Consider the following 115,343-nt stretch of genomic DNA (forward strand, 5'->3'; position numbering starts at 1 on the left):
GAAAACACATCTGAAACCTGTAAATTGGTCAGAAGATGAACCGTTTGCCGAGTAAAAATAAAATAGTCCCGATACAACTGCATCGTATCCACCTATTATTGATTTAAATCCACCACGCGAAACATAAACAGATCCAGAGGCAATTGAAAATGTTCCAACTCCATAAATTTTATCATATGTTCCATTATAAGTATTAAATTCGTTATCTGCAACATCAGCGCAGCTTACACTAGGTAAATCCATTAAACTCATACTGCATGTTGTACTTATTCCCGATAGAGCTCCACCTAAAGTCCAATCTACATATTCTCTTTTATTTCCAGTAAGGTCCCAAATTTCAGAGCCATTACTTAATGTGAGTATTCTTTTAGGATGAGTTGCATCTGAGCCTGTTGTCCCGCAAGAATTGTCTTCATAGGTACGACCTTTAAAAAGACAACCTGACCCAACATTTCCTCCTGTCCAATTTACATCCTGTTGTTCAGCATTCCTAGCAATGGCCATAAATTCTGGATTTGAAAGTAAGTCATAATTTGCTCCGAGAGAGGTGCAATAAGTTTTTGCTGAAGAAATAGTTAAGCCTGTCGTTGTAGCGTAAGATTGCACTGAAGTAGCAACTCCTCCTGTAACAGTCGCTTCATACTTCATAACACAAAAATCACTTGCAGCTCCTACAGTTGCATCACCAGGAACAAGAACATAATCTGTTGGGCAAGATGGAGATGTGAGGGCATAATCAGCTTTAACACTACTTCAGCTTGATTCATTTCCACCTGAGTTTGTTGCACTTGCATAAAACGAGTAATTTCCATCAGAAAGAGAGCTTGAACTGGTTATGTCAACAGTAGAACCACTTGAAGTGGCAGAACCAATGAGAGTTGAACAAGTATTATCACTATAAAGCTTGATTGTATCACCACTTTTAACTCCGCCAACACGTACGGTGGGAGTATCGTCACTACCGCTTGAAGCTAAAGGGTCTTGCATCGAAACACTAATTGGTATATCAGGAGCTAAGTTGGTAGTGAAAGATACATCGTTGGTGTTTGAGTCGAAATTTCCGTCATTATCCATTACTCTTACTCTGTAAGTATATGAAGTGTTATTTGAAAGTCCTGTTAAGCTGTAGCTTGTTGAACCACTCGTAGTAGAAGCTACAAAAGTTGCACTTCCTGAACTTATACTAAAGATGTTATACTGAGCTGCCCCACTATAAGCACTCCAATTGATGGTAGCGCTAACGTCGTCTATTGAATTGATAGTGCTGATACCAGAAAAGCTTAGACTGCCACCACTTGAGCCAGAGCTTCCAGAGCTTCCAGAGCTTCCACTGCTTCCATTTGAGGTGCTGCTACTATTACCGCCAGAAACTTCAGGAGCATTAAAAGATGCAGTACCTGAACCATTGCAGCTTGTGATTAAAATCATAAATATGTAATTTAAAACTAGTCCTTTCAAGTTTCAAACCTCTTAACTGTTTCATTCTTGAAACTAGGATAGGTCATCTTCATAAAATGTCATAAATACGTTCCAAATTATTGAATATACAAACATGAAATTTTGAATGAATTATAAAAAGTGCCAATTTTTGGAGACATGGGGGAGATTTGCAACTAGTTGATTATTAATTGAAGAGACCTAATATTAAGAAATCTCATGAAATGCTGATAAAATAGGGCAAGAGGGGAGAACAGTCAAAATTTGCCGTTAAATGATTTAGTTTCAAATATCTAGAGTTTCTTGTCGAAAAGAAGACTGAAAATCTCCAAAGGATTAGTTGTGAATTTATTTTTGAGAAGAATAATATCTTTCATCATAGCTTTAACATTTTATCAACTCATAATCTTTGAGGCATATGGACGGGATTTAACTCAAGTGGAGATGGTAGAAAAAGAAGCAAAAATCTCTGACTGTGATACTAATGAGCCTGCTTGTACTGATTCAACTGATTTAACTTGTGAAGTGAGACGTGGAATAGCTGTGCAAACATGTCAGCAGGAAGTTGAGGGGCAGTATAATGTCTATCAATCTACAGGTGTATCAGTTGAAAATGAAATCGCGTCCCTCATAGACCCTTCATCATCAGGTAAAGAAGCAAATAATAAAATATGGGCTTTTATCTTGCAAACATTATATATGATGGTAATTGGTGTATCAGGGGCAATAATTGTAGCTGAATGCCAAGGAAATTTCTTGAGTTATTCTGGAGTTATCTATGGATTAGCGGCAACATATTTTCTGATTGATATGCTCGTCAATTGGGGGAAGTATGACAAGAAATCAAGAGCACAACTTCAAGTTACTTTAGGGGATCAACTTGAAAAACAAATTGGGGATTTAAAGGGAGCAAAAATTCAGGCAGAATCAGCAAAAGGAGACGCTGAAGACCGAGCTAAATTATACAATAACTTGGGGTGGGCGTTTACAACAGCGATGGGGGTAGCTATTGCTGAATCTACTGCAGTTGCAGCAAGTTTGGGTATTAGTGAAGGTCTTAGTCTCTGCGTGCCAGCTGCTCAAAATAATCCAAATAAAAATAGTGATCCAATAAATCAGTTAGAGCTTCAATTACTTGCAATTAATTCGGTATTGAATGAACCAAATGCAAATTTTGAAATGTATTTGGAAAAGCTAATGTTTTATTCTGGAAAAAGTTATTCTTCAGTGAGAAATAATGAAAAACAAGAAGGATATAAACTTGCAAAAATGCTTTTTAATAAATTGTTTACTCCTGTCTATGCAAATGACGAAGCAACAGGCAATTTATTGGGAGCTGGGACGATTGCGACAGGTGTTTTTACTGCTGGTTATTCGAACGCTATAGCTGCTATATTAGGTAAATTTCTAAAGCCGGTTTTTGAAAAAGTGGGTATTAGCTTCTTGGGAGATGGAAAAGCGATTATTACACCCCAAGCAAGAGCAGTGTTATTTGCAACTACTGCAGGTATCTCTTTTTTAATTGAAAACGAACACAACAAGATTGTAAAAGAGTACAAAAAAAGAATTAATGACTATGACACTTTGACTTCTGATCTCGATAAAATCAAGCAAGGTGCACCAAGCACCCAAACTGAAGATGATGGGACCGACCCTCGAATTAACCCAAATGAAGGAATTGATCTACCTGATACAACTATTGTCTCTGCAGTACCAGGATCAGTTTATACTAATCTTAATGTCACTCAAGATTGTTATACTGGAACTGGAAATAATATAAAAATTGACCCCAAATGTACTAACCCATATAAAAATACCTATACAACTCATGATGAGACAAAAGATATACTCGGTAAAGATGTCGCTGGAGTTGGAACGACTTGGGCAGAAATGCTTAACTCTGATACTACAAATCTCGCCGGAAATAGACCAACAACTCCAGAGGTTGATGTTGAAGCAGCTAAACAAAGTGCCGCAAAGCTTAAGAAATTAAGCGACAAAATGAAAGAAGATATTATTAAAGACAAACCTAATAGTGATGCTGCAAAATCTTTTGCCAATGAGAAAGCACAAGGAGTGAAGTTGTCTGAAGATTTTAGGAAAGCAGCTTTAAGTAGTATAGGCAAACTTTCCCCCAAAGATAGAGCTCAACTTGCTTCGGTATTGAAAAATGCATCTGGTATAACTGATAGCAAAATAGAAGATAAACTCGATAAAATATCTAAAGATGCGAAAGAAAAACTCGGCTATACTTCAGGAGGACTCAAACAAGGAGCTGGAAATGGAAAAATTTCATTCGGGAAAAATAAAAAATACGATTTCAACTCCATTAAATCCGCTTCAAAATCAACCACTCCAATCAATGATAAATTTAAAGATGAAAACGATTATGTCGTTAACGATATCAATGACGATAAATTAAAACCCATCTGGGAAATTGTCTCAGGCAGGTATTGGCGCTCTGTGATTCCGATTGTTTTAGAGAAAGAAGAATAAAAAACTAATATTTTCTAAACAGTTATGATTCCAAGAGTTTATGTCAAAAAAAGTAATGACTTGTTATGTTTCGGTGCACTGTTAAAGAGATTGTATTTGACACGACAGTATAGACAACCTATGTTCACTAAACATTTTTTCTAAAGTTTAAAAAGGTGTTTTAATCGTGAACCGATCTTTATTTTATGGAATTTTATTTTTTTGTGTATTCAATATCACATTCGCCGAAAATAACCATGAGCATCTCACCCCATCAATATCAAAATTATGTGAAAATAAATTATCCTTTTCAAGTAAAGATCTTCTATTAGATCTGACCAAAAAAGATGAGCACGGTCTAGGAAAAGGGGCAAAATACGCAATTAAGGCATTTGATAAATGGAGTGGTATTTCAGAGGTAAACAAAATACTTTCCTATTACAGAGAAAATCAATTAATTAGACCAGACAACTTCTGGGAAATGGCTCTTGTTGCCAATAAAGTTTCACCAGAAGTTTTTGAAATACCTGAGATCTATGGGCCAAATGTCCGCCCAAAAGAGTTCCAAGAAAATAGACTCACTAATATCCCTCAAGAAGGGCCTGCGATTTTAGACGGAAATCACATAAGTGGATTTAGAGAGGCCATTGTAACGGCCTACGCCGCCGTCTATGGGGCCGGTAGAAAAGATCTTAAAATTCTTGGTAATGAAATTCTTCATTACATCTTCCCTGAAATTAAAGACCAAGTCCTGGCCCTAAAAATAATCGGCCCTTCAAACGCTGAAACAAGAGCGCATAATGCCCATATAATGGAAGAGGCAAAACAATGGCTCAAAGATGGCCATGTCATTATGAGATATAGTGCCGGAACCGTTTCAAGGCTTACTTCAAACTTATCTCCTAGAGACTCCAAGGGAAACCTTTTAGAAATCGATACCCATGGTAGAATTATTGAAAAAAATGTTTCTATCTTAAAAAAAATAAATCATCTCGGAATCTTTGATCCTGAATGGAATGCTAGGCAAGGACAACTTATTTTAGACGCTCCAGAAGAAACTAAAATCATTCCCATTTATTCCCTTGGTAGAAATTCTAATGCTTTTTATTCTTATGGTATTTTGAATCCATTACTTAGAAAACTCCATCTTCCTGAAAATCTACTTGGGCTGGCCAGTCTTCCTAAGGAGTATTTAAAAAAAAGAAATACGACAGTTTCTCTTATATTAGGTACTCCAATTTCGGCCAAAAAATTTAAAGGAATGGGCCCACAGAAAGTTATTAACTATCTTTATACCAAAACATACCTGCATGCTCCTCAGAAAAAATTTGATTTAAATACGCAAAGAATGAAGAATCCATTCAAAAAATGGTCGACTCAACTCAAACAAAGAAAAAGAATTCTTCCTCCTTTAGACCATAATGTTTTAAGTAGTGAGTTTGATAGACTAATGGATATGAACGTCAAAATTTATGCTCAAAAAAAAGGGTTTGTTTCAACTATTGTTAGAGGAAAAGATCTTACGCCTGAATTCATGTATCAATTGGGACTTTTTAGAAATCATGCATTTCAAACAGTCAATGAGGGGAGTAAGAACGTCTCAGATATTGATGAGTTCGATCAAGAATATTTCCAACAAATTATTTGGGACATTGAAAAAAAACAACCAGCAGCAGTTTCAAGGTTAGTTAATACAAGTGAGTTTATTGAAAGAGGCGAACAGTACTATACCATGAAACTCTTTGGAATTGATCCCAAACTTCATGAATATTTACCAGGAGATGTTCTTGACGTCGGCCGTACTGCCATTGGGATAGAGTACAGAAATGGAAAATCTTCGGTAGGTCTTTTAGATCTTAATTTTAAATCGATCGCTGCATTTTTATATGAAAATCCAAGTATTATTCACGCGGTTGGATGTGTTAGTTTTAGTAGCTCTTATTCACCTGTTGCCTTACAGATTTCAGAAAAGTTTTTAACCAGAGAGTTTGGGCCAAAAGATGTAAAAATAAAAAGCTTTGTTCACCCTCCTAACCCTTATACAAAAACTTTTAAGTATCTCTCTTCAGAAGTCATTAACGAATATATTGATGGAGAGATAAACGGTCTTTCTGAAAAGTTAGAAAAGCTTCATCCCTATTCAGATACAATCAAACACATCCAATTGACCCAACCAAATATTAAACCTGAACTTGTTTATCCACCTTCTTTAGTTAGGCCATATATTGTTAAATTTAATACAGATATTGTAGCTGCAAGCATGGATAAAAGTTTTGGTTCGCTTGATTTTCTGGTTTTAACTGATCTTCGAACTTTTACTGATAAAGATTGGAAAAAGCTTTTTGGCCCAGATAAAAGTGTTGATGATTATAGAATTTGGCAAAAGTCATATCTAAGTAATTAAGTAAAGAATATTAACTTTGTACTTTAATGAAAATCTGTATTTGCTCATAGAAATACTGAATAATTTTCAAACTGTTTTGGGTTTATGTTTGGATGATTATGGTCTTGTTAGAAAATTGTTTTTATTTAGAGATGTCGTTTAAAATCATCTGAAATATATTTTTTAAATATTAGACTCATGAAAACTTTAAAAAGGGAGTTTTCATGAAGTTATTATTTATTTTAGTTTTAAATTTAGTTTTTCCAGACGGATTTGCACAAATTTCTCCACTTAGTGATCAACAGATGAATGAAGTTTTTGGGCAGGCCATCCCTGAAGAAGCTTTCAAATTATTTGAAGATCTCATCGACTACGTTAATCAAGCTGATAGTAATGATGAAGTCGATCCAATTGAGCTAAGTTTAGTTGATTTTAATTTATTAGAACCTCTTTTTGGTGAGCTTCTCGAGTATAGTTACAATATTGAGGGAATTCATTTCAGTGAAAATAGTAATACAAGTGTATCCATTAATGGTGTAGAGATACCTTTCATTCGCATTGCTGATCGGATCGATCGTATAGAATACAGAAACATTAGGCCCTATGGGGCACAAGAGAGCTTTGGAAGCTTATACATTTCAGATATACAATTAAAAAGTTTTCAGATCAATTTTTGGACAAGAGATTAGGCATTTCCAAATTCTTCTAAAAACCTCTCTGCCTTAATCGCTGCCTGGCAACCAGATCCTGCTGCTGTTATGGCCTGACGATAATAGGGGTCCTGAACATCTCCACATGCGAAGACCCCACTCACACTTGTTTCTGGGCCATTTGATGTTACGATGAACCCGTGTTCATCCGTTTTAAGTTGAGCGTTTAAAAACTTAGTATTTGGGGTATGGCCAATTCCCATAAAAAGTCCATCGGCCTTAACGATTGTGTTCTCTTTTGTAAGATTGTTGAAAATATTAAGTGAGTTCACACCTTGTTCATCGGCGATGATTTCTTGAACTTCACTATTCCAAAGAACTTTAATTTTATCATTACTTAGGGCCCTGTCTTGCATAGGTTTTGAAGCTCTAAAAGAGTCTCTTCTATGTACAATCGTGACAGAATTGGCAAATTTCGTTAAAAATGTTGCTTCTTCCATAGCTGTGTCGCCACCCCCGACAACAAAGACTTCCTTACCTCTATAGAAAAAACCATCGCATGTTGCACAACCACTTACTCCTCTACCAATAAGTTCTTTTTCATTGGGAAGGCCTAAGTATTTTGCTGATGCACCAGTAGAGATGATCAATGTTTGAGCTTTATATTCATTGCCATTTTCACAAATAACATGAAATGGTCTTTTTGAGAGATCGACATTTTTTACAATTGTTTGGATAAATTCTGTGCCAAATCTTTGAGATTGTTTTTTCATATTGGTCATCAAGTCTGGCCCCATTATTCCTTCGGGGAAACCTGGAAAATTGTCAACCTCAGTAGTTGTAGTTAACTGGCCACCAGGTTCGTGCCCTTCGATAACGAGAGGACTTAAGTTTGCTCTTGAAGTATATAATGCGGCCGTGTATCCAGCAGGCCCTGAACCAATGATGATGACTTCTCTTGTTTCCATGATCAACCTCTTTTCAATTTGTAAAAATGAATGTTTTAGTCTTCTAGTTCTTCTTCTGCTTCTTCTTCAATAGGTTCAGGCTCTACATATGCCTGAGATTTTTTGACGGCCTCTGGACGATCATCCTCTTCAGGATTCATTTCATAAAAGGCCTTAACCGACAAAAGTTCTTCAGCATGGGGTGCTTCTCTTGTCGTTTTGAATTTTTCTCCAGTGATGGAGCACTCATAGAAATAAAATTGCTTTTTTTCTCTTCTTTTTGCCACGTGTACCTCAAAAATGATTTTTATCTTTTTACACGGCTTTTTGTATAGATTCAACCTTTTCCGCTTTGTGCTAAAGTAAAAGCAATAATTTCCCATTCAAAATGCTCAAACATCAATAAATGCTATGTGTTATAATTGAGTAATGAGAGAATTCTACTCAAAAGGATTTGTATTGAGTTTTGCAAAAGCAAATATGTTTTGCTTTTTAATCTTTTTTAATTTCTCAACTGTCTTTGCAAAAACATTAAATGGGAAGATTTCAGATATTAGTTCAAGCCGTCAGACAATGATTCTTGAATTAGGTAGGGTTGATGGGATTCAAAAAGGAGAGTATGGAAAATTTTATAAGATGTTAAGAATAAAACTATCTCCAAATTCTAAGACATTGAGTGGATCAGGAAAAAGTTCTTTAACTGATGATGAAGATTTTGATACAGATTCGCCAGTAGAAATAACTAAGGATTACAGAATTTATAATAAGGATCCAAAGCGTTGGACAAATCATCCTTATATTAAAAATGCCATGATCGCTGAGTGTGTTAAAGTTTTTGATAAGACTTCAATTTGGCGAGTTGCTAATGATAATGTGATACCAGATGACATAAGAAAGGGTGAAATTCTTCAAATTTTTGAGAGGGGAACGAACTTGGCCGGTAGAGATAAATATCGAAAAAGGCACCGTAAAATTTATCAAAGAAATAAGACCGATTTAGGGGATATACTGATTGAAAAAGAAATTGGAATGCCTGAAGATATGATTGTTAGAAAAAATAATTTAATAGCAACAGATGAAGTCTCCCCAGAAAATTACAACCAATATAGAGATATTGAAGTAACTGAAGTACAAGAACTTAAGGAACAAAATATTTCAGGGATAGATGATTATGGGGAGATTGACAAGGATGGATTAGGCAAAGAAGTTAGCAGAAATGATCTTTTTGTAGATGATGAACTGAGTGATGTTGATGATAAGCAACTGGATTCAGAGTATAATCAACGACTATTTGAAAAACAAATCGAAGGACAAGAGAATAAAATTAATGGTCTCGAATATGGCCTTATTGGTCTATATGAAGAAGAAAGACGTGATGAAAATATTAAAGAACTTAAAAAAAATCTCTCAGCTATGACAACATTTGACCAATATGTTGCCTATAAGAAAAAAAAGATCACAGTTGATCCTCAGGCAATTGCAAAAGTTAAAAATGATCCAGAGCTTTGGTCTTCTGAGTTTAATGATTATGAACTTAGAAAATATTTTGTACGTACCGGGATATTAAATGAAATTAAAAGAAGACAATTTGCCTTACAAAATAGAATGTCTAATGAGTTCTTTTTCCGACTAGGTAGAAACATTGCACCAAATTCACCAACTTCTGAGGAAGTTGATGCTGGTTTTGGAACAGCCTTTATGGCCGGTTATGAGTTCCACCTTATGAGGGCCACTCGTTCAATGGATAAATGGACACTACAATTTTCTTTAGAATCAGCAGTTAATTATTATTTGCTAGATGTTGTAAATGTACAATCCAATGAGTTTTTATTATCTGCTTTTGTAAACTATTATTTTTGGAATTTACCTTCTGCTGTTGACGAAATGGCCTGGTTTGTTGGTCTTGGAATTAAAAATGGAAACTCAACAGTGAGTGGACAGGAATTAAGTGCCGATTACAGCTTTCTTGTTCTTACTATCCCAAGTGCTCAAATTGGCGTGAAATTTCGTTTTAAGGGCGGGGATGAGCTAGATGAGCTCTTTAAATTTGGTTTTGGCCTCCATTTGATGGCCAGTTATGATGTGGTAGAAATGCGCGCTAATGAAGTAATGGCAGAAAATATTGAAAACTCAACTCGAGTTGCCGATACTAAAGTACATGTTGGGTTTAGTGTATATTTTTAAAAGCTTAAGATTAGCAAAAAGGAACTAGGGATGGACAGGCCTGCTAATGAAAAAAAACAAAACACAGTAATTCTAAATGGATTATTATATGCTGTACTAAGTAGTTTAATACTCTATCTTTTACCACAAATTAGTTTTTCGCTCGAACTTGATGAAAAGCTAACAGTTAGATTTTTGGATATTTCAGAATCTAAAAAGACTGTTTTACTTAATAGAGGAATTGAAGATGGACTGGTTGAAGGTGACCATGCCAAATTCTTTTTGACAACAGGAATATTGGCCAGAGGTGTAGTGGTAAAAGTTTCACCCTCAAGATCAATTTGGTCACTTTATAGGGTTGTGGATCCTAATGAAATTTCTCAAGAAAAAGTTGTCAATATCAAAATAACTTCACCTGTTAAAATTACTGAAGATCCTACTAAAACACTCAACAAGGATGCAAATCCACTTGGAGAATCCTTACCAGGAATGTCTAAGGAAGAAGTTGCTGCTATGATGAATGATGGTGCTCCAATTGTTATGAGTAGTGGAATGATGACTGATGCCTCTTTAGAGATCTATGGCCATTTGGGACTCCAGTTTTTTGGAGCTGAATCTGATTATGATAATTTTTCTAGAGCAGATGGTGAAAGTGGTAGTTTGACATTTGTAAATTTAACAGGTGGTATTGAAAAATATTTTGAAACCAAAGATTTTTATCGTTCTATTTCCATAGATCTATACTTCCAAAAAACTATTCAAGAGATGTATTTTTTTGAAGGGGATAAGATTAATATATCTACACTCGAATTAGGAGCTGGTCTAAGTTACCATTTTTTTAATGATGCGTTTTCTTTCGGTAGACCAATCCTTTATTTTAGAGGCTCTGTAGGTAGAGGAAATGGTGATGAAACCTTTTCTTCTTCACTTAATAATATCGAAAGGGATGCCAATTACCCTGAAGATTACTTAGCACTAAGTTTTGGAATAGGGGCAAAATATTATCTAGCAAGCGGTTGGGGCGCTCGTGCTTTTTTTGATTATTATAGGAGAGGAGAGGCCATTGATGATTCAGTCGAGGAATATACCTACGAAAAGTATGTACAAGGATTTAGATGGCAAATCGGAGTATCTTATAGGTTTTAATTTTATTCGCATTTAAAAATTTTTTCTCATATCATCACCTCCATCTCTCCAACCTGGCCAACCATAGCAAACATATCCATTGTTTGTACAAGAGCTTCCGACTGTAGGTTCACTCCCGCATGAAGGAACAGGCCAGCGAATTCCATAGGACTGTTGTAAATCAAGTTGGCCTTGTTGAATGTTTAGTGTTGTAATATATTTCCATTTTGGACATGGATCTCCATATCTAATTCCACCAATTTTTTCATGCCAATGCATTGCTTGACATGTCCATGTGGAATTTGTTGGATTTTTTAAACTAGCTGTTCCAGGTATAGTCATAAGTGCATTGTTTAGCCAAGTATCGTCTATAAATGGCAGATTTTCTATTCGAAGTGAAGATGCAATATTTGTACAATTTGGACCACCATAAAAATTTATATTCACTGGAAGATCATCAAATGAGATGGAAGTGTTAAATTCAACTTTCTTACAACCATAATAAGCAATATTGCATCTTTCAGTACACTGACTATCACATGCTGGAACGCAAGTTGGAGTGCAATCAACTGGGCCAGTACAGTTTGCACCAGTCATACTATGAGAAAAATCGCCCGAATTATGTCCAAAAGAGTCAAAGGACAATAGTATTATGACAAATACTAGAGTAAAACAAATGCTCAAATTTGATTTATTTAGATTCAATTTTATTAAGTCTCCATTGGATTTCATCAATCTTTCTGGAATTATCATCAATTTGCTTTTGCTGCTCTTTAATTGCTTCAACTAATGCGCCTATAAGTCCTAAGTAATTTACTGTTAGTACACCTTTTTCATTTTCAATAACTAACTCTGGATAAACTTTTCTTACTTCCTGTGCGATTACTCCCATACTAGGTTCATCACCATCTTTCCAATTGAATTTTACTCCCCTGATTTTCATCAAGGCCTCAACTGCATTTTTTATAGGTCTGATATCAGTTTTTAAACTTTCATCAGATGTTGCTTGTATTAAACGACCAGTAATGATTCCAAGTGAAGGAGCAGAACCAGTTACGCTAATATTTCCGTTAGTTACACTTAAACTATTGTTATTAATACCTACAGCTCCATCGATAGAGACATTTCCACCAGATATGAACACGCTATCATTTACTGTTAATGTTTTATTAACCGTGAGCGTTTTTTCGATGGTGGCGTCTTTGTTTACCAGTAGACTTGCAGTTACAGCAAACTTTTCGGTATCGACATCTTGAAAGTTTGTCGTAATATTTCCGGCATCTAGATATAAACCGTATACGAAAGAAGAATACTTACTCCCTCCAGCAGAAAGGTCAGCTAGATTTCCTCCAATTCCGAAGCTACTGCTTGCATCGTTAAATGCATAAATTGATCCACTTGCACCTAGGTGGGCATTTACACCATTTGTTCCGTAAATGTAGAAACTATCTCCACCAGGTATCATTGCTCCGATCTGGGTAGTTCCCCCACAATTAGTAGCTGAACACCATCCGATTCCTACAACAGCGTTTGCTGGCACACCCCAAGCATTTCCATCCTCAAGCATTTTTCCATATTCACCAAAACCTATCATCATTGAAGGATCAAAATTAGTATAAAGATTTCCAGAAGCTGAAAGGCCAACAGGCGTACCATTGCTCCCATAAAGATTAAATACTCGCCCAGCACCACCTGGCATAGCAACACCAAAGTGAGTTGTAGATCCAGGAGCAGAACACCATCCAGTTGAACCTGTGTCACACCACCCTATGGCAAAAATATCTTCTAGAGGCATACCTTTTTTTGTTGCATAGGCAATCATATCGGAATATTCACCTATTCCAATAGTGATATCATTTCCTGTTCCTGTTGTATGGCTTCCTCCTCCCGCATATAAGTTACCAGCACTAGTGAGTTGAGGAGCAGTTAACGAGTTTACAGTCACCATGGTAACATCTAACATCTCAATACCACCCAATTTGAAGCTAAGATTAGGTATGATGCTGTTTCCTTCAGAGATTGATTCTATGGCCCAAACTCCCGTTGCAGCTCGATCAAAATTACCTGTACTAGCATAATCCGAGGCAAGATATAATCCTGCGTTTGCTTGGCCACTAGATGACTCACCATTTCGGGAAATCACCAAAGTGGCCGTGTCACTTTCTTTGTGGACATGCAGTGATTCATTTTGCCCAGGTTTGGCAGTTCCAATTCCAATAACTCCACCCTGGTAATACGCACCCAAGTATCCATTTGTATATTGAAATACACTATTAGAACTTATCGCACTGGCGACACATGTTGATATATTGTTACTTGAGTCTAGCCTGGCCGTTAGCGTGATGAATTTGTAAAATTCCTTTGTTCCAAATGATTGCGCAGTTCTTTCTAACTGCAAATAATACTTAAGATGCACCAAAGAATCAGTTGATCCTGTGTTATTAAAAAGTACATGCTTCTTAACCATTCCCATTTTTTTTAAAATAAATTTTGAAGTTTTAAATTCTTGTCCAGAATAATATCTTGGGGGACTTGTGTTTAGAAGAACTGGGGTACCTGAACTATTGTCAACCTTATATAAGGCACTAACTTCGGCCAGACTTGAGGTATCCTCAAGCTCATCCATACTATCGGTAGGACCTAGTTGACTTGACTGAAGAGAAATAACACTTAGATTACTACTGCATACATCTTCATCTGAAAGAAAGCTAATTACTTCCCCGATAAGACCTGCTGCTTCTGTATTTTGCACAACACTATTGCTTGATTTTTGGGCCTGATTAACTACTGATGTAACTATCATACCAATTGAAGTGGCAATGCCCATCGCAATCATAACCTCAACGAGGCTAAAGCCTTTTTTATTTTTAGGAATCAATTGCTGTTTTTGTTTTTCCATATCAATTATTATAACCTAGAGCAGTACGCAGCCAATCTCATTTTTTCGAAACAATGCAGTACTTTTGGAGATAATTCCTAAATAACTAATAGTTATGGAATTATCCTTAAGATTCATTTTTCTCAAAATGGAGAAGTCTTCTTTGTATTTTTGTTGGCAGTATTTTAAGTCGTTTTTTTCAACAAAATAACAGGAACAAACTTCTTTTGCGATAAAAGAAGTTGAGACAGTTAGGATGCCATTTTTGTTATAGTTTAATGAATATGAATTTTGCGAAAATAACAAAAAAATTAAGAGTAACTTTTTGTTCATTTTATTTCCCTCGCAAAATTCACAACAGAACGAGTAAAGTGATTTAAATCGATAGACTGATTGCGATCGTTTCCAAAACGAACTATGACCATTGATTGAGTTGGATCAATGATGAGAAGTTGACCCCAATGACCTCTGGCCGCAATGGTTTTTGATGACAAGGCCGGCCAAGGTTTAGGAATATTTTTTTCTCTAATTTCTTGATTCAGCCACCAATGATGACCTGGAATGTCATTAATATCTTGTCTCTCAGGATTTTCTTTAAAAGCTGAGACGATTTGAGTTGAAAATTTGATCCATTCATTTGAAACAATTTGTTGGTTTTCATACTGTCCATTATTTAAGAAGAGTAAACCTATTTTGGCCAAGTCTCTTGCTGTCATATATAAGTATGATGAACCGATATAAACCCCATTGCGATCAGTTTCAAATGTGACATTTGTAATACCCATAGGTTTAAAGAGCAAATCAAATGGATAGAGTGGTTTGTCATAATAGACTTTAGATAGAACAGCTGAAAGTAAATTAGTATCTCCACTAGAGTAGTACCAACGAGTACCAGGATTGGAAATGACAGGGTGTGAGAGAATAAAAGGTGTCACGCCACTTTTATTTTCTGTGTAAAGCATCGCAATAACAGAAGATTCTTTTATAGAATTTTCATAGGTTTCAGACCAATTTAGTCCAGAAGTCCATTCCAATAGATGCTTTACCTTAATATTACACTTTCTAGTATCTATGTTTGTGAAATAATTGCAAAGACTATCTGACAAGGATACTCGGCGTTCATCGATTGCAATTCCTAGTAAAATTTGAAGTATACTTTTTGATACTGACCATAAGAGATGCTTTTTAGATTGATTAAACGGGGAGTTGTAATGCTCAAAAATTATTTTATTATTCTTAATAATCAGTAGTGCATCTGATTGAAATTTTCCCCCCGAGATGTAATTGCTTAAGGGATCACTTTTTGCAAAAAGGAGATGAGGCAATATTAAAATAATAAAGAATAGTTTTTTCATTCTAAAATTCTAATAAAAAATCTTTTATGTTGCCAAATCTTTGTTATCATATACCTATGATTATTTTATGGAAACGTAGGAAATTATCCAAAGGTTATTCTGTAGCGGAAGTTTCAGTCGCCCTTGCTGTTGTAGCAGCAGTTGCTATCGCTGCAATCAAGATTGTCGGAGAAAAATACACAGGTAAGACCGGTCGTGCCGACAAGATTATCACAACGACGGTCAGGTATATGAGAGATCAATTGCAGCATCCACAGTCATGTAAAATTACTTTTGGTGGAGTAAAAATCAAGGGAAGCACCAAAAGTTTCGAAGCAATTATGACCCAAAATGGTGTTGCCCAGTTTCGAGCTGGTAATAAAATTTCAAATAACCATAGGCTTGAATATATTCAATTGCGATATATCGATACTTTATTAGATGGAAGAGAAGCCTATATGCTTAAAATACTTTTTAAATATACAAAAAAAGTTAATTCAGACTTAGATTTTGTTTACAGAACTATAGTTTATGCTCAAACAGACAATCAGGGAAAAGTTAGTGCTTGTAATTTAGGACAAGCAATGGCGATTTGAGGAGTATATGGAAAATAATCAACATCATCCTAGGAAGGTATTATTAATCAATCCAAAATTTCAATATAGTATAATTAGATTTATGTTTATTCTTATGATTTTGGTCATCATCATTTTCACTCTCATAGGAACTTGGCAATTTCGTCCACTTCTTACTGAACTACAAAACCTAGACTTAGATCAAACTCACCCTATATCAACTGCCTTAGAGAGATTTTATTTTATGATTGGTCTTTCTTTTGGACTGGGAACCCTGGCCTTTAGTTGTATCTTTTTCGTCGCCGGCCTTATTATTTCACATAAGATTGCAGGCCCTCTGTTTAATCTTAAGCGTCATTTGAAAGAAATTCGCGAGAGTGGTGAGTATAAAGAAGTTAAGTTTAGGAAAAAAGACTATTTTCATGACCTTCAGGACGAGATAAACGAATTTATTTCGCATATAAAAAAATAATCCTCTACTTCAAATAATAATTTCATCTCCTTATATTGACTTGACCCAGAAATTGAACTAGAAAGTGAGAATTCAATTTTTAAATATGAGGAGAATAGTCCATGATTAAAATTAGGCTAGCACGCGGAGGAAGAATCCATAAACCTATTTATACTATCGTTGCTGCAGATGCTAGATCGCCAAGAGATGGGAAATTTCTTGAGAGACTAGGTCAATATAATCCTAATAGTGAAAACGCACTTGTAGATATTAAGGTTGACAAGATTAAAGCATGGGTTGAAAAAGGTGCTGTCCTTTCAAGTACAGTAAATTCATTGTTCAAAAAAAATGATATTCAACTTTCATAATTGAGCAAATCCAACTATACTAATTTTTAGATAATGTTTATTTTTGAATAGCAAGTGAGAGAGGTTGAAGAGATGAGCGAACTACAGGATTTGATTAAATATGTAAGTAAAGCACTTGTTGATATGCCTGAAGAGGTTGAGGTGCGTGAAGTTAACGGTGAACAAACTACTGTCATCGAACTTAAGGTTGATAAGTCTGATCTAGGTAAAGTAATTGGGAAACAAGGACGAACTGCTCGCGCTCTTCGTACAATTCTAAATGCCGCGTCTACAAAATTGAAAAAGAGATCAGTCCTAGAGATTATTGAGTAATTCTATTTCGATTTATTTTCAGATAGATAAAAAAGGATCCTAAAGAGGATCCTTTTTTTTTATTTCTCATTATTTCTTGAGAAATTGTCACTAACCTATTAATATTATAAATATATGCTGATCAGTAATCAAACGTGTTTGTTGTATCTAGCATAAAAAAACTTTATAATAAATTTAATTTATCTTGTTATAAGAGGGCATATGGATTGTTCAAAGTATAAAATACTCATCGTAGATGACGAAGTTGATCTGGGCGAACTCTGTGTGGATTCATTTGAAATGGAAGGTTTTCAAGTAAAATACTTCTCTTCAAGTGTTGAGGCCATGGAGCATTTGAATAGTAATAATGAAGTTTATGATGTCATTATTAGTGATGAAAATATGCCAGAGGTTAGTGGCCGAGACCTCTTGAAAGAGCTAGCTCAAAAAAATAAATTACAAAACACACTTTTCTATCTATCCACTGGAGACATCGAACTCAAAGAAGAAGAAATTGATGGACTCGGCGGAGCTGGACTTCTCGTCAAACCTTATGACCTTGATGAAACCGTTGAAAAAATAAAAACTGGCCTTTTAAACAAAGTGGGCCAAATTTAGTTTTCTTTTTCATCCTTATGTTCAATTTGGTCTTCCCTAAGTCCCTTTTTGAAATTTGTAAGAGACTTACCTAGAGCACTACCTAACTCTGGTAGTCTTTTTCCTCCAAAAACTAAAATTACGATGGCCAGCAATACAATTGCCTCTCCCATTCCAAGTCCAAACATCGATCCCTCCACTTAAAATAAAAAAACAACTCTAATATATTCTCTGTAAGGGCATTGTGTATTTACCCGGTGCATATTCAGTAAAACGCTGCATTTTAAGCTCGCTATATTTTTTGCTACTTATAGATCTACTTGCAAAGGGATAAATAGATATCCCACCTCTGGGAGTAAATTCTCCAATAACTTCAAGATATTTTGGTTTCATTAATTTAAATAGGTCATCACATATCTTTTGGACACAGTCTTCATGGAAATCTCCATGATTTCTGAAACTGAACAAATAAAGCTTTAATGATTTAGATTCAACCATTTTTTTATCTGCAATATAATTAATATAAATTCGAGCAAAATCAGGTTGATTCGTCTTTGGACATAATGAAGTAAACTCACTACATAAAAAACTTGTCCAGGCATCAACCCCCGGGTTCTTATTATCAAAGGCCTCTAATAAATCAGGAGAGTAGTTGGTTGGATAAATTGTAGAGTGCTTACCAAGTGAGAAATTAACCAACTCCTTTTTCGATCTACCACTTTTTGTCTTAGATTTTTTACTTACCATTTGTTTTTAACCCTTGTATAAAGTTTGTTGTTAGATCCATTTGAGCAACAATATAAACGCATTGCACCCATAAAACAAGGGCCTAGGATAGACTTATGCATCCAGAAATTCTAAAAGTTGTACTCATCCAATTAGGTTCTCCCAAAGATCCAAGTATTTCATCTGTTAGACATTATTTAAAAGAGTTTTTAGGTGATCCTAGAGTTGTCGATATAAATCCATTGGCCTGGAAAATCATATTAAATTTATTTGTATTGCCCTTTCGACCAAAACGATCTGCCGCTCTTTATGCAAATATTTGGAAAAACAATAGCTTTCCCCTTATCGAGTATACAAAAGATTTTTCTTCAAAACTAAGAAAAGAATTTGAAAAAACAAATATTGAAATCGATTACTGTTTCGCTCTTTCAAATCCTCGTCCTGAAGAAATTTTTGAAAATTGGGAAAAAGATAGACAGGCCGGTAAAAATGTTGCCCAAAAAGTTATTTTCATACCCATGTTTCCACAATACTCTGAAAGTACAATCGGTAGTGTGATTGACTTCATTGGAAACGTTTTTCGCAAAATGGTGACAATCCCTAGGTATGAAGTCATAGATCATTTTCACAATTCTAAGGCCTTTATTGATGGATCAATTAGACAAATCGAACAATATATTCAAGGCGCAACCTTGGAAGGGAAAAATATTGATCATCTCATCATCTCTTTTCATGGAATTCCAAAACGCAGAGTTGTCATAAAAAAAGATCCATATTACAAACATTGTTTTGAAACATTTTGGCTTATAAAAAATAAAATAGTTCAACTTCCCCAAGATAAAATTACAATGACATTCCAGTCACGTTTCGGCAGTGAAGAATGGTTAACTCCCTATACCGAAAACAAAGTCATTGAAATTATAAAACAAGGTGATAAAAATATTGCAGTTTATTGCCCAAGCTTTGTTGCCGATTGCTTAGAGACGATTGATGAAATAGGAAGAGAACTTAACGAAGAAGCAAATCATCATGGAGGAAATATATTTCCCATTCCATGTCTCAACGATGATGACTTATGGGCCAAAGATTTTGCTGAATATATTAAAGCAAATATTAGTAATAAACCAATTCAAGATTATAACTATTTTCTAACACAAGAGAAGGCAAATACAATGAAAGAACCAAAACTAGAAAAAATTCCCCTTTCTAACGAAGCAAAATCAACTTTCAAAATTATATTTCTAACTTTATTTTTAGATTTAGTTGGATTTTCAATAATCTTTCCACTATTTCCGGCGTTAGCAAAATATTATCTAGAAAATGATGGGGAAAACTTCTTTTTAAATTTTATATTTAATACAATCACATCATTTACTTCGAATGGGGGAGCGATGAATGTCAATTCAATTGTCCTTTTTGGAGGAGCTCTTGGTGCAATTTATTCATTTCTACAATTCATAGCGGCCCCAATTTGGGGAACTATTTCAGATAGAATTGGTCGTAGACCTGTTCTGATTATTTCTGTGGCCGGTTTGGCCCTAAGTTATCTCCTTTGGTTTTTTTCAGGATCATTCACTCTTTTAATCTTGGCCAGATTTATTGGTGGAATTATGGGCGGAAATATTTCCACGGCCACTGCAGTTGTGGCCGACGTTACAGATAACTCAAATCGTTCTAAAGGAATGGCCATTATAGGTATTTCATTTGCACTTGGCTTTATTATTGGGCCGGCCATGGGGGGAATTTTCTCTTTAATTGATTTAACAAAACATTTACCTAGCTTTAGTCATTGGGGAGTTAATCCATTTTCAATGCCAGCTTTAATTGCTTTTTTACTTTCAGCATTCAATGTTATTTATATTTTAAAAAAATTCAAAGAAACTTTACCTGCAGATAAAAGAGGTAACAGTGAGGCCCAACGAAGTATTAACCCAATTAAGCTTTTTGCCCCTCTACCTTATCAGGGTGTGAACATTACGAACATTTCATATTTTCTTTTTTTAATGGCCTTTTCTGGAATGGAGTTCACTTTAACTTTTCTTGCAGTTGAAAGACTAAGTTACACATCAATGGAAAATGCATACATGTTCATTTTCATTGGTGTAATCATTGCACTAGTTCAAGGTGGATTTGTTAGAAGAAAAGCAAATGACATTGGGGAAAAGAAAGTTTCAATTATGGGACTATTTCTCCTGATACCAGGATTGATATTAATTGCTTTCGCACACAATTCATTTCTTTTATATTCAGGGCTCTTTTTTCTAGCGATTGGTTCATCAATGGCCATCCCTTGTCTTACTTCACTTGTATCAATGTATACCCCGGCCATTGAACAAGGAAAAAGCATTGGTATATTTCGCTCCCTAGGCGCACTATCAAGAGTTTTTGGTCCTATAATAGCATCACTTGTATACTGGAATTTTGGAGGACATGCTCCCTACATTTATGGGGCCATTTTTTTAATTATCCCAATCTTAATGCTGTCTAGACTTCCTAAAGTAAATTCAGCAGCATAGGATTCCAGGCCTAAAAAATATTTGGACATTTTCTGTTTGTTTTTCTCAATTTTTTTTTTGATTTAACCGATTAGTCCGGTATGGAAATGGAAAAATTTGAGAAGACAGTTCAAAAAGGAGCAAGTCTATTTAATAGATTGACCTACTTGCAAACTTTTCATCTTATGGGTGCATGTGGGTATTTGTCCTGGCATTGGGTGTATCAAGGGCTTCTTGAAAGTGATTATGACTATTTATGGTTTCGTGTTGCGATTTTCTTGCTGATGTGGGGACTTGTTATCTCTAGCTTAATTTTTAAAAAAATGAATGAGTTTCTAGAGTTGACGATGTTTCTTATTCTCTGTGCCGTGTTTGCTATTGATTTATTAGTAATGTGTAGACTTAATCCAGGCTCTGTCTACCAGACATTTGGTATGTATATTCTGTTAAGTATTATGATTATCTCTGTAAAAAGAAATTCCTATATATATTCTTTTGCAGTTTTTTCTCTTCTACTTGTACTTCTTTCTCAATTACACGAACCATATCTTGCTGGAAATGTTTATTTCCATATGGTTGGACTAGGAACAATTATATTTTTTGGAGTTTTTTTCCAGCTAGAGAAAAACCGATACTATGAAAAAGCAAAGAAAGAAAGATATATGTATATGCAAGTTGAAAACGTATCTCATATTGGAGGATGGCATTTAGACTTTGAAAGTGGAAAATTTTGGCCAAGTTATCAATTACAAAAAATACTTAGATTAAAATCGAAAGAAGAAGCATTCAGCCTAATTGATTTAAAACCAATTCTTGGAGAATCAAATTACAACGATTTGGTTAAAAACATAAAAAAACTTAGAGATGAACTCAAAACTTTTGAAGACGAAATTCAGGTTAAAAATTCAAATGGTTTGATTGATTATTATAAAATTGTAGCTAGGCCTTTTAAAGTTGAAGAATTAAAAGCTGAAAGTGCAATAGGTACTTTCCAAGATGTAACAGTTCTAAAGCAATTAGAAAATGAGTTGAATGAAGAAAAGGAAAAAGCTCTACTTCACTCAAAACTTTCTTCAGTAGGGAGACTCGCTTCAGGTATGGCCCATGAGATTAATAATCCTCTGACAGTGATCAAAAATCTCTCAAGAAGACTCCTAAGAGAAGAGACGGATTCAAGAAAGGTAACTCTCTTAGAAAAAAATATTCGATCTGTTGACCGGGTTGCAGAAATTGTTCAAAAACTTAAGAGTATTTCTTCTACAGATTTAAAAGAAGGATTTGTAGCAACTGACATATGTGAATTACTAGAAAATACACTTGTAGTGTTTAATTCAAATTTAAAAAAATATAATATAGAGCTGAACTATAACTTTCAAGAGATGAAATGTATTGTCAATACAAACGTTCCTTATATATCTCAAGTCATTGCAGGTCTTATAGAAAACTCCATTGAGGCCATAAAGGGCCTTGAAGAAAAATGGATACGAATTGAAATCACTGAAAGTACACATGACTATCATATTCTTTTTGTGGATAGTGGAAAAGGAATTAAAAAAGACATCCATGAATCTATAATGGAACCGTTTTTTTCAACTAAGAAAAGTGGTCATGGAACAGGTCTAGGTCTAAGTTCATCTCTGTCAATTGTTAAAGAGCATGGTGGAGATCTTTATTTAGATTCTGCACATGAAAATACTACTTTTGTACTTGTCCTGCCAAAATTGAATTTGGTATAATCTTCTCGATGCTAAAATGTATTTTTTTTATCTATTCAATTATTTTGCAAACATCTTTTATGGCGCAAGAAAAGATTTTTGATCATGAACATTTAAAGTTTCAAGAATTACTAGATAAATCAGTAGTAATAAAAGATAATCAATCCTATGTAAACTATGACACTATTAATATCAAAATGCTTGAAGATTATTTAAATGATTTAAAGACCGTTTCAAAACAAGATTTTGAAAATTGGGAAAAAAACAAAAAATTGGCCTATCTAATAAATTTATATAATGCTTCTACAATATATTTGGTAACAAAAGAAAAACCGAAGAATTCAATCAAAGAAATAGGTGGTTTTTTTTCAGGCCCTTGGAAGCTAAAATTTATTAGACTTTTCAATGAAGATGTCAATCTAGATTATATTGAGCATGAGTTAATTCGTAAAAACTTTAATGACCACAGAGTGCATTTTGTTCTAAACTGTGCTTCAATCAGTTGTCCCTCTCTGCTTAAGAAGGTTTTAACATTCTCAACTTTGAATATACAATTGGATCATGCCAAAAAACATTTTTTTTCAAACGAAAAGAAAAATTATGTCGATCTTAAAAATAAAAAAGTTTATGTTTCAAAAATATTTAAATGGTACAGAGAAGATTTTGCAAAAAATGAAGCAGAACTTCTTTCTTATTTTCAAAAAAACCTCGATCAGAAAATTCTGCCAACATTTGAAATAAAGTTTTTAGAGTATAATTGGACTCTAAATAAGATTATGAATTAGAAGACATCTCAATTTGAGACTGCATGTAATTTTGTTCGCCAACTTTATCAAGTAATCCTAATTGTGTTTCTAACCAGTCTACATGATGTTCTTCACTTTTAAGAATATCTAAAAAAAGTGATCGCGTTGCGTAATCAGCTTCATCCTCAGCTAATTTGATATACTGTTTTAAAGCTGGAACGGCCTCCATTTCAACTTCAAGATCAGACTCAATAATTTCTCTAATATTTTGTCCAATTCTGACTCGCCCCATACGTTGTACATTAGGCAATCCTTCAAGAAATAGTATTCTTTTTATTAATTCATCAGCATGCTTCATTTCGTCAATTGAGGCCTCATATTCAAGTCTACCAAGTTTGCTTAAACCCCAGTCTTGGAGCATTCTTGCATGTAAAAAATATTGATTGATTGCTGTAAGTTCCCTTGTTAACACATCATTTAAAGCATCTATTATTTTTTGATTTCCCTTCATTTCAACTCCTTTATTTGGCCGGTTATAACATAATTTATCAAAACATCAAAAAGACATTTTAAAAAAATCTACTCATTGTGGCGGGCCAAGTAGAATTGTGATATAAGTCCCCATGGCCAAAAAATTAGAAAATAAGAAAGTTGAAATTCTATCCAAAGAAGATTTAAAGAAAGGTGATTCAACTCAAAAGTCAAAAGATATTGATGCAAGATTTAAAGAAGTCGCTATTGATGGCCAGGCCATTGATCAAGAAACTCTTCAACAAGAGAAATTATCAAATGATCTGGAGATTCTGAGCTCAAAAGACCTGGCCATATACAAACCTAAAGATCTTAAAGATCCTCTCTATCAGTATTTAGAAGAAGTCTCCAAATATAAATTATTAACAATTGAGGAAGAAAAAGAACTACTTGAAAAATTAAAAAACACCGGGGACATTGAAACTGCTAAAAAATTAGTGACTGCCAACCTACGTCTTGTCGTTAAGATTGCTATGGAATATCGAAACGCTTACCAAAATGTCATGGATCTCATACAAGAAGGAAATATAGGACTCATGAAGGCCGTCTCAAAATATGACTCTTCCAAAGGGGCCAAACTTTCATATTACGCAAGCTGGTGGATTAGATCATATATACTTAAATTTATCCTCGACAATTTTAGATTAATTAAAATTGGAACTACCAACGAACAAAAAAAATTATTTTATAATTTACTTCGAGAAAAAGAACGCCTCATTGCGAGAGGGCTTGCTCCTGACACGAAGTTGATCTCTGATAGTCTTGGTGTTTCTCAGAAGGCCGTTGATCAAATGGATCAACGACTTGGTAGCTCTGGGATTGAACTAAGCATTGATACTCCTCTTAAAAATGAATCAACTTCTACAATCGGTGACATGATTCAATCAGACGAAATAGCACTTGAAGACAAAGTATCTCAGAGTCAGGATTTAAGACTTTTTAATTCTCATCTTCAAGATTTTATTGGAAAACTTAAAAAACGTGATAAAGAAATATTTGCTAAACGTTTATTGTCGGATGATCCACCTTCTCTTCAGTCTATTGCAGATAGTTATGGAATTACACGTGAGCGCGTAAGACAGATAGAGTCAAGGCTGATCCAGTCTTTAAAGAGCTATATGTCCCAGTTTTTGCGATAAATATGAGATTTTTTCATAGTGCAACACCTTGAAATCTTAAATTTATTCAAAAACACTGCTGTGCATTTGATTTGGATTCATTCTTGCATTATATCTACCGTGGAGTAAATTTTTTTATGTGTAAGTTTTTAAAATCCTTTAATTTTCACCTACACTTGTTTATAGGGTATCTATTATATTATACCCCCTTTGCTTATTCAGACATTTGGAAGGGTGAAAATGTTGAAAATATAAACAATCGTCGACAAAAAGTTTTACAATTTGACCACAAAATTCGTTTTGAAACTCAAATGTACGGTCTCAATGTAAATTCACCCATGAATGAAACGCAGGCCATGGGTGTAGCTTTTTTAGGTGGAGTCCATGCAGAATTCTCAAAACAATTACAGTTTATTTTCCAAGGTGGACTTTACTTAGAAACTGGTGCTCAGAAATCAACTCTACTCAACGAATATGCACCTGAAAAAGATTTACTACTCTATGAAGCAAGAGGAATTTTTCGACCTTTTAAATCACTTACGCTTGAGGGAGGTGCGATAAATCAAAGCTATTTGGATAGCCCCTTATTTTTAGACAAACTCGCTTTTCTTGGGACAAGGCAGAAATTAGAATTCAATTTATGGGCCAACTCAAATGTTGTACTAGACTTCACCCAACTAGTTCCTGATAACAAAACAATGGTAAATCGCATTGGAAGTATCAAAGAAGGTACTCCAAAACTTTTTATTGAAAGAATAGCACTTTCTCAAAAAATATATAAATCTCAATTAGAATTTTATGGACTCTATTTTTCATATAGAGACGTTTCTGAAGGAATTGCTGAGCAATCCAGACTTATGGGAAATACCGTTAAAGGAATAGGTGAAGATTCCTACTTCTCATATCAATATGAGGGAATAGGTTTAGGTACAAGAATTAAACAGGAATTTGGAAACTGGAGTGGGGTACTAGGGCTCGATTATATCAGAAATAATTATGCTCCTATTAATCGAGACGAATCCATTCGAACTTTTATTGGGGCCTCGTATAAACATATCGTTTTGCAAGTAGGTACCTTCAGAAATGAATCCGATGCCTCTATCGCTTATTATAATGACAAAGATTACGGGCATAGTGGAATGAAAGGAAAGTTTGGAACCTTAAGTTATCTTATTCCCTATTCTGAATTAAGTCTCAAACTTGACTATTATACAGCAACACCACTTGAAAATGCATTAGAGCGATCTAAGCAGGATGTTACGTTTATTTCAATATCGAGGAAATATGAACTTTAATGGACTATTTATCATTACATTAATTATGTTTTTAGCAGGATGTTCTAAAAACGTAGAGGATGTATCTTTCCAAAATGATAGCTCAAGCTTTACTGTCGTAAAATCTCTAAAAGCAATATCAGTTGAAACAAATATCAAGAAAGCTGATTTAAAAAATCCAAACCTTCTCACTAAAACTGTTGTTATGCTAGCATGTATGACAGATACAACTGTCAATCAAAATATTATTAAAAATCACGAGTTTTCAGTGGAGGACGAAACTGGAAAAACTTTAATCTGGGATAGAACAAATTCAGATGGATGCCTTCAATGGCAAGAAGATCACTTATTTGATTCATCCATAAAAAAATCCTATGACATTTTAGCACAAAGAATCATCACCGGGCGAGGAGCTTATAAGGGAAGTAAAACAATTGAATTGGCCTTGAACTTTGGAAAAGATGATGCAGCTCTGGCCGTAAAAGATTTAAGAGTATTCAATAAAGGTGAACTTGATTTCAGAACCAAACAAGAATTATCATCTCTAAGCACTCACAACGATTATGGACAATATAATGTAAATGATGCTTCTCTCGTGATTAGCGAAGAAGAATATTCTACGAATCGAACTGTCTTTAAACTTGATACTTTTTTTACTCTTAGTAAGACCCTTGTTGATAGCAACGGATCTAGCAAAGAAGTTAAACTCAGTGAAGGCGACTTCACTGTAGATGCTTATCTTATCGAAAAAAACCGAACATCTAATAAAGTCCGCTCAATTGCAATTGACGTAAACAAAAATGGAACTTGGCAAAATGGGATCTACTCTGTTCCATTTGTGTTCGATTTTACGAAAACATTTTCCCCTTCTAATTCTTATCGACAATTTGTTTTTAGAATCAGAAGTGGTGATCAGGAATTGGCCTCAATAAGATATTCTGCTGATAAAATTGAAAACGATATTCTTAGTGGTTCAATCGCTCGATTACCACTTGGCATGAGCGTCGATCAGTATTTAGGATCTACATACGAGGCAGCTTCATTTGGGCGAAATGCTGGTCACGGATTTTACATTTCCGATATTAATGTGGCAAAAGGACGTGATCTGTCAAAGGCCAGAGACAATGAACGCGTTCTAAACGTAGTATTTGATATATGTTTAAATAATACCCTGCGCAATGTTCCGGTTAGAGAAGGTCTAGGCTTCACCATAAATTTTGGGCCTACGCTGACAATTAATAGGCCAAGACAACAAATCGTTCACACCGATACTAAAGGATGCTTTCAAGCTGAGGCCCCGGTTTATTACTCTAGGAGTTCTCAAGGTAATTGGAAAAACTATATCCTAAAAATTACTTCAAAAGATAAAAAGCTATATAAAGGTATAACCATTAAGAAAAATTTATGCTTTAACCCCAATAGTGGGAATAAAGATTTCGCAATTGCTAAAAGACCATGCGAAACTGAAAAAATTGATAATACTCCTATAATAGTCATTAATGAAATTAAATATCAATTTAGAGGAAGTGACCAAACTAGAAACCGTGTGAATCACTATTTAAATTATGAAAGTGGCAAAAGATATCTCTTCGCAATTGACGCCCAGTATGTAACTCCTTACGACTTCAGTGGCGATGATGGCATTTCACCGATACCTGACGGTAAATATAAATTAAGGTTAGTCGTTGCTCACCCAAAATCTGTTAGCAATGTTTATCTCTCAATGAATATGATTGAACTTGAAAATATTGAAAAGGTGATTAAATCACAATACGACCCTTATTTTTCTTTTTATGACATTTTCTCTGATAAAAAGTTTAAAGACTCCTTTCAATTTGAACAACTATCTGACTATGATGCTTTTGTTCTTTTCGGTGCCAATAATGGAAGAGAAAGAACATCAAAAATTAAAGAAAAATTAGAACTAGGTGCAAGAAGACATAAACTTCTAAACAAAGAAGAAAAAGTAAACTTAGAAAAAGATTATGAATTCCTAAGTGCATTTGAGGGCGTTGTATCTGCTCATGACGGTAAAATTTATATAGATTCTGAAAACGGAAATGAAAAAATTGTTCTTCCGTACTTTTTCTCTGATCTTACAAAACTTCTTCATCGAAATGAGCTTATACTTGAATTAGAAAAAGATGATGGTGACAAGAAAATTAAATCCCTCATGGCCAGAATTCCTTTTGAAGGACTTGATGAGGGATCAATTAAAATTAACACTGAGCAAATATATGAACAAATTGAAAATCCAAATATATTGTACTCCGGTGATAATTTGATCGTAGAGCGTTCTTTAGAAGAACTTGTTAAAAACATTATAGACCAACGAGAAGCTGACTTTAATGTTGATAATAAAAACTCTAATTACAATTCTTTAACATTTTTCAGACGAGAAATGAAAAAATTAGACGAAAAATTCTATCAAATGAGACTGATTGAAGAAAGGCCTAGACATCTAAATTGGTCAATTAAACAACTTAATGACAAAATACTAAACAAACGATTATATCCAGACGTTTCTCAACTTAAAAAGTTTCGAATGGCCATGGCCGGTGTTCAGATTTTTGAAGATGCCGGACAGAAATTTCTCTACTCTGATGACATCGAAAATTATGAAAACGAAAAGAAAGCTTACATTGAACATCTAGGCCTAAGTGATTATTCAGAATTGCAAGAAAAGGAAATCGAAACTTTTATCCATTTTCATGATGAATCTTTTTTTGAACAAACATCTAGAAATTTGATTGAAACTTATCAAAACAATGATACACAAAAAAATGATTTAACCCAGTTATTAAAATCCTCAGCTCTTGAGGCCATGCAAAAATTATGCTTGATTTTCTTTGACCCTATAGAACAGAGTTCTTTCTCTGCAGGGTTCAAAAATATTGTAGGTCGAAATTACAAAGAATGTATAAAAAATCCGAAAGAATATATTATTTTCAGCCCATCTATTCATATTAGTGAAGTAAAACAAGATGCTCCGGTCAATGTTGTTCATCAAGATATATTAACTTTATCTGAGGGAGAGTCCTTCTTTAATGCTCATGGCGTGCGCGAGGCCAACAACACTGGTTCTCGAAGAAGTGTATACAACTTTACTGGAATTGCTGGAACAGCAACGATGGACCTCAATTTATGGACAAAATCAATCAACGAATTGAAAACAATTTTTAAGTCTGACAGTATACCCATGCATCGGGCCACAGTTGGAATTGATGGTAAGGCCGGGGTAAACTGGGAAGGCGTTAACTATACCACAAATGAAAGTGGTAAATACATGATGAGTATGGAAAGACTATTTGTACAAGAAGTAACTGAGTATTTGTTCAGCCACGCTCGATTACAATTTCAGGTGAAAGCCAGAAACTGTGTACTCATTACTGCTCGTGAAGAAATCAGACCTGGACCAAATATTAGAGAGGCCATTTTTGAAACGTTAAACCTTTCTGATGATAATCCTCTGGTTAAATTTTTTGGCAAAAATGGTTCAGACTGCTTTGAGTGCACAAAAAATCAATTGAAAAAATACCGCTCCAGTCCTATTAGAATTCACCTCTGTACAGAAGAAGAAAATAATCGTTTTGTCCAAGAAGACTGGTTTTTCTTAACCAATAAAAATGGTAATGAAGAAACTGGTCTGATCGACTATGATAAGAGAAATATCGCTTTGGCCGTAAGAGGAAGTTATAATTTCTATAATTTTTGGGAAAATCTAAAAGGAAAGAAAATGTCCGAAGTTATTCAAAGAGCAAATGATCATGGACTCGGTGATATTGGCGTGCATTCCCTGAATGAATTAAATAGAAGAAATTTTCCTGTCCCCTTCAAAGGTTCTACAAGAGGGGCCATTCCTGGCGTTATTTTACCAAACCCATGGGAAACCTACATTATGGGTAATGGGTTTAAGAGGTAAATAAAGATGCTTTTTCAAGTGTGGGTTTACATCCCTAAAGAAAATAAGGAAGAAGTAAAAAGTGCTGTTTTCCAAAAAGGTGGCGGAAAAATTGGCAATTATGACTCATGTTGTTTTGAAATAGAAGGCACAGGCCAGTATCGTCCCTTAGATGGTGCAAACCCCCATATTGGTTTAATCAATCAAGTTGAACATGTACAAGAGGTAAAGGTGGAGTTTATCTGTCATGAAGATGATCTTCAAAAAGTAATTCATTCTATGAAAAAAGCACACCCCTATGAGGAAGTTGCCTATGGAGTGGTTCAACTCTATAATTGATCTCTCTATAAATTCAAGCGGCACAAGGAGTGCGCCAAATGGTAAAAATAATTGTAGCTTTTTTTATTCTATTTAAAAGTAGTATCGCCCAAGTTAAGTACAAGAAATCAAGATGGGAAGAAAAAACACTATCTCATAAGGACCAATTATTAAAATTTTCAATGCGAAATAGAAAATACGAAGTACATTTTAAAGATGGATACGTTACTTATGGAACAAGGTCGACTTTTATAGTAGAAACAACTGACGAAATTGCACTTCCTCAGTATGCAATTAGACAATATGTTAAAGGTGAAGTCTATTCGAGTGAAATCGTAAACGGTAGACTAGAAAAGTATTATAATTACAAAATAAAATCAAAAGGAAAACTTCTAACTTTCAAATTAAAGGACTTCGTTGTTGAAGGTCAATTTGACAGTGAAATCTTAGGACATGTAGAAAAAAATACTACTCCTAATTTTTACTATAAAGTACCTTTTTCACCTTTTGACATCGATAGTGAACGTTATGATTATTTAGGAGCACTTAAAGAGTATGAACTTCGATCATTTTTTTACCTTAATTTTTGGTCTCCGCAATTTTATAAGTCAAATGGTTTTGCAAAAAATGTAGACGTAGAATATAAAACATGCCTTGTCTATCTACCTGATTTGTCCAACGATTTGGCCTGTTTTGAATGGAATGAAAAAGGAATCTATGATCTCAAATACATTTTAGATCCTAACAAAATCTAACACCTTTCATTTTATTCTAATTTGGCCTCCAAATATTTTTAATTTACTGCAGGATTTCGTATAATTCAACCTAGACTGGAGGGCAAAAAATGCTAGGTTATGCTATTTTATTTTTTTTTCTTTGCTTTAATCAAATTTCTCTTGCTGAGGTTTCTTCTCCTCTTAAAAGTTGCGAACAAAGTTCTACCCATTCTAGTCTACAGTCACAAGTGATCGACGATGAAGATAATATTTCATTTTCAATTTCTACTGCCCCAAACTCTTTTGGCCCTATCGGAAATATGGCACTAGACTTTACGCTTCCCAGAATTCAAAAATACTTACTCAATATGGATCACCAAGAATTTGGTCTCACACAGTCAGAATTTGAGGCCTGTGAAGACTTTTCAGATAAATGCTCAAAAAAAATATCACACAAATGTAATACAGAAAATATTTCAAAACTTGATATCAATAATGCTTGGAAATTTTGTCCTGGTATTCCAAGTGCATTTATCCCTGTTGACAAGAGAGAAGGTGTTAGTGCATTCAAACCGTTTCCTTCTCACGTTTTAATAAAAAATATGAAAGTTAGCGGATTCAATATAAATCAAAAGAGATTTTTCTGCAATGATCAACGTTGTCAACTTGACCTTAGTATCGGTGAGTTTCAAATAGATTTCGATTTTGAAATAAAAGCAAAAATTGAAATAGAAGAATTTATAAAAATCAGAAATATTAGGCTCAAAATCCAACCGAGTCAGAATGTGTTTCCAAAACTCATTTTAGGAGGAAGATTTGAGTATGCAAAAAATCTTGACCGCGTGATTGTATTTGATCCTGAACTTTCAGGATTTGACTTCCCTCCAGATTCAATAAAACTCAGAGTATCAGATCCCGAAAATGATTTTGAAAATGCATTATCAAAATCACTATTTAATGGATTAACAAATGGACTTTCAAGATTAAATAAAAATTCTAAATCATTTCATTTCTTTACGATGATGCTTGAAGATCTCATTATACCGCAAATTCATAAAAACATTCAAACAGCAATTAATGAAGTTCCTATTTTTCAAAAACCTCTAAGTGCAAATATTCCATTAATAAATTTTCAAGAACTCATAGATATTCAAAAAATCGAAAATGTCTTCTACAAACAAATAAAAGTTTTTAATAAATTTATTAAAAAACTTGATCAAGTTGATGATTTTGTTAAATTACAAAAATGGGCATGGTTAAATCCTTCTTTTTCAACTAGAACAGAAAAATTTTTAAAACTTGTTAAAACTCTTAGTACTATTGAGCCCTTGCTTGTCAATCAAGATTCCAATCCCCAATTTGAAGGTAAAAACTTAATTGAAATATATGCAAATGTTCTTATTCATTATAGGGATAAACTCTCTGAAAAGTTGGATGATTTGGCCTATGAATTCGAAAGAGAACTTGATAAGAAAATACCAGTAATAGTTCAGCGACATGAATTAAATAGAAAAACGACTCCTCGAAGAATCTTAAATAGCTACGATAGAAAATTGCAAACTGTTGAAAAAAATATTAATAAATTAAAAGAAATTGAAAAATCATTGGAAACAAGCACACAGACAAAATACCTGAAAACTGAAATCATTGGAAAATGTAATGGTCGTATAAACAAAAATGATCCTTTCAATATAGGTCTAGAAGTTTTATCAAGAGATAGTAAACATCATATCAAGGGTACTGCTTGGAAAGATATTCCCAAAATTCATCCTGCAGAAAGTGATCTGGTCGTTCAGTTCTCGTTGAATATGATTAATAGTTATCTTGAAGCTATGACCAAAGAAGATCTTTTTAATATATGTACGACTGCTCAGAAAAATGAAACCTGTTCTTCATCTGAACGGATTACCTCAATTGCTTTAATCACTTTGCTATGGCCATTTGATAAATATGGAAATCAACTTGTTTTTAGAAAGGCCCCACGAATTGAATATAGTGAAGTTAAAAAACTATTTTTTATAAAATATGAATTTCAACAAGATTTTTTTGTTTTACACCCTGAATTCATGAAAATTCCGGGAATAACTTCAATTCTTAGATCTTTTCCCAAAGGGAAACTCTGGTTTAAGTTCAAAATTGAAAATAATCTCATTCAATTTGAACCACAAGAAATTGACAATAAATTCTCAATCAAAGAACTAGATATCTTAAACATACTTTTTATGCCTGTTCAAATTACCACTTTGATTATAAAAAATTTAATTGTTTATTCATTTGAAAAAATACTAACAAAAATGTTTGAAACTAATTTCGAAACGGGAAAATATTTTACAATTGAAGAAATTGATGGATCAAATTCAACACTATATCTCAAATTAAAACTCATCAAAAAATAGGTATAATATGTATCGAATATTTTTTGCCATTACTTTGATTCTATTGCAAAATTCAACGTTTTGCCAAAAATATCTTAATGAAGAAGAAAAAGTTAAGTTGCTTAAAGAAATTGCAAATGAATTTATATCAACAGCTCAGACCCTTATACTCTCTCTTCCCAATCAAGAATTCTTATGGGAGCAGGATCAGTCAATTTGTCCAATGGATGAGTTCTTAGAGATGGGCATAATTGATAAGTATTCAAATTGCTACCCCTATATTCCAATGATGATTTCACCTAAAAGTTTAAATGGGAATATATTTAATTTTTATAAAATAGATCCTGTAAATGTTTTGCTCAAAAAGCTAGAAGTCGTTGAATTTGAAATCGATGAAATTACCTATGAAAAAGAATTTGAAAATTACTATATTGTCATCCCCCTGAAAAAAATTAAATTAAAGGGAGAAGTTAAAATACACTCAATCATTTCAAATAAAATTTTGATGCACTCAGATTCAATAGGCCTTGAAATTAACAGTACCCAAGCAAAAAAACTAAGATTTTACCTTGGAACTCATTTTGTAGATAACACTCCAGTTTTCAATCTCAGTCTTTCAAAACTTTTTATCCCTGACGGAATAGGTGCTTTATCCCTAGAATTAAATGAATTAGAGATCTTAAAATTAAATGAAAAAATTGCTACAGATTTGACCGAAAAACTATATGACCGATATAAAGGAAAAAAAATAGGCCCAAAAGGTCGTAGCGTTAGCGTCACATCAAAAGAACAATTATATGAGCTGTTTCTCAATCGGCTGAAAAACAAAGATGATCATTTTTTTCAAAAATCTAGAATATTAAAAAAAGAACTTAAAAAATCAAAACTTCTTGTCTATTCAAAGTTTTTTTCAGGTGATGTTCACGGTTATAAGTTATTTAAATTTTTAAATAAAGCATTTGCAAAATTATCCGGAAATCAAAGATTTATGAATTATGTATCAAGACAAATCACACGACTTATTCAGGAGGAGTAGAGTCAATTATTCTGATATACTTTATAAAATAGAAACAAATATTCTTGTATTTATCTCCAAAAATTCACCAAAAAAGATAAACAAAAATTAATATTTCGCAAATTTTCTCATTTATGTTAGTTTGGCCTTATCTGAAGGTATTTATGAAACATGTTTATTTAATTTTCTTCCTTTTCACTTCCAACACATTTCTCTATTCTTCTACAAATGATTTAAATCTCAAAAAAGAAATCTATTCTTTAAATATGAAAAATCCAATGGCATCTCTTCCTCTGGCCAGCAATATAAAATCTTTCTCAAGACAAATTGATAAATCTCAACTCAATAATGCGACAAAACAATTTTTTATATATTTAGGTACAAATAAGGATGAAGAGTTTAATAAATCTAAAAGATTAATTGATCAACTACTTGATGAAGGTGCAAAAGTTCGGATGTCAGATATTCAAAATCTTCTTCAAACTGCAACTCGAGTTAAAGATGATCATCTTTCAATCTATAAAGAAGTACTTAGCGATTTAATACATCATCATTCAGTTACCCCAGACATGTTGATTTCTGATAAGTATTCTGTTTTTGAGTTTATGCTTGAAAACACTGTTCTCAAAGAGGCCTACGAGGTTATCTCTCAAAGAAATGATATTGACGTCAATTTTGAAGGAGGTAGAACCAAAAATATACTGTACTACTGCTCTTCCAATATAAAAAAATGTAAGTTTATCAGGCAATTTTTCAAATATTTCTCTGAAAGAATAGATATAAATTTTAAATCAAAACATTCAACTAGGCCCAATATACTGTTTGAAATTGCTGACCAAATACAACAAGACAAGTCTAGATTCAATCCTCAAATGAATTATACTGAGTTTGTTCACTCTATTTTTACATATTTTTATCAAGAACCTTCAAGTTCTAATGGAAAAATAGACGTCAATACCTTACATGATGAATTGAGAGTTCCTTTTACTTTTATCTATAAGGTTCATGGATACAATTTTCTTGTAAATATGATTGAAAAGAAATTTTCTATCCATATAGATGAAAAGGCTTTCATAAGATGGAATTATGAGAGGGAAATTAAAGTTCTTACAGATTTTTGGAACGACCTCTTTTAGGCCAGTATTTTCAAGACCTTATTTAAACTCAAGTAATTCACTCTGAATTCCGATAACTTATTAAAGGAGTCTGATATGTCCTTTGGATGTTATGGGAAACATATTCTAAAACTAAGTTTTTTTGTGGCCCTTTGCTGTCAATTATTAGCAGATGATCAGGCAAAAAAGATTGTCTCTTCAAAACATTTTTCTCACCCTAAAAGAGAGGTTTCCGTCATCATAGGCCCTGAGAGCTATTATCCAAATAAATTTTTATTTTATAAAAATGAAGAAGTTACTTTTTATTTTACTAGCATAAACAGTATTGCTTCTTGTGTATTATTTCCTAAATACCAGCTGTATTTGGGTGTTAAAAAAAATGAAATTATCGAACAGAAAATTGTTTTTGATGAGGAAGGAATAATCGAATTTTATTGCCCAACTGGTAATATAAAATCTCAAATTACTGTAATCGAACATCCTGAATTAACCAGAGAAAGAGAACGAAAAAGAGAACTGGCCGGCCAGAAAAAGAAAGTATGGATGCCAGAGTAAGAGGAGAATAAATGAGCTCAATTGCTCAAGACGCGATTCATAATTTTTTAAAACCAATTCGTGATCTTTTGGAAGATGATAAAATATCAGAAGTCATGATTAATGGTGCTCATGAAATATTCATTGAAAAAGGTGGACTTGTTTTTAAGGCAAAAAATACTTTTCCTGGAGAGGAAGAACTATTTTCGGCCATGAGATCAATTGCTCAAAGTGTAGGACGCGTACTCGATAATGATAATCCAAGACTTGATGCAAGACTACCAGATGGATCACGGATTCACGTCGTTCTACCTCCGATGGCAAAAAATGGGATAACAGTAGCTATTAGGAAGTTTTCAAAAGATGATTTAACCATAAAAGATCTCGTAAATTTTGGATCTTTATCCCCTGAAGGTGCACGTTTTTTAGACATTTGTGTCAACCTTGGTAAAAATATTATCGTCTCAGGTGGAACTGGTTCAGGTAAAACAACGATGCTCAATGTCCTTGGAGGAAGAGTTCCCAAAACTCAACGCTTGATCATTATCGAGGATGCATCAGAGTTAAAAGTAAACTCTGAACATGTCGTACAATTTGAAACGCGAAAACCTGATCCGGCCCAGGGGATTTCTGAAGTAAGCATTAGAGATCTGGTACTTTCCTCTATGAGACTTAGGCCAGATAGAATAATAGTGGGGGAGGTGCGTGGACCTGAGGCCCTAGACTTAGTTCAAGTAATGAATACCGGCCATGATGGAAGTATGGGGACAGTCCACGCGAACAATCCAACAGACGCTTGTACAAGGCTTGAAACTCTATGTTTAATGGGAGAAACAAAAATTCCACCTGATGCCATTCGAAAGATGATTGGATCCGCACTCCAAATAATTGTTCAATGTTCAAGATATCATGATGGTGGCAGACGTACATCTCATATTTCAGAAGTCCTTGGTGTTGACCAGTTTGGTCGATACATAACTAGAGATATTTTTAGATGGCTACAAACAGGCAAAGATCCTAAGACCGGAAAATACCAAGGGGAGATGGTTCCTTGCAATTATGTTCCAACTTTTTTTGAAGATATTATTGTTAACAAACTTCCCTTTGAAAAGGCAGGATTTATCTCTCCCGGTTGGGCCCAAAAAATTCTAAAAAAAGCAGCGTAATACAAATTGGAAAAAATATTAATCAATTGAATCCCAATCAATATTTTTACTTAATGTAACTCCTGAGACTGTCTTTTTTTCTTCATTCTTAATGAAAGGAAAAACCACTTGAGTAAAATCATCTCTTTGCTCTTCTCCACCAATAAAGATTACATTCGGAACGAAATCGGTGAGTGAGTTTATATAATAATCTTTTGGTAGCCCCTGCATAATAAAATTGGGGTCATCTGAAGGGTCATCAAATCCAGCATTTGTCTCTAAATTTGCGAGTGAAATCGAAAGGTGATCCATTGGCCTATCGGAAAGGTTTTTTACAATCAAAGCTGCTTTTATTTTATCATGCGGCAAATCTTTAGTTAAATTCCATGTCCCTATATGGAAGAAATCTAGATAAAAAGTTGCATTATGATATTTAAGTTTTCTAGGCAAAAGAAGCGCTTGGATAAATTTTCTAGTAGATGGATCTTTTGATTTTCGAGCAAGTTTTTCGGCCAGCATACTATCTTCAATTCGAATAATGTAGTTTCCAGGTTCTTTGGTCGCAGTATAAAGTGTATATTGGAAGGCTATGCTGAATAGCGTATACAGCTTGTGTTGTGGAAGTGAAATTTTACTATTTTTTTCTTCCAAAAGCGTTTTAACAGACTGATACAAAAGAGTTTTTTCTAGATCCCTACTCATTAAAATTCCCGAATTGTAAATTGATCATATATAAATAATGTTATGCAGTGGGCATCTTAAATAAGTGATTTTTATGAGGCCGTCAATAGGTTAGCTCCAAACGATAAATTTTTGCTGTACATCTGAAAAAAATATTAAAATTTATTTAGCGAAAACCACTCATCTCTATTATCAATTCTACAGTTGACTCATCCCACTATTTTCATTAATATCCTGACTTTATTTAGCTAGAATTATTTGTTATTAAACCTGAGGTTAAAACCCTTACTTTGGAGAAAGCTCATGAAAATAATGGCCAAGACGAGAAATATTGGTATTTCGGCCCACATCGATTCCGGTAAAACGACACTTACTGAACGTATCCTCTTCTACTGTGGTGAAATTCACAAAATTGAAGATGTTCGTGGTGGTGGCGATGGTGCAAAAATGGACCACATGGAACTGGAAAAAGAAAAAGGGATTACTATTACTTCTGCGGCCACTACTGTATTCTGGAGAGGTTTAAAAGGCGAAGGAACTACTTTTGCAGATGGAGTTGAAAAAGAAACACGTATCAACATTATAGATACTCCGGGACACGTCGATTTTACTGTTGAAGTTGAGAGATCTCTACGTGTTCTTGATGGAGCTATTCTTGTTCTTTGTTCTGTTGCTGGTGTTCAGTCTCAGTCAATTACAGTTGATAGACAAATGAAACGCTATAAAGTTCCAAGACTTTGTTTTATTAATAAAATGGATAGAATGGGGGCGAACCCTTGGAATGGTGTTGCTGCACTCAGAGAAAAATTAGGTCATAATGCTATTCTTATGCAGATTCCAATTGGCTCAGAGGAAAATTTTGAAGGTGTTGTCGACCTCGTCACTAGAAAAGCATATTACAATGACGGCGATAATGGAGAAATCGTAAGAGTTGAAGATTGTCCTGCTGATTTAGTAGATAAAATGGAAGAACATAGAGATGCTATGCTTGATGTTGTATCTGAATACGACGATGAAGTTATGGAAAAATATCTTGAAGGTGAAGAACTCTCGGAAGAAGAAATTCACAAATGTATTAAGGCCGGAACTCAGTCTTTAGTTCTTACTCCTGTTTACATGGGTTCTGCTTTCAAAAATAAAGGTGTTCAACCTTTACTAGACGCTGTTGCAAGATATCTACCTTCTCCACTTACATGTGCAAAACCAACAGTTGTAGATGAAGATGATAAACAAATTGAAATTGAACCGTCAAAAGATGCTGATCTTATTGCAATGGCCTTTAAAATAACTGACGAACAATTTGGACAGTTAACTTACACTAGAATTTATAGAGGGACTCTAAATAAAGGGGACACTGTTTATAACTCTAGAACAAAGAAAAAAGTTAGAATTGGTAGAATGGTACGAATGAATTCTAATGATAGAGAAAACATCGATTCTGCATGGGCCGGTGATATTATTGCCCTCGTTGGTGTTGATTGTGCTTCAGGGGACACTTTCGTAGGATCTGATTCTCAAATCGGTATCTCATGTGAAGGTATCCACGTTCCAATTCCAGTTATCGAACTTTCAATTTCTGTTAAAGATAAAAATGAACAGGCCAGAATGGCAAAGGGCCTTCAAAAATTTCTTAAAGAAGATCCTACTTTTCATGTGTATACAGATGAAGAGTCTGGGGAAACAAGAATCGCAGGAATGGGGGAACTCCATCTTGAAATTTATGTTGAAAGACTCAAAAGAGAATTCAATGCAAACGTACAAGTTGGTGCTCCTCAAGTTAACTACAGAGAAACGATCAGAAGTGAGACTAAATTTGATTATACACATAAAAAACAAACTGGTGGTGCCGGACAATTCGGTCAAGTTGTTGGTGTGTTAAGACCTCTCGCTGAAGCAGATAAGGATTCTGAAGATCAAGTCTTCAAATTTAATAATGAAATTAAAGGTGGATCAATTCCTTCAGAATATATTGGAGCCTGTGAAAAAGGTTTCCAAGATGTTATGGACAAAGGTCCTTTGGCCGCATTCCCTATGATAAATTGTGAAGTTTTCTTACAAGATGGTCGATACCATGACGTTGACTCTTCCGATATGGCCTTTAGAATCGCTTCTAGACAGGCCATGAGACAAGGGATTAAAAATGCAAGTCCTGCGCTTTTAGAACCTATTATGGGTGTTGAAGTAACAACCCCAGATGAGTATCAAGGTTCTGTCATTGGGGATCTTTCTTCTAGAAGAGGGATAATTCAAGGTTCAGAGACTGATCCAACTGGAGAAGTTATTATTAGAGCTGAAGTTCCGCTTTCTGAAATGTTCGGCTACTCTTCAGACCTAAGATCGATGTCAGCTGGTAAGGCCTCATATACGATGGAGTTTTCAAGATATTCTGAGTGTCCAAACAATATCGCTGAAGAGGTTATTAAGGCCAGAATCGAAAAACTTGCAAATGATGATTAATGTGATTTAATAAATTTTGAATTTTTTATCCGGGCCCTTTTAAAAAGGGCCCTTTTTTTTCTACAAGTGAATATTTTCTATAGAATAACATATTGAAATAATTGAATTTTAAGTAAACCTAAAGATTCATGTATTACTAAAATTTTTAGACAAAAAGGCCGAAAAGCATTCATGCAAAAACTGCATCGAAAAAGCATTACAGAAACTTTTCTCATTATCTCTGTGATAATGACTCTCTTTGTTGTTCTCTTTATTGGAGGATCAAATATCTATTCCGTATATAGTATCTATAGAGACGATACAAATATGTTTGAAGAAGAGTATCTCGAACAACATAAAAAAACTCTTAAATTAGAAGTTGAACAAACAGAATTAAATATCGAAAAGGAACTTGGTCAACTGGAAAAACGATTAAAATTACAAATCAGCAGTCGAGTAAATGAAGGACTAAATGTAGCTAAGAACCTATTTGAAAAATATCAAAATGAAATGCCTAAAAAAGATATTATTAATCTAATCAGAGAGTCTCTTCGATCAATACGTTTTAACAAGGGGAGGGGATATTATTTCATGATGAATACTGAAGGCGTAGAAATATTATTTGCTGATAAACCTGAACTTGAAGGTAAAAACCTAATCAAAATGAAATCAACAGATGGTATTTTTGTTGTTAAAGAAATGCTCAAAATAGCAAAAAATAATGGCGAAGGATTCATTAATTATGAATGGAGCAAACCAAACGAAACTGAAAAAAATTTCTCAAAAATTTCGTATGTTAAATATTTCAAAGAACTAGATTTAATTATCGGCACAGGTGAATATCTTGATGATGTTGAATCTGATTTAAAAGAAGAAATCCTATCTCGTTTAGAAAGAACAATTAGTAAAAACTTGGATTACTTTTGGGCATTGCGCTCAGATGGAACCTTATTGGCCCATCCATTCCTCACAGAGTTAAAAGGTAGAAAAATTTTACATTTAGTTGATGAAAATGGAGTAAATATTATCAAAGAGGCCATTAATGTCGCTAAAAATGGAGGTGGTTTTGTTCGCTATAAGTGGAATAGACCAATCAAAAATAATACTTCTAGTAAATTAACATATGTCTATCCCTTCAAAAGATGGGGCTGGATTATCGCAACTGGTGCCTATTTAGATGACTTGGAAGTTTGGACACAAACGAGAAAGGATCAACTTCAGGCACGACTAATTGATCAGATACTAATTACAATACTTGTTATGGGACTTTCTTTCGTTCTTTCTACAATCGTTTTTAGAAGGGCAACTTCAAGAATAAATAAAGGATTTAAAATATTTCAAAATCTATTTGAACACCCAGATTCAAAATTGACTGAAGGACAAGAGAAGGAATTTCAATTCAAAGAATTTCAGATTCTTTCAAATTCATCAAAAATTCTAGAAAAATATTATCAACAAATCAATGAAGAAAAAATAAGAGCAGAAAATGCACTTCGTGCTAGGACTGAATTCTTAAATAATATGAGTCATGAAATCCGTACGCCCATGAATGTTATTGTAGGAATGGCAGACTTGATTGATGAATCAAAAATGAATGAAGAACAAAAAATGTTTCTAGGATCTTTTCAAGATGCATGTAAAACATTATTAACAATTATCAACGACATTCTAGATCTCTCAAAATTAGAGGCCGGAAAACTAGATCTCGATTTTAACTTCTTTGATCTTGAATTAAAATTGAAAAAAATTGTACAGTTATTTAAAAATGAAGTTGAAAAGAAAGGACTCAAAATATCTTACAATATCGATGAGGGTATCGCCAATTTTATTGAAACGGATGAAATTCGATTGTCACAAGTATTATCTAATCTTATAGGAAATTCCCTCAAATTCACTCAAAGCGGTGAAATTGATATAAATGTAAAACTTGTTGAGGATTACTCGAAAAATCAAAGAATTCGGTTTGAAGTATATGATACTGGAATTGGAATTTCTAAAGAGAATATAAAAACTATCTTTGATGAATTTAATCAAGGAGATGCGTCAATTACCAAAAAATTTGGTGGTACTGGGCTAGGCCTTTCGATTTCATCAAAATTAGTTCGTCTCTTGGGTGGGAAACTAAAAGTTCAAAGCGAGTTTGGAGCTTATACTAGATTCTATTTTGAGCTCGATTTAGTGGTGAATAAAACAATGGAATCACCAAAAACACTAGAAGTAATAGTCAATCAAAAGACGCCAATAAAAAAATATTCTGAAGCTCATTTCAATAAACTTAAAATACTGGCCGTTGATGATACTAAAGACAATCTCGTCATTATCCAAAAATTTTTAAAACATCCAGATATTGAACTTGATACCGTCATGAGTGGGCGTGATGGACTTAAAGCAATTAATGAAAAAGAATACGATCTCATATTTATGGATATTCAAATGCCAGAAATGGATGGATATGAAACGACCAAAAAAGTAAGAGAAATTGAAAGGAAATTAGGACGTCCCAAAACCCTAATTTATGCTCTTACAGCTTATGCCATGCAGGAAAATATTCAGAGATCCCTTGCTGCCGGATGTGACGGACATATTACTAAACCAATAAGAAAAGGTGAAATGCAAAAATTCATTCTTGAATTGGTTCATAATAAATTAGCAAGCTAAATGTATTTATATTGCTTTTGTCTGGTCTTTTAGCTAGAGCATATATGAGGTGATTTATGATTGAAACGTCTCAATTACAAACATTAGTTGCTGTTGCTCAGTCTCAAAGTTTTTCACGAGCAGCTGAGCAACTTGGTGTCACTCAATCGGCAATTAGTCAAAGTATTAAAAACCTTGAGAGCAAATTAAAAACACCTTTGTTTAAGCGCTCTGGCAAGAAAGTTGTCCTCACTCAGGAGGGAGAAAAACTCTTTGAGATGGCAGAACATTTTCTTTCAAGTATGGAAGAAACACTTGAGCAAATAAAATACGCTCCTGAACAGATGCAAGGGAAAATTAGAATTGGTACATTAAATGGGGTAGGAAAATCTTGGCTGGCACCAGAGATATTTCAGTTTGCTAAACATTATCCTGATCTAAAAATATTTATTAAAATGGGGCTACAAAAAGATCTCGTTGCTGAATTTGAGGAGTTAAAACTCGATATCTTGATTTTACCGACAGAATATCTTCCAAATGTTGGGAAAAAAGTTTTCTTAAGTGACGAACGCTCTACATTAGTATTTCCAAAAAATCACCCAGCTTTTAAAATTTCTAAAGATATAACCCCATTAGAGTTACAGAAATTTCCAACGATCATGTTTGAAAAAAATGATCACCTTTATTACACATGGTTCAAAACGAAGTTTCAAATCTATCCAAAAAACATTAATATACGCTATTCAATCAACTCACATGGCCATATATTACATGCTGTTAGAGATGGGATGGGTGTAGCAGTTGTACCTACTCATGTATTAAATCGCTCAATTCTTAAAAATGATGTAGATACATTAGGAACAGATTTCGAAGTGGTAAACTATAGAATGTATATGGCCTATCATAAAGAAAGTGAACATCTTTTGAGAATTCAAAGGGTTCTAGAACATTTACTGAAAAGACCTTCACCACTCATATAAAAAAGGTATTTTTATGAGTATTGCTATCCCTGAACTTCCAATAGAAATAAGAGATATAGTCGATTTCCTTTTTTCAAATGGTTACTATCTAACGGCCGTTGGTGGATGCGTTAGAGACCTGCTTTTTTTTGATAAAATATCCTTAGATTGGGATTTTGAAATTAGATCAATTAACAATCACAAATTGCAAGAAGAAGAATTAAAAAAAGTGTTTGAAAATATATCTAAAAATTTTCAACTTCAAATTATTGAACTTCCGTATTGTATATTTAAGTTCAATATCAATCATTATGAATTTGAAATTTCATGTCCAAGAAGAGAAATCTATACCGATAATGAAGTCGGTCATAAAAACTTTGAGGCCATTTTAGACTCTTCAATGAATTACATTGAATCTTTCAAAAGACGAGATTTAACAATTAATGCTCTAGGAGTAGAGTATATTGGTCCCCAATCTATTCTTATTGATCCATATAGTGGATTGCAAGATGGAAGAAACGCTATCTTAAAACATATCTCCTCAGATTTTTCTAGAGATCCTGTGAGGCTACTTAGACTTATTCGTTTTTGTAAAACCAGCAATTTTAAAATATCAGAACAAACCAAATTATTAATTAATAAATTTGATCTCAGTAAGTTGAGTTGGCACTATATTGTTAAAGAATCAAAAGATATTGGACTTTCTTTTCTATTATTAAAAATCAAAAAAATTTCCATTGAGAATAATATTAAAATTCATAGATCTTTAAAATTTTTATATGAGAAAATGAGTACAATTGAAGAAACTAATGAGATCGAGGATATATTTCTTAGACAACTTGACAGTTTCGAATTACGAGATTTTGAAGAGCTTGAATATTTTAATTTGTCTAAAAGCTTTATTTTAAAGGCAAAGAATATAAAAGATACTCTTTTAGAATTTAAGAACAATAGTGTTTTAACAAAATTGTTAAAACACTGTGAGAAGAATTCATTTGAAGAACTTTTAAACAAAGAACAAAATAAAAAATTACTCAAATCCATTAAAATATTAACAAAGAAATACTTATCTCATAAAAGTTTAGTTTTAAAAATTGCTGACATTTATGATATAAATTTAAATCAGTTTGAAAATTATATATTGTCATCTGATTTGGTAATATCTGCCGATAAACTCGATCAAATAAGTCCAGCGTTAAGACAAGATTTTGTTATCTATAAAAAATTAAGAAAAGATTAGGCCTTAAATCGTCAGTTCCTGTTTCAGATTATTTTATTTTATTTCTATTTGTGTTATAATTTACTGTGTGTGGGCACACGGGAGGTTTGAAATGGATGAATTACAAACCATATTGGCCGAGCATCAAACTAAAAAAAATAATGGTATTGAGACTAATCATCATAAGAATCGTCCAATAGCTTCATCTTCCGAAATTCCTGATCTTTTTTTCGATGACGTTCTAGTCAAATTCAAATTAAATAGAATAGAAATCCTTGTTATTATGTATCTTTACAGATGTGTTTGGTGTAGACCCAATTTGTATAAAGTTCATGGAATTTCACAAATTTTATCTCATACAGAAATGGCCAACAAACTAGGCCTAAGCATCGATGAAATTTATCAGGCCCTTAAAAAGCTTGAAGACCTAGGGTTTATATCAACTATACGTTCAGGTCAGTATTTTGTTCGGAAATACTTCACTAAACAAAATGATGAATTTTTTGCCCATACATATAACGAATTTGAAATTTAAAATATTTTGATTTTGTTTCAAGTCTCAGGCCTTAGACCCGATAAGAGTGAGGGAAGGTAAATTTAATGAAGGCCAAAAAAATTGCTTATATTGGAAAAGATAAGAGTTATTGGACAACGATTCAACATCGTTTTTCTGAAAGCTATAAGCAATTTGAGTTTGAGTTTGTTCAACTTGTAGGAAAAGACCCAAAATTTTATCAAGATATTTTTCTTAAAATTTTTGCTTTCAAACCAGATATCATTTTTTTAGATTTATCTGAAAATACAAATTATCAAAAAAAATTGGCAACAATGATTTCAACCGAAAATTCTATGAAACATGTTTCAACAGTTGGATTGGTTGATACAAAAGAAGCAGCAGATGAAATCGGTTTAACTGGTCTGCAGTTCATTCATGTTAAATGTGGAGAGTACCATGATGTTGTCTATGATCCATTTATTTTCCGATGGCCAAAGGCCGCAAAAAAAACTGAATTTGCCAGAGCAAGATTTCAACATCAAGTCAATCTTATTGAACGATTGAGAATTGGTTATATTACTAAAGAATGTGTACATATTGAAACTAATCTCGATTTAGAGATAGGTGATACCGTTGTACTTGAAACAAAGATCCCTGAAAAAATAAACAAATCGAAATACTTCAAAGTAAAAAAGAAATCAATTGAGAATTTATATTATAATTTCAAATATAATTATGACTTGGAATTAACATTTTTAGATCGCCCTGATGTTGAGAAAAAAGACGAAAGCGGTATAAGAATATATGGAGAAAAAGAGGCCAAGCATATTCTCAATGAATATGAAAATGAACTACCCATCTATAAAAAAAGAATGAAGGATTGGGTTCAAGATAATTTAGATGACAGAAATGAAAAATCCATGAAAATTTTGATCATCGATAAAGAATTAAAATTCATGGAAGGACAAGAAAAACCACTTGACGAATTTTCTTTTACAATAAGATTTCAGTCTTTCTTATCTCAAGAGCTTTATGAAATTGAACAAATTAGACCAAATATTTTAGCAATTGAGTTTTGGGAAACCAATGAAGAAGAATCACAAGATGATGACAAAAAAAATATGGCCCAAGCACCTCGAAAATTAGATAAAGAAGAAATTCCTGGTGATGATAGATCTCCTGTCGATCTACTTTCCCAAATCATAAGTAAAGTTAAATCTATGCAAGACTACAGGCCATTTGTAATTCTTTTCAATTGTAAAAGATTCAGTTCTGCCTCATTTCAAGATAGTTATAGATATCCTTTCATTATGGCCAATCAAAAACCTATGACTCTAGGTCTTGTTACAGATATGTCTGAATTATATAGAACCAAACAAGATGCAAAAGAAAAAACTTTAATCCAGCAGAAAATTCAGCTTCTAAAGAAAACTGATCCCCAAAAATATAGAAATATTACCGCAAATGATTTTAAAGAAGATAGATTCTATATAAAAAAATCTTTACCTCTTTCTATCTGTAAATTCAGTCATACCATAACAATTAATTCTCTGACTGAAACTGAATTGGTGTTCACTTCAAAAGTCGTTCTTCAATCCACTCGGTTTGAAATGCGTTTTCCAATAGACATGTTTATATGTACCATTCCCATAGAAGGGCAGCCATACAAAAAAGAATCCGGTGGTTTCATGTATCGGGCACTGATCTATGGAGTTGATGAGACCGCAAAAAAGAAGTTGAGACAGTATGTAAATGAAATTTTCTTTAGCTCTTTGAATGAAGAAAGACAGAAAGAACAAAAAGCATTCGAAGATTTAAATCGTCAAGCTATGGAAAATATAAAGCAATCAGGTCAATCTGATGATGATCCAGAAAAAGAATCCGCTTAATTTTTAACTCTGTACTGACAATTACAAATATTATTTGCTATAAATAGTCTTATGGAACTATTTTTTGATAAACAAATTGAAACTAAAATTAATAACCTCTCAATTCATAGACTGAGTAAATATCTCACCAGTATAGAAAATTTAAGAATTTTCATGGAGATACATGTTTTTGCTGTCTACGACTTTATGTCACTCCTGAAATCCCTACAAAGAGAAATCACTTGCGTTAATATTCCTTGGGCCCCATCGAAATATAGTAAAAATTCAGTTCGCTTTATCAATGAAATTGTTGTGGGCGAAGAAAGTGACCTGGATCTAGATGGAAACTTTAATGACCATTTTACCATGTATTTAGAGGCCATGGAGGAAATTGGTGCGAACACAACTGAAATTAAAAATTTTATCGAAAAAAAAGATCTTGCTATTATCAAAGACGAGGTTATACGAGATTTTTTACTTTTTAATTTCGATATAGCTCTAACAAAACCTCCCTACATTATTGCCAGTGTCTTTCTTTTTGGAAGAGAAGATATCATTCCCAAAATATTTTCACCCATTGTTGAAATCTTAAGAAAGAATTCCCTTCACTGTCCCAAATTACTCTACTATCTTGATAGACATATAGAACTAGATGGCAATCAACATAGTGTTTTAGCAAAAGCTCTCCTTGAAGAACTTTGTGAAGGAAAAAGTACAAAAATAATTCAGGCAAAGGAATTCGCACTAAGTGCTTTGTCATTAAGAGAAAAACTTTGGGATTTTACTATAGAGAAATTCAAATGACAGGTGAGTACGTTGCACTTTTTTTTTCTACTTTTCTATCTGCAACTCTCATTCCGATTGGATCAGCTCCTGTTGTTGCTTTGATGATCCAACAAGGTTATAACGTTCAAACCTGTCTTATTGTTGCCACTTTAGGCAATACCCTTGGTGGAATGACAAACTATGTAATTGGCCTGATGGGAAAACTTGAATGGGCCGAAAAATACTTGAAAATTAAACGTGAAAAAATTTACAAATTTCAATATAAGGTTCAAAAATATGGCCATCTTATTTCATTATTTACCTGGTTACCTGTCATTGGTGATCCTCTGTCTTTAGCTCTAGGCTACTTTAGAATACCTTGGTTTCTGGTTTTTGTTTTTATGCTCATTGGAAAATACCTTAGATATCTCGTCTGGGCACTGGTTACATTAGAAGTAATCAAGTCGGGTATCTTTTAGTTCAGATTAATTCAATCAACTAAAGAATTCTAACATCTCATAACTACATTGGCCGTCTATCTATCACAGTACTAAAATATAAACATTTGATTGTAAATCAAACTCATACACAACAAACCGATACATGTATAAAGGAGTATTCATGAAAAGTTTATTGTTAATAGCATTATTTAGCAGTGCAAGTCTATTTGCAAATTCTGCTTTTGAAAAACGCTTTGAAGTCTCATACAAAGATAACAATGCAGTCCAAATTTCTATCAGAGGAGCACAAGGATTTCATTTCTCATTGCAACCGTATCTTTCACTTATAAAAAAAATTCTCATCGAAGAACAAAATCAAATTAATACACTTGGATATGCCGATGAAATTCATGAACTTTTAGGTGAAGAATTTATTGATCTATCAAATCCCGCCACTTTGCAAGGAGGACAAATGAATCGTTCTCGTGCAAATTCTATGAAAACAAGAGATATTAAAAACATTGTTGATGCATTGAGAGAATTATCAAAGTACGATTTTAATGAAATCTTTTCAGATCCAAAGTTCATTGATACTTTAAGTCAATTAGAAGTGCGTATGAATAAAGCTCTTTCCTATATCAATCCAAATGTTCTGGCCCGCATGGATGATTCTCGCTTCTTTTACAAAAAAAACGTAATTGAAAAAGTATCGAAATGGGGACTTAATTTAGCAAAAAATCAACTTAGTGTTGTACCTGTTCTCAATACAGCTCTCTACGTAATTGATAAAATTAGTAGAATGCTTCAAGAAAGAAGATTATTTATGCAAAATATGCTTCTGCACTATCTACAAAACTCTAAACCCGAAGAACTTGGTATGAATATCTCAAATGTCAGACATGCTCTTTCATCTATTTATGAATCCCAAATTCCTTGGTTTATGTTTTGGGAATCTAATAAGGCAAAAAAAGACTGGGACGGATATGGTGCAAAAAACTTCTCTGCAAGTATGAGAGGTGCAAATAGAACTCTTGTCTCAAACTTTCATAGGTATGAATCAGTTGATAATCGTATCAATTTTGCTTTTCAAGATGTTTATATAAATGATGAATTAGGTAAGGCCATAATCAACTTATTTGATTCAGAAGCAATGTTTACTAGTAAACCCGCCGTAGCTTATTACTATGACAAACCTGGAAAAGTTAAACGAAAAAGAGTACTTCTTCAATTAGCTGAACTAGGACTTAGCTTTCTGACAATTCCAAACTTTTTGAAATCGCAAATTTCTAAATACATTGGTTCTTTTTATTACAGACAAGTGATAACAGAAGGATCCCTAGTCGGATACTTCGAAGATAATGGAAGAGAAAAAATGCGAGACATGATTTTGTCTCAAACGGTGAATCCTTATTTGAAAAGCGAATAAATTCTATTCATGGCCTGGTCACGCAACTCATCTTTTTCTTGAAGAAGATTGTGACCAGACCTTTCTATATCTATGAGTTGACACTTTTGAACTCTTTCACAAACTTCTTTTTGAATTGGTACTTTAACTGTTTCATCCGCTAATGATCTAAAAATTGTTATCGGGGTTTCTATCGTTTCAAGATCTCTTTCTAGAAAGGAATCCATGGATTTTATAGATTCATAAACCCATCTCGCAGTAGGTCCTCCAATTTTTAACATCGGAAAATTCTCTAAATAGTCATCATAGTTTTTTAATCTTTTAATAGATCCTCTCATTCCTGAATGATACTCACTAGGCCTTAAGTAAGGACCTCTTCCTGGTGCATAGAAACTTCCCACACCTGTATACACAAGTGCTTTCGCAATTGCTCTGGCCTGCCACTTGCTATAAGGATCTGTCTGTATATCAAACATCGGAGCAAACAAAACAGCTTCACTAAAAAAATGAGGTTTTTCCAAAAGCAATTTGAATCCCAAAAAGGCCCCCATTGAATGTCCAATTAACTCATAGCTTTGATAATTTTGATAATGTGAAAGTAGTTCTCTAATAGAGGAAGTGTACTTGTCAAAATCTGTTATATGACCTTTTTGAATATCCTCTACATAACGCTGAGATAAACCTTGTCCAAGATGGTCAATAACAAGGATATCTGTTGGTTGATCTTTTAAGTCGTAAGCTAACTCGTAATACCTCTCTTTGGATTCAGCTCTTCCCGGAAGTACAACTGTTAGTACATTATGGCCTTTATTGAAGTATCTATATGAAAGCATTTCACCCTTATTCATTAAAAATTTTAACTTGATAAATTTTTGAGCGGAATTTTTTTCTACATAAGGAATAACTTTTTCTTTAAAATCTAATTCAAAGTTTTTTTCTGAAATTGCAAAAAGATTAAAACTCATAAGGAGCAAGAATAGAAATGCTTTCATCAATTCCCCTGGTTAATCATTGACCTTTATGTATTTATTTTATATTCGTCTTATCAATTATTTTATTAAAGTTTGTTTAAGAATAAAAAGACAGGGAAAGTAATTCCATGACAAAGATCATTTTGGCCACTGAATCAAAGTATAAAAAAGCGTTATTTAACAGGTTAGGGTACGATTTTATATGCGAAGATTCCAAACTAGACGAGTCTATTATAAAAAAAGAAGACATCTCACCTAGGGAAATGTCTAGAAAGCTGGCCATGCTTAAAGCGAAAGCTTTAAGGACAAAATATTTGAACGATATTATTGTGGCCTCTGATCAGATATGTTTACTTGATGATCAAATACTTAATAAACCAGGTAATATTTCTAATGCAAAAAATCAATTGTCAAAAATGCAAGGGAAGTTTCATTCTCTACTGACAAGTGTCTGCGTGATATATAAGGACCAAGAATTTATTGAAACAGTGCCCACAAAATTAGAAATGCATGCTTTAAATGATGAACAAATCGAACATTATCTCAAAAAAGATGAACCTTTTGACTGTGCTGGTTCATATAAGATAGAAAGCCATGGCATTTCACTATTTAAATCAATTAAGACTGATGATTTTACTTCAATAGAAGGACTGCCTCTTTTGAAGCTCAATCAAATCTTATATCAAATATTTTCTGCTTGAGTTTTCTGTATAAAAAAATTTAGTTGGGTAAAAGCGAGGACAATAATCTGTACAATAAAAAACACTGATAAGAAAATGGCCCCACCTTGGCTAAATCCATATGAGTGTAAACCCGTGGCCAGAATATAATTAACTCCAAACCAGGCCATCATAACTGACAAAAATGCAACGGCAACTAATGGAATGAATTTACTTTTTGAAATCCATGTCGTGTATTTTCCATGTAAGATGGCCATATAGAGACATAAAACAATTAAAGACCATGTTTCTTTAGGGTCCCATCCCCAGAATCGTCCCCAAGAATAATCGGCCCAAACTCCACCTAAAATAATTCCCGCTGCCAATAGGATTGTTCCGAACTTAAGGCATGTATATATTAACTCCGCATAGTATGATTCTTCAGCACTAGTCATAGAAGTCAATTTTTTTCGGATCATTGTTGCATTTGCTAGTATCCAACTTAATGCAAGAGCACCATAAGATAGAATAATTGTTGTGACGTGAGTTGAAAGCCAAAAATTATCTCTAAGAACCGGAACAAGTGGGTTAATTCCAGGGTCTAGCATACCATGAGCAAAATTAATCATAAATAGCGTACAGGTATTATAGGCCAGTCCAACAAAAACAAATACTTTCTCTTTTTTGAAATGACCAATACCCATTGCGAGAATCAATCCACCAAGCCCAGAGAAGAGAACTGTTTCATACATATTTGTAATCGGTGCACGCCCAGAGATATAGATCCGAAATGATAAATAGACAATTTGAACCATCATTGTGGAGGTCGATATGACAAGTGTAATCGGAAACTTTTTAAAAAGAACTCCACTGGCCAATGATAGCAGTGTCAAAATGAGGGCAATCAGAGGAAGGTGCATCTTTGCAAACAAGAGTTCTATGAGATATTTTTTTTCTTTCGTATTGTTGTCGAAGTTCACTTTAGATTGGTTAATAATTGATTGAAAAGGATGAGCAGAATTTGCTTTGACCGAAATAATTTTGTCTTCTGTAAGGTAGGTTAAGAAATTTTGCCAAATAATTTGATTATTACTATCAAGGGCAGCAAACTGCCAATTTTGACCTGAAGAGATGCTTTGATATAATGTGATTTGGTTGAGTAACTTATCCAAGGATTTTTTATAAGAACCTTTGTCTTTTTGCCTAAATGATTCCATTCGGATTGACTGAAATTGTGAAGTCAGATCTTCATAGCGAATTGATGAAGTCCCTTTTGCTAAATTAAAATATTTCTTTAACTTTTCGTGTTCAATTGGGGCCATCAATTCAAGATTTATTTTCATTCCAGTGGATCTTAAGGAAGTTAAGCAAAAGGCAATTGTGGAGGATATGCCATTTATAGTGGTTTTTCCCGTTAGCATTTTTATCACTTCTTGCGAGTGAACATATAAAGGTTTGACTCTACCTCTTTGAAGTGTAGGTAAATTTTGAAAATCATCCGTACAGAAATAGGTGTCTACTGCACTTATGTGAAAAGATAAAAATACTGTTAAAATAAAATATAAATAATTCATGAAAAACTCTCTTTTCTAATTTTTCTACGATTTAACAAATAATGCCAAATAGAACCTATAACAAGTAGAACTGAACCAAAGTATTTTAAAAAGCGACCTGGGTCATAATTTGCACTCAATACACTTCCATATTTACCTTCGTTAGTTTGAAAATAGGAAGCTTGATAGAAAGTAAATCCACGAAACTTTAAAGGATTGTTCATAAATATGTGGTGACTTGTTACTCCATTGGCCTCATACAATCTTACAAAACTCTCATAACTTGCAGGAGTTTTAGTCCCAGGATCTACATCCATTTTAAATTTTTCTAAAGCAAACTCAAAAGGCAATTTTATAGTTTTTTTATCAACGAGAAACCTTACTTTTTTCCCCTCGATAAGTAAGGTTAATGCTCTTTTACTTGTGGCCCAATAATTTCTACCTGCAACTGATATTTGTACGGCCTTTTGATCACCCTTAACCAAATTCCCATTGGACTGAATTGGCATTGTAAAATTGGGAATATACCGTGGGACTGCTGTTTCTTCATGTCTAAGTAGCTGCAGCTTCGATCCCATCCAAGGCAGACCTACTGGAGTAGATAAATTGAGGTCTTTGACTTGCCATTTTGCAGATTCTCCAATTTCTTGAAAAAAAGCAATTTTCTTACCAAAGATGAAAAGGTTAGGAGAGTTTTTAAAAACACCTTTTGAAAAGATTCTTAAATTCCCCAGTTTGTTTTGTTGTAGTTTTATATCCATAGGCCAGGGTGAATGATCTGGAAAAAATGAATAGATGGTTCCTTCGTAATTAAACGCCAAAAACCTGGTACCTTCAGATGTTTTTTGAACATGAACATTCAGAGATTCAGGAGTAAAGCAAGTGTTTTTCTTTGCATCCCAGAGGATAAGTTCACTTTCATTTTGCTTATCAAAACACTCGCTGAAAGCAGAAGGCATATAATGAATTTGCAAAGGTCCTAGCTTTAAACTATTTTGAAAACCTTGGGCCTCGGGATGAAGAGATAGTGTGAAATCCTGAGCGGCCATTGGATTAATCAGAACAAACTGGCCAGAATGGCGCGAATGAGTTCCATAGGCCGGCATTTCTTCATTGACCCAATCGATACTATCATCACTAAAAGGAAGAAATTGCTTAATTTCAATGTTTTGATATTTCGCAGCGATTTCTTGAGAAAAGGCCCCATCGGGAAGTTTGTAAGTTACTTCTTCTCCACTATCCAGAAATTGAATTCTGAGTACATCTTCATTTAGGATAATTTCTCTTGAGCTACTTTGTGGTTCCAAAGTGATGCTCCCATCAACTCCAGCGAAATAGGTGACAAATGATCCACAACAGATGATAATTAGTCCGGAGTGAATAACATAAAAACCATACAGTCTTTTTTTAGGAGGAAGGCGAAGTAAAGCCGCCATAAATATGCTCAAAAACAATAAAAATTGTAAGAACATAAAAAAAGAAGACTTGTATATAAATCGATTGGCAAACTCAGTACCGTAATAACTTTCACAAAATGTTCCTAAAATCATTGATATAGAAAATAAAATGATTAGGATGACAGCAAACTTTAATCCTCCAACCGTCTTTTCAAGAGCATACCAATTTTGCAAACGAAATATATTTTTCAATTATTATCCTTAGTAAATAGCTCTTTCTCTTAACAAATAAAGAAGATTTTGGCCAAAAAAACAGACCTATCAATGAGTGAGTTTATGAAAAAGATAGACAAAACTATAAAGAATAGGTTGATGAAGTAAATAAATTTTTAAAGCATGTTTACCTGGAATGATAATAAAATTGGCCCACTGGCCCTTGGGAAAGGGTAGTTTATGTAAATTCTTATGAAAACAGAATATTCCGAGTAAAATAACAAATATCCAGGGTATGGAAGGGATATAATCCATAGAATAATGAGAAAGCTTAATCCAAGGGAATTCTACTTTGAATCCTATCCAACTTATTCCCAATATGAGTGATATAAGGAGAGAAAGATTGGGGTACCTGAGAAAAGGTAGTGCTAATAGTGAACAGACAGCAATACAATGTAATGTTCCAAAGTATATCCAATTCTTAGGAAAGGCAAAAAAAGTAAAAATTGAAATACAAACTGCACTAAGTGCAATCTTTGCAAAGCGTTGCCAAAAGACTTTCCATCTTACATGGGGTAAGTGAACGATACATAAAGAAAAACCGACGCAAAGCAGGAAAAGAAAGACGATGATCCTAGGGAGAAACCACCAAAAAAAATCCCTATGAAAATCAATTTGATTATAACCAAAAGCACGCAAATCATAAAAAAAATGAAAGAAGACCATTAAATAAATGGCCACACCTCTAATAAAGTCCACAATTAAACAACGAGATTTAATTATTTTTTCATTCGTCATACCTAAGTGATTGTACCATAATAATTATAATGATTGAGTTGTTAAAAAAACATCCTATTGAAATATTTTTTGGTTTGTGCTTTTCATTTTTCACTTGCTTCGGTCAAACTTTCTTAATCGCTCAATTTCTTCCTTCCCTTAGGGAGTTAGCTTCATTAACTGTTAGTGAAATGAGCTTTACCTACTCTTTGGCCACTTTTCTCACTTCATTTGGTTTAAGTCGAATTGGGCGATTAATTGACACTTTTGATATAAAAAAACTTTCTTTGTGCATTCTCTTAGGTCTTGCAAGTGGACTGATCATCTTAAACTTTTCATATCATTATCTTATTCTTGGATTGTCATTTTTTTTAATTCGCTTCTTTGGTCAGATTTCCTTAGGACTCATTTCCCAAGCATCGCTTTCAAAAATATTTGGACGAGTAAGAGGCAAAGTATTGGCACTGACTGGACTTGGAAGATCTATTGGCGAGGGTCTATTACCTCCAGTAATCATTTATATTATCGTAAATTTCCAATGGCGCTATGCAATTTTTTCAGAATTACTTCTCATGATCTTGGTGCTACTACCAGTGATTATTTTGTGTATACCAAAAATTTCTAAAACTCCACTTTATGAGGAAAATCAATTAATTCACTCTAAATTAGCTGATTCTGAAAAATTGACAGAGGGTACGTGGCAAGAATTTTTCAAATCACCTCGTTTATTTATTTTATGTTTATTCAATTCCTACTTGCCTTTCACAGTCACTGGATTATTTTTCCAACAAGAATTTTTAGGTGAATGGAAGGACTGGGCCCCACAGCTATTTGGCAACGGTTTTGTGTTTTATTCTTTTTTTTACGTCAGCGGTAACTTCATATGGGGTCATCTTATAGACAAATATACGTCTTCAAAAATGCATTTTTTTATGTTTTATCCTTTTATTATAACTATGGGTTTTCTCCTTTTTGGGAGCGGTAAAATTGCCTGCTTTGCCTATATGGGAAGTCTAGGATTCTCAGTAAGTACAATGGCCATGATGCGCCAAACCTATTGGGCAGAAAATTTTTCTTATTCAATTCTAGGTTCACTAAAGAGCAAAGATGCAACCGTAACGGTTGTTGGCACCTCGATATCTCCAATAATTTTTAGTTCAGTAACCTCTATGAATATTCCGATTTCATATACAATTAGCATTTTATTTGGAGTGAGTATTTTGATTAGTTTTTTGTTTTTACTTCATCATATACTCTACAACATTGCTAGATAGTACTTGCCTATAGGATGATCTTTAAGTTAGTATTGTCCTAGGTGCTTAGTATAGGGGAAATAATGTTAAAGAATTTGTTCATGTTGTGTTTGCTTGTGTTGACTATGAGTTCTACAATGGCCGCTGATGCTAATAAGGGCAAGGCTCTCTATAATTCTAAATGTGTTCAGTGCCATGGAGAGAACGCCTTAGGTAATGTTGAGAAGAAGGCCCCAAAACTAGCGGGGCAATATGATTGGTATATTGATACTCAATTAGGAAATTTTAAGAAAAAAATAAGAAATAATGTTGATATGGATCCTATTATTGCTGATCTAACAGATGCAGACTTTAAGGATATATCACTTTATATTTCACAAATAAAAAAATAGGTTTAATAATGTCATTAAAGTTTATTCCGGCCGAAACTGATCAAGACTTACAATTAATCTATGATCATAATATCGATGCCTTTACTGACACTCCTGATTTTGACTGGAGCCTAAAGGATATCAAAAATGAAATCAAAGATGGCTGGTCTCTTTTTTCTGTAATCGAGGGCGAGGAAATTATTGCAGCTGTTTTCTACAAAAAAGACGGGAAAAAACTCCTCACAAAAAATACTTCTATTAAGTCTAATCACCAAGGGAGTGGACACTCTCATAGTATAAAAGAGTTTTTCGAGACAAAAGCGAGTGAATTAAATCTTCCAACCGTAATTCACTACTGTAGAATTGACAATTTCAGAATGTGCTCTTTAAATGAAAGACATGGATATAGTAAGCAACCTATTAAGTCTGGTCATAATAAAATGATTATAGAATGGGTTAAGGATTTGACGAAAGAAAATACAAGTTTAAGAAAGAAATAAGACAATACAGTCTGAGTTGTATTAAAGCTTTGTTCAAGGAGAATGAAATGGCAAAAACAACGAAAAAAGTTGCTAAAAAAGCAACAAAAAAAGTAGCTAAAAAAGCTACAAAAAAAGTAGCTAAAAAAGCTACAAAAAAAGTAGCTAAAAAAGCTACGAAAAAAGTAGCTAAAAAAGCTACAAAAAAAGTAGCTAAAAAAGCTACGAAAAAAGTAGCTAAAAAAGCTACTAAAAAAGTAGCTAAAAAAGCTACTAAAAAGGCAAAAAGAAAGCCAAATGCTGCTTTCATGAGACCTTTGCAACCATCTGATGCTTTAGCTGCTGTCGTTGGTTCTAAACCAATTCCAAGAACTGAAATCATTAAAAAGATTTGGGATTACATCAAGAAGCACAATCTTCAAGATCCAAAAAACAAAAGAAATATTCTTGCTGATGATAAACTCAAAGCTGTCTTTGGTGGTAAGAAATCAGTTTCTATGTTCGAACTAGCAAAAATTGTAGGTTCAAACGTTAAGTAATTTGACTCTAATTTCAATTTACATTCAAGGGCCCTTTTTTAAGGGCCCTTTTTTATTTTAAGTATCGTCATGATGATTCTTTAAGAGTTATATTAATTTCGTTTTGTATTTTGTAATCTTTACTCTTTAGATGACAAATAAATCAATTCAATTTGAAATACAATACATTGAATTATAAAGATTCACCTGGGTATAGGTGATTTATGTATAAACTTTGTTTTCTGTTTTTGTTAGCAACTCAACTCTTTGCTGCTCCCGATAACTTCTTTCCGTTAACAAAGGTAACAGTTTGTCAGTCTTTGATGATGACAACACTTTTAAGAAATCGTGGACTAACCAATAAAGAAGTAACCAATAGAGCTTTGCAAGACCTTAAGGCATTCCAAAGAAATATTCTCCAAGGTAATCAAATTAACCCACAGACTCCTCCTAAACGCTTTGATGAGTTGCAAATATCTAGTAATGATTCTTCGCAGGTTATCCAAAAGGTCAATGAACAAATTCAAGGACTACTGAGTGGTAGTAACAAAATTAAAGATAATGAACAGCTAAGGACTTTTGCTGTTACAGTTCGTGAAAGTGAGATTCATGAATTATTTGATCAAATAAATAATAGAATGAGAGTTCCACACAATGATTATATAAATTCGTATCATCAGACGTTGGATATCGTTTTCAATATTGTCTTCCCTCTGAACTTACCAATAATACTTTTGAATCCCGTAAATGACCCAACATATATTTTATTCGATTTGATTTATTTTACTATAATTCATCAAGGTTTGAATGGGTTTTCTTTACCTAAAGATTGGCTTATCCACCGAGATCGTTTCTACCATAAAGCTCTTGAACAATTACAAGATAAAGAAAATGAGTGGATGTATATTTCAAAAAAGTATATTGTGAGTAAACAGTTTGTCGCATCAGCATTACTCACCTTAAATTCGGATGATTTAATTAATGATAAATTTAGAGGTTCAGTCTATTTTAATAATAACAAAAAAAGGAGTTCATTTTTAAGAAATCTAATTCATGAAATAACCCAAAGAAAGAATTTTTCTGAACAATTCTGGAAACTATTGAAAGAAAAACAAACTGTCTCTTTTGATATCCTTATGAACAGGGCCAACGGACTTGATGAGCTAACATTTGTCTTTAGAGTAATGGAAGAAAGCAAACCGAAAATCGTAAAAAAGGCGAAGAATTTTAGAAAAGATAAAGGATTCGATTTTTTACCAGGAGGTGTCCCTGTTAGATAAAGATCACTGTAACCATTTGAATCTTCATGAGACTAACTTTCTCATTGTATCGATACTCCCATAAAAAACTTTACGGCCGTCAATATTCTGAATAAAAGATTGAACTTGTAACTAATTAATATCACATAAAATCTTCTGGCATAGTTTGTGCAGAAGAATTAAGCGATGAAGCTAAATGGAAAACTCTCTATAATTTTACTCGAAATACTCCTTTTTCTAGTTGGTGGAGGGTTATACTTTTCTATGAAGAACAATCACGAACCCGTAGAACTGGCGACATTTGCGAGTGAATATGACAAAGTATATGGCATGATTTCACACTATAAACTAAGTAAAAGGGCCCTGAAATTTCGAAATGATAAAGATATTTTAATGAATTTTGAATACATAAACGATGAAAATATACAAATCGACAGAGGACAATTTATATTTATTAGGATGAATTATGGTAATACTTATCACAGTGTAAATACTGTTTCTTCAAATTACACTTTAACTGAAAATACTTTTTTAATAAATGATGATCAGAAGGAATTAAAAGAAATATTTCTTAAAGAATTTCTTACAAAGACAAAATCATACTTAGATAAATTTGATTATAAGCTATTTCTACAACATGCCTTTTTAAGTCCTATGGAGTGCAATAAAGATTATAAAAATATGAGATGCGAACTAAAAATTTACATTCCCAAATTTTTTTAATTGATTTAAAAAAAATTTTCTCAAACGCCTTTAAAAAAGATCAATTTATGAATCACTATCAAAAAATAAGAATTAATGTCTCCTAAGAAATCTATGTTTGAAGGACTAATCACAAGGTCAAGCAATAGTTAAAATTCATTCAATGATACGTATATTCTCTTCATGAAAATAGACATTATTTATTAAGTTTAAGTTTTTCTAAATGATGAGGCCTGACGTATTGAAAACCATTCAATATAAGAGTCCTCTAATATTAAATATTAGAAAAACTTAAATTCTTTGGTTTTTATGAGAACTGCTCGGGCCATAACTTTTATTGTTTTTCTGCTGTCGATTCATTGTTCGAAGGGATACGCTCAATCTCGTCTCAGGAGATGTAAACGGGCCATAAAATCCCTCTTAGAATTCAAAATCTCCAGACCTGTCGTCGTAACAGACGAATATTTTGATATCACCCTAACACCACAAGAGACATGGACTGAGGACGCAATACGTAGAACCTTATACAGATCAACCCAAAAAACCTATGATTTTCATAAAAGACAGTTGAATTTTATGGAAAGATTTTTGGCTGATAAGGGGGTGAAATTTGATATGGAGGATTCTTCTCTCTACAGATTGCTTGAAAAACAACTCTACAAACTTGAAGGACGCTCTGATATCACCCCTTACACTATGAAATCTTATCTTAAATTTGTGAGAAACCTACCTGCACGCCATCGCCATAGGGCCATAAGAGAATTGGATCATTTGGCAGATCACACTGGTAAGTATATCTATAATGATTTCACCAACCTCATCTTAGATATGATGGAATTCTTTACCCCTTCTCATAGTTCTAAACATATCAGACATTTTCATAGTATACAAAATCGACTTAGAACATATCAATATAAAGAATTCAGCAGACTTGAGCGTAAATATCTCAGAAAAGGTATGAACCTTTTGGAGGCCAGGGAAAAAGCAGCTAAAAACTCTTTCCAAATTCGTAAGGCCTACGAAAGAAATATCCATCAATGTAGGGCCCCAAAACACAATGAATCTCATCAGAATGCTAAGAACAAACACCGCTGGGTAGCCATTTCCTCTGGCGCTGCTTTTACTGGCATGGCCTATGCTTGGGCCCACAGAAATGATGAGTCATCTTCACAAAGATGGTGGTCTTTATTTAGTTATGAAGTCAGTGCCAAAATCGCTGCTCAATTTATAATGTCTAGTATTATGTCCAATCCTACAGGCTCACTGTTTGCAAAAAGCGTAAAAAAATATTTCGCTTCAAGAGGTGTTGGGGCAGTTGAGACACTTACATATAACAATTTTATGGCCGATAAAAGTAAATTTGATACTCAATTAAAAGAGCTATTAGCAGATGAAGATCGAGTTGATCAGATTAAGGAAATGGCCAAGGAATTTAGTCCAGACAGAGAGGGTCGAAGTATCCAAGAGTTTAAAGAAAAAACTGGATTTGGATATATTTCTCCAGATATGAGGGAAGATTATCGAAGTGAAACTGAAATATATCGTGAAATAATCAGCGAAATTGAGACCAGGTATGGGGAAGATGCCATGAAAAAATTTAATGATTTTTATCATGATAAACATGGAGCAAGTACAGCAAGAATGAGACTTATTAAAGATCAATCTAAGGACGTCCCAATGGCCACAAATGTTCAATGGGACAATTTGACTGATGAAGATCTTAAAGAGCCATTTGTACAGGCCATTGTAGGTTCATTATTAATTAATAAAATGTATGAGCAAGAAAAAGGAAAAATAGAAAGCTTGTCCATGGGAGATAAAGGAGTCGATCGGTTCATATTTTTTGCTGTCGCAGATGCTCTACAAATATTTAAAGATCCTCTCATTGATAATTATATGTACATGACCGTTTGCATGGCCGGACAATTTGAACCAGCAGTTGCTAAATTAAAGGCAAGAATGGCCTATTTTGGAAATAAAATTGCAACAGAGTTCCTCTTTTACTCAATAAGAAAACATGCAATCAATATGTAAATAAATCTAATTTTACATTACTTTTTTTTAAGAGATAGAGTTAATTGAAGTTTCGCCATAACTTCATCTCCACATTTCTTAGGACAATACACATTCACTCGAACAGTCAGATTCTTTCTATCATCTGAATTTTCAACTTCTTTCACTAATTTGGAAATCGCCTCTCCTTCTTCACAAACAAAAATCGCATCATCTTCTGGCCTCTTTAAAAACTCCGCATGAAAATCTTTAAAAACTAAAGAAATTTTTTCTTTACTCTTATGAATAAGATACATTGCATGAATTCCACAAGCGATATCACCACCAGCAGCAATCGCAGCGAAATACATAGAGTTCAGATGATTTTTACTTCTACGGGTTAGAGGTATTTTGACCACACATTTTTTATCATTTAACTCTTCTACAATTGGACGTAACCAAAAGATCATGGGAACTTTGGTAAAACCAAAATATCGTACATAAGATGTATGCTTTAATTTTGAGGGAACTTTATCAAGAACTTGATCGGCAAGCTTTTGAATATTCATACTAGTCCTTTTTTTGGGCAATTTCTTTACCTCTTAGTATTGCAGCGTCAATTCCTTTATCTATAGATTCTGGCCAGTATTGATTAAAAATCTTCAGGGCCTCATATGTCACACCTTTTTTCGATGTTACATTATTTCTTAACGTTTCTGGATTATCTGTTGATGTTTTCATCATAAGTGCACTGCCGTAAATTGTTTCAACAATGGCCTTGTAAGCTATTTCTTTTTCAATTCCTAAACTTCTGGCCTTTTCGCTCAAAAGATTGGCCAACTCAAAAATAAAAGCTGGCCCTGATCCTGAGAAAGGGGTGATTAAATCAAGTTGATTTTCCTCAGAAAATTCATGAACGACACTAGCATGAGAGAAGATCTCCAAAATATTATCTCTCTTGCTCTTGGCGATATTCTTTGAAAAATAAAAGGCCGTAAAGCCAGCTCCAACGAGTATGGGAGTATTGGGCATCGTCCTCACAATATTTGAGCTCTCAAATAATTCTGATAAATAATCAGTACTTGTAGCAGCCAGAAGTGAAAGTATAATTGATTCTTTTGGAATATAATTTTTTGCTTCCTCAGCAAGTGTGACAATTTGCTGTGGTTTACAACCCAATACATACAAATCACTTCCTGGTATCTGGGAAATACTTTTATAGGCCTTTCCACTAACTTCGTTGGCCAACGATTCGGCCCTTAGATAACTTGGAGTGTAAGTGTAAATATTCAGATCTTTTCTATTATGATAGATTCCCTTTGCAATGGCCTGGGCCATATTTCCACATCCGAAAAAACTTAGAGAGTTTATCCCCATTAATTTAACTCCAGTTCGAGTGGGGCACCATGCCTCATGGTATTAATAGCAAAACTACGCTCATAAAGAAATGGCCGAATATAATATTCATAATCAAATCTATTGGGAAGATCTAACGGAGATAGAATTCTGAGCATTTCTGAGTGATTTGTCTCAAAATAATATTCCCAAAATTTACTTTGTTTTGCTGCATCTAAGTCTGTTACGATAGTTCTAAAATCCTGTTTTTTTATCGTATTGGCCATGGCCAATTCACTTGAGCGAAAAACATCGACATGTGTTAATCCACCATAGAAACATTCGTTTCTTAGTCTATCCCAACATTGATAGGATTTATCATTTACAGCAATTATACTCACACCCCCAACACATAAGGCCATTAGGAAATATCTAAAAATATCAGGATCAACTTTTTCACTTCCCATAATAAATAAACCTTTATGTTCACCCATACTCAGATCTAATAGTGAAATTTGTCCAGGTATTGGCCTATTTGGTAATCCATTTGAGAGAATTTTTTCTAAATCACTTAGAATCCAACTTATAAAAGATTCCTCTTCGATAAGATCTTTTGAGTCTAGGTATTTGAGCTGAGAATTTGAGGAGTGAATGATTTTTTTTCCTAAATTGTAGATCAAGTTAATATTTGTATATTTTTGAGAAGTCACAAGATCAAATTCATAATCACTAGCTTTTTGAAAATCACAAATTTCAGAAGGAACAGTCTCTTTTTGAATAAAATGATGAAAATTTCTCAAATAATCTCTATGTCCAGCTTTTGGACCTGTCCCACTCATTTTGTGTCCTCCAAAAGGTTCAATCGCAACTCTTGCTCCTGTAATTGTTCTGTTGACATAGATATTTCCTGCATTCATATTCTTCAGCAGATAATCGATTTCATCTTGTGATTGTGAAAAGCATCCGCCTGTTAGTGCATATTCTGTGGAATTAAAAATATGAATTGCTTCTCCTAAAGTCTTAAAGGGGATTATATGGGCAATTGGCCCAAAAATTTCTTTTTGTGACCATTGAGACGAGTCATATGAATCTTGTGTGCCAATTTCAAAAAGGGCCGGATTGACAGTATTAATATTCTCTACACTTTCTTTGTTGGCAATAATTGTTTTCATCCGAGGATTTGCAATTTCATCCTCTATGATTTTAATCAACCTTAGTTTTTCATTTTGAGTAATAACTGGATTAATAAATGTCGATGGGTCCCAGGATTTTCCGACTCTCAAATCTTTCACAGCAAGTTTAAGCCTCTTAATTAGAGTGTCTTTAATAGATTCATGTACGATTATTCTAGATGCAGCTGAACATTTCTGACCAGAATGGGCATAGGTTGATTTCAATATACACAAAACTGTTTCATCTAATTCAGCTGTGGCCGTCACAATAATGGCATTTTTCCCACCCATTTCAGCAATTAGCTTCACCGGGTATATTTTTTTAGTCACTGGATCACTAAACATTCTCGAAGAGACAGTTTTTTGGATATGCAATCCAACTTCTTTTGAACCAGTAAAAACATAACTGGCAATTTTTTGATTTTGGAGGAGAAGATTGCCCACTTGGGCACCAGGCCCTGGTAGATGTATGAGTGCATTTATGGGTACTCCACTAGAGTAAAAAATATCACACATTACTTTTGTGATTAAAGCAGTTGAATTGGCAGGTTTTAAAATCACAGGGTTTCCTGCAATTAGTGGAGCAACAGTCATTCCACAGGGAATGGCCAATGGAAAGTTCCAAGGAGATATGACAACAGTAGGGCCCCTAGGTTGGATGTGTTCATTTTTCTGAATCAATTTTTCTTCGGTTCTAATATAAAATTGGATAAAATCAATGGCCTCATCCACATCAGCGTATGCCTCTAAAACAGATTTTCCAGCTTCAGCGCAAATGACACTTGATAATTCATCTCTTCTTGCTAACATGATCTGAGCAGCTCTTGTAAAGATAATCTTTTTTTGACTCCAAGAAATATCTTGCCACTCTCTTTGTTGATGACAATTGTGAACCAAATCAATTGCTTTCAATGCATCTTCTTCATTTGCTTGAGAATGTTCTCCAAAATTTATTCCAACATCACTTGGACAATTTATTTTTATTTTGTTCCCACTAAGCGGGAATCGTTCTTTTTTATCCATTTGAGAAATATTTTCTATCAAGTTTTTGAAAGTATTTTCACTTATTTCCCTATCTTTTTTGATATATTCTCTAAAAGGAGTCGTATTTACAAAATCTGGTGAATACATAACTCTCACATTATCAAAAAAAAGATGATTGCTCTTTTTCTTTTCTAAGTAATTTTCAACCGGATCATACAATTGTTCTGTTAGATTATGTGAACGAATATTTGCTAAGATTCCAACTTGAGAAGAGTTCTCCATAATTCTTCTCACAAGATAAGACATACCAACCAGCAAAGGCCCTATAGGGACATAATTTCTTGTGGCCCATCCCATTTTCGCACATGAGAATGAAAGGGCCTCATATGTCATATGCAAACACTGATGTTCAATACCTGGTGCATCTGGATATTGAAATTTTCTAACCGTCTCACAATAAAGATGATCATGAAAATTATGTGAGGCAAGAGTTAATTGTAAATCATCTCCATTTTTAAGTATTTCATGAATTAATTGACGGTAATTTATATCCGTTTCTTCTTTATTTAAATATTGAGGAGACCTAAAATCATGCGCTAATGCCTCGATTGTTTCAGCGTCCCAATAGGCACCTTTTACTAATCGAATGGGCATTCTAAGGTTTCTCTTTTTTGCTAAAGAAAGTATGTCTTGAAAATGCTTACCACTATCCCTTAAATAGGCCTGTAGAACAATACCGGTTTGGTTGTACTTGCCAAATTCTTTGTTTTCTAAAAGAACTTTTTCGTAAATGGATAATACTAAATCTCTGTACTGAAAATGTTCAGCGTCAATATTTATAAAAACTTCATGATCCATTGCAGATTTTAATATCTTAAATAATCTAGGAGCAACTTCCTGGTAAGTATACTCAAAGGCCAGAGGTTTGAAATCATGACATAAAGCTGATACTTTTATCGAAACATGTGACTTTAAAATTCCAACACTGTTCTTAGAACCCTTCTGATGATACTGTCCAAGTCCCTCTATGAGCTTGATGATATTATCCATATATTCATCTGCTTCTTTTCGGCCAACAACAAGTTCTCCTAATTGATCTAAAGTGACGTCACGATTAGACTTAAATACTTTCTCGAATGATTTGGCAGCATCATCAATATCAACTCCAGCAATGAATCTTTTGGCCATATATTTTGTAGAACTACGCAAAATTTTTGCAAGCAATAGAGATGGAATGACTTCTCCTAAAAATAAGAGAATCCGAAAACAATTTATATATAAATTTGGTAAGCAATTTATATTCTTAGGCCTTTTAGATTTCATGGTTGTTGAATCACGAATTAATCTACCTAAAGCTTCTAAGAAAACATTTTTAACAATTTTTCCCTTTTTATCATGATCAAGAGTGGAGAGGATCGCCAAAAATTTGAGGAGGTGAATTCTTATAACATCATATTTTGCTGTCAGTGTAAGAGTAAAATCAGAAATCTTCTCTAGAATGTCCGACTTATATTCCTTCATATATTTTTTCAAAACTTCAGTTTTGTCTTCGAGTTCGTTCTTAAATTCACCACTTTGACTATTAATGTTAATATTTTCGATATGTGCTAAATTATACAAATTTGTAGTGTTCTCAATGTCAGTACTGTGATTCAGTGAAATATCATAGAGAAACTTTAGATGAGTTGATTTTTGAGATGCCATTTCAAGATTTTCAGATTCCGAAATAAATAATTCATCTCTTAAACCCTGAGAGTAAAACCTTATTTGATTTATTTTAGGATCAATTGCTAAAGTAAAAGGATATCCACTGATATTGATTCTCTCAATAATCGGGTATTTAATATTTTTACAAAACAGGTTAAGTTCATTAGAGAGATTTTCAATGTTTTTAGAATTCTGAATTAAAAAACTTAAATGTTGATAAATATGCAATGTCCATTCAAGTCCATTAGAATCTCTTTGAGAGAAAGATTCAATTTGATAGAAATTATCAATCAAGTCAATGTGGTTTTGCATATGATGGGTCCCTCCCTTGAACCGTAAATGAATATCCGTCCCGTATTATCAGTTAAAAAATATAATAAGGCAAAATCACCGTTTGAAGGCGCTATGCGAAATGACCCTGATTTTACTTTCTTTTAAAATAAAACTGGTGGGTAAAAAAATGTTTCGAGTTTCAATCTTTTGGATAATCTTTTTCTTTTTCAATTTAATGCAAATTCGCGCAGAAACTATTTACGAGCGCCTTAATTTTGGTAAATACAATATGAAAGACTTAGAGATTCTGGCCAAGGATGGGCCGTATCGTGAGTTTTTAGAACATGCGAAGGATATTTTACCTCGAAATCGCACTGCTCAGTGGCGACAAATGGTTAGAAATGTTTCAACAAAGTACCTGGAAGAAATCATTAACAAGAGGGATTTTTCAACTAAAATTCAAAACCTCGTTGAAGATTTATCAACCTGGCCAGAGCTAAAAAAAGAGCTCGTTTTTAAAGATTTAAGAAGAGATTACGTCATCGCATATTTGAAGAACTGTTTTTTTATAAATCCTAAGGATATCAAATGCATTCAAAAATTTGATAGTTTCTGGAAAGAATCAAGTACAAATGCACTTATTGCTCAAAAATTAGTTCCTATTGCGCAAGAATATATGAGCGAAGAAAAAACATATGAATTTATCCACTTAATGGCCAATGATGATTTGTCTTCACTTTTTTGTAATCGTCCAGATGTACGTAATTTAATAATGAAAAAGGCCTTTAAGATTTTTAATGATCCTCAATATGACTCCAGAACTTCGCGCGATAAAAAACTTTTTTCAATAGCTAATCAAAGGTGTTGGAAAGTAATTACTCAGAATATGGGGCAAGAACTCTTCGATCGATATATCAAACATTCTGAATTTTCTTACATACTTTTAAAGTTAAATAATATGATCGACCAAAAATTGAAAGAGCGATTTCTAACATATTATATCCTCCAATCACCCATACAAGGGGAAGTTTTTGATGAATCTTGGAATCAAATTAAAAAATTGGGAAATAATTTTGAGCAAAGACAAGAAATGTTAGAGTATTTAAAAGGTATTGATCCGCTACCGGGCAAATCTTTTGCTATCAAAAATATCGAACAAAGAAAAAATATCATCAGGTTTATTTCACAAAATATGCCTGAATATCTTGACTATTATGCCAGAACTTGTATTGAGTTTATGACCGGAAAGAGAGATTTTCCCAATGGAAACCCAACAGTAGAGTGTCGAGATCTTTTTTCCTCAGTGGAAGGTACTAGTTGGGTCAACCAATCATTGCAAATTGAGTTTTCAAAAATTAGAAAATAGCAAACTTTACTTCAAATCCCGTATTTATTAGGGGCGATAATATTATTCGGATCGAAGATCAACTTTAAGTCCTTCAATACTTCAACATATTGTTCATTTTCCGGAAAATTTCCCATTTTTTTAATATTTGTTCTATAGGGATAATGACCTTTTGAAATTAAAGTATTCTCAATTTCATCAATACACCTATGGGCCTCGTTTCTTTTTGAAATATCAAACTCAATACTAATAACTGCCTCCAAACAATTTACATCTACAATATTCAAAGTGATTGAGGGATTAAAAAAATGTTTTTCCGAAATTTCTTCAGTTGTCTGGACAATTTCTATACAATTTTTTTCAGATAAATGAGTGATTGGTAAAGTATAAATAAATCCTACATTCTCAGAATCGACATATTTAGAGAGTTCTACAAACGTGTTAAATCTATTTTGATTGATAACACATCCAAGTGCACTGTCGGTAGGTGTACCGTTATAGAGATCTCTAAAAGGTACAGCAGACTTTGCAACTAAAGCAATAGATTTTAGCCCCAAAAACTTGAGGATGCGAATGATTTTCTCCTGAAAGGGGATGTCTACAAACTCAACTTTTGCAAATTGAGATAATTGATTTTTGATAATTTTTTTTTGATATTTCAATGAATTTTTATCATATGCAAATAAACTGTTTGTTCCAATCCATTCTTTATCTAATAGTTTCCCAAGGTCTTGCATGGCCTTATTGGCCAAATTTGTATCATTTTGTGAATTTTTAATAATTTCAGGTTTAATGGAAATTAAAGCTCGTTCCTTATTTGCAATGTGAAGTATATTGTCAAATATTTTTGATTCTAATAATTCATTTATTGTCGGTAAAGATTTTGCGACATTTTCAATTGTGTCAAACTTAAGTTGCACCGAACAGGAATACTTAGATTTCCTTTTGAGTTTATAGACCATTTTAATAATGATTCCAAAATTTGACTGAAAAAATAAGCCAGATAGATCAGGACCAATTCCATAGGGATAACAATATTTACTCTTCGAATTTTCAAATCTCCATTGACCAGTTTTTAATATTCTATTTTGTCCATCTATAAGCTCAATCCCTAAAACGTTTTTTACCCGTAAGCAATTATAAGAAATTCCTCTTTCGAGTGTATTTCCAATTAGAGATGTATCTTTAGAAGAAGCTGTAACATCTAGGAAGAAATCAGATTTTTTTTGGATTAAAAATTTTGAAATTTGATCTTGAGTTACTCCAGGGCCAACGACAATGACTCCTTTAGATTCATCATAATCATAGATTTCATTTAGTTTACTCAAATTTAAAATCACACTTTTATTATCTGGAGGCAATTTTGAACCAAGACCCCAATTTCTACCCGTACTAATTGGAAATAGACATATTTTTTTTTCAATAGCAATTTTTAAGCAATTTTGTAATTCCTGAATACTTTCGGGATATAACTCAAAAGAATCAATAGGATCAAATTTAGTTACATTCTCTCCATTAAATTGTTTTATATCCATTTTACCAAAATAATTTTGTACTTCTGCTAATGAGTAGATACGTGCTCCAGGGTAAAGGAATTTTTTTATTAATAAAATTGAAGCATATTGAATGTTTTTCGTAAAGAAGGTGATGATAACATTTATATTATTGAATTTGAAAACATGATTTAAATACTATGTTAAAAAATGAGATTTGATCTAACTTACTTCAAATTCAATTGAAACAATTTCAGGATATTCACTTCTAACTAATTTTTCTATTTGATTGATTTTTTCACCAAGAATCCTAATTGTCCTAGACGTTTGCTCGACAAGAATTTTTGCAGGATCATCCCCATCCTTCAGTCTTTGAACTTGTTTGGAGATCATATTATTTGTCAGAAGCATTTCACCATGTAATTCAACCTCAACAGATAACCTCACCATCTGGGGCCCTAAGATAGTGGTCGAAATTGAATTTACATGTTCAATTTCAGGTAAACTTTCTAGATAAAGTTTGATTTCATTTTCCTCGTGTAATTCTTTGGCCCTTCCAATAAGTAATTTACCATTTAAAATTCCCAATATAATGGCCATCCCTCCCATGAGAAAAGCAATAATCAAGGATGTAATTATATCGGGTAGTGCTGAAGCTGTAAGATGTGATAACCCCATACCAAGTAGAGCTAGGCACACTCCCAGAACTGCTGTAAAGTCTTCAAAAAAAACGGCCACACTTGTAGGATCATCACTTCCTAGAAGATATTCTATGAATGTCCGTTTACCCTTGAGGCTATTGATTTCTTTAGTGGCCAACATCAGAACGTAAAACTCAATAATAAAAGAGATCACTAGTACACCAATTCCAACTGAACTTATGGAATGTGGGCCATCTTCTAAATGTAAAAGAGATTCAATCGCGTGATATGAAGTGAAAGCAAATCCCAAGAAAAAGATCCCTACTGCTGAAATCAGATTCCACATATATTTTGCTCTCCCCATACCAAAAGGATAGTTTTGGTTAGAAGGCCTTTTAGAGTGTTTAATTCCAATTAAAAGCAAAATTTGATTTAACGTATCAGCAAACGAATGGACAGCTTCAGCGAGCAATGAAGAAGATCCCGACATAAAAAAACCAATAAACTTAATAATAGTTATAAAAAAATTACCACCTACAGCAGAAAGAACAACTTTCAGACCTCCATCTCCTTTTATGGACATAGTTTCTCCTTATTTTTGAATGATGTAACAATTATGAATTTTTTTATTGTGAAAATCAAAAGGAATTGTACTTTCAGTGATATCTCGGGTTTTGTATTTTTGTGTGATATAATTTGACAATTTAAATTTGCGTTTATTGTTGGAGAAGAAGAGTTTTCCCTGTGCCTCTAGAATATTCATACAAGAATCAATGAGAAAATTTTGATCTTTTTCGACTTCGAAGGCCTGATTCATTTTTTTTGAATTTGAAAAAGTAGGAGGATCCAGGAATATAGTATCATAAACTTCTTTATGAGCTTGCAGAAATTCTAAAACATTTTGTGAGATAAACGTATGTTTACTTGTATCGAATTTATTTAATTTAAAATTATCCTTGGCCCAATTGATGTAAGTTTTTGACATGTCTACATTCGTAGTCTTTGCACCAGAAAAAGCAGCAGCAACACTTACAGCACCAGTATAACAGAAGAGATTTAAGAATTTTTTATCTTTTTGATTCTGAGAGAATTCTTTTCTCAATGGTCTATGATCTAGAAACAGTCCAGTATCCAAATAATCATAGCAATTGACTTTGAAACTTAGTGCCCCTTCATTAACAATCATTGATTTTAAATTTTGTCCGATTTTATTATACTGTTGAGTGCCTTTTTGCTTCTCCCTGGCCTTTTTAACTATTTCATAAGTGTCTTTTGGAAACAAACTTTCAACGGACTCATAGAATAATCGATTATTTTCTTCCTTTTCTTGGGTAAAATCTTTTGGGCCTCTTCTATCGTAAATAACGACAATATTCTTATAAAGATCTAGAATATAGGGGAATTCAGGTATATCACACTCATAGACTCTGAAGGCCTCAATTTTTTGAGATTTTGCAATCTTTAATTTTTTTACATAATTCTTTTTAAGTCTATTATCAATCATGTGACGCACTGGATCTGTAATCGGAATTGTTAAAAAACTGTACATTAGGATATTTTTCTTGTGCCATTTTCAAATCCCAGGGTGATCTCACCGAGAAACAGTCTCTTCCTTTATGGTCATAACAAATATTTGAAGCATTTTTTGAAATGAATTGATCTCGTACTTTTTCATCAGGAAATTTCAACCATCTGACACCAACGAAAGGAACCGATTCATAGTCTCCCTGAACATTATATTCATCTTCAAGTCTATATTTCACTACTTCAAACTGCAAAACACCCACTGCCCCAAGAATTCTTTCATTTACATTATGTCTCATAAAGAGCTGGACTGTCCCTTCCTCTGATAACTGAGACAAACCTTTATCTAATTGCTTTCCCTTTAGAGGATCTTTTAACAGAACTCTTCTAAATAGTTCAGGTGCAAAACTAGGTATTCCTGTATATTGAATTTTTTCACCTTCTGAAAATGTATCTCCTATTTGATATTTTCCCGTGTCGTGGAGTCCAATTATATCTCCTGGAAGTGCAAATTCTGCCAATTCTCTATCTTGCGCCTGGAACATTAAAGGAGTTGCAATCTTAAGTTCTTTTCCTGTTCGTACATGAAATATTTTTTGATTACGTTCAAATTTACCTGAACACACTCTCATAAAAGCAATTCGATCACGATGCCTTTTATCCATATTGGCCTGAATCTTAAATATAAAGCCGGTAAAAGCTTTTTCTTCTGGGTCTACAATTCTCGTTTCACTATTTGATTCAAATGGAGGCAAAAGTACTTGTCTATTCTTTGGCCCAGGCGAATGAGCTGCAAAAAAATCAAGTGCTTCCTTAACTCCGAAGTTATAAAGTGCAGTTCCAAAAAACACTGGAGTTTGAATTCCTTCTAAAAATTCTTCAATACTTAGTTGTGGCATAAGCTCACTAATCATTTCCAAATCTTCAACTAACTTAGTCGCTAACTCTAGACCAATATAGTTAATGACTTCTTCAGACATGGGATCAGCGGCCTCAATAATTAGGGGTGAAAAAGGGTCTTTTGAATCTTTAAATGATCTGATTTGTTTTGTTTTAAGATCATAAACTCCCTTGAAATCTACCCCTGAACCGATTGGCCAGGTTTGGGGAATACACTGAATTGATAAAATCTTTTCAACGTTATCAATCAATTCAAAAGGATCCATGGATTCACGATCGAATTTATTCATAAAAGTCACAATTGGGGTATCTCGCAAACGGCAAACTTCCATTAATTTCTTTGTCTGTTCCTCCACACCTTTGGCAGAATCAATCATCATAAGAACTGATTCAACAGCAGTTAGTGTTCTGTAGGTATCTTCAGAAAAATCTTTATGTCCAGGGGTGTCTAATAGGTGCATGGCCCTTTGCTCGTATGGAAATGACATCACAGAGGAGGATATTGAAATTCCACGTTCTTTTTCTAATTCCATCCAGTCAGATTTAGCATAGTTTCCTTGTTTAGACTTAACCATTCCGGTTGAACGAATGACTTGCCCAAACCACAATAACTTTTCAGTCATCGTTGTTTTCCCGGCATCAGGATGAGAAATGATGGCAAATGTACAACGCTCGGCATTTTCAGTATTCATATAATCCCCTTTTAAGCAGCAGGATATTAACGATTTTGGTGCACCTTGTAAAGGAACCAGGTTATGAAAAAAATATAGAGCGTAAAATTATATGGATAATTGAAAAGGTATTCTAATTGTGCTTTCTCGAATATATGTAGACTTAAATTAGTTTTTTAGAAATTCCTCGACAAATGTATTCGATTTAGCGAAAATGCGACCGATTAAACCCTAACAAACAAGAGGTTTTGGTAGATGTGTGGAGTTATTGGAATTATCACACCCGCCTCACAATCCGAAAATATTTTAAGCGAAATTGCTGATTCAGCTCACTGTGCTCATGAAGTTTACAGAGGATTACTCACACTACAGCACAGGGGGCAAGATGCTGCAGGTATTTCAGTTTATAATCCTTTTACTAAAAGAATTAATGGCCATCGAAATTTAGGACTTGTCACTGATGTTTTTGATAAGTCAATTTTAGATTCACTTAGAGGGACAATGGCAGTAGGCCATACAAGATATGCAACTAATGGTACAGATACCACCTTAGACCTGCAGCCTCAGATGAGTGGTTTCCCAACGGGAATGGCCATGGCCCATAATGGAAATATTGTTAATTATCATTCTCTGGTTGAGGAGTTACAAGTAGAATACGGCATTCAAAACTTAACAGGAAACGATATCGAATTATTTTTACACTTTTTTGGCCTCCATTTTGTTAAAGAAAAAAATCTTACCGATATCAACTTCAAAATGATTCTCAATGCGGCCACCAAAATTCAACAAAAAATTATCGGGGCCTACTCTTTTGTTGGCCTTTTTTCTCATGGTGGTCTTCTGGCCATGAGAGATCCAAATGGAATAAGACCATTAGTTCTCGGAATGAAATATTTAGATGAAAATCAAAAAATAGAATCTTACTGCGTTTGTTCTGAAGCAGTGACACTCAATTTTTTAGGATATGATTTGGTGAGGGATGTTTCTCCTGGAGAAATATTATATATTGATCAAAGTGGAGTTCTACACACAAATTATTCACAACTCTCAGGCAAGCAATTAAAACCATGTATGTTTGAATGGGTCTATTTCTCTGGCGCTGAAAGTGTTGTTGCTAAAAAATCCATTTATACAACAAGACTAAATCTTGGAAGTGTTTTGGCCAAAGAAATTACTAAAGCAAACCTGAAAGCCGATATTGTCGTGCCTGTGCCTGATACATCACGTACCGCCGCCATTAGTCTTGCAGAAGATCTTGGACTACCTTACAGAGAAGCACTCATAAAAAATCGCTATACTCAACGCAGCTTTATACTCTCTGGACAGGAAAATAGGGAAAAAGCTGTTGAGCTAAAGCTAGCACCTGTAATAAGTGAAATTAGAGGTAAAAATATTTTACTCGTCGATGATTCAGTTGTAAGAGGAACCACTTCGAAAAAAATAATTTCATTACTTAAAAAATATGGGGCAAACTCTGTAAGTTTAGCAATCACTTGTCCTCCTTTACGCTATCCTTGTTATTATGGAATAGATTTTCCTTGCCCAAATCAACTTGTGGCCAATCAAAAAAATATTGAAGAGATAACAGAGTTCCTTGGTGCACATCAGGTTTTTTACTTAAGTATAGAAGGGTTGAAGGAAGCTATAGGACTGCCCAATTTATGTATGGCATGTGTTGATGGTAATTATCCAACAAGTGTCAAAGAAGGTGTAGAATTCGCAAAAAAACGTGAAGAACAAAGGATAAGGTAATGAAAAAAATTTCTATTCTCTTTGGAAGTGAATCCGACAAACCAACGTACGAACCATTAAAAAATGATCTCGAAAAAGATTATTCAGTCGATTTACAAATCATTTCAGCTCACCGAAATCCTGATGAACTAGAAAAATATCTCAAACAAAGTGAATACGATCTTATTGTTGCCGGGGCCGGATTAGCTGCTCATCTACCCGGAGTCATTGCATCTAAAGTGAAAGTTCCAGTTATTGGTATTCCCGTTGATTCATATTGGGGAGGACTGGATTCTTTTGCTTCCATCGTTCAAATGCCCTTTGGAGTACCTGTGATATCCTCTGCCCCAGGTAGTACTAAGGATGTAAGAAAATTTCTTAATGAAATTGAAAAAATGAAAAGTGAAAAATTTAATAATATTAATTTAGTTTTAAGCGAAACTGTTGCCAATTATGAGTATGCGGCCAATGAAATTAATCGAACTAAAAAATATGCTACACAATTGGAAATGGTCGTTGAAACACACCCTAAAGTCAAAGAAGGATTCTTCAATATTGTCTACGTATCAAAATCTGATGATGTTCAATGTGATAAGACAGTTCTCCATGTTCCTTTACTAGATAAATCAATCTGTAAAGATCCACATAAATTTTCAGATTTTTTCACTTGGGCCACCAAAGGAGGATTCTGGATTGGAACGAATAACACTAGAAATGCACTTCTTAGTATTTATAAATTGAAAACATTTGCGAGGGCGTAATGTTAGAATTAATAAAACGTGGATCCGTTAAAGATATTTATCAAGACGGAGAACGTCTTTTTTTTCACTTCAGTGATAGATATTCCATTTTTGATTGGGGAGAAATGCCAGATCTCATCGAAGATAAGGGAAAATGTTTACTTGAAATGGCAAAAATATTTTTTGAAACAATTCAAAATAATTCCAACATTAATATACATTCACATTTCTTGGGGATTGCTCATATTGATGGAAAAAATCTTTTAGAAGTTAAAAAAGTCGAAGTTCCTGAAATTAAAAAAAATAATAATTATGATTATAGCTATTATAAAAATAAACCAGTGAATTGCCTTGTCCCCCTAGAAGTTGTTTTTCGCTTTGGCATCCCTCAAGGAAGCTCTCTCATGAAAAGGGCCAGTGATAAAAACTATCTTAAATCCATTGGCATTCAAGGCGAAGTTAAAGAAGGAATGCAATTTGAACAGGCCATCATTGAATTTTCAACGAAACTTGAGAGTGAAGATCGCTATATCACATATCAAAATGCTCAACAAATTGCAGGCATGACTAATGAAGAATTTATTTTCTTGATAGAAGAAACTCAAAAACTTTGTCAGTTTTTAAAAGAAACATTTTCCAAAGGGGATATGGAACTTTGGGATGGTAAATTCGAATTCGCTTTCTTGGAAAACCCTGAAAAAAGTGGATTGCGACAATTTATGCTCGTTGACTCTATTGGGCCTGATGAATTAAGAATTTTACAAGAAGGAACACAGCTCTCTAAACAAAGACTTAGGGAATTTTATAAAGATACTGATTGGAAAAAGGATGTCGATCTTTCTAAAAAAATGGCCAGTGAACGAGGTGTTCAAAATTGGAAGGAAATTTGTGTTAACGAATTGAAGTCATCTCCTGACAAATTAAATCAAAAAGAAGTTAAAATGATTTCACAAATGTACAGAGATTTAACTGACCACATTAGTAAAACTCTCACCGGAAAAACATTATTTTCTTAAAAGGTAGATCATATGAAGTATTTAGTCGTTGGTAAAGGTGGTAGAGAACACGCCATCGCATGGAAACTTGCAATGTCTCCACTCATAGAAAAAGTCTTCATTGCTCCTGGAAATCCAGGAGCTGATCTTAATGAAAGAATTGAGTGTATACATTTACAAAAAATAGATGGATTTCATATTGCAAATTTCGCAAGAGAAAATCAAATTGATCTCGTTTTTATTGGGCCAGAAGATCCATTAGCAGATGGCATAGTTGATCAATTACAAAAACAAAATATTAGAGTATTAGGCCCTTCAAAAAAAGCATCCCAATTTGAAAGTTCAAAAGATTTTTCAAAAAGATTTATGGAAAAATACAATATTCCAACAGCTAAGTTTAAAACTGTCTCTATCCTTAGAGATGGACTAGAATATCTAAACATTTGGAATGATCAAATACCTCCTGTCGTGAAGGCCGATGGCCTGGCCGCGGGCAAGGGCGTTTTCGTTGTAGAGACAATTGAGGAAGCAAAATTATACCTTAGAAATATTATGGATAATCCATCATTTCCTATTAAATCAGGAAAGGTTATTCTCGAAGAAAGATTAAAGGGAAAAGAAATCTCTGCCTTTGCCCTCTTTGATGGAAACAACTTTATCAATATTGGATACGCAAGAGATTATAAAAGATTAAACGATGGAAATACTGGCCCAAACACTGGAGGGATGGGATGTATTAGCTCACTAGATTTAATCGATCAGGAATTGAAAAATAAAATCAACCAAGAAGTATTCGATAAATTCTTAAAAGGTTGTAAAGAAGAAAATATAGACTACAAAGGTATTCTATTTGCAGGTCTAATGATCGATGACAATAGAAATATTAATGTCATAGAGTTCAATGTAAGGTTTGGTGATCCTGAAACTCAAACATTAATGCCCCTTATAGAAAGTGATCTCGCAGATATTATGATGAAAGCTACAGAAGGTAATCTCAACTCTATTTCGCCTATTAAAATATTAGATCAAACTGCTATCCATGTCGTTCTTGCTTCTGGAGGATATCCAGGGATCAATGGTGAAAAAATAGAGACAGGCCACGAAATATCTGGCGATGAAAAACTATCCGAAATGAATGATCTCTACCTATTTTACGCAGGAGTAAATGTTAAAGAAAATGGTACACTTACAAATGGCCCCGGTCGAGTATTAGGTGTAACTGCTGTTGGAGATAATATTGGACATGCAAGAATGAAAGTTTATGAGGGTATTGAACAAATAAAATTTGAAAAATGCTTTTTTCGTAAAGATATAGGCCTATGAATATAGTAATCCTTGCATCTGGAAGTGGCACAAATGCAATGAATCTCTATAGATCATTTTTACATAATGAAAAAATAAACGTGCGCAAAATTATCACAAATAATCCAAAAGCTGGAATCATTAATAGGTTTTCAAATGAAGATATTAATATAGAAATCATCTCTTCTGTAAATGAAAACAAAGAAATCTTTGAAAACAAATTGCATCTTGAAATAAGTAAAGTTGACAGACCATGGTTGATCCTAGCTGGCTTTATGAAAATATTATCTGCTGATTTTTTAAATTTGTTCTATGATAAAAAACTAGAGCAAAATAGAGTTATTAATATACATCCATCCTTTCTTCCACATCATCCAGGCCTTAATGCCATCGAAAAAAGCTTCCAAGATGAAAATGTATACGGCGGAGTGACTGTCCATTTCGTTGATCAGGGAGTTGATACCGGTGAAATAATACTCCAAAGTAAAATATTAAAAAGCGAAGTTGATACATTAGAAAAATATACTGATAAGGTCCACTCTGAGGAATATAAACTATTTCCTAAGGCCATTGAAATCATCTATGAGAAATATTATGAAAACCATTAGAATTGAGACTGAAACAAAAGAAAATTCACCAAGAGAAAATCACCTCTTACAATATTTGAATAATGAACTTAATGGTGCTATCAAAAAACTTAAAATTCGCAGTTTCTACCATATACAATCAGATCAAGATATTCAACCAGATGACCTCAATGATATTTTTTGCGATCCAATCTGTGAAAATATCTATGACTCAGACTCAAATGTAATCTACAACTTTGCATTTAATATTTCATATAGGCCAGGAGTAACAGATAATATCGCCAAAAGTTCAAAGGATGCTCTCAAACTCTATGGATATGAATCAAATGTTTCCAGTGGTACAGTTATCTTAATCGAAGGAACGATCAATTCAGAATCGGTGACCAATTTATTGAATAATGAATATCTTAATCCTCTCATTCAAAAAATTGAATGTTGGCAATGCCCTGAAATCAATTGTAGATTCGATAATCGGGAAGTCGTTCATGTTGAAATTGTTGATTCAAAAAACCTTGTTGAACAAATCAACCTTGATATAAGTGATAAGGAGCTCTTAATACTCAATCAAAAAAGATGTTTGGCCCTAAATTTGGATGAAATTTATCAAGCACGTGATCACTTTAAAACTAGACCAACTGAACGTTCTGCAATGGGTCTTCCCTCAAACCATCCCACAGATGTTGAAATCGAAGTTATTGCACAAACATGGAGTGAACACTGTAAACACAAGATATTCTCCTCAAAAATAAATTATTCTGAAGAAAATTCAAAGTTTAAAAAAATTAATGATAAAACTATTCATTCACTCTACAAAACTTACATTAAAGACACTACAAATAAGATTATGAATGAAAAAAATTGGTGCATATCAGTTTTTTCAGACAATGCTGGTGTTGTTCGATTTGATGAACAAGTAGACTTCACTATTAAAGTTGAAACGCATAACAGTCCATCTGCACTCGATCCATACGGAGGTGCTATCACTGGAATCCTAGGCGTGAATAGAGATATTTTAGGAGTTGGTCTTGGTTCTAGACCAATTGCAAATACCAACGTCTTTTGTTTTCCAAATATTGTCACCAAGAACACAAATGAAGGCAAACTACCTAATGGACCTAGGCATCCAAATGAACTTATAAGGGGGGTGCATAAAGGAGTTGAAGATGGAGGGAATAAATCCGGTATCCCTACAGTCAACGGCGCCTTTTATTTTGATGATTCATTCAGTGGGAAACCACTCGTCTATTGTGGAACAATAGGTGTCATGCCACAGAAAATAAATGAACTAGATACTTCAAAAAAATACACTAAACCTGGTGATTTTATCTACATGGCCGGAGGAAAAGTAGGTGCAGATGGAATACATGGTGCAACCTTCAGCTCTCTCCAACTAGATGAACATGCTCCTGCTACGGCCGTTCAAATTGGAGATCCTATCACTCAAAAAAGACTATCTGATTTTCTCTTGGCCGCAAGAGATCAACTTCTTTTCACTGGAGTAACTGACAACGGTGCTGGTGGCCTTTCAAGCAGCGTAGGTGAGATGGCCACAATTACAAATGGCGCCAGAATAGACCTTAAGAAAGTTCCTCTCAAATATACCGGACTTAAACCTTTTGAAATTCTCATAAGCGAAAGTCAAGAACGGATGACATTTTCAGTAGACCCCACGAAAACATCTCCGTTTGAACGTTTGGCCAAAGAGTATGGAGTCGATGTTTCAAACTTAGGTGAGTTTACAAATAATGGGGATTTTGAAATATTCCACGGAGAAACCTGTGTTGGAAAAATTGACTTAAAATTTTTACATGAGGAACTTAAACCACTCGAACTAGAAGCTAAATGGAATCAAACCAATCAGGAGGTTGGATGGGGAGACGATAGACCAAATCCCATTCAGAAAGAACCTATTCAAGATGTAGAAAAAACTCTCAAAATTGCACTCTTAAAAATATTAAATAGGCCTAATATTTCAAGTAAAGAAAATTTTATACGTCGCTATGATCATGAAGTTCAAGCTGCAACACATGTAAAACCCTTTTCGAGCGAAACTTTCTCTTCTCCCAATGATAGTGGACTTATTTGGACATATCCACATGGTGGAAGTAAAGAGACTGCCATTGGAGTGAGCTGCGGTTTAGCTCCAAGACTATCAGAAATTGACCCCTATGAAATGGCCCTCTACTCTTTAGATGAGGCAGTTGCCAATTTAGTTTCTCAAGGAGTTGATCCTGATGTGATTTGTGCACTTGATAATTTTTGTTGGCCTGATCCTGTTAATACACCTCAGAATCCAAAAGGGAAGTTCAGACTGGCCCAATTAGTTAGATCATGTGAGGGACTGGCCCATGGATGCTTGTCATATAAAATACCTCTTGTAAGCGGTAAAGATAGTATGAAGAATAATTTTTCTGGTCTCAACCGCGATGGTGTATCCATAAAATTTGGTGTACTACCCACACTTCTTATTACTGCAATGGGAAAAGCGACCATGGGCAAAACTATGGGTAGCTCATATAAAAATTATGGCGATCGTATTGCTGTTGTTGGAGTTCCACCGAAAGGTCTTCTCGGTAGTGAGTTTGCTGAAATCTTTGAAATAAACCAAAAAGACCAGGTTCTAGAAGGTGTAAATCTTGAAAGAAATCTTTCTCTCTATAGACAAATCTATCATCTTATTCAACAACAACATCTACAATCTTGTCATGATGTCTCTGAAGGCGGTTTGTTTGTAGCTTTATGTGAACCTTGTTTTACAAAAAATTTAGGTGCAGACCTCACACTAAGTGAAATTGACAGTAGTGAAGAAAATATTTTTGAGTACCTTTTCTCAGAGGCCCGCGGAAGATTTGTGATTTCATATCAGAAAGATAAAGAGCAAATTTTAAGTGAATATTTGAAGGATCATGACTTTACTCCTCTTGGTGATATTACCCAGGAATCAAATTTCATCATCAAAAACTCAAGCTCAATACTCCTAGAACATACTGTTCAAGATATTAATGAAATATGGAATAAATTTCAAAAGGATATCTTATGAAATTTCTTATTCTCTGTGGAGATGGTATAAATTGTGAAAGAGAAACTAAGATTGCCTTTGAAACAGCTGGACATGAAGCTGAAATACAAACTCTCAATCATCTTTTAATCAACCCCGACGATCTCTTTGAATACGATGGATTGGCCTTACCTGGAGGTTTTTCTTTTGGAGATGACCTCGGATCTGGACGAGTATTTGCTCAGAAAATTAAAAAAGGCCTTGGGAGTGGATTTTTTGACTTTATCAAAGAAGGTCGCCCGGTCATTGGAATTTGTAATGGATTTCAAACATTAGTTCAACTTGGCGTTCTTCCTGAAATAGGCCCACGGAAATTAACTCTTACTTTTAATGATGTTGGTCATTTCATAGATCGATGGGTAAGTCTGGAAGTTAATAAAAATTCCCCTTGTATATGGACGATTGATTGCCCAAAAGAAATAACACTTCCCATACGTCATGGTGAAGGAAAAATTGTACTGCTTAATGAATGCTCGGAAGATATACAAAATGATCTGCTAAAAAATGGACATATAGCACTAACATACAAAAATAATCCCAACGGATCTGCACTAGATATTGCTGGCCTTACAAATACCAGAGGAAACGTGCTCGGATTAATGCCGCATCCCGAGGCCTCGATATTTCAAGCGACATTATCGAGTGTTGAACAAGATTTTAACAAACCGGCAGATGGATTGAGCTTTTTTGAAAGTATAACAATTTAGCGAGGTAATGATGAAAAAAACAAAAATTCACAGGGCCCTTATTAGTGTTTCTGACAAGAGTAATCTTAAAGAAATTGTCGAGCATTTGAACAAATCAAATGTTGAAATCATCGCAAGTGGAGGAACCGGAAAATTTATAAGCGAGCTAGGAATTAAATATACACCCATCCAAGAAATCACCGGAAACCCTGAGTCTTTTGGAGGGAGAATGAAAACACTCTCTTTCCAAGTTGCAAGTGCCTTACTCTTCAGAAGAAATAATCCTAACGACATAGAAGAAGCTAAAAGTTTAAATATTTTGCCCATTGATTTAGTGATTTGTAATCTCTATCCGTTTTCACAAGTTGCAAAAAACGAGGCAGAAATAGATTGCCTCGTTGAAAATATTGATATCGGTGGCCCAAATATGATTCGTGCTGCTGCCAAAAATTATGAGTCAGTTGCTGTCCTCACAGATCCAAAGCAATATTTTAAATTCATTGAAAATACAAAGGTAAATCTTGAAACAACATTTGAATATAGAATAGAACTCTCATTGGCCGCATTTGAGCATACAGCAAAATATGACGCTGTTATTTACAATACTTTGTGCAAGAGATTTAACCAAGAAAGTTCGCTTATCTCTATTGATTTAAATGAATCAAAAAAACTTAGGTATGGTGAAAATCCACATCAAGATGGATATGTGGTTAGTGGGCCAGTTCAAGGTTTAGCAAATAACATTCCTCTCCAGGGGAAAGAACTCTCTTTTAATAATTTGGTCGATTCTGATGCTGCCCTAAAGGCATGCCTCGATTTTAATACTCTCGCAATGAACACCTCTTCTCAATATAAGTACGCAACGATTATTGTTAAACATGCTAACCCATGTGGTCAGGCCCTTATGAGTTCTCCTCTTGAATCACTCAAAATGGCCTGGAATTCAGACCCAATCAGTGCTTTTGGTGGTGTCATCTGTGTGAATGGAGAATTTGATGCAGAAATGGCCAATTTTGTGAACCAATACTTTGTGGAAATTATTATTGCACAAAAATTTAGTGATTCGGCCAAAGAACTATTATCACAAAAAAAGAATTTGAGATTGTTAGAGTACGATTTTGAACTATCTAAAAATGATCAGACTTTAAATGTTAAAAGTATTGATGGTGGATATGTTTTACAAAATCAGGATATTTTCTCCCAAGAAGAGTTTAAGATAATCACTAAGACAGAAAAAGATTACAATAGAGAGTTTTTAAATTTTTCGGTTCTAAGTTGCAAAAGTTTAAAAAGCAATGCGATTTCAATTACCGCAAAAAATGAAAATGGATTTTTTCTCCAAGGAGCAGGTATGGGAAATCCAAACCGTCTAATCTCATTAAAACAGGCCGTTGATAAGGCCACAGATAATAACTATATGGATCTCAAAGAGAGCATCCTCGTTTCAGATGCTTTTTTTCCTTTTGATGACAATATTGAACTGGCCAATAGCTTTGGAATAAAAACAATAATTCAACCAGGTGGAAGTATTAAGGACAATGAAGTCATTGCTTGCTGTGACAAATATGAAATTTGCATGTATTTTACGGGAACAAGACATTTTAATCACTAGGAATATATTATGATTAGTTATGAGGATGCGGGAGTGTCAATCGAAAAGGGCGATCAATTGGTTGCTCGAATCAAGGAAAAGGTAAAAAAAACTTATGGACAAAATGTTGTAAGTGGAGTCGGTGGGTTTGCAGCTCTGTATAAGATCTCAAAAGAGAAATACCTCGCAACAGGAACTGATGGGGTAGGTACAAAAATCAAGTTGGCAATCGAAATGGGAATACATAATACGATAGGAATTGATCTCGTTGCGATGTGTGTAAATGATATAATTTGTACTGGCGCTAAACCTCTTTTCTTTCTTGATTACTTGGCCACGGGAAAACTTGATGTTGAAATATCTTCACAGATTATTGATGGAATCGTTGAAGGATGTCTACAATCTGAAATGGCCCTGATTGGTGGGGAAACCGCAGAAATGCCTGGAATGTACAACGAAGGTGAATATGATCTTGCAGGATTCGCTGTTGGTGAGGTTTCGCAAGAGAGAATAATTGATGGGCGCTATGTTTGTGAGGGAGACCGTATTATTGGAATAAACTCTTCTGGCCCACACTCCAATGGCTTTTCTTTAATAAGAAAACTTATACGCAATGATGAAACTGATCTTTGTCATCAGGCACTCACTCCGACAGCAATTTATGTAAAACTTATACATGCTTTACTTGAAAAAATTCCAGATCATATCAAGGGAATAGCACATATAACAGGAGGTGGGTTTACAAATATTGCACGAATTAACTCACGTTTCGATTATAAAATAGATAATTATCTCAATCTTCCACATAAAAAGTTTTTTAATATATTAAAAGACAGATCAAATTTGAGTGATGCTGAAATGTTCAAAACATTTAATATGGGAATTGGATTAGTCCTTATAACAAATCATCCTCAGAGTGTTTTAAAAGTGGCCAGTGAATATGATTTTACGGCCATTGACCTTGGGTCAGTTTATAAGGGCGAAGGAAAGATTGATTTTAATGGCCTTAAATTATAGATGAGAAAATTTGAAAACAAGAGATTTCCAAAGAGTAATTGGAATGGAGAATTCACTCCACCTCAGGGCCTCCCAATTGTTATTGAAATTGGTTGTGGTGTTGGTTTGCATCCCATACGCTTTTCAAAAGAAAATCCTGATAAGTTTTTAGTGGCGATAGAACATACTCAAACTAAATTTGAAAAATTTTACAGAAGGTATAAAAATAATAGGATGCCATCGAATTTATTGCCAGTTCATGCCAATGCTTTATCTTGGATAAACGAATTCGTGCCCGAAAACTATGTTGATCAGTATATTTTTTTATTTCCAAATCCATATCCAAAAAAATCACAGGAAAATAAGAGATTCTATGCGATGCCTTTTTTTGGCCATTTAATTGATACTTTGAAAAATAAAGGAAAAATTTTAATGGCCACAAATGAAGAATTTTACTACTCGGGACACAGAAAATACTTATCTGATGTATGGGGATTGAAAATAGTCTCTGATAAACAAAATAAGATCGGGGAGAATATACCACGCACACATTTTGAAAAAAAGTATCTAGAACGTGGAGACACAATTTATGAATTAGAATTTGTCAAAGATTGACGGCCCTAGTTCAAAAATATGGACGTTTAGATAGTGTTGAAGAAGTAGTTCTTTCTACCAATTGCGAATTGGTACTGTTGAAATTGAGTTTTTAGGTGATCCATCAATAAGTCTATCTGAATAAGTGAGATAGACTAAAGTATTTCGTTTTTGATCGTAAAATCTTATAACTTGCATTTTTTTGAATATAAGAGAGGTTTTTTTAGAAAAAACCTCTTCTCCGTTCTTAAGTGTATCTTTGAAACTGATAGGACCTATTTGCCTGCATGAAATTGAAGAGTCTGATAAATCCTCTGCTAAACCCAAACTTCCACTTATACCACCAGTTTTTGCACGAGACAGATGGCAAGATACACCTTCAACCTTTGGGTCATCAAATACTTCAATCACTATCTTATGATTTGGACCGATTAATTTGAAAGTTGTAGATACTTCCCCAATAACCTCAGCTTGAGCAGAAAAATTGAGAAAAATGATTGTGAATATAGCTAGGAGTTTCATAATTAGGACGCCTTCTTATTCAACATTTTATTTTGGCAAAAGAGTGATCCTTCTTTATTTGATTTTTCTTCGGCCTTTTGTGTTGCTTTTTGATTTCTGTATGACTTTACTTTATCTTTTACATTTTTGTATTTATTCCTAATAGGTCTTAATACTTTATCGTAGAAAGTTTCCCATGACTTGTAATAAATATTTTCATAGGCCCATTGAGAAGTACCCAAAAATGTCCCACCCATAAAGGCCATGAGTACCACAAATCTTTCAGCAAGTGTTGCAAAATTTAAATTAGCTACGTTGAATGAATCAACTTGTAAACTAATTGCCAAATAGGTCGTAAGTACCGCACCTAAGAAAAATGAAGAAAACCAAGCCGTTTTAGGGTTTTGAGCATTGAATTTAGCTGGAAACTTAAGAACTAGATCAGTTGCTTTTACAATGGCCTCTTTTCTTAGTTCAACAGATTGAGTCGTTTTAAATTCTCCATTACTTGCAATAATATTGTCAATGGTTTCAAAAGTAGAATCACTGAGGGATTTGTCACCGGCCTTTTTGGCCTCTATGTAAATGGCAAGTTGTTTCAGAAGTTCACCATTATTTTTATACATAAGTTCATTAATTTTTAGATCATCGATTTTATTTGTTTTCAAACCTTTAGTTTCTAAAGCTGATTTGAATTCCTCAAGATAATCTTTTTGAGAGATATTTTTGCCTTCTTCTAGTTCAATAAGAAGATCACTAAAGGCCTTATCCATATCTTCTATGTTGTCATTTTTTGCTGCCTCATAAATTGAATCAACGGCCGCTTTAACTCTACTAAAAGAATTCTCGACACGTTCTTCTTCCATATGATTTCCACGACTGACAACAACCCATGGCCATGCAAAACTAGGATATGCTGATAACCAAAAAAGAGCAAAGGCCATAAATGCTTCTGAAATAGTTTGCTCAGTAAAAAAGTATCTAAAAACAAGGTTAAAAATCATGGATGCCTGGATCGTTTTAAAATAGTTGTAAACACTTATGTTAAAATATCCACCAAAATTATTCATTTTAAAATTAAGAGCACTGTAAATCCATTCACCCAAACTACGTCCAATTTTTTCTGGGCGTTTATTAAATTCAAGTAATGCATCATTCTTTGGTGAAAAACCACTATTCATTGTGAGCCGATCTGCTTTGATTTCAGGAGGAAGTGGGTTTTTCGCATTTTGATAAACAAGCATGTTACGAGGCCCGGCCATAAGTGCATGGATAAAACAATTCATCCAGGCATCATTTAGATGTTCTAAAGTAGAAAACATTTGAGTCCATTCATTTGTATGAGCAAGTAAGTGTGCATCTTCCAAATTTGCACGTTCTCCAATATAGGCAGTTATACCCGCAACCATTGCGTGATCTAGGAGCCATTCAATATTAGTTTGATTTGAAACAAATTTATTGGCAACTACCGAGTTAAGAAGAGCAAATTGTTCATCACCAAATCCAGCGATTCCTTTCCAAAGGGAAGAGAAGCCAGGTTTTGCAAAAGTTTTATATTTTTTCCATTTAAATTTATTGTTTTTAATATCTTCCGTGTATTTTTTTCCTTTTTCAATAAAGAACATAACGAGATCTTCTTTAAATTCAATGGCCCCTTTTTCATTTTTAACAAACTCAATAGTACCAGGTTTATATTGTTTTAAAATTTCGCTATGAATATTTTCCGCTAGATAATTGAATTTTTTAAATATTTCTTTATTCAATCCTTGATTAATCATATCTTCAACACTGTGTCTTCCTTCCATGACTCGTTTCAGAATTTCTGTCTCGTCTCCGAAATCCGTTGCCATAAGGAGTGAAGCAATCCCATTGGCCAAGATAGTGACCCTTTTAGCCTCTTTTTCAAGATCATTTAGAAGATGTGTTTTATAATTTAGATTTGATTTTCTTTTGTAGACATATTTTTGAGCTAGAGATGCATTATTAGTATCGTAGAGATCTTTTAATTCAGAAAGAGATTTACCTTTACCCATAATAGCGTCTGTTAAGACGTTACCTGGTAAGTTTGTTGATAGAAATGTTCCAAATTTTGGGGCCTTCCCATTTGCTCTTAATTTTGTATAGTCTTCTTTTGACAATAGTGGGTGATTAGCAGACATGAATGATAAAGGGGATTTACCTCTGGCCATTGTTTCCATTATATGTTGACCAAAGATCATATCGTAATAAGTTGGAAAAAGTTTGATCATAAGAGCATAAATTTTTGCCATAAACGTTATCATTGCTTGAATAACATCTAAATTTTTATATTTTTTGAGAGCAGAGTGAGATTTTGTACTTAACCATTCTGCAAATACTTTAAAAGAGCCAACTGCTTTCATCTTAGCAAGGTCAGCACTTACTCTAACCCTATCTAGAAGTTTTACAGAAGAAGCAGAGGCAAAAATGATGAGAGGATAGAGTGATAATAAAGTTACAACCCCAGCACGTTGAATCCACTTGTATTCTGCATCAGTGACAATTCTATGAAAATCACTGTTCATAAATGTATTAATGTAAGTTTGAAACCATACAGAAGAGCCCTGATAAATTTCAACAATGCCTACATGTGCAGCGATTGAGGCCGCAACAGCGATAGCGGTTATTTTTGTAACTCTTTTCAAATTATCAATATTTAAAATTTTATCGAAAAAATCTTGTTCTACGTATGCTCCATATGATTTTCCTGAAAGATGCTCAGTAAGTAGGAGGTCAACTGAGGCGTTCAAATTTTTAGCATTTAGTCCTTCGGTAATAAAATCTCTACGTTTTTGAACATCTGGTTTTTCAGATATTTTGAGGGTTGGAATTTTTAGATCAATTTCCTTAATTGTTTCAGGTGCTCGTTCGAACACGATTTTTTGAGAGTTATGCCATTCTAATGAAGATATATCCTCATTGCTAGAATTATTGGCCTTAGACTGAAGGACTTTAGCGTGATCAATCATATCGATTACACTATCTCTTGAGTATTTCAATGCGGAACCTTCAACCGCTTGTCTTGAGGTATTATCTTGGATACCAAGAATTTTATTTTCATATTCTTTATAAAGATCGCCAATTCTAGCCCCATCTTTGTCTTTTGCATCTAGAAGGACCTTCAATTTTTCAAGTGGTAAATAGGGTGCATTTGCATTTTTTTTGAATTTCTTCAATGCTAATTTAGCATTGGAATAGAGAACTTTTTTTGTTGAGGCGTCTAAATTTTCAAATTTTTCTCTATCATAGTTTTTAAACTCTTTAATCATCTGAAAATCTATAAAAGCAGACTCAACTGAAGAAAGTGTAGTACTTGTGGCCTTCTTCAATATTTCTTCAAAATATTCCAAATTAAGAGTCTCATCTTCAAAATCTATTTTAGGACTTTCTATACCAGATTTATTGTATAACCCATCTATTAGAACTTGTAGTCCATGAGATTTTTGCTGGAAAGCGGTTTCAAGATCTATACTTGTTTTATAGAGATTTAACTTGTCTCTTATGTCAATGAAACTTTTTGCCTCTTCGATGACAAATTTATGATATTCTGGAATGACAAAAGAACTTTGACCTTTGTTTTCAGTAACGGTATCGGTATTCCAGTACCTTCTCATTGTTTCACTTATTGTTTCAGTATATATTGCATGAGTAGCAGCAGCGGATTTAGCGGCCATAAAAGTCATTGCTTTATGCACTTTCCCTGAAATTGCCTCATTTGAAAAAATCCCTTCTACTCTTCTTGATCCGTCCTTTTGTTCATTATAAATAACTATTTGACCAGTTTTAATAACAGGTCGTTTTTGTTCATCTTGGGGGATGATTACATCATTTTGATCTATTTGTTCAGTGGCAAATTTTTCTACTTCATCTATAGAAAAGATTTCAATTCCACGTCCAATTTGAGTGATTTTAGTGCTCTCATTCAATTCTTTATCGGTAATCATTGTGTCACTTTTTGCATGATAAAGTGTAATCGTTGGAAGTGATGTTCTGAATGCGTATTGTCTGGCAAATCTTTTTTCTAATAAATAGATTTTTTTATCTTTTGTTATGAAATATACATTTTCATGGTCCTGAAATATTGAGGTAACTTCAAGATTTTCAAAGATATGCTCGACAATATTTTTATTTCCATTTTTTCCATATATAGTAAGCTTACCATCTTCTAGACCAAATTCTATTGTATCAATTCTGAAAAATGGGACATGTTTGTTTGTTACTGCAATGTCATAAACTTCGTTATTGGCCAAATCAACAACCTTCTGTCCGACAAAATTGAATGGGTCAATAACTTCCATAGGAAGGTCTTTCAATTGTCCTCTGTTAAGTGCGTTGAGCATATTATCAAGTTCTGCAAGTTCTTTCCGGTCAAGATTATTTAAATTTTGGCTCAACTTAAGAAAGCTTTCCATCGTTATTTCTAATTCAGGTGCGGATTGATTTTTTGCTATTGCCTGATATGGTGTCAAAATTGAGAGGAAGATTGAAAATGATGTAATTATGGCAGATAACTTTCGTTTTAGTGATATGTACATTTAAGACCTCTCCTCAATTTACAATAAATACCGAGCATATTTTTATGCCTTAAATTCATAATTTATAATAGAAATATCTAGCAAAATGAAAAAAATTACATTTATAGAAATAAAAGTTATTTATAATTTTCCAATTATGAAAAATGTTTCAGCAAATATATAAATCGTTTAATATTAATGCTTTGCAGTTTTAGCATCTATACACTTGGAGACTTAGACTCAATGACTTACTATGAAATGCTTATAAATTCTGAGAAACTTTTTAAAAGTATCTGAAATCTTGTTAAAGGCCTTAAAATTGAAAAAATGGTAGGGTTTCAGCTGTTGATTAAAAACCTATTCAAACCTGTTCATGTGCCTTGTTAACTATTTAAAATCTTATAAATTTTTCCTCCTGCTAAAATAAGTAATCAGGAGGTTCGTATGTTTATTTCAATAGGTAAGGCCAGTATAATGATGGGCGTTTCTGTCACAACTTTAAGGTCATCACTAAAGTCCAGTCCATCAAAGAAACCTTCTCTTTTTAGTTGTTTTGCTTTTCCCATTAACTTTGCCATTTTTCTTTGGTCCACTCCAAGTGCTTTATAAAATCCATAGGCCGCACCTGTCCATTGTTCCCACGCAAAGAGAATCTCACCAAGAAGTTCATCTGGCAGGTTTGTGATTTTCCCCTTGGGAGTTCTGTAAGAACTAATTTTTTTACTCAAAATTGTTAAATCCATTATTAAAACCTCCTGTTTTATGGATAGTTCTAATATCTCAGGAAAAATCAAATTGAAAAGACGGGGAACTTTGACGATTTACAATTGAAATACAAATCAGCTCTTAACGACAATGTCCTTTTTGTGGCGGATAGATTTTATCCAAGCTCAAAAAAGTGTGGCCGATGTGGCAAGATCAAGAATGACTTGAAGCTTAAAGACAGAAGGTATAAGTGTTCCCACTGTGGATTGGATATTGACAGAGATTTAAACGCGGCAATTAACTTAGAAAGTCTTGTTAATCATAGAATACGGGGAGCTGCCTCGGAATTTACGCCTAAGGAGATGACGGCAATTGATCTTTGGAAACTATCTAAAGATAAAACCAGCATCGATGAACTAGGAAATGAACACCAGAATTATGTGAGTAGTTTTGGGTAAGTTTCATTCAGCGGAAACTAATTATCCATAGATGTTTCCCAACCGATAATAAAAAAAAATCTACCGCTCTAAAGGTTAAAGTCGGTGAAAGCTAATTTTACTTTTTTTTTTCTACTTTTGAAGTAGTTAGGATCAGTTCTACTATTTTGTGAACATTCATTTTAAGTAACTCATTTTTGTCATATCTTTCTGGCCAAAGTCTAGGGAGTTCATCAATCTGACCTCGTAGTATGAGATCTTTATTGGCGGCCACTTCATCAACCTTAGATACTGGTGTAAAATGCGGAACGCTTTGCAAGATTTCAGGAGCTTCATTTATGAGTGACTTTATGGCCAGAACAATATCTACAAAATGATCCAGTTCGGCCTTAGAAAAAGATTCTGTTGGCTCAATCATAAGTCCAAAGGCCTCTGGAAAAGCAACTGTGGGGGCGTGTAAACCAAAATCTAAAAACAACTTACCAACTCTAGCAATGGCCAAAGTCTTTGGTGTTCCGGCTTCTGCCATTTTTTTGAATTCTTGATCACTAAGCGTAATAATAAATTCATGCATCCTGGGATTATTTCCACAGTCACTTGGCAGGGTGATAAAAGAACCTTTAATCTTCGAATGTAAATATCTTGCACTAAGAACTGCAAATGCTGACATTTCTTTAATGCCTTCACTCCCCAGAGCTTTTAAATAAGTATAGGCCCTAATTTTATGAGCAAAATTCCCCATATGTCTATGAAAACTACCAATACTCTTAGGCGCCTTGTACACAGAAAACTTATCATTTTCCTTAGCAACTTGAATTCCCGGTATATAATCGACAAGCTTTTCACTAACAGCAACTATCGCATCTCCAGGGCCACCTCCACCATGTGGTATCGTCCATGTTTTATGCAAATTATTATGAACTGCATCGACACCCATTTCTGCAAGATTCACCCAACCCGCAATCGCATTCATATTGGCGCCATCCATATATACGAGAGCATCGATAGAGTGAAGGATACCGGCCATTTGTTTAAAAGAAGTTTCAAATACTCCAGATGTATTTGGATTTGTAACCATGATTCCCATGATTCGCTTTCCATATTCTTGTACATAATTATTAATTTGATCAATATTCATCAAACCATTTTCATCGGCCTCGACGGTTAATATACCTGAGATTGAGTCTTTTGTTTTCTTACTAATCAGTCCGGCCATTGTCGCTGTTGCTGGATTTGTGCCGTGAGCTGATCGGGGTATAAGAATCAAATCTCTTATTTCTCCCTTATCTCTATGATATGCCTGAAACATTTTTATCCCAACCAGTTCTCCTTGTGCTCCAGCAACTGGTTGTGTTACTACTGCGGCCAAACCAGTCATACTCTTAAACATTTCTTGTGTTTCATAAAGAATATGCAAACATCCTTGAGCATCTTCTTCTGGCACATCAGGGTGTATATCAGTAAAGCCACTTAAAGAAGCTGCATAATCATTTATATAGGGATTATACTTCATCGTACATGAACCGAGAGGGTAAATGGAATCATCCGGGCTGACATTGAGATGAGATAATTGCTGATAGTAATTTTTAAGCTCTTCGGGCCCATATTTCCTAAGACCTACCTTAGATTTTCTTAAAAGATTCGTTGGAATTTCTAAAATAGGTTCTGCTTGATTGTGTTTACCTCCACAAGAGAGAATAAAATCATGTAATTTCTCAACATCTTCATCTGATTGCCAATCAGAAAATGAAACAAGTATCGCATTTTCATCTCCAACCTGATTTGTTAAATTCACTCCAATATGTAAATCTTCCAAAGATGCCTTTTTGATGAGGTCATTTGCTTGAATATTTTTAAATTTGATTGCTACTTCATTGTAAAAAGTAGAGGTCGGATAGAGAAGTTCGACTTCTGTTAAACCAGAAATTAATTGTGCAAAATCAACGGCCCTTTTTCTCCCAAGTAAATGAGCTTGTGACATACCTTCATCGCCTCTTTGTAGTAAGGCCGCTCCTGCAATAGTGGCCACAAAGGATTGATTTGAACAGATATTTGAAGTTGCTTTCTCTCTTCTAATGTGTTGTTCACGTGTTGAGAGAACCATTGCTAGACACTCTTTACCATCTCTATCAACGGCCCTTCCTACATATCTACCTGCAGTTGATCTGATAGATATTTTGTCTTTTTCATTATAGCGGATACCAAAAATTCCTAGACCAGGCCCTCCAAAATTAGGCCCTAAACAAAGATGTTGTCCTTCTCCCACTATGATATCTGCACCTTGGGCAGAAGTCCCAAATTCACTTGGTGGAATAAGACCGCTTTGGCCTAAAAGCATTGGATCAAATATGGCGACTGATTTTATAGATTTTTCAAAACATAAATCAGTAATCTCGTGGATATCTTCAAGTATACCCATCGCATTGACTTGAGGAAAACAGATACAAGAATATTCATTCTCTTTATTTTCAATTTTTTTCTTTAAGCTTTCGATGTCAACTTTACCTTTTTTGCGGTCAAAGGGAATCAACTCTATCGTGGTGTCTGTCTCAATTGCTTGAGTCATTAAAACTTCAATATCTGATTTGTAAATAGATTCAAAAACGAGTGCCTTGTTTCCACTTTTCTTTAGACGATTAGCAGTTTGAATTGCTTCAAATAAACATGTAGATCTATCGTACAATGAAGCATTGATGGCCTCAAAACCAGTTAATTTTGACAGAACACTAGAATATATCCACAAGCTATTTAATGTACCTTGGGATCTTTCAGGTTGATATGGAGTATATGCGGTAGTTAGTCCTCTTAAGCTACAAACAAAAGGAACAATTTCAGGAACCTTATATTGCTGCAATCCATGTCCTAAAAAGGAAGCTTTAATATTATTTTTTCGAGAGAGATCTTCCATATGTTTTACAAGGTCGTTGTATTCAATTTTGTCTGTAATGTGAGGGGTTTTTGAGAAAATAATATTATCATCAATGTGTTTGTAGAGTTGTTCATAAGAGGTTAGTTTGATTTCCTCAAGCATTAATCGTTTTTCTTCTTTTGAAGCGATAATAAAGTTTTGAGCAAGTTCTCTTTTGAGTTCTTGGGGATTATAGGGTAGTGAACTTTTAGTCATATGTTATTAACCTTTGATAAATATAGGAGAGCTAAAATACAATGAAGGATTTAGATTATAAAGGAGATTTTATTTACGTAGATTCTGATATTGATCTTCCAATTCATCTTCGCTTATTATTTGAATCTGAGAACATATATAAAATAGGGCCAACTGCTGCAGAGCTTTCAAAAAGTCGTTTTTACTTCAAATTCAGCAAGTATCTGAGTCTTTTTGACAACGTGATGAAAAAAGAGATTTTTTTTGATTTGAATAAAGAATATTTTCTTAGGTCAAATAAAAAAGGATCTTTACCGTTCGGTCCTTTGGGAAGGGCCGTCGGAAAGGATAAGGATGTTCATCTCATTGATGCGACTTGTGGAACAGGTAAAGACATGATTCTTTTTCTATCCATGGGCGTGAAAAAAATTTCAGCATACGAAAGGTCTCCTTGGGTCTACCCATTGCTTTTAGATTCAACTAAAAACTTGTTTAAAGAATTTCCTATTTTAGAAGATTCGATATCCTTAAATTTTGGAATGCCTGGTAATATTTCTGCTGATATCATTTACTACGATCCCATGTATCCCACAAAAAATAAGTCGGCCTTATCAAGAAAAGAAATGGAATTTTTTAAAACAATTATTGGTAGTGATAGTGATAGCAAGGAAGAGTTAGAAAGGTTACGAAATTTCGATGTGAAAAGAGTCATCGTGAAAAGACCAATTAAGGCGAAGGACTTGTTAAATAAACCTCATTTCTCTGTAAAAGGTACTACAACTCGCTATGATATTTATTTAAAAAATAAGTAAGAAAGAGTAAGAAAAACTCCTAACAGTATCTTCAATTAGATGTAAGAAAATGTGAGGTGTATTCAAAAAAAAACTTCTATATAGTTTTCTCCAACACTGGAGAGACATATGGAATTGATTACTCATTTGTATGGTAAAGAAACCGAAGACGTTGTAGTTAATGTAACACCTTTTTTTATGGAAGAAAGATCCAATCCCAGGCTTGGAATTTATTTTTTTGCCTACAAAGTAAGTATAACAAACTTAGGAAATCAAAATGTAAAAGTCCTAGGCAGAACATGGAAAATTCGCGATGGTAAAGGACAAGAAGAAATCGTGAAAGGTCAAGGAGTTGTCGGCAAGTTTCCAAATATTTCACCAGGTTCTACTTTTGAATATACATCTTTTTGTCCACTTGAAACTCCCTCTGGTAATATGAGAGGGGAATTTCATCTCGAAAGTGAAGACTCAAAAAAATTTGATGCCGACATCCCATTGTTTTTTCTTAGAACTCCTTTTGACAATATAACAAAATCTATTGACGGAGAAGTTGGCCAGTACGCAGCCCTTTAAAGTAAAACCTATTTGACTCAACCCACTTTAAATGAGATTAGATCATTATGAAAAAAGATGATATCAGTTTAAGTGCAGAGTTAGATGGAAAAGTTATCTATTTAACTATTGAACATGATCCTACCTATTTATCTCCTGCAGATCAAACAGTAGATAAAAATACGAAACGGGCAATCAAAAAAGGAAAAGTTTCCTTTTACAATATTCTCATTTCTGTGAACGATAATTTCAACCAGTACTACCTTCCTTCTCAAATTTTTGCTTCAGATGAAAAGATATTAATGAGAGAGCTTAGTGAGCTCATTAACGAAGAAGACTTTCTTAAACGAATAAACAAGTAATTTAATAGACAGTGAAGCTATTCATACTTTTAATATTGAGTTATACTCCTTAGCAATAATTTAAAAGGGAAAACATAATGGGCAAAAAATATCACGTATATGGAATAGGCAATGCGCTATTAGATATGGAATTCGAAGTTGATGAATCCTTCTTGAAAAAGTCTAATATTGAAAAAGGTCTTATGACTCTCGTTGATGAGAAGAGGCAAAATGAACTATTAGATGAAATTGAAGGAATAAAACACAAAAGGAGTTGTGGAGGTTCAGCTGCAAATACAATGATCGCAATAGCACAACTTGGTGGTAAGGCCTTTTATTCATGTCGTGTTGCAAATGATGAGCAAGGCGAATATTACATGAAGGATTTGCTATCAAATGGTCTAAAGTCAAATCTTGTCTCAACTGTAAGACCAGAAGGGCATACTGGTAAATGTCTCGTCTTTATTACTCCTGATGCAGATAGGACTATGAACTCACATCTGGGTGTTTCTGAAGGTCTATCTACAATGGAACTTATTGATGATGAATTAATAAGCTCCGAATATGTTTATATCGAGGGTTATTTAGTTACTTCTAATACTGGAAGAGAGGCCGCAATCAAGGCCAGAGAATTAGCAGAGGCCCATGGAGTTAAAACAGCACTAACTTTTTCAGATCCAGGTATGGTGGAGTATTTTAGAGATGGTTTAAATCAAATGCTTGGAGAAGGAGTAGATCTCCTTTTTTGTAATGAATATGAGGCCTTAAGCTACACAGGAGCTAAGGATGTGCAGTCAGCAGCAGAATCTTTAAAATCTATTGCAAAGAAGTTTGCTATAACCACTGGCCCAAAAGGGGCACTTGTCTACGATGGACAAAGTTTTCATCAAATTAAAGGTATAAATGTAAAGGCCGTTGATACAAATGGCGCCGGTGATTTATTTGCAGGATGTTTTCTTTATGCAATAACTCATGGTTATGATTTTAGTCAGGCAGGTAAATTGGCCTGCGAAGCATCTAGTAAATTAGTGACTCAATTTGGAGCGAGATTAGTTGCTGATCAATTGAAAACAATTTTAAAAAACGCATTATAATTTAGAGGATTTTATGGCCTACGAGAAAAGAGTTTTAATTTCACAAATTGATAATGGAAATTTTCTAGATAAAACAATTACTATTGGCGGATGGATTAGAAGTGTTAGGAATTCTAAAAAATTTAGCTTTATCGTTATAAACGATGGATCATCACAAGAGAGTTTGCAAATTGTGGCCGATGCAACCATCGAGTCTTACGATGTTGTTAAAAGTCTTTTAACAGGTGCCTCAGTTCTTATAACAGGAAAAATTGTTTCTTCTGGAGGACATGGACAAAAATTTGAAATGCATGCAAGTCAAGTGAAGCTAATTGGAGAGGCCAACGAAGAGTATCCCTTGCAAAAGAAAAAAACCTCACTTGAGTTTTTAAGAGAAAATGCTCATTTAAGACCTAGAACAAATACTTTTGGTGCTGTATTCAGAGTTAGAAGTACCTTGGCCTTTGCTACACATGAATTTTTTCAGAACCGCGGACTCTACTATATTAATACTCCTATAATTACTGCCTCTGACTGTGAAGGGGCCGGTGAATTATTTAAAGTCACAACCCTTGATTTTGAAAAACTACCAAAAAATGACAAAAATAAGGTAAATTTTGAACAAGATTATTTCGGAAAAGAAGCAAACCTAACGGTTTCTGGCCAACTTGAGGCCGAATGTTTTGCTCTCTCCATGGGAGGAGTCTATACTTTTGGGCCAACCTTTAGAGCTGAAAACTCTAATACCCAAAGACATCTCTCTGAATTCTGGATGATTGAGCCAGAACTGGCATTTGCAGATTTAGAAGATGTGGCAGACCTTGCAAGTGATTATCTGAAGTATCTTATTGAATCGGCCATGGAAAAGTGCCCACAAGAATTAGAATTCTTACAAAATACATACAAGAATGATCTTATAGAAACACTAAATCATGTTAAAAGTTCTGATTTTATCAAAGTCTCCTATACTGAGGCCATTGATATACTCGAAAAAAGCGGAAAGAAGTTTGAATTTTCTCCAAAATGGGGAGTTGATTTACAAACTGAGCACGAAAGATATCTCACCGAGGAACACTATAAATTACCAGTGATTGTGACAGACTATCCAAAAGATATAAAGGCCTTTTATATGAAACTCAATGATGATGGAAAAACTGTTCGGGCCATGGATATCTTAGTTCCTGGAGTTGGTGAAATCATTGGAGGTTCTCAAAGAGAATGCAATTTAGGCAAATTGAAAAATAGAATGGAAGAAATGAATATAAATCCTCAAGATATTTGGTGGTATCTAGATTTACGACGTTTTGGTTCCGTGCCACATGCTGGATTTGGATTGGGATTTGAAAGGGCCGTGATGTATATTACTGGTATGTCAAATATCAGAGATGTCATTCCTTTCTACCGAACACCAAAAAATGTAGATTTTTAAATATTTTGAGATTTTTTTAATTTGATGATGAACTCACTCCAATGATCATCTGGGAATTCCTCAATATCATGTGAGTGGGCCTCAATCTGGCCACCGTAAGATTCAATAAATGTTTTTACAAGTGGAAGTCCGTATCCTGTACCCTTTTCTCCGTCAGTTCCTGGCCGGCTGGTAGTAGTGTTAGGGTCAAATAATTTATCAACTAAATCTTTTGGCATTCCTATTCCACTATCTCTTAATTTAAAAATAATATGATCATTCTCTTCATATATTGAAAAAGAAATCGTTCCATTTTTTTCTGTAAACTTAATTGCATTTGTAAAAAGATTAGCGAAAACTTGGTTTGTAATACTTGATTTTTCACAAAGAAATTCAAGATCTAGGTTTTCACATACGACCTGATAATTTATATTTTTTTCTTGAAAGCGAGATTTAATCAAAAAATCAAGATCATTTAAGAGAGTTGAAACTTTTAATGGTGTTAAGACTATGTGTTTTTTATTATCATCTATAGATAATCGCTCTCTAGTATAGGCGAGAATTTCTTCGATTTTTTGATGTGATCTACCTAAACTTTTAAAAAGATGCTGAACTTTTTCATCTGGATTAACTATGGTTTGAGTTAATATTCTGTGAAAACCTTTGGCTATTGATAGTGGGTTGACAATATCATGGCAAAGAACTCTGAGAAACGTATTTTTTTCTTGATCCATTTGCTCAATTTTTTTAGTTTTTTGGATTGAATCTAAAATATTACGAACCCTAATATTGAGTACTAATCCTGAGACAGTATCTTTACTTAGAAAATCAGTAACGCCTTCTCTGAAGGCCTCTTGGAGCATGTCTTCTCCATCATGAGAAGTGCAAATTATCATGGGGATATTTTTTGTATTTTCAAGTGAGCGAATTTTTTTGAGAAGTTCAATCCCATTTGTCTTAGGCATTTCTAAATCTGAGAGTATTAAATCAGGAGGATCAGTTGTAATCGCTTCAAAGGCCTCGTCTGGATTTATAAATGTTTTGGTTTCATAATCACTAAGTAGGTGAGTGAAGAGTTTCAGAAAAACAAGTGTATCGTCTACTATATATATTTTTTCTTTCATTATTATATATTGCACTAGGGACAGAAAAAAATATAGTAGTTTTTAGATTTTTTCTAGGATCAGCACTTTTTTTGTGAAAATCGAAGCTTTAGGTAGGATTGGGCCTTGTTAGATATTTGATTGAATTAATTTCAATTTGAAGAATATTATAAATTTATCCCATGCTTATCTGGCATATTCAATTTGTAGACAAAATAGGACCCAAAAGAAAGATATTAATTTATGACCATTTGAGAAAAACTTCCATTTGCAGAAGATTTTTTCAAGTTAATCTGAACAGGTATTTGATCGGTGAGTTTTTTGACATGAGAGATAATACCAATTTGCTTTCCACTTTTACCTAAACGAAAGAGAGTTTCAGAAACTTCTTCAAGTGTTTCTTCATCTAATGTGCCAAATCCTTCATCAATAAAAAATGAATTTATCTCTGTTGTACCTTTGATGACAGATGATAATCCTAGAGCGAGTGACAGACTGACTAGAAATGTTTCTCCTCCTGAGAGTGTTGAAACTTTTCTTTTCTTATGAGCGAACCACCTATCATAGACAAAAAATTCACTTGAACCTTTGTTTGATTCACTTTCCAGTAAATAACGTCCACTGGCCAGAAATTGCAGTTCATGATTTGCTTGGGTAATAATTGAATCTTCAATAATACTTAAAGCATATGATCTAAACTCATCTCTTCCAATAATATCGACCAAAGTAGAAGTTGCTTTGAATTTTTCTTCAATCAAATTTAACTGCTCTCTAATAGTCATGAGTTTCTGTTTCTTTTTATGATAAAGATCGATCAGGACAGAGTTTTCGTTTAACTTCCGATTATAAGTATTTAGATCATTTTTCAGGTTATGAATTTCAGACTGAATATTAGCATTTAAGAATTCTAAGATTTCAGAATTATTTTCTTTGCTCGAGAGTACGAATTCCTCGTTGAGAACAGGAAAATGCTTATTTTTAATCTGTGCAGAGAGTCCGTTTATCTCTAAAATTTCTTGAGACAAAATGGTCTTGCTTTGGTTAATATTATCTTTACACATTTTTATGGTCGTTTCACTTTCTTTTAATGAAAGATTAATTGATTGGAAATTCTCTTCAACTTCTTTTTGAAAATCGTGTGCGTCCTGAGTCGATTTTGAGAGTTTTATCAGTGCTTGACTCGCACTAATGCTACCCTGATTGTTAAAATGTATAAGTTCTTTTTGGATTGAGATTACATCTTCTTCTAATTTCTGGATTAATTTATTTAGGTAGATAAATTTATCGCTATTTTCAGTTAATCTATTCTTACTCTCGAAGAGTCTTTTTTGATGTAAATTGAATTCGGTTTTTGCCTGTAATAATAATTCCCGGGATTTTATATAATGAGTTAGTTTTTGTTGTTTGAAATATGGTGATAAAAGACTAGTCTTTCTTTCAATTTGCTCAAAGAATTGATTAATTTCAAACTGAATAGACTCAAATCTAGTTTTAAATGCTTTAAAAGTCTGATTATTAATTTCAATTTTTATTTCAATTTCTTTAATTCTTTCTCGGAGGTTTTCAATTTGTACCTGATTTTTTTCTTTAAGAGAGAGATGTGTACGATAAGATTCTAATTCAGTTGATTTTTTGTGATTAAAAGAAGTTAAATCTTCTAAAGTTGTGACATTAAAATTTGAAAAAATCGATAAGTTTGCTTTATTAAATTTATTTCTTTCAAGTTTTAAAAGAACACAAGACTGTTCCAATTTATATTCGATATTTTTAACCTTTACTATTTCTTCTTCAATTTCTTTTAGATTATCGTTTAAAATTTTCTCTTCTTTGAGTAATTTTTCTATTTCAGCAGAAGAGTTTTTCGTATTTAATGGATACTTTAAAGGCCGATCGCAGACTGGACAAATCTCAGTTTTCTTAGCGTGTTCCTGACATATTAGGATACTCTCTTCTAGTTGATGAATTTTAATATTTTTCTGTTTCAGTTCTATCTTCGTTAAAGTTTCACATTTATTCTTGTTAAGGGACTCTAATATTTTTTTATTCTGAATATGTTGTTCATTTAGGGACAATATTTCATTATCAAGACGTTTAATATCTTGGAGATTATTTTGAACATTTTGAATTTGAATATCAAGCTCGGAAATTATTTTTTGAATATTTTCAAACTCCTTAGCGTTTATTTCGCTGAGATTATCAATTTGTAAACGGCATATTGAATATCTATCTTTAAGTACATATAAATCATTTTTTAAAATTAAACCTTGTTTAAAACAATCTTCTTTTGGTCTACTAATATTGTCGTATTCGCTTAGCAAATTTGATGTTTTATTACATAGAGATAAAAAAAACTCATCACTAAATGAGTTATAATTAAATAGCTCTATCCAACGGAGTATTTTTTGAATTTTTTGTGTGCACGCATTCATTTCTGATTCGATTTCATCATGGGCGTTCTGCCCCTGTTCAATCTGTTCTGCTAAATTTTTAACTTCATTTTTTTTAGATGAAATCTGATCTGAATATCCAAGTAGATCATTTTCCAGTTGGATGGCCTTTAGAAGTTTAGGACGGTTATTTGCTTCCTCTTTAAGAGCATTTTCAACTCTTATTTTTGCTTCATCTCGTTTATAAATCTGAGTTTGAATTTTTTTATAAAGATTTTGATAAGTTTCCTCATAATTATGCATTTTTAATCGAAATCTATCAATTGTTTCAATTAATGAGAGAATATTTTTAACTCTTTCATAATAAAGATCAAAATTTCCTAAAATCAACTTTAATTCAGACGACTTCTTTTCAACCAAAGAATAATCATCGATCATCATCTGAATTTCTCTATCAGAATATGGAAGACCAATATTTAATTGGTCGCGAAGATTAGAGATTTGAAGCTTTTCGTCTTTATGTTTTTGTTTCAAATAAGAATTTATTTCACCCAAATTTAAATTTGAAACTATTTTTTCTAATATTTCTTTACGATAAGTGAAACTCGCAGACAAAAAATTTGCAAAATCACCCTGAGGCAAGATAATCGTTTTCGTAAATTGTTCAAATGATAAGGGGATAATTTTTTCAATTTCATCATCAAAAATTTGATTATCTTTATAGAATACACGTTTAACTTGTACATTTTTTAAGTCAGTTCCATCCTTCCTTTGAGTTTTACAAATCCATTGGGCCTTGTAAATATGTCCTGAATGCTCAAAATCTAGCTCAATACTTCCTTGTTGCTGGCCAGTTGTGACATAATCTTTAGAGTGTGAGCCTCCTTTGATACTACGTCCGAAAAGCGCAAGACCAATGCTGTTAATGATTGTGCTTTTTCCACTTCCCGTGGGGCCTGTAATGGCAAATATTTCATCAGGGGGAAGTGAATCAAAATCGATAATCGTCTTATTTCTGAATGAAGCAATATTTTCGAGGATTATTTTTTTAAACCTCATTGGCCACTCCATCATTTTGTTGTTGTACTATCTTTGAATCCAGAATTTCTTGTTGGATGTTTTCAAAGTTTTTCTTGATATGAAGTGGAATTTCTTTTTGATACTTATCTTTATAAAAATCACTGAATAATTCAGTCACATTTAGTCCATTTATTTTTTTATAATCTTTGATTTGACCATATTGCTGGCCACTAATTTGAAGAGAAAGAAGTTTTACATGCTTAGGCAGTATCGTCCTGATTTTTTCATATAAATTCGGATATGGTTCATCTAATGTAATAAATAATTCAAGTAATATTTCTTTGGATTCATCCTGAAAAGTTTCCGGTAAATTGTCGATTTCATATTTTGTTATATTTAAACTTAAGAGTTCCTTTAATGTCGGAACATTTATCCAATTTGTTTGATATTTATCGTTGTCAAATTCGATGATAGCAATCTGCTTCTTGTTTGTTTCACTAAATCTGTGGGCCAAAGGAGAACCACAGTAGGCCATATATTTTTGTTTATCACTAAAATCTTGTTTTTTGTGAATATGCCCCAAAAAGACACCATTATAGTTTAAAAACGACTCTTTTGGGATTGAATCTAATCCACTTAGATGTAATCCAATTTCTGATCCAGAAAGATGATAATTTGCAAAAAGATGATGGGCCAAACAAAGGTTGAGATTATTTTTGTCTATTGATTTATTTAAAAAATGTTCAATTAGATATTGAAAATCATAATCTTCAAATTTGTTTTGAGTATTATGATCCAAACCATGGGCATATTTAATTAAATCTGTAGTTCGGAAATAAGGAAAGCATTTAATATGTATATTTGTATTTCTGATTTTAAATTCAAAATCAACTTTGTCATTAATGTTTGTCACTACTTCAATATTAAAATGTTTGAGAAGTTCTGCCGGGGCCTGTAAAAAGTTTTGTGAATCATGATTTCCTGAAATGATAAATGTCTTTAGGTCTTTAATACTTGAAATTCTATGTAAAAATGAAAAATAATCCTCAATTGCTGAATTCGCAGGAGTAGGGGAATCAAAAACATCTCCACTTATAAAAAGCAGATCAATTTTTTCTTTTTCTAAACAATTAATTAACCAATTTAAAAAGTACTTATGTTCTTCGTTACGTGAAAATGAATAAAGTTTCTTACCCAAATGCCAATCAGAGGTGTGTAGAATTTTAATCCTCTCATTCATATCCAGCTACTTATTGACCTGGTTTAGGGCCTTTAGGTCGATAATTTTTTTTGTTTTTGAAGTTTTTACTTTTGTTTCGAGATTTTGAATTTCTGTTGTCTGACAAATTTTTTGATTGATTGTTTCTTCCTGGCCGAGAATCTTTTTTTTCCTTATGATACAAAGTCCGGTCATTATTCTCATAAGTTACATCATCATCTTTATCCTGATACTTTAGGAGCGACTCATCAATATTTACTTCTTCAATCTCATCAATCAGCTCACCTTCCAAATCCTCAACATATTCCGTCTGGAAGTCTTCTCCTGATTCCAGCTGATTCTTAAGTCCTATAACAGTAGATGTCTCATCAGTAATATGGTGGAGTTTTTCAGGAAAATCTTTATCTTTTAGTTTTTCAGAAACGATCCATTGATCAACCGTATATCTTCTTTTAACTCCTTTAGTCGTAAGTAAATCAAATTGTTCCGGGATGATATGTAATCTTAAGACTTTTCCAATATCTCCGTTGAGAGTTTTGATTATATTTCCTTCTTTTGGGAGTTTTTTTCTTTTATCCGTATAAACATCGTCTTCATATTTTATACAACACTTAATCTGCCCACAGACTCCATTAATTTTACTTGGAATGAGTGCCAAGTTTTGATTCTTTGCCATTTTGATACTGACATTTCCATAGTCTTTCAGGAATGATGAACAGCATGTTTGTAAACCACATGCTCCTATGCCACCTATTGCTGCGGCCCTGTCTCTAACCGAAATTTGTCGAAGTTCAATACGCATTTTTAAATCTTGGACAAGACCCTTCACTAATTCTCTAAAATCTACTCTTTCTGGTGCATTGAAATAAAATACCGCTTTTTTGCCACCTTGGACAAACTCAACATGCGTAAGATTCATTTCTAGCTCATACTGATCAATATATTTTAGACAGATTTTCTCAGCATCTCTTTCTCTGTCATAATAAGACTTTTGCTTTTTTAAATCATCATCAGTTGCAATTTTATTAATTCTCTTAATTGGTAAAAGGCCTCGATTAAATTTCACTTGATACGGGAAGGAATTGACATAACCAACAGTCATTCCGCGGTCACTTAATGCGACTACCTTTTGTCCATACATATATTGTGAATCACCAATCAGAAAGGGTTGGCCTTTTGCATTGCCTGGAAATCTAACCCTTATAAATGTTAGAGACTCACCTGGAGTGAATTCACAATTGTCTTTGTTGGCCACTTCATCAAGTCCCAACTGGCCATCAACTGTTTCATCCTTTTTATTTAGAGCTTGTTCTCCCTGGGCAACTTTTTCAACATCTTCCGGGCGCTTAACTATCTGAAGTCCCTCTGGACGAGAATCTATAAAATCAGATTCTTCTTTTAGAGAATCCTCTGATGTTTCATTGTCCTTATTCATATTTTATATCCAATATTTTTCTATGTTGACCCGATATACTCATCTTTATGACATCTCTTGTAAAGGTTCACTGCATGAGGTGGTTTAAATAATTTTCTCTGTTTTCATCATTAGTTGCAGTGCTTTAGTAAGTGGAGTGATGAGGCAATTATGATACTTAAAACATTCTTTGGCCGATTTCACAGTTGAAAGTGCATAAGTTATTTGATGAAAATCTTTGCAATTATTCTCACTCCACAGGGTGAAGATATCAAAGAATTGACGCGCGAGCATTCTTTTATCCTTTAAATGGTCAACGCAGTCATGTAAGGTTTTAACACCTGTAATATACTGTGAAATAAGTTGAGCAATCGTGTGATGCTCCGGAGTGAGAAGTGATAGATCCTTAGATTCCATATTTTTAAAGGAACCATTAAGTATTTCAAGTAATTGGCCGTCTTCATTTTTGAAACCAATACTCAAAGAAAGTGCCCGAGACTCGATTGTCTGAATAAATTTATGCGCACTTGGGGCCAAAAAAAGAATACAAACATTTTGCCCCGGAGCTTCAAGAGTTTTTAGTAATTTATTGAGGATCGGAATAGTTAAGAGTTCAGCTTGTTCAAATATCACAAAACGCCAACTTAGCTCAATTTGTGCATACTCTAAAAAACGATCAAGCTTTTTGACATCATTTAACATGTATTGATTTTTATTTTCTTGCGGCGAAATCAATAAGACATCGGCCCTTGACCATGAAAAACTTAAGTTTTCAGATTGATAGATTTTTTCTAGTAAATCTTCGGCCCATACCAACTGATCAACACTGCTGTAGTCTTGGAAGCGCGCAATGTAAAAAGGAGCAAGCTTCTGTTGCTTGTATTTGTCTAATAGAATTGACAGAATACTTTTCACTTATGTACCAGCTGATTGAAGTTGTGGACGATTTGATCATGGATTGTTTCCATTGTCTCTCGTCCATCTATTGAAACAAATCTACCAGGGAAAAGCTCAATACATTGCTTATAGCCCTCAATGAGGTCAAGGTGAAACTGGTTGGACTTCGATTCAAAATAATCTTTCGGTATTTGACGCTTTTTCTGTCGCTCTAGACTGGTTTCTAAATCTATCTCTAAGTAGTATGTGCGATGAGGGGCCAGATTGAGCGGAAACTTCTGGTGAAACTGTAAAACAGTTTCCAGTCCAAGACCTCTGGCCTTTCCTTGATAAGCGAGGGTGCTATCTATATATCTATCATAAATAATAACAGTACCAGGAATGGCCAGCTCCTTTAAGGTCACCTCATGGAGGAGTTGAGTTCGTGAACTTAAAAAAAGAAAACATTCTGCAAGAGGGTGAATATCATTTTTTTGCTCAAGCATAGTGTTTCTTAGTTTTTCTCCAAAGGGTGTTCCACCAGGCTCTCTGAGAATAATAGTGCGAAAATCCATTTTTTCTAATGATTCTGCAACGAGCTTAATTTGTGTAGATTTTCCAGAACCTTCAATTCCTTCAAAACTTATAAAATAGGAACCTGGAAACGCAGGCGGACGTAATTCATAGTTCATAGTAAACACCTCTGGAGAAAAATAACAAAATGCCACTTTAATAGGCAACTAAAAATGCATATTAGCACATATGCCTAAACTATGAGTTGAAACATCGTGTTTTGCAAGGTAATTGCTATCTAATTCATTGCGTTGTTTTTCAGTTTTAAATTTATGCTTCTCTTCAGAAGTGACAGTTCGTATAAATCTTTTAAAACGATGTTTTTTAAACTCATAGTAAAATGAAGTTGAAAAAGTTTTCGTAATAAAAAATTGTAAGGCAGTTTGTGGGCCATAAGTATAAGAGTCAATTTGGATTTCATTTTGCGACTCATAACTGTTACCAATTATTGTTTCTCTGAAAAAACCGACATCCATAAGGACTGATAGTTTAAATCTCAATTTCTTTATAATTAGAAATGAATAAGATGGCCCAAAGCTTGTTTTGAAATGGTGCATTTCAGATGAAAACAATAAAGATCTAGTAGAAGGATTAAAAAGATCTTGTGAGTTAAGGTAACTTACACCAACACCCATTTCCCAGGTGGAGTTGATAGGTCGAAGGTGTTTAAGGCCAAGTCCTAAAAAGTTATATGTATTTTTGTTTTTGAAATTATTCCTTGTAAAAAGAATCGAAAATTCATATTTTTTTGGCCCTTTAAGATTACTTTCAATATTTCCATCTTGTGTCAAAGCTGACAATGAAATCAAAAAAAGGAGCAAAGAAATTAGATTCATTTTATGCATATTTAGACCGAAAAAAGCAAAACTGTCGCGTACTATATGACAATATGAGCTATTAGTATATAATTACTTTCTCTTGAAGTTTCTTTGAGCTTTAGTAGAATATAACCAATTGTTTTTATTAAAGAAGGGACATTCTATGAAAGTAAGGCCATGGGAAATTGTTGTTTTAGGTTTTTTGCATCTGCTCGAGCCAATTTTTAGGCTTTTTTTATACTCTTTCTTTTTTAATAGTCCAGTTCGTGAATATTTACTTGGTTTAATATATTCCAAATATGCAATTATAAATGTCTTAGGTTTATTTCTTTTTCCAATGGCCGGTATTTCAATTCTTATGTTTCAACGATGGAGCTTGTTCATTTTTCTTCTCATTGAATTTATTGTAGCTGCAATCAATTTTAGTTTTTTAAGTAATTTATTACTGAGTGGGGACTATGTATTACTGTTAACTTGTATAGCACTTTTTGCATTGAATATTTTTGTCGTGACCTATTTTCTTTTTCCTTCGGTGAGAAAAATTTATGATGAAGACGATATTCAGTGGTGGAAACAAAAAGCACGTTATAAGTCTTTAATTGACTGTGATTTAGTAAATCTCAACTTTTTAGGAACTGATAAACTAATAAATCTTAAAGGGAAAGTGACCAATATTTCTGAATCTGGAATTTTTATTCAAACAGAAGGGAGCTTCGAGAAAAACCATCTGGCCCGAGTCCGTTTTATCTTTGATGAGAAAATATTTGATCTCGATGCTCATGTTGTTTATATCGATAGTGAAAGAAATGGTATTGGCGCAAAATTCGTTAATCTCACAAAGGAAAAAATAAACGATCTAAAATATCTTATCGAAGCGTTGTCTCTCTTTGATATCATTGAGGACCGATCTCGAATAAGTCTGACTCTCAGTTTTAAAGAGTGGGTTAAGAATATTTTTAAAAGTCCTTGGTTGCTATTACCAAAAGAGCTTAAAGGTAAAGAACGAAATAAAAATATTTAAATCAGTTTAAATTAATTTAGAAATGTTAATTTTTTCTTAATTGAATATTATTCCTAGTAAAAAATTTCAAACTATATGGCCGTTTGTTTTTCGAATTTGTATTATCCGGCCACCACATTTACTCCAGGAATATGATGTATTTTGTATTTTATTTTTTAATAATTTCTTCTACTTTTTGTGCAAGTTCACATAATTTCAAAAATATGACTTATCAAGATCTTTTAAACACCTATTGTGAAAAAATATATTTTAATCAATCTGAAAAATACCCTTATATTTCACAGGATAAACTTATAGAGGAAGTAGAAAATATAATCGCTGGTGCTCCTCAGCATATTGATCATTTTTTAAGAATATTTGACCGAAATGAGAGTGTGAGAAATGCCTTCTTAAAAATTAAAGATTTTAAAAAAACACAAATTGATTTATTGAGTAAACTCTTAGATAGCTACCAGTTATCAAGCGTAAATAGGGCCATTATCTTACTCACTATTGATAAATTGAAAACAACAATTGATGAAAAACCTTTTTTAAAACATTTGAAAAACACAAAGAGACCTACCGGTGAGTCCATTTCAAATCAAAAAGAAAAATCTCTACTCGGAACATATTTATCATCATCTTACGGAGTTTGGGGAGAATTGCTTATTGCTTTAAAAGTTGGTTACGTTGATTTGTTTGAAGTAACTCTTGAAAATTATCTTTCTGATGCACAAAAAGATATTTTGATTTCAAATGGTCTTGAGAAGGCAATGGATTATGAAATAGACATTGTTTATGGAAATCATTTTATTGAAGTTAAGTACTTAACAAGTTTTTTTCATCTTGGACAAAAAGATAATGATAAACTTCTTAAGAAAATGAGTATGTTGTCCGAAGTGGGAAAAGTTTTGAGTACGAATGAAAATAAATTAATTTTTGAGCTTGCTTTAGAGGGGCCAGGCTCCCTTTATGAGAGCACTCGTTTTCTTATATCTAATTCAGGTATTAAAGTATTTGAGAATGATTATTTGCCTACATATAGTTCAGTTGAAAAAGCTAAGAAAAATTGGATTAAAAGCTCTAATTAATAAAATAATTACCTCAATAGAGGTAATGCATTCAAACAATTTGAAATCCAGAAATAAAGCATACAAAACTGACTGGTGAGATTCATTTTTAAATCAATATAAATTACTATTATAGAGAGTTTCCCCAGTATTATAGAGATAACCACCCGTTTGTTCTCCTGCCCAATTTCCTGCTGCTCCAAAAGTAAAAGCAACTCCAGCACCACAGAAGAATGCACTTGTTCCACCAGAAGGTAAACTAAGCGCTAATGTGCAAACAACATAAGTCCCACCGGCCGATGCGGCAATACCTCCAATGATTCCACCTGTTTGCTCAAAGGTTACTTTAATTTTATTTCCTTCTTCAATAACCACTTTATAAACGCCTAAAGCAATGTCAATTCCGTAACCTGAAATAGCTTTTATATATTTTGCATACTTAATGTTTTGAAAAGCACGTTCTAAATAGGCCAAAGTTTTCTTTTTATTTAAATGGTCGGGTAAAACTATTGTTTTAGAAAATGGGTTTAAGTATTCTTTGTAATTGAATCCCTTAATTCGGCCTAAGATAAGTTTACTCATTTCATTAATTTCTTGTTTGACTGCCCCGAGTTCTAAAGCTTTTGCAAGCTCTTTTGCCAAACTGTTACTTCCTTTTTTATACACAAAATTTCCATCATTGATGCTTTTTTGTATTCTTTCAAACGCGTATCTATATTGTGAAACAAAGTCTGTCGTGGCCGCAAGAATTCCCGATCTCCCTAATCCAACCCAATCGGTAGGTTTTGTGTTTTCACCAATAAACTCTAAGGTTCCTTGCGCCCTATTAAGAGCATTTAATTCTTGTCTCGAACTGTAACGAATAAAATTTCTGAGAATTACTTTATCAGCAGGGCCATAGATTTCAAAATGACGTCTTTTGTAGGGAGCTAAATCTAAAATTTGACCTGGAAAAATTAAATCTGGATTATTTATTTCAGGATTGTTGTGCACAATAATTTCTATAAATTTTAATAGTCCATCCCTATCTAATCTTGGTCTGTAAGGGATCCTAATTTCTGAAAAATTATTATTAATAATTTTGGAGAGACTATCGCCTGGTTGCACTTCATAAATTAAATAATGTCCTATTGGCCCTACTGAACTCATAAAATGAATCTCCTTTAAATTGTTGAGATTGATTGCTTCTTGTCTTAGCACAATATAAATTTGATGTCTTATGGGCCTGAAAGAATTTCAAAAATGAAAAAATCTAAAAAAAATTATCAGAGTGCATATTATCTTTTTTAAAAAAGTATTTGGGATTTGGAAATAGATTGATTGGTGGCCTCGGGCAGAGTCGAACTGCCGACCTACAGGATATGAATCTGTCGCTCTAACCAACTGAGCTACGAGGCCATTAAAATGAATAGATTGACTCAACGTGTTCGCTAAGTTAACAAGAATGGATATTAATCATGCCAAGCATGACTGTCAACACTTTGGAAAAAAAAATGTCGGCCAAGTTCTCAAAAAGATATACTTTCTTGTTTGCACAAACTGTAAAGAGTTTTATGGGGCGCATGAATATGCTTCAAACTGAGGGAGATTATGGAGTAGCAGTTTCTTCTGGAGTTGACTCAATGGCCTTATTGCATTTCCTCCAAAAAATGGCATCTCAACGTAAAAATGTAAAACTACATGTCCTCCACGTAAATCACAATGTTAGGTCAGAGAGTTTAATTGAACAAAATTTTTTGAAAGAATATTGTATAAAGCATAATCTTGTATTTCATACAAAAACTCTACAAAATCCACCATTGAAAAATTTTGAATTGTGGGCCAGAAATCAACGTTATAAATTTTTTCATTCACATAAAGGTTTAAAAAAGATTTTTATGGCCCATCATTTAGATGATTCATTTGAATGGTCCCTTATGCAAAGAAGTAAATCTTCAAATTTACTCTCTTCAATAGGAATCCCTGCTTGCAGAGGAAAATTTTGCCGGCCATTTTTATGTGTATCAAAAAGGCAAATTTACCGATTTGCTCATCACGAAAAAATTAAATTTTTCGAAGATATCTCAAATTCAGATATAAAGTTTGAAAGAAATTATCTTAGAAGTATGGTTATACCTCATCTCAAGAAAATTTACCCCCAAATACTAAAACATTATGTTTCCCAGGCCCAACAAATTCTTGCCCTTAAAAAGTTAGAAAATGAAAACAACTATTACGATATAAAAGTGGATAATAACTGTTTATTAATCAAAGTTGATAAAAATAAAATTTATGATGAACCCCTAAAAAATTCCCTGCGTGAAGCAATTAAAAGTTTATCATCCAAAAAAAGAGGAAAAATACACAAACAATTGGATTGTGCTGTGCAAATGGTTAAAAATAATAAAAAAGGTCCACTAAATTTCTCAGGCGGTGTTAACGTCTCATATTTTAATGGCATAATTACAGTGACACGCAACTAAGTTTTTTGTATTAATAATTTCACACTTTTGACCCTTGATTCTTTGGCCATGAATTAATAAAATTAAAAGATCTGCGTCTAATTCGCAGATTTAAGAAAAAGGCTTTTAATGAAACAACAAAGAAACACCATAACCTTATGGATAGTAATCATTCTTCTTATGGCACTACTTACAAAGTTGTTTAAAGAGGGGAATGCTACTTATAAGGTCACAAACTATCCAGAATTTTCAAAATCTGTATTAGCTAAAAATATTAAGTCAGCGACGATCATCTTAGAGCAAAATAAAATTAAAGGTGAGTACATCGAACCTGTTAATGGATTTGAGAGATTTGAGTTAGATGCTCCTTCAACTGACGCTACAAGTAAGTTCCTTACTGATAATGGAATTACACCTAATTATGAGAAAAAAGAAGAAGATAATTATTTGATCCGATTCTTCTATAGTTGGGGACCAATGCTTTTATTAATCGCCATCTTCTATTTTTTCTTGAAACAACTTCAGGCCGGAGGCGGTAAGGCCATGAGTTTTGGAAAATCTAGAGCACGTATGCTTACTTCACATGATAAAAAAGTAACTTTTAAGGACGTATCTGGAGTAGAAGAAGCTAAAGAAGAGTTGCATGAAGTTGTTGATTTTTTAAAAGATCCAAAAAAATATACTGCACTTGGTGGAAAAATTCCTAAGGGTGTTATTCTTGTGGGCCCTCCAGGAACAGGGAAAACTTTATTGGCCAGGGCCGTTGCAGGTGAAGCAAATGTTCCATTTTTTTCAATTTCCGGATCTGATTTTGTTGAAATGTTTGTAGGTGTTGGAGCCTCTAGGGTACGAGACCTTTTTGAACAAGGTAAAAAACACGCTCCTTGTATCATATTTATAGATGAGATAGACGCGGTGGGGAGACATAGAGGTGCCGGAATGGGCGGTGGACACGATGAAAGAGAGCAAACTCTCAATCAACTATTGGTCGAAATGGACGGATTTGAATCTAATGAAGGTGTCATCTTAATAGCTGCAACAAATAGGATAGATGTCCTAGATCCTGCTTTATTGCGACCAGGTAGATTTGATAGAAGAGTAACTGTGGGTAGACCTGATGTTAGAGGTCGATTGGGTATTCTACGTGTTCATACGCGAAAAACTCCGTTAGCAGAAAATGTAGATCTTGAGGTAATTGCCAAGGGT

The 115,343-nt window shown here is 33.7% G+C and carries 96 protein-coding genes and 1 tRNA gene (1 of these 97 running past the window's edge); 61 read left to right on the plus strand and 36 right to left on the minus strand.

What is annotated here, in order from left to right; all coding sequences use genetic code 11:
- Together H6622_15230 and H6622_15235 are read right to left on the minus strand one after the other, a co-directional pair.
- The coding region (locus H6622_15230; GenBank protein ID MCB9062873.1) for a hypothetical protein at nucleotides 1-648 on the minus strand (648 nt) is incomplete at its 3' end.
- A gap of 105 nt (nucleotides 649-753) precedes the next feature.
- Nucleotides 754-1,428, minus strand: a complete 675-nt coding sequence (locus H6622_15235) for a hypothetical protein (protein MCB9062874.1) — start codon at nucleotides 1,426-1,428, stop codon at nucleotides 754-756.
- Between the two features lie 351 nt (nucleotides 1,429-1,779).
- Here H6622_15235 and H6622_15240 point away from each other — a divergent pair, with 351 nt between their 5' ends.
- The 3 genes from H6622_15240 to H6622_15250 all read left to right on the plus strand — a co-directional run bounded on the left by H6622_15240 (nucleotide 1,780) and on the right by H6622_15250 (nucleotide 6,984).
- A complete protein-coding gene (locus tag H6622_15240; protein ID MCB9062875.1) occupies nucleotides 1,780-3,933 on the plus strand; it encodes a hypothetical protein in 2,154 nt (717 codons plus the stop codon).
- Nucleotides 3,934-4,099: 166 nt separating this feature from the next.
- Nucleotides 4,100-6,316: a GNAT family N-acetyltransferase gene (locus H6622_15245; GenBank protein MCB9062876.1), complete on the plus strand. Its 2,217-nt coding sequence runs from the start codon at nucleotides 4,100-4,102 to the stop codon at nucleotides 6,314-6,316.
- A gap of 203 nt (nucleotides 6,317-6,519) precedes the next feature.
- On the plus strand, nucleotides 6,520-6,984 hold the full coding sequence (locus tag H6622_15250; protein ID MCB9062877.1) for a hypothetical protein: 465 nt from the start codon (nucleotides 6,520-6,522) through the stop codon (nucleotides 6,982-6,984).
- Here H6622_15250 and trxB read toward each other — a convergent pair.
- Both trxB and H6622_15260 read right to left on the minus strand, forming a co-directional pair.
- Nucleotides 6,981-7,913 carry a thioredoxin-disulfide reductase gene (gene trxB / locus H6622_15255; protein MCB9062878.1) on the minus strand — a complete coding sequence of 311 codons (933 nt, stop codon included), beginning with the start codon at nucleotides 7,911-7,913 and terminating at the stop codon, nucleotides 6,981-6,983. The two genes, H6622_15250 and trxB, sit on opposite strands and share 4 nt — an antisense overlap.
- Before the next feature lie 35 nt (nucleotides 7,914-7,948).
- Entirely contained in the window at nucleotides 7,949-8,179 is a 231-nt protein-coding gene (locus H6622_15260) for a hypothetical protein (protein ID MCB9062879.1), read from the minus strand.
- A gap of 142 nt (nucleotides 8,180-8,321) precedes the next feature.
- On the opposite strand from H6622_15260, the gene H6622_15265 reads away from it, so the two are divergent.
- Together H6622_15265 and H6622_15270 are read left to right on the plus strand one after the other, a co-directional pair.
- Entirely contained in the window at nucleotides 8,322-10,076 is a 1,755-nt protein-coding gene (locus H6622_15265) for a hypothetical protein (GenBank protein ID MCB9062880.1), read from the plus strand.
- A gap of 30 nt (nucleotides 10,077-10,106) precedes the next feature.
- Nucleotides 10,107-11,201 (plus strand): hypothetical protein, encoded by a 1,095-nt coding sequence (locus tag H6622_15270; protein MCB9062881.1) that lies wholly within the window; start codon nucleotides 10,107-10,109, stop codon nucleotides 11,199-11,201.
- A 12-nt stretch (nucleotides 11,202-11,213) separates the two neighbouring features.
- On the opposite strand, the gene H6622_15275 is transcribed toward H6622_15270, so the two are convergent.
- From H6622_15275 to H6622_15290, 4 genes are all read right to left on the minus strand, one after another.
- Nucleotides 11,214-11,777: a hypothetical protein gene (locus tag H6622_15275; protein MCB9062882.1), complete on the minus strand. Its 564-nt coding sequence runs from the start codon at nucleotides 11,775-11,777 to the stop codon at nucleotides 11,214-11,216.
- 94 nt (nucleotides 11,778-11,871) lie between these two features.
- Entirely contained in the window at nucleotides 11,872-14,079 is a 2,208-nt protein-coding gene (locus H6622_15280; GenBank protein ID MCB9062883.1) for a tail fiber domain-containing protein, read from the minus strand.
- Nucleotides 14,080-14,094: 15 nt separating this feature from the next.
- Nucleotides 14,095-14,391, minus strand: coding sequence for a hypothetical protein (locus H6622_15285; GenBank protein MCB9062884.1), 297 nt, complete (start codon nucleotides 14,389-14,391; stop codon nucleotides 14,095-14,097).
- A complete protein-coding gene (locus H6622_15290) occupies nucleotides 14,388-15,413 on the minus strand; it encodes a serine hydrolase (protein ID MCB9062885.1) in 1,026 nt (341 codons plus the stop codon). The genes H6622_15285 and H6622_15290 overlap by 4 nt, the downstream gene beginning before the upstream one ends.
- 56 nt (nucleotides 15,414-15,469) lie before the next feature.
- On the opposite strand from H6622_15290, the gene H6622_15295 reads away from it, so the two are divergent.
- The 5 genes from H6622_15295 (at nucleotide 15,470) to H6622_15315 (ending at nucleotide 17,695) form a co-directional block, all read left to right on the plus strand.
- The gene (locus tag H6622_15295) at nucleotides 15,470-15,988 is read left to right on the plus strand and encodes a hypothetical protein (protein MCB9062886.1); all 519 of its coding nucleotides are present in this window, start codon (nucleotides 15,470-15,472) and stop codon (nucleotides 15,986-15,988) included.
- A gap of 7 nt (nucleotides 15,989-15,995) precedes the next feature.
- Nucleotides 15,996-16,439, plus strand: coding sequence for a hypothetical protein (locus tag H6622_15300; protein ID MCB9062887.1), 444 nt, complete (start codon nucleotides 15,996-15,998; stop codon nucleotides 16,437-16,439).
- A 101-nt stretch (nucleotides 16,440-16,540) separates the two neighbouring features.
- On the plus strand, nucleotides 16,541-16,786 hold the full coding sequence (rpsP, locus tag H6622_15305) for a 30S ribosomal protein S16 (protein MCB9062888.1): 246 nt from the start codon (nucleotides 16,541-16,543) through the stop codon (nucleotides 16,784-16,786).
- Nucleotides 16,787-16,858: 72 nt separating this feature from the next.
- Complete coding sequence (locus H6622_15310; protein ID MCB9062889.1) at nucleotides 16,859-17,098, plus strand: KH domain-containing protein; 240 nt, start codon at nucleotides 16,859-16,861, stop codon at nucleotides 17,096-17,098.
- A gap of 201 nt (nucleotides 17,099-17,299) precedes the next feature.
- Entirely contained in the window at nucleotides 17,300-17,695 is a 396-nt protein-coding gene (locus tag H6622_15315; protein ID MCB9062890.1) for a response regulator, read from the plus strand.
- Here the strand turns inward: H6622_15315 and H6622_15320 are convergent.
- The gene (locus H6622_15320; GenBank protein MCB9062891.1) at nucleotides 17,692-17,862 is read right to left on the minus strand and encodes a twin-arginine translocase TatA/TatE family subunit; all 171 of its coding nucleotides are present in this window, start codon (nucleotides 17,860-17,862) and stop codon (nucleotides 17,692-17,694) included. The genes H6622_15315 and H6622_15320 overlap by 4 nt on opposite strands.
- A gap of 31 nt (nucleotides 17,863-17,893) precedes the next feature.
- On the minus strand, nucleotides 17,894-18,421 hold the full coding sequence (gene queF, locus H6622_15325; protein ID MCB9062892.1) for a preQ(1) synthase: 528 nt from the start codon (nucleotides 18,419-18,421) through the stop codon (nucleotides 17,894-17,896).
- A 95-nt stretch (nucleotides 18,422-18,516) separates the two neighbouring features.
- Between queF and hemH the strand changes: the two genes are divergently transcribed.
- The 3 genes from hemH (at nucleotide 18,517) to H6622_15340 (ending at nucleotide 23,395) form a co-directional block, all read left to right on the plus strand.
- Nucleotides 18,517-20,916, plus strand: coding sequence for a ferrochelatase (gene hemH, locus H6622_15330; GenBank protein MCB9062893.1), 2,400 nt, complete (start codon nucleotides 18,517-18,519; stop codon nucleotides 20,914-20,916).
- An 86-nt stretch (nucleotides 20,917-21,002) separates the two neighbouring features.
- Nucleotides 21,003-22,631 (plus strand): HAMP domain-containing histidine kinase, encoded by a 1,629-nt coding sequence (locus H6622_15335; protein ID MCB9062894.1) that lies wholly within the window; start codon nucleotides 21,003-21,005, stop codon nucleotides 22,629-22,631.
- Between the two features lie 59 nt (nucleotides 22,632-22,690).
- Nucleotides 22,691-23,395, plus strand: a complete 705-nt coding sequence (locus H6622_15340; GenBank protein MCB9062895.1) for a DUF547 domain-containing protein — start codon at nucleotides 22,691-22,693, stop codon at nucleotides 23,393-23,395.
- Here the strand turns inward: H6622_15340 and bfr are convergent.
- Nucleotides 23,385-23,867: a bacterioferritin gene (gene bfr / locus H6622_15345; GenBank protein MCB9062896.1), complete on the minus strand. Its 483-nt coding sequence runs from the start codon at nucleotides 23,865-23,867 to the stop codon at nucleotides 23,385-23,387. The genes H6622_15340 and bfr overlap by 11 nt on opposite strands.
- 112 nt (nucleotides 23,868-23,979) lie before the next feature.
- Between bfr and H6622_15350 the strand changes: the two genes are divergently transcribed.
- The 10 genes from H6622_15350 (at nucleotide 23,980) to H6622_15395 (ending at nucleotide 37,419) form a co-directional block, all read left to right on the plus strand.
- Nucleotides 23,980-25,026 (plus strand): RNA polymerase factor sigma-32, encoded by a 1,047-nt coding sequence (locus tag H6622_15350; protein MCB9062897.1) that lies wholly within the window; start codon nucleotides 23,980-23,982, stop codon nucleotides 25,024-25,026.
- Between the two features lie 116 nt (nucleotides 25,027-25,142).
- Nucleotides 25,143-26,300, plus strand: a complete 1,158-nt coding sequence (locus H6622_15355; GenBank protein ID MCB9062898.1) for a hypothetical protein — start codon at nucleotides 25,143-25,145, stop codon at nucleotides 26,298-26,300.
- Nucleotides 26,290-30,201 (plus strand): hypothetical protein, encoded by a 3,912-nt coding sequence (locus tag H6622_15360; GenBank protein MCB9062899.1) that lies wholly within the window; start codon nucleotides 26,290-26,292, stop codon nucleotides 30,199-30,201. The genes H6622_15355 and H6622_15360 overlap by 11 nt, the downstream gene beginning before the upstream one ends.
- Nucleotides 30,202-30,207: 6 nt before the next feature.
- Nucleotides 30,208-30,519 (plus strand): NGG1p interacting factor NIF3, encoded by a 312-nt coding sequence (locus H6622_15365; protein ID MCB9062900.1) that lies wholly within the window; start codon nucleotides 30,208-30,210, stop codon nucleotides 30,517-30,519.
- 38 nt (nucleotides 30,520-30,557) lie between these two features.
- Entirely contained in the window at nucleotides 30,558-31,253 is a 696-nt protein-coding gene (locus H6622_15370) for a hypothetical protein (GenBank protein ID MCB9062901.1), read from the plus strand.
- 89 nt (nucleotides 31,254-31,342) lie between these two features.
- The gene (locus H6622_15375; GenBank protein MCB9062902.1) at nucleotides 31,343-33,610 is read left to right on the plus strand and encodes a hypothetical protein; all 2,268 of its coding nucleotides are present in this window, start codon (nucleotides 31,343-31,345) and stop codon (nucleotides 33,608-33,610) included.
- 7 nt (nucleotides 33,611-33,617) lie between these two features.
- Nucleotides 33,618-34,625, plus strand: coding sequence for a hypothetical protein (locus H6622_15380; GenBank protein MCB9062903.1), 1,008 nt, complete (start codon nucleotides 33,618-33,620; stop codon nucleotides 34,623-34,625).
- 143 nt (nucleotides 34,626-34,768) lie between these two features.
- Nucleotides 34,769-35,740: a hypothetical protein gene (locus H6622_15385; GenBank protein MCB9062904.1), complete on the plus strand. Its 972-nt coding sequence runs from the start codon at nucleotides 34,769-34,771 to the stop codon at nucleotides 35,738-35,740.
- 75 nt (nucleotides 35,741-35,815) lie between these two features.
- Nucleotides 35,816-36,274, plus strand: coding sequence for a hypothetical protein (locus H6622_15390; protein MCB9062905.1), 459 nt, complete (start codon nucleotides 35,816-35,818; stop codon nucleotides 36,272-36,274).
- 11 nt (nucleotides 36,275-36,285) lie between these two features.
- Complete coding sequence (locus tag H6622_15395; protein MCB9062906.1) at nucleotides 36,286-37,419, plus strand: CpaF family protein; 1,134 nt, start codon at nucleotides 36,286-36,288, stop codon at nucleotides 37,417-37,419.
- 18 nt (nucleotides 37,420-37,437) lie between these two features.
- Here the strand turns inward: H6622_15395 and H6622_15400 are convergent, their stop codons facing one another.
- Nucleotides 37,438-38,100: a hypothetical protein gene (locus tag H6622_15400; protein MCB9062907.1), complete on the minus strand. Its 663-nt coding sequence runs from the start codon at nucleotides 38,098-38,100 to the stop codon at nucleotides 37,438-37,440.
- A 282-nt stretch (nucleotides 38,101-38,382) separates the two neighbouring features.
- Between H6622_15400 and H6622_15405 the strand changes: the two genes are divergently transcribed.
- From H6622_15405 to H6622_15445, 9 genes are all read left to right on the plus strand, one after another.
- Nucleotides 38,383-40,536 carry an elongation factor G gene (locus H6622_15405; GenBank protein ID MCB9062908.1) on the plus strand — a complete coding sequence of 718 codons (2,154 nt, stop codon included), beginning with the start codon at nucleotides 38,383-38,385 and terminating at the stop codon, nucleotides 40,534-40,536.
- Nucleotides 40,537-40,707: 171 nt separating this feature from the next.
- The gene (locus H6622_15410) at nucleotides 40,708-43,173 is read left to right on the plus strand and encodes a cache domain-containing protein (protein ID MCB9062909.1); all 2,466 of its coding nucleotides are present in this window, start codon (nucleotides 40,708-40,710) and stop codon (nucleotides 43,171-43,173) included.
- 56 nt (nucleotides 43,174-43,229) lie between these two features.
- The gene (locus H6622_15415) at nucleotides 43,230-44,132 is read left to right on the plus strand and encodes a LysR family transcriptional regulator (protein ID MCB9062910.1); all 903 of its coding nucleotides are present in this window, start codon (nucleotides 43,230-43,232) and stop codon (nucleotides 44,130-44,132) included.
- A 13-nt stretch (nucleotides 44,133-44,145) separates the two neighbouring features.
- Entirely contained in the window at nucleotides 44,146-45,351 is a 1,206-nt protein-coding gene (locus H6622_15420) for a CCA tRNA nucleotidyltransferase (protein ID MCB9062911.1), read from the plus strand.
- Between the two features lie 91 nt (nucleotides 45,352-45,442).
- Nucleotides 45,443-45,865 carry a hypothetical protein gene (locus H6622_15425; protein ID MCB9062912.1) on the plus strand — a complete coding sequence of 141 codons (423 nt, stop codon included), beginning with the start codon at nucleotides 45,443-45,445 and terminating at the stop codon, nucleotides 45,863-45,865.
- Nucleotides 45,866-45,930: 65 nt separating this feature from the next.
- The gene (locus H6622_15430) at nucleotides 45,931-47,715 is read left to right on the plus strand and encodes a hypothetical protein (GenBank protein MCB9062913.1); all 1,785 of its coding nucleotides are present in this window, start codon (nucleotides 45,931-45,933) and stop codon (nucleotides 47,713-47,715) included.
- Nucleotides 47,716-47,766: 51 nt separating this feature from the next.
- Nucleotides 47,767-48,498, plus strand: coding sequence for a DUF3050 domain-containing protein (locus H6622_15435; protein MCB9062914.1), 732 nt, complete (start codon nucleotides 47,767-47,769; stop codon nucleotides 48,496-48,498).
- Nucleotides 48,468-48,938 carry a DedA family protein gene (locus H6622_15440; protein MCB9062915.1) on the plus strand — a complete coding sequence of 157 codons (471 nt, stop codon included), beginning with the start codon at nucleotides 48,468-48,470 and terminating at the stop codon, nucleotides 48,936-48,938. Before H6622_15435 ends, H6622_15440 begins: the two co-directional genes overlap by 31 nt.
- 142 nt (nucleotides 48,939-49,080) lie before the next feature.
- Nucleotides 49,081-50,325: a hypothetical protein gene (locus H6622_15445; GenBank protein MCB9062916.1), complete on the plus strand. Its 1,245-nt coding sequence runs from the start codon at nucleotides 49,081-49,083 to the stop codon at nucleotides 50,323-50,325.
- On the opposite strand, the gene H6622_15450 is transcribed toward H6622_15445, so the two are convergent.
- On the minus strand, nucleotides 50,307-51,296 hold the full coding sequence (locus tag H6622_15450) for an alpha/beta fold hydrolase (protein ID MCB9062917.1): 990 nt from the start codon (nucleotides 51,294-51,296) through the stop codon (nucleotides 50,307-50,309). The two genes, H6622_15445 and H6622_15450, sit on opposite strands and share 19 nt — an antisense overlap.
- Before the next feature lie 107 nt (nucleotides 51,297-51,403).
- On the opposite strand from H6622_15450, the gene maf reads away from it, so the two are divergent.
- Complete coding sequence (gene maf / locus H6622_15455) at nucleotides 51,404-51,976, plus strand: septum formation protein Maf (protein ID MCB9062918.1); 573 nt, start codon at nucleotides 51,404-51,406, stop codon at nucleotides 51,974-51,976.
- Here maf and ccsA read toward each other — a convergent pair.
- From ccsA to H6622_15470, 3 genes are all read right to left on the minus strand, one after another.
- Nucleotides 51,958-53,508, minus strand: coding sequence for a cytochrome c biogenesis protein CcsA (gene ccsA / locus H6622_15460; protein ID MCB9062919.1), 1,551 nt, complete (start codon nucleotides 53,506-53,508; stop codon nucleotides 51,958-51,960). The genes maf and ccsA overlap by 19 nt on opposite strands.
- The gene (locus tag H6622_15465) at nucleotides 53,505-55,136 is read right to left on the minus strand and encodes a cytochrome c biogenesis protein ResB (GenBank protein MCB9062920.1); all 1,632 of its coding nucleotides are present in this window, start codon (nucleotides 55,134-55,136) and stop codon (nucleotides 53,505-53,507) included. The genes ccsA and H6622_15465 overlap by 4 nt, the downstream gene beginning before the upstream one ends.
- Nucleotides 55,137-55,205: 69 nt before the next feature.
- Complete coding sequence (locus H6622_15470; GenBank protein ID MCB9062921.1) at nucleotides 55,206-55,895, minus strand: DUF1624 domain-containing protein; 690 nt, start codon at nucleotides 55,893-55,895, stop codon at nucleotides 55,206-55,208.
- Between the two features lie 29 nt (nucleotides 55,896-55,924).
- Here H6622_15470 and H6622_15475 point away from each other — a divergent pair, with 29 nt between their 5' ends.
- The 7 genes from H6622_15475 (at nucleotide 55,925) to H6622_15505 (ending at nucleotide 62,490) form a co-directional block, all read left to right on the plus strand.
- Nucleotides 55,925-57,148: an MFS transporter gene (locus tag H6622_15475; GenBank protein MCB9062922.1), complete on the plus strand. Its 1,224-nt coding sequence runs from the start codon at nucleotides 55,925-55,927 to the stop codon at nucleotides 57,146-57,148.
- A 62-nt stretch (nucleotides 57,149-57,210) separates the two neighbouring features.
- A complete protein-coding gene (locus H6622_15480) occupies nucleotides 57,211-57,519 on the plus strand; it encodes a c-type cytochrome (protein ID MCB9062923.1) in 309 nt (102 codons plus the stop codon).
- Between the two features lie 8 nt (nucleotides 57,520-57,527).
- Nucleotides 57,528-57,998, plus strand: a complete 471-nt coding sequence (locus H6622_15485; protein ID MCB9062924.1) for a hypothetical protein — start codon at nucleotides 57,528-57,530, stop codon at nucleotides 57,996-57,998.
- A gap of 47 nt (nucleotides 57,999-58,045) precedes the next feature.
- A complete protein-coding gene (locus H6622_15490; GenBank protein ID MCB9062925.1) occupies nucleotides 58,046-58,516 on the plus strand; it encodes a hypothetical protein in 471 nt (156 codons plus the stop codon).
- 203 nt (nucleotides 58,517-58,719) lie between these two features.
- Nucleotides 58,720-59,775, plus strand: a complete 1,056-nt coding sequence (locus H6622_15495) for a hypothetical protein (protein MCB9062926.1) — start codon at nucleotides 58,720-58,722, stop codon at nucleotides 59,773-59,775.
- Between the two features lie 243 nt (nucleotides 59,776-60,018).
- The gene (locus tag H6622_15500; GenBank protein ID MCB9062927.1) at nucleotides 60,019-60,477 is read left to right on the plus strand and encodes a hypothetical protein; all 459 of its coding nucleotides are present in this window, start codon (nucleotides 60,019-60,021) and stop codon (nucleotides 60,475-60,477) included.
- Between the two features lie 288 nt (nucleotides 60,478-60,765).
- A complete protein-coding gene (locus tag H6622_15505) occupies nucleotides 60,766-62,490 on the plus strand; it encodes a hypothetical protein (GenBank protein MCB9062928.1) in 1,725 nt (574 codons plus the stop codon).
- 17 nt (nucleotides 62,491-62,507) lie between these two features.
- Here H6622_15505 and H6622_15510 read toward each other — a convergent pair whose 3' ends face one another.
- Genes H6622_15510 through H6622_15520 form a run of 3 tightly spaced genes read right to left on the minus strand, consistent with a single transcriptional unit; the run spans nucleotide 62,508 to nucleotide 67,958 of the window.
- Nucleotides 62,508-63,017, minus strand: coding sequence for a DUF4442 domain-containing protein (locus H6622_15510; protein MCB9062929.1), 510 nt, complete (start codon nucleotides 63,015-63,017; stop codon nucleotides 62,508-62,510).
- A 1-nt stretch (nucleotide 63,018) separates the two neighbouring features.
- On the minus strand, nucleotides 63,019-63,825 hold the full coding sequence (locus tag H6622_15515; GenBank protein ID MCB9062930.1) for a pyrroline-5-carboxylate reductase: 807 nt from the start codon (nucleotides 63,823-63,825) through the stop codon (nucleotides 63,019-63,021).
- On the minus strand, nucleotides 63,825-67,958 hold the full coding sequence (locus H6622_15520; GenBank protein MCB9062931.1) for a bifunctional proline dehydrogenase/L-glutamate gamma-semialdehyde dehydrogenase: 4,134 nt from the start codon (nucleotides 67,956-67,958) through the stop codon (nucleotides 63,825-63,827). Before H6622_15520 ends, H6622_15515 begins: the two co-directional genes overlap by 1 nt.
- 250 nt (nucleotides 67,959-68,208) lie before the next feature.
- Here H6622_15520 and H6622_15525 point away from each other — a divergent pair, with 250 nt between their 5' ends.
- Complete coding sequence (locus H6622_15525) at nucleotides 68,209-69,285, plus strand: hypothetical protein (protein MCB9062932.1); 1,077 nt, start codon at nucleotides 68,209-68,211, stop codon at nucleotides 69,283-69,285.
- 11 nt (nucleotides 69,286-69,296) lie between these two features.
- On the opposite strand, the gene H6622_15530 is transcribed toward H6622_15525, so the two are convergent.
- The 4 genes from H6622_15530 to H6622_15545 all read right to left on the minus strand — a co-directional run bounded on the left by H6622_15530 (nucleotide 69,297) and on the right by H6622_15545 (nucleotide 74,514).
- Nucleotides 69,297-70,799 carry an FAD-binding oxidoreductase gene (locus H6622_15530; protein MCB9062933.1) on the minus strand — a complete coding sequence of 501 codons (1,503 nt, stop codon included), beginning with the start codon at nucleotides 70,797-70,799 and terminating at the stop codon, nucleotides 69,297-69,299.
- 180 nt (nucleotides 70,800-70,979) lie between these two features.
- Nucleotides 70,980-71,981: a cation diffusion facilitator family transporter gene (locus H6622_15535; protein ID MCB9062934.1), complete on the minus strand. Its 1,002-nt coding sequence runs from the start codon at nucleotides 71,979-71,981 to the stop codon at nucleotides 70,980-70,982.
- 9 nt (nucleotides 71,982-71,990) lie between these two features.
- Nucleotides 71,991-72,902, minus strand: a complete 912-nt coding sequence (locus tag H6622_15540) for a class I SAM-dependent methyltransferase (GenBank protein ID MCB9062935.1) — start codon at nucleotides 72,900-72,902, stop codon at nucleotides 71,991-71,993.
- Nucleotides 72,895-74,514 carry a peptide chain release factor 3 gene (locus tag H6622_15545; protein ID MCB9062936.1) on the minus strand — a complete coding sequence of 540 codons (1,620 nt, stop codon included), beginning with the start codon at nucleotides 74,512-74,514 and terminating at the stop codon, nucleotides 72,895-72,897. The genes H6622_15540 and H6622_15545 overlap by 8 nt, the downstream gene beginning before the upstream one ends.
- 234 nt (nucleotides 74,515-74,748) lie before the next feature.
- On the opposite strand from H6622_15545, the gene purF reads away from it, so the two are divergent.
- From purF to H6622_15595, 10 genes are read left to right on the plus strand one after another with little or no spacing between them, the layout of a single operon-like run.
- Entirely contained in the window at nucleotides 74,749-76,245 is a 1,497-nt protein-coding gene (gene purF, locus H6622_15550) for an amidophosphoribosyltransferase (GenBank protein ID MCB9062937.1), read from the plus strand.
- Nucleotides 76,245-76,985: an AIR carboxylase family protein gene (locus H6622_15555; GenBank protein MCB9062938.1), complete on the plus strand. Its 741-nt coding sequence runs from the start codon at nucleotides 76,245-76,247 to the stop codon at nucleotides 76,983-76,985. The genes purF and H6622_15555 overlap by 1 nt, the downstream gene beginning before the upstream one ends.
- Nucleotides 76,985-77,980 (plus strand): phosphoribosylaminoimidazole succinocarboxamide synthase, encoded by a 996-nt coding sequence (locus tag H6622_15560; GenBank protein MCB9062939.1) that lies wholly within the window; start codon nucleotides 76,985-76,987, stop codon nucleotides 77,978-77,980. Before H6622_15555 ends, H6622_15560 begins: the two co-directional genes overlap by 1 nt.
- Nucleotides 77,981-77,992: 12 nt before the next feature.
- Nucleotides 77,993-79,282 (plus strand): phosphoribosylamine--glycine ligase, encoded by a 1,290-nt coding sequence (gene purD, locus H6622_15565; protein MCB9062940.1) that lies wholly within the window; start codon nucleotides 77,993-77,995, stop codon nucleotides 79,280-79,282.
- Nucleotides 79,279-79,869: a hypothetical protein gene (locus H6622_15570; protein ID MCB9062941.1), complete on the plus strand. Its 591-nt coding sequence runs from the start codon at nucleotides 79,279-79,281 to the stop codon at nucleotides 79,867-79,869. The genes purD and H6622_15570 overlap by 4 nt, the downstream gene beginning before the upstream one ends.
- Complete coding sequence (locus H6622_15575; protein MCB9062942.1) at nucleotides 79,856-82,888, plus strand: phosphoribosylformylglycinamidine synthase; 3,033 nt, start codon at nucleotides 79,856-79,858, stop codon at nucleotides 82,886-82,888. Before H6622_15570 ends, H6622_15575 begins: the two co-directional genes overlap by 14 nt.
- Complete coding sequence (locus tag H6622_15580; GenBank protein ID MCB9062943.1) at nucleotides 82,885-83,613, plus strand: phosphoribosylformylglycinamidine synthase subunit PurQ; 729 nt, start codon at nucleotides 82,885-82,887, stop codon at nucleotides 83,611-83,613. Before H6622_15575 ends, H6622_15580 begins: the two co-directional genes overlap by 4 nt.
- A 10-nt stretch (nucleotides 83,614-83,623) precedes the next feature.
- Nucleotides 83,624-85,204: a bifunctional phosphoribosylaminoimidazolecarboxamide formyltransferase/IMP cyclohydrolase gene (gene purH / locus H6622_15585; GenBank protein ID MCB9062944.1), complete on the plus strand. Its 1,581-nt coding sequence runs from the start codon at nucleotides 83,624-83,626 to the stop codon at nucleotides 85,202-85,204.
- A 6-nt stretch (nucleotides 85,205-85,210) separates the two neighbouring features.
- On the plus strand, nucleotides 85,211-86,200 hold the full coding sequence (locus H6622_15590) for a phosphoribosylformylglycinamidine cyclo-ligase (GenBank protein ID MCB9062945.1): 990 nt from the start codon (nucleotides 85,211-85,213) through the stop codon (nucleotides 86,198-86,200).
- Nucleotides 86,201-86,794, plus strand: a complete 594-nt coding sequence (locus tag H6622_15595; GenBank protein MCB9062946.1) for a hypothetical protein — start codon at nucleotides 86,201-86,203, stop codon at nucleotides 86,792-86,794.
- A gap of 54 nt (nucleotides 86,795-86,848) precedes the next feature.
- Here H6622_15595 and H6622_15600 read toward each other — a convergent pair whose 3' ends face one another.
- The 3 genes from H6622_15600 to H6622_15610 form a co-directional block, all read right to left on the minus strand.
- Complete coding sequence (locus H6622_15600) at nucleotides 86,849-87,295, minus strand: CreA family protein (GenBank protein ID MCB9062947.1); 447 nt, start codon at nucleotides 87,293-87,295, stop codon at nucleotides 86,849-86,851.
- 2 nt (nucleotides 87,296-87,297) lie between these two features.
- On the minus strand, nucleotides 87,298-91,827 hold the full coding sequence (locus H6622_15605) for a hypothetical protein (GenBank protein ID MCB9062948.1): 4,530 nt from the start codon (nucleotides 91,825-91,827) through the stop codon (nucleotides 87,298-87,300).
- A gap of 410 nt (nucleotides 91,828-92,237) precedes the next feature.
- Nucleotides 92,238-92,549, minus strand: coding sequence for a hypothetical protein (locus H6622_15610; protein ID MCB9062949.1), 312 nt, complete (start codon nucleotides 92,547-92,549; stop codon nucleotides 92,238-92,240).
- Between the two features lie 84 nt (nucleotides 92,550-92,633).
- Here H6622_15610 and H6622_15615 point away from each other — a divergent pair, with 84 nt between their 5' ends.
- Entirely contained in the window at nucleotides 92,634-92,969 is a 336-nt protein-coding gene (locus H6622_15615) for a transposase (GenBank protein ID MCB9062950.1), read from the plus strand.
- Between the two features lie 97 nt (nucleotides 92,970-93,066).
- On the opposite strand, the gene gcvPB is transcribed toward H6622_15615, so the two are convergent.
- Nucleotides 93,067-96,072 carry an aminomethyl-transferring glycine dehydrogenase subunit GcvPB gene (gene gcvPB / locus H6622_15620; protein ID MCB9062951.1) on the minus strand — a complete coding sequence of 1,002 codons (3,006 nt, stop codon included), beginning with the start codon at nucleotides 96,070-96,072 and terminating at the stop codon, nucleotides 93,067-93,069.
- Nucleotides 96,073-96,113: 41 nt separating this feature from the next.
- Between gcvPB and H6622_15625 the strand changes: the two genes are divergently transcribed.
- From H6622_15625 to asnS, 5 genes are all read left to right on the plus strand, one after another.
- Nucleotides 96,114-96,863, plus strand: coding sequence for a class I SAM-dependent methyltransferase (locus H6622_15625; GenBank protein MCB9062952.1), 750 nt, complete (start codon nucleotides 96,114-96,116; stop codon nucleotides 96,861-96,863).
- 108 nt (nucleotides 96,864-96,971) lie between these two features.
- A complete protein-coding gene (gene apaG / locus H6622_15630) occupies nucleotides 96,972-97,415 on the plus strand; it encodes a Co2+/Mg2+ efflux protein ApaG (protein MCB9062953.1) in 444 nt (147 codons plus the stop codon).
- Nucleotides 97,416-97,462: 47 nt separating this feature from the next.
- On the plus strand, nucleotides 97,463-97,756 hold the full coding sequence (locus tag H6622_15635) for a hypothetical protein (protein ID MCB9062954.1): 294 nt from the start codon (nucleotides 97,463-97,465) through the stop codon (nucleotides 97,754-97,756).
- A gap of 77 nt (nucleotides 97,757-97,833) precedes the next feature.
- A complete protein-coding gene (locus tag H6622_15640) occupies nucleotides 97,834-98,829 on the plus strand; it encodes an adenosine kinase (protein MCB9062955.1) in 996 nt (331 codons plus the stop codon).
- Between the two features lie 13 nt (nucleotides 98,830-98,842).
- The gene (asnS, locus tag H6622_15645) at nucleotides 98,843-100,237 is read left to right on the plus strand and encodes an asparagine--tRNA ligase (protein ID MCB9062956.1); all 1,395 of its coding nucleotides are present in this window, start codon (nucleotides 98,843-98,845) and stop codon (nucleotides 100,235-100,237) included.
- Here the strand turns inward: asnS and H6622_15650 are convergent.
- The 7 genes from H6622_15650 to H6622_15680 all read right to left on the minus strand — a co-directional run bounded on the left by H6622_15650 (nucleotide 100,234) and on the right by H6622_15680 (nucleotide 109,644).
- Complete coding sequence (locus tag H6622_15650; protein MCB9062957.1) at nucleotides 100,234-101,340, minus strand: hybrid sensor histidine kinase/response regulator; 1,107 nt, start codon at nucleotides 101,338-101,340, stop codon at nucleotides 100,234-100,236. The two genes, asnS and H6622_15650, sit on opposite strands and share 4 nt — an antisense overlap.
- A 215-nt stretch (nucleotides 101,341-101,555) precedes the next feature.
- Entirely contained in the window at nucleotides 101,556-104,765 is a 3,210-nt protein-coding gene (locus H6622_15655) for an SMC family ATPase (GenBank protein MCB9062958.1), read from the minus strand.
- A complete protein-coding gene (locus H6622_15660; protein ID MCB9062959.1) occupies nucleotides 104,755-105,966 on the minus strand; it encodes an exonuclease SbcCD subunit D in 1,212 nt (403 codons plus the stop codon). Before H6622_15660 ends, H6622_15655 begins: the two co-directional genes overlap by 11 nt.
- Before the next feature lie 10 nt (nucleotides 105,967-105,976).
- A complete protein-coding gene (locus H6622_15665; protein ID MCB9062960.1) occupies nucleotides 105,977-107,380 on the minus strand; it encodes a hypothetical protein in 1,404 nt (467 codons plus the stop codon).
- 84 nt (nucleotides 107,381-107,464) lie between these two features.
- The gene (locus H6622_15670; protein ID MCB9062961.1) at nucleotides 107,465-108,274 is read right to left on the minus strand and encodes a hypothetical protein; all 810 of its coding nucleotides are present in this window, start codon (nucleotides 108,272-108,274) and stop codon (nucleotides 107,465-107,467) included.
- On the minus strand, nucleotides 108,271-108,927 hold the full coding sequence (gene tmk / locus H6622_15675) for a dTMP kinase (protein MCB9062962.1): 657 nt from the start codon (nucleotides 108,925-108,927) through the stop codon (nucleotides 108,271-108,273). Before tmk ends, H6622_15670 begins: the two co-directional genes overlap by 4 nt.
- Before the next feature lie 48 nt (nucleotides 108,928-108,975).
- On the minus strand, nucleotides 108,976-109,644 hold the full coding sequence (locus H6622_15680; GenBank protein ID MCB9062963.1) for a hypothetical protein: 669 nt from the start codon (nucleotides 109,642-109,644) through the stop codon (nucleotides 108,976-108,978).
- Between the two features lie 145 nt (nucleotides 109,645-109,789).
- Here H6622_15680 and H6622_15685 point away from each other — a divergent pair, with 145 nt between their 5' ends.
- Together H6622_15685 and H6622_15690 are read left to right on the plus strand one after the other, a co-directional pair.
- Nucleotides 109,790-110,647, plus strand: coding sequence for a PilZ domain-containing protein (locus H6622_15685; protein MCB9062964.1), 858 nt, complete (start codon nucleotides 109,790-109,792; stop codon nucleotides 110,645-110,647).
- A gap of 134 nt (nucleotides 110,648-110,781) precedes the next feature.
- Complete coding sequence (locus tag H6622_15690; GenBank protein MCB9062965.1) at nucleotides 110,782-111,717, plus strand: hypothetical protein; 936 nt, start codon at nucleotides 110,782-110,784, stop codon at nucleotides 111,715-111,717.
- A gap of 93 nt (nucleotides 111,718-111,810) precedes the next feature.
- Here H6622_15690 and H6622_15695 read toward each other — a convergent pair whose 3' ends face one another.
- Both H6622_15695 and H6622_15700 read right to left on the minus strand, forming a co-directional pair.
- Nucleotides 111,811-112,845, minus strand: a complete 1,035-nt coding sequence (locus H6622_15695; GenBank protein MCB9062966.1) for a LysM peptidoglycan-binding domain-containing protein — start codon at nucleotides 112,843-112,845, stop codon at nucleotides 111,811-111,813.
- A gap of 172 nt (nucleotides 112,846-113,017) precedes the next feature.
- Nucleotides 113,018-113,094: transfer RNA gene (locus H6622_15700), tRNA-Met, on the minus strand.
- Nucleotides 113,095-113,189: 95 nt separating this feature from the next.
- Between H6622_15700 and tilS the strand changes: the two genes are divergently transcribed.
- A complete protein-coding gene (gene tilS, locus H6622_15705) occupies nucleotides 113,190-114,158 on the plus strand; it encodes a tRNA lysidine(34) synthetase TilS (GenBank protein MCB9062967.1) in 969 nt (322 codons plus the stop codon).
- 108 nt (nucleotides 114,159-114,266) lie between these two features.
- Nucleotides 114,267-115,343 carry the 5' portion of an ATP-dependent metallopeptidase FtsH/Yme1/Tma family protein gene (locus tag H6622_15710; protein MCB9062968.1) on the plus strand. It continues 864 nt past the right edge of the window, so 1,077 of the gene's 1,941 nt are visible here — the first part of the coding sequence; its start codon is at nucleotides 114,267-114,269; its stop codon lies beyond the right edge, outside the window.

This window comes from Halobacteriovoraceae bacterium (assembly GCA_020635115.1).
Taxonomy (GTDB): Bacteria; Bdellovibrionota; Bacteriovoracia; order Bacteriovoracales; family Bacteriovoracaceae; genus JACKAK01.

Excerpts from the sequence above, each read along its gene's own strand:
- purH (MCB9062944.1), top strand. The coding sequence starts at position 83,624 with ATGAAAAAAACAAAAATTCACAGGGCCCTTATTAGTGTTTCTGACAAG.
- purF (MCB9062937.1), top strand. The coding sequence starts at position 74,749 with ATGTGTGGAGTTATTGGAATTATCACACCCGCCTCACAATCCGAAAAT.
- H6622_15415 (MCB9062910.1), top strand. The coding sequence starts at position 43,230 with ATGATTGAAACGTCTCAATTACAAACATTAGTTGCTGTTGCTCAGTCT.
- trxB (MCB9062878.1), bottom strand. The coding sequence starts at position 7,913 with ATGGAAACAAGAGAAGTCATCATCATTGGTTCAGGGCCTGCTGGATAC.
- H6622_15380 (MCB9062903.1), top strand. The coding sequence starts at position 33,618 with ATGTATCGAATATTTTTTGCCATTACTTTGATTCTATTGCAAAATTCA.
- H6622_15395 (MCB9062906.1), top strand. The coding sequence starts at position 36,286 with ATGAGCTCAATTGCTCAAGACGCGATTCATAATTTTTTAAAACCAATT.
- H6622_15425 (MCB9062912.1), top strand. The coding sequence starts at position 45,443 with ATGGATGAATTACAAACCATATTGGCCGAGCATCAAACTAAAAAAAAT.
- H6622_15500 (MCB9062927.1), top strand. The coding sequence starts at position 60,019 with ATGAAGAACAATCACGAACCCGTAGAACTGGCGACATTTGCGAGTGAA.
- H6622_15625 (MCB9062952.1), top strand. The coding sequence starts at position 96,114 with ATGAAGGATTTAGATTATAAAGGAGATTTTATTTACGTAGATTCTGAT.
- H6622_15640 (MCB9062955.1), top strand. The coding sequence starts at position 97,834 with ATGGGCAAAAAATATCACGTATATGGAATAGGCAATGCGCTATTAGAT.
- H6622_15340 (MCB9062895.1), top strand. The coding sequence starts at position 22,691 with ATGGCGCAAGAAAAGATTTTTGATCATGAACATTTAAAGTTTCAAGAA.
- H6622_15635 (MCB9062954.1), top strand. The coding sequence starts at position 97,463 with ATGAAAAAAGATGATATCAGTTTAAGTGCAGAGTTAGATGGAAAAGTT.
- H6622_15520 (MCB9062931.1), bottom strand. The coding sequence starts at position 67,958 with ATGCAAAACCACATTGACTTGATTGATAATTTCTATCAAATTGAATCT.
- H6622_15650 (MCB9062957.1), bottom strand. The coding sequence starts at position 101,340 with ATGAAAGAAAAAATATATATAGTAGACGATACACTTGTTTTTCTGAAA.
- H6622_15535 (MCB9062934.1), bottom strand. The coding sequence starts at position 71,981 with ATGTCCATAAAAGGAGATGGAGGTCTGAAAGTTGTTCTTTCTGCTGTA.
- H6622_15410 (MCB9062909.1), top strand. The coding sequence starts at position 40,708 with ATGCAAAAACTGCATCGAAAAAGCATTACAGAAACTTTTCTCATTATC.
- H6622_15450 (MCB9062917.1), bottom strand. The coding sequence starts at position 51,296 with ATGAAAGCATTTCTATTCTTGCTCCTTATGAGTTTTAATCTTTTTGCA.
- H6622_15445 (MCB9062916.1), top strand. The coding sequence starts at position 49,081 with ATGAAAAGTTTATTGTTAATAGCATTATTTAGCAGTGCAAGTCTATTT.
- H6622_15610 (MCB9062949.1), bottom strand. The coding sequence starts at position 92,549 with ATGGATTTAACAATTTTGAGTAAAAAAATTAGTTCTTACAGAACTCCC.
- H6622_15495 (MCB9062926.1), top strand. The coding sequence starts at position 58,720 with ATGTATAAACTTTGTTTTCTGTTTTTGTTAGCAACTCAACTCTTTGCT.
- H6622_15235 (MCB9062874.1), bottom strand. The coding sequence starts at position 1,428 with ATGATTTTAATCACAAGCTGCAATGGTTCAGGTACTGCATCTTTTAAT.
- H6622_15505 (MCB9062928.1), top strand. The coding sequence starts at position 60,766 with ATGAGAACTGCTCGGGCCATAACTTTTATTGTTTTTCTGCTGTCGATT.
- H6622_15580 (MCB9062943.1), top strand. The coding sequence starts at position 82,885 with ATGAAATTTCTTATTCTCTGTGGAGATGGTATAAATTGTGAAAGAGAA.
- H6622_15335 (MCB9062894.1), top strand. The coding sequence starts at position 21,003 with ATGGAAAAATTTGAGAAGACAGTTCAAAAAGGAGCAAGTCTATTTAAT.
- H6622_15290 (MCB9062885.1), bottom strand. The coding sequence starts at position 15,413 with ATGAAAAAACTATTCTTTATTATTTTAATATTGCCTCATCTCCTTTTT.
- H6622_15250 (MCB9062877.1), top strand. The coding sequence starts at position 6,520 with ATGAAGTTATTATTTATTTTAGTTTTAAATTTAGTTTTTCCAGACGGA.
- H6622_15605 (MCB9062948.1), bottom strand. The coding sequence starts at position 91,827 with ATGTACATATCACTAAAACGAAAGTTATCTGCCATAATTACATCATTT.
- H6622_15570 (MCB9062941.1), top strand. The coding sequence starts at position 79,279 with ATGAATATAGTAATCCTTGCATCTGGAAGTGGCACAAATGCAATGAAT.
- gcvPB (MCB9062951.1), bottom strand. The coding sequence starts at position 96,072 with ATGACTAAAAGTTCACTACCCTATAATCCCCAAGAACTCAAAAGAGAA.
- H6622_15400 (MCB9062907.1), bottom strand. The coding sequence starts at position 38,100 with ATGAGTAGGGATCTAGAAAAAACTCTTTTGTATCAGTCTGTTAAAACG.
- H6622_15265 (MCB9062880.1), top strand. The coding sequence starts at position 8,322 with ATGAGAGAATTCTACTCAAAAGGATTTGTATTGAGTTTTGCAAAAGCA.
- H6622_15595 (MCB9062946.1), top strand. The coding sequence starts at position 86,201 with ATGAGAAAATTTGAAAACAAGAGATTTCCAAAGAGTAATTGGAATGGA.
- H6622_15405 (MCB9062908.1), top strand. The coding sequence starts at position 38,383 with ATGAAAATAATGGCCAAGACGAGAAATATTGGTATTTCGGCCCACATC.
- apaG (MCB9062953.1), top strand. The coding sequence starts at position 96,972 with ATGGAATTGATTACTCATTTGTATGGTAAAGAAACCGAAGACGTTGTA.
- H6622_15375 (MCB9062902.1), top strand. The coding sequence starts at position 31,343 with ATGCTAGGTTATGCTATTTTATTTTTTTTTCTTTGCTTTAATCAAATT.
- H6622_15365 (MCB9062900.1), top strand. The coding sequence starts at position 30,208 with ATGCTTTTTCAAGTGTGGGTTTACATCCCTAAAGAAAATAAGGAAGAA.
- H6622_15475 (MCB9062922.1), top strand. The coding sequence starts at position 55,925 with ATGATTGAGTTGTTAAAAAAACATCCTATTGAAATATTTTTTGGTTTG.
- H6622_15360 (MCB9062899.1), top strand. The coding sequence starts at position 26,290 with ATGAACTTTAATGGACTATTTATCATTACATTAATTATGTTTTTAGCA.
- H6622_15555 (MCB9062938.1), top strand. The coding sequence starts at position 76,245 with ATGAAAAAAATTTCTATTCTCTTTGGAAGTGAATCCGACAAACCAACG.
- H6622_15355 (MCB9062898.1), top strand. The coding sequence starts at position 25,143 with ATGTGTAAGTTTTTAAAATCCTTTAATTTTCACCTACACTTGTTTATA.
- H6622_15420 (MCB9062911.1), top strand. The coding sequence starts at position 44,146 with ATGAGTATTGCTATCCCTGAACTTCCAATAGAAATAAGAGATATAGTC.
- H6622_15300 (MCB9062887.1), top strand. The coding sequence starts at position 15,996 with ATGGAAAATAATCAACATCATCCTAGGAAGGTATTATTAATCAATCCA.
- H6622_15575 (MCB9062942.1), top strand. The coding sequence starts at position 79,856 with ATGAAAACCATTAGAATTGAGACTGAAACAAAAGAAAATTCACCAAGA.
- H6622_15320 (MCB9062891.1), bottom strand. The coding sequence starts at position 17,862 with ATGTTTGGACTTGGAATGGGAGAGGCAATTGTATTGCTGGCCATCGTA.
- rpsP (MCB9062888.1), top strand. The coding sequence starts at position 16,541 with ATGATTAAAATTAGGCTAGCACGCGGAGGAAGAATCCATAAACCTATT.
- H6622_15280 (MCB9062883.1), bottom strand. The coding sequence starts at position 14,079 with ATGGAAAAACAAAAACAGCAATTGATTCCTAAAAATAAAAAAGGCTTT.
- H6622_15680 (MCB9062963.1), bottom strand. The coding sequence starts at position 109,644 with ATGAATCTAATTTCTTTGCTCCTTTTTTTGATTTCATTGTCAGCTTTG.
- H6622_15430 (MCB9062913.1), top strand. The coding sequence starts at position 45,931 with ATGAAGGCCAAAAAAATTGCTTATATTGGAAAAGATAAGAGTTATTGG.
- H6622_15295 (MCB9062886.1), top strand. The coding sequence starts at position 15,470 with ATGATTATTTTATGGAAACGTAGGAAATTATCCAAAGGTTATTCTGTA.
- purD (MCB9062940.1), top strand. The coding sequence starts at position 77,993 with ATGAAGTATTTAGTCGTTGGTAAAGGTGGTAGAGAACACGCCATCGCA.
- asnS (MCB9062956.1), top strand. The coding sequence starts at position 98,843 with ATGGCCTACGAGAAAAGAGTTTTAATTTCACAAATTGATAATGGAAAT.
- maf (MCB9062918.1), top strand. The coding sequence starts at position 51,404 with ATGACAAAGATCATTTTGGCCACTGAATCAAAGTATAAAAAAGCGTTA.
- tilS (MCB9062967.1), top strand. The coding sequence starts at position 113,190 with ATGTCGGCCAAGTTCTCAAAAAGATATACTTTCTTGTTTGCACAAACT.
- H6622_15525 (MCB9062932.1), top strand. The coding sequence starts at position 68,209 with ATGAAAGACTTAGAGATTCTGGCCAAGGATGGGCCGTATCGTGAGTTT.
- H6622_15600 (MCB9062947.1), bottom strand. The coding sequence starts at position 87,295 with ATGAAACTCCTAGCTATATTCACAATCATTTTTCTCAATTTTTCTGCT.
- H6622_15470 (MCB9062921.1), bottom strand. The coding sequence starts at position 55,895 with ATGACGAATGAAAAAATAATTAAATCTCGTTGTTTAATTGTGGACTTT.
- H6622_15560 (MCB9062939.1), top strand. The coding sequence starts at position 76,985 with ATGTTAGAATTAATAAAACGTGGATCCGTTAAAGATATTTATCAAGAC.
- tmk (MCB9062962.1), bottom strand. The coding sequence starts at position 108,927 with ATGAACTATGAATTACGTCCGCCTGCGTTTCCAGGTTCCTATTTTATA.
- H6622_15390 (MCB9062905.1), top strand. The coding sequence starts at position 35,816 with ATGTCCTTTGGATGTTATGGGAAACATATTCTAAAACTAAGTTTTTTT.
- H6622_15315 (MCB9062890.1), top strand. The coding sequence starts at position 17,300 with ATGGATTGTTCAAAGTATAAAATACTCATCGTAGATGACGAAGTTGAT.
- H6622_15480 (MCB9062923.1), top strand. The coding sequence starts at position 57,211 with ATGTTAAAGAATTTGTTCATGTTGTGTTTGCTTGTGTTGACTATGAGT.
- queF (MCB9062892.1), bottom strand. The coding sequence starts at position 18,421 with ATGGTAAGTAAAAAATCTAAGACAAAAAGTGGTAGATCGAAAAAGGAG.
- H6622_15660 (MCB9062959.1), bottom strand. The coding sequence starts at position 105,966 with ATGAATGAGAGGATTAAAATTCTACACACCTCTGATTGGCATTTGGGT.
- H6622_15540 (MCB9062935.1), bottom strand. The coding sequence starts at position 72,902 with ATGATTGATAATAGACTTAAAAAGAATTATGTAAAAAAATTAAAGATT.
- H6622_15695 (MCB9062966.1), bottom strand. The coding sequence starts at position 112,845 with ATGAGTTCAGTAGGGCCAATAGGACATTATTTAATTTATGAAGTGCAA.
- H6622_15545 (MCB9062936.1), bottom strand. The coding sequence starts at position 74,514 with ATGAATACTGAAAATGCCGAGCGTTGTACATTTGCCATCATTTCTCAT.
- H6622_15515 (MCB9062930.1), bottom strand. The coding sequence starts at position 63,825 with ATGGGGATAAACTCTCTAAGTTTTTTCGGATGTGGAAATATGGCCCAG.
- H6622_15275 (MCB9062882.1), bottom strand. The coding sequence starts at position 11,777 with ATGACTGGTGCAAACTGTACTGGCCCAGTTGATTGCACTCCAACTTGC.
- H6622_15665 (MCB9062960.1), bottom strand. The coding sequence starts at position 107,380 with ATGAATAAGGACAATGAAACATCAGAGGATTCTCTAAAAGAAGAATCT.
- H6622_15350 (MCB9062897.1), top strand. The coding sequence starts at position 23,980 with ATGGCCAAAAAATTAGAAAATAAGAAAGTTGAAATTCTATCCAAAGAA.
- H6622_15270 (MCB9062881.1), top strand. The coding sequence starts at position 10,107 with ATGGACAGGCCTGCTAATGAAAAAAAACAAAACACAGTAATTCTAAAT.
- H6622_15690 (MCB9062965.1), top strand. The coding sequence starts at position 110,782 with ATGTATTTTGTATTTTATTTTTTAATAATTTCTTCTACTTTTTGTGCA.
- H6622_15510 (MCB9062929.1), bottom strand. The coding sequence starts at position 63,017 with ATGAATATTCAAAAGCTTGCCGATCAAGTTCTTGATAAAGTTCCCTCA.
- hemH (MCB9062893.1), top strand. The coding sequence starts at position 18,517 with ATGCATCCAGAAATTCTAAAAGTTGTACTCATCCAATTAGGTTCTCCC.
- H6622_15385 (MCB9062904.1), top strand. The coding sequence starts at position 34,769 with ATGAAACATGTTTATTTAATTTTCTTCCTTTTCACTTCCAACACATTT.
- bfr (MCB9062896.1), bottom strand. The coding sequence starts at position 23,867 with ATGAAGGGAAATCAAAAAATAATAGATGCTTTAAATGATGTGTTAACA.
- H6622_15285 (MCB9062884.1), bottom strand. The coding sequence starts at position 14,391 with ATGAACAAAAAGTTACTCTTAATTTTTTTGTTATTTTCGCAAAATTCA.
- H6622_15655 (MCB9062958.1), bottom strand. The coding sequence starts at position 104,765 with ATGAGGTTTAAAAAAATAATCCTCGAAAATATTGCTTCATTCAGAAAT.
- H6622_15490 (MCB9062925.1), top strand. The coding sequence starts at position 58,046 with ATGGCAAAAACAACGAAAAAAGTTGCTAAAAAAGCAACAAAAAAAGTA.
- ccsA (MCB9062919.1), bottom strand. The coding sequence starts at position 53,508 with ATGAATTATTTATATTTTATTTTAACAGTATTTTTATCTTTTCACATA.
- H6622_15685 (MCB9062964.1), top strand. The coding sequence starts at position 109,790 with ATGAAAGTAAGGCCATGGGAAATTGTTGTTTTAGGTTTTTTGCATCTG.
- H6622_15435 (MCB9062914.1), top strand. The coding sequence starts at position 47,767 with ATGGAACTATTTTTTGATAAACAAATTGAAACTAAAATTAATAACCTC.
- H6622_15370 (MCB9062901.1), top strand. The coding sequence starts at position 30,558 with ATGGTAAAAATAATTGTAGCTTTTTTTATTCTATTTAAAAGTAGTATC.
- H6622_15485 (MCB9062924.1), top strand. The coding sequence starts at position 57,528 with ATGTCATTAAAGTTTATTCCGGCCGAAACTGATCAAGACTTACAATTA.
- H6622_15310 (MCB9062889.1), top strand. The coding sequence starts at position 16,859 with ATGAGCGAACTACAGGATTTGATTAAATATGTAAGTAAAGCACTTGTT.
- H6622_15530 (MCB9062933.1), bottom strand. The coding sequence starts at position 70,799 with ATGGATATAAAACAATTTAATGGAGAGAATGTAACTAAATTTGATCCT.